The 114,100-nt window shown below is 64.6% G+C and carries 109 protein-coding genes and 3 tRNA genes (2 of these 112 only partly in view); 66 read left to right on the top strand and 46 right to left on the bottom strand.

Annotated elements, in window-relative coordinates; genetic code table 11:
* Together AC6H0R_RS09540 and AC6H0R_RS09535 are read left to right on the top strand one after the other, a co-directional pair.
* Positions 1-159, top strand: the final stretch of a protein-coding gene (locus AC6H0R_RS09540) for an OmpA family protein (RefSeq protein WP_497581133.1). It extends 1,299 nt beyond the left edge of the window; only the last 159 of its 1,458 coding nucleotides appear in the window; its start codon lies beyond the left edge, outside the window; its stop codon occupies positions 157-159.
* Positions 160-256: 97 nt separating this feature from the next.
* Complete coding sequence (locus AC6H0R_RS09535) at positions 257-466, top strand: dodecin (protein WP_497581132.1); 210 nt, start codon at positions 257-259, stop codon at positions 464-466.
* A gap of 4 nt (positions 467-470) precedes the next feature.
* Here the strand turns inward: AC6H0R_RS09535 and AC6H0R_RS09530 are convergent, their stop codons facing one another.
* On the bottom strand, positions 471-2,180 hold the full coding sequence (locus AC6H0R_RS09530; protein ID WP_497581131.1) for an ABC transporter permease: 1,710 nt from the start codon (positions 2,178-2,180) through the stop codon (positions 471-473).
* A gap of 127 nt (positions 2,181-2,307) precedes the next feature.
* Between AC6H0R_RS09530 and AC6H0R_RS09525 the strand changes: the two genes are divergently transcribed.
* The 13 genes from AC6H0R_RS09525 (at position 2,308) to AC6H0R_RS09465 (ending at position 14,571) form a co-directional block, all read left to right on the top strand.
* On the top strand, positions 2,308-3,429 hold the full coding sequence (locus AC6H0R_RS09525; protein WP_497581130.1) for an ABC transporter ATP-binding protein: 1,122 nt from the start codon (positions 2,308-2,310) through the stop codon (positions 3,427-3,429).
* Positions 3,426-4,133 carry a leucyl/phenylalanyl-tRNA--protein transferase gene (aat, locus tag AC6H0R_RS09520; protein ID WP_497581129.1) on the top strand — a complete coding sequence of 236 codons (708 nt, stop codon included), beginning with the start codon at positions 3,426-3,428 and terminating at the stop codon, positions 4,131-4,133. The genes AC6H0R_RS09525 and aat overlap by 4 nt, the downstream gene beginning before the upstream one ends.
* 10 nt (positions 4,134-4,143) lie before the next feature.
* Entirely contained in the window at positions 4,144-4,875 is a 732-nt protein-coding gene (locus tag AC6H0R_RS09515; RefSeq protein ID WP_497581128.1) for an arginyltransferase, read from the top strand.
* 43 nt (positions 4,876-4,918) lie between these two features.
* Positions 4,919-5,956, top strand: a complete 1,038-nt coding sequence (locus AC6H0R_RS09510; RefSeq protein ID WP_497581127.1) for a quinone-dependent dihydroorotate dehydrogenase — start codon at positions 4,919-4,921, stop codon at positions 5,954-5,956.
* Between the two features lie 132 nt (positions 5,957-6,088).
* Positions 6,089-6,673 carry an electron transport complex subunit RsxA gene (gene rsxA / locus AC6H0R_RS09505; protein ID WP_497581126.1) on the top strand — a complete coding sequence of 195 codons (585 nt, stop codon included), beginning with the start codon at positions 6,089-6,091 and terminating at the stop codon, positions 6,671-6,673.
* 10 nt (positions 6,674-6,683) lie between these two features.
* Positions 6,684-7,235: an electron transport complex subunit RsxB gene (gene rsxB, locus AC6H0R_RS09500; protein ID WP_497581125.1), complete on the top strand. Its 552-nt coding sequence runs from the start codon at positions 6,684-6,686 to the stop codon at positions 7,233-7,235.
* Positions 7,232-9,007 carry an electron transport complex subunit RsxC gene (gene rsxC, locus AC6H0R_RS09495; protein WP_497581124.1) on the top strand — a complete coding sequence of 592 codons (1,776 nt, stop codon included), beginning with the start codon at positions 7,232-7,234 and terminating at the stop codon, positions 9,005-9,007. Before rsxB ends, rsxC begins: the two co-directional genes overlap by 4 nt.
* On the top strand, positions 9,004-10,008 hold the full coding sequence (locus AC6H0R_RS09490; protein ID WP_497581123.1) for an RnfABCDGE type electron transport complex subunit D: 1,005 nt from the start codon (positions 9,004-9,006) through the stop codon (positions 10,006-10,008). Before rsxC ends, AC6H0R_RS09490 begins: the two co-directional genes overlap by 4 nt.
* Complete coding sequence (locus AC6H0R_RS09485) at positions 10,005-10,673, top strand: RnfABCDGE type electron transport complex subunit G (RefSeq protein WP_497581122.1); 669 nt, start codon at positions 10,005-10,007, stop codon at positions 10,671-10,673. The genes AC6H0R_RS09490 and AC6H0R_RS09485 overlap by 4 nt, the downstream gene beginning before the upstream one ends.
* Before the next feature lie 14 nt (positions 10,674-10,687).
* Positions 10,688-11,395 (top strand): electron transport complex subunit E, encoded by a 708-nt coding sequence (locus tag AC6H0R_RS09480; RefSeq protein ID WP_497581121.1) that lies wholly within the window; start codon positions 10,688-10,690, stop codon positions 11,393-11,395.
* Positions 11,395-12,027 carry an endonuclease III gene (gene nth / locus AC6H0R_RS09475; RefSeq protein WP_497581120.1) on the top strand — a complete coding sequence of 211 codons (633 nt, stop codon included), beginning with the start codon at positions 11,395-11,397 and terminating at the stop codon, positions 12,025-12,027. Before AC6H0R_RS09480 ends, nth begins: the two co-directional genes overlap by 1 nt.
* A gap of 97 nt (positions 12,028-12,124) precedes the next feature.
* Positions 12,125-12,715: a LemA family protein gene (locus AC6H0R_RS09470; RefSeq protein WP_497581119.1), complete on the top strand. Its 591-nt coding sequence runs from the start codon at positions 12,125-12,127 to the stop codon at positions 12,713-12,715.
* 5 nt (positions 12,716-12,720) lie between these two features.
* Positions 12,721-14,571, top strand: a complete 1,851-nt coding sequence (locus AC6H0R_RS09465; protein WP_497581118.1) for a M48 family metalloprotease — start codon at positions 12,721-12,723, stop codon at positions 14,569-14,571.
* Positions 14,572-14,625: 54 nt separating this feature from the next.
* Here the strand turns inward: AC6H0R_RS09465 and AC6H0R_RS09460 are convergent, their stop codons facing one another.
* Both AC6H0R_RS09460 and AC6H0R_RS09455 read right to left on the bottom strand, forming a co-directional pair.
* Complete coding sequence (locus tag AC6H0R_RS09460) at positions 14,626-14,952, bottom strand: c-type cytochrome (RefSeq protein ID WP_497581117.1); 327 nt, start codon at positions 14,950-14,952, stop codon at positions 14,626-14,628.
* A 4-nt stretch (positions 14,953-14,956) separates the two neighbouring features.
* Entirely contained in the window at positions 14,957-15,280 is a 324-nt protein-coding gene (locus tag AC6H0R_RS09455; RefSeq protein WP_497581116.1) for a c-type cytochrome, read from the bottom strand.
* A 307-nt stretch (positions 15,281-15,587) separates the two neighbouring features.
* Here AC6H0R_RS09455 and AC6H0R_RS09450 point away from each other — a divergent pair, with 307 nt between their 5' ends.
* Positions 15,588-16,898: an EAL and HDOD domain-containing protein gene (locus AC6H0R_RS09450; protein ID WP_497581115.1), complete on the top strand. Its 1,311-nt coding sequence runs from the start codon at positions 15,588-15,590 to the stop codon at positions 16,896-16,898.
* 9 nt (positions 16,899-16,907) lie between these two features.
* Here the strand turns inward: AC6H0R_RS09450 and AC6H0R_RS09445 are convergent, their stop codons facing one another.
* Positions 16,908-17,426: a MarR family winged helix-turn-helix transcriptional regulator gene (locus AC6H0R_RS09445; RefSeq protein ID WP_497581114.1), complete on the bottom strand. Its 519-nt coding sequence runs from the start codon at positions 17,424-17,426 to the stop codon at positions 16,908-16,910.
* Between the two features lie 128 nt (positions 17,427-17,554).
* Here AC6H0R_RS09445 and AC6H0R_RS09440 point away from each other — a divergent pair, with 128 nt between their 5' ends.
* Positions 17,555-18,997, top strand: a complete 1,443-nt coding sequence (locus tag AC6H0R_RS09440; protein WP_497581113.1) for a chloride channel protein — start codon at positions 17,555-17,557, stop codon at positions 18,995-18,997.
* 39 nt (positions 18,998-19,036) lie between these two features.
* Here the strand turns inward: AC6H0R_RS09440 and htpG are convergent, their stop codons facing one another.
* From htpG to AC6H0R_RS09425, 3 genes are all read right to left on the bottom strand, one after another.
* Complete coding sequence (htpG, locus tag AC6H0R_RS09435; protein WP_497581112.1) at positions 19,037-20,965, bottom strand: molecular chaperone HtpG; 1,929 nt, start codon at positions 20,963-20,965, stop codon at positions 19,037-19,039.
* Between the two features lie 64 nt (positions 20,966-21,029).
* Positions 21,030-21,584 (bottom strand): transcription elongation factor GreB, encoded by a 555-nt coding sequence (gene greB / locus AC6H0R_RS09430; RefSeq protein WP_497581111.1) that lies wholly within the window; start codon positions 21,582-21,584, stop codon positions 21,030-21,032.
* Positions 21,585-21,612: 28 nt separating this feature from the next.
* Positions 21,613-21,846 (bottom strand): DUF3567 family protein, encoded by a 234-nt coding sequence (locus AC6H0R_RS09425; protein ID WP_497573496.1) that lies wholly within the window; start codon positions 21,844-21,846, stop codon positions 21,613-21,615.
* A 173-nt stretch (positions 21,847-22,019) separates the two neighbouring features.
* On the opposite strand from AC6H0R_RS09425, the gene AC6H0R_RS09420 reads away from it, so the two are divergent.
* Positions 22,020-22,247: a DUF465 domain-containing protein gene (locus tag AC6H0R_RS09420; protein ID WP_497581110.1), complete on the top strand. Its 228-nt coding sequence runs from the start codon at positions 22,020-22,022 to the stop codon at positions 22,245-22,247.
* 176 nt (positions 22,248-22,423) lie between these two features.
* Entirely contained in the window at positions 22,424-23,125 is a 702-nt protein-coding gene (locus AC6H0R_RS09415) for a DUF2189 domain-containing protein (protein WP_497581109.1), read from the top strand.
* 3 nt (positions 23,126-23,128) lie between these two features.
* Here AC6H0R_RS09415 and AC6H0R_RS09410 read toward each other — a convergent pair whose 3' ends face one another.
* The gene (locus AC6H0R_RS09410) at positions 23,129-23,965 is read right to left on the bottom strand and encodes an endonuclease/exonuclease/phosphatase family protein (protein WP_497581108.1); all 837 of its coding nucleotides are present in this window, start codon (positions 23,963-23,965) and stop codon (positions 23,129-23,131) included.
* Positions 23,966-24,021: 56 nt separating this feature from the next.
* Between AC6H0R_RS09410 and AC6H0R_RS09405 the strand changes: the two genes are divergently transcribed.
* The 10 genes from AC6H0R_RS09405 (at position 24,022) to AC6H0R_RS09360 (ending at position 35,385) form a co-directional block, all read left to right on the top strand.
* Positions 24,022-24,975, top strand: a complete 954-nt coding sequence (locus AC6H0R_RS09405; RefSeq protein ID WP_497581107.1) for a cation diffusion facilitator family transporter — start codon at positions 24,022-24,024, stop codon at positions 24,973-24,975.
* 290 nt (positions 24,976-25,265) lie between these two features.
* Positions 25,266-28,163: an adenosylcobalamin-dependent ribonucleoside-diphosphate reductase gene (locus AC6H0R_RS09400; protein ID WP_497581106.1), complete on the top strand. Its 2,898-nt coding sequence runs from the start codon at positions 25,266-25,268 to the stop codon at positions 28,161-28,163.
* 106 nt (positions 28,164-28,269) lie between these two features.
* The gene (locus AC6H0R_RS09395; RefSeq protein ID WP_497581105.1) at positions 28,270-28,752 is read left to right on the top strand and encodes a GNAT family N-acetyltransferase; all 483 of its coding nucleotides are present in this window, start codon (positions 28,270-28,272) and stop codon (positions 28,750-28,752) included.
* 146 nt (positions 28,753-28,898) lie between these two features.
* Entirely contained in the window at positions 28,899-30,542 is a 1,644-nt protein-coding gene (locus tag AC6H0R_RS09390) for an ABC transporter substrate-binding protein (protein WP_497581104.1), read from the top strand.
* A gap of 96 nt (positions 30,543-30,638) precedes the next feature.
* The gene (locus tag AC6H0R_RS09385; protein ID WP_497581103.1) at positions 30,639-31,841 is read left to right on the top strand and encodes a cytochrome P450; all 1,203 of its coding nucleotides are present in this window, start codon (positions 30,639-30,641) and stop codon (positions 31,839-31,841) included.
* A 50-nt stretch (positions 31,842-31,891) separates the two neighbouring features.
* Positions 31,892-32,116, top strand: coding sequence for an acyl carrier protein (locus AC6H0R_RS09380; protein WP_497581102.1), 225 nt, complete (start codon positions 31,892-31,894; stop codon positions 32,114-32,116).
* A 32-nt stretch (positions 32,117-32,148) separates the two neighbouring features.
* Entirely contained in the window at positions 32,149-32,880 is a 732-nt protein-coding gene (locus AC6H0R_RS09375; protein ID WP_497581101.1) for a hypothetical protein, read from the top strand.
* Positions 32,881-33,233: 353 nt separating this feature from the next.
* Positions 33,234-34,322, top strand: coding sequence for a hypothetical protein (locus AC6H0R_RS09370; RefSeq protein ID WP_497581100.1), 1,089 nt, complete (start codon positions 33,234-33,236; stop codon positions 34,320-34,322).
* On the top strand, positions 34,319-34,543 hold the full coding sequence (locus AC6H0R_RS09365) for an acyl carrier protein (RefSeq protein ID WP_497581099.1): 225 nt from the start codon (positions 34,319-34,321) through the stop codon (positions 34,541-34,543). The genes AC6H0R_RS09370 and AC6H0R_RS09365 overlap by 4 nt, the downstream gene beginning before the upstream one ends.
* Positions 34,540-35,385, top strand: coding sequence for a hypothetical protein (locus AC6H0R_RS09360; protein ID WP_497581098.1), 846 nt, complete (start codon positions 34,540-34,542; stop codon positions 35,383-35,385). The genes AC6H0R_RS09365 and AC6H0R_RS09360 overlap by 4 nt, the downstream gene beginning before the upstream one ends.
* Here AC6H0R_RS09360 and AC6H0R_RS09355 read toward each other — a convergent pair.
* Together AC6H0R_RS09355 and mdeB are read right to left on the bottom strand one after the other, a co-directional pair.
* The gene (locus AC6H0R_RS09355; protein WP_497581097.1) at positions 35,333-37,150 is read right to left on the bottom strand and encodes an SLC13 family permease; all 1,818 of its coding nucleotides are present in this window, start codon (positions 37,148-37,150) and stop codon (positions 35,333-35,335) included. The genes AC6H0R_RS09360 and AC6H0R_RS09355 overlap by 53 nt on opposite strands.
* Before the next feature lie 77 nt (positions 37,151-37,227).
* Complete coding sequence (mdeB, locus tag AC6H0R_RS09350; protein WP_497581096.1) at positions 37,228-39,894, bottom strand: alpha-ketoglutarate dehydrogenase; 2,667 nt, start codon at positions 39,892-39,894, stop codon at positions 37,228-37,230.
* Positions 39,895-40,024: 130 nt separating this feature from the next.
* Here mdeB and AC6H0R_RS09345 point away from each other — a divergent pair, with 130 nt between their 5' ends.
* Positions 40,025-40,510, top strand: a complete 486-nt coding sequence (locus AC6H0R_RS09345; protein ID WP_497581095.1) for an Lrp/AsnC family transcriptional regulator — start codon at positions 40,025-40,027, stop codon at positions 40,508-40,510.
* Here AC6H0R_RS09345 and AC6H0R_RS09340 read toward each other — a convergent pair.
* The 3 genes from AC6H0R_RS09340 to AC6H0R_RS09330 form a co-directional block, all read right to left on the bottom strand.
* Positions 40,488-40,958, bottom strand: a complete 471-nt coding sequence (locus AC6H0R_RS09340; protein WP_497581094.1) for a DM13 domain-containing protein — start codon at positions 40,956-40,958, stop codon at positions 40,488-40,490. The genes AC6H0R_RS09345 and AC6H0R_RS09340 overlap by 23 nt on opposite strands.
* A 39-nt stretch (positions 40,959-40,997) precedes the next feature.
* A complete protein-coding gene (locus AC6H0R_RS09335; RefSeq protein WP_497581093.1) occupies positions 40,998-41,321 on the bottom strand; it encodes a sll1863 family stress response protein in 324 nt (107 codons plus the stop codon).
* Positions 41,322-41,414: 93 nt separating this feature from the next.
* Positions 41,415-41,702, bottom strand: a complete 288-nt coding sequence (locus tag AC6H0R_RS09330; RefSeq protein WP_497581092.1) for a sll1863 family stress response protein — start codon at positions 41,700-41,702, stop codon at positions 41,415-41,417.
* Positions 41,703-41,809: 107 nt separating this feature from the next.
* Between AC6H0R_RS09330 and AC6H0R_RS09325 the strand changes: the two genes are divergently transcribed.
* The 6 genes from AC6H0R_RS09325 to AC6H0R_RS09300 all read left to right on the top strand — a co-directional run bounded on the left by AC6H0R_RS09325 (position 41,810) and on the right by AC6H0R_RS09300 (position 50,701).
* Positions 41,810-42,673, top strand: coding sequence for an ion transporter (locus tag AC6H0R_RS09325; RefSeq protein ID WP_497581091.1), 864 nt, complete (start codon positions 41,810-41,812; stop codon positions 42,671-42,673).
* Positions 42,674-42,737: 64 nt separating this feature from the next.
* Positions 42,738-42,938 (top strand): SlyX family protein, encoded by a 201-nt coding sequence (locus AC6H0R_RS09320; RefSeq protein WP_497581090.1) that lies wholly within the window; start codon positions 42,738-42,740, stop codon positions 42,936-42,938.
* 8 nt (positions 42,939-42,946) lie between these two features.
* Positions 42,947-43,693, top strand: a complete 747-nt coding sequence (locus tag AC6H0R_RS09315) for an SDR family oxidoreductase (RefSeq protein ID WP_497581089.1) — start codon at positions 42,947-42,949, stop codon at positions 43,691-43,693.
* A 319-nt stretch (positions 43,694-44,012) separates the two neighbouring features.
* On the top strand, positions 44,013-44,999 hold the full coding sequence (locus tag AC6H0R_RS09310) for a GGDEF domain-containing protein (protein WP_497581088.1): 987 nt from the start codon (positions 44,013-44,015) through the stop codon (positions 44,997-44,999).
* 273 nt (positions 45,000-45,272) lie between these two features.
* On the top strand, positions 45,273-48,509 hold the full coding sequence (locus tag AC6H0R_RS09305) for a response regulator (RefSeq protein WP_497581087.1): 3,237 nt from the start codon (positions 45,273-45,275) through the stop codon (positions 48,507-48,509).
* Complete coding sequence (locus AC6H0R_RS09300) at positions 48,506-50,701, top strand: EAL domain-containing response regulator (RefSeq protein WP_497581086.1); 2,196 nt, start codon at positions 48,506-48,508, stop codon at positions 50,699-50,701. The genes AC6H0R_RS09305 and AC6H0R_RS09300 overlap by 4 nt, the downstream gene beginning before the upstream one ends.
* 13 nt (positions 50,702-50,714) lie before the next feature.
* Here AC6H0R_RS09300 and AC6H0R_RS09295 read toward each other — a convergent pair whose 3' ends face one another.
* From AC6H0R_RS09295 to asd, 4 genes are all read right to left on the bottom strand, one after another.
* Positions 50,715-52,319 carry a diguanylate cyclase domain-containing protein gene (locus AC6H0R_RS09295; protein ID WP_497581085.1) on the bottom strand — a complete coding sequence of 535 codons (1,605 nt, stop codon included), beginning with the start codon at positions 52,317-52,319 and terminating at the stop codon, positions 50,715-50,717.
* Positions 52,320-52,323: 4 nt separating this feature from the next.
* The gene (locus tag AC6H0R_RS09290) at positions 52,324-52,713 is read right to left on the bottom strand and encodes a hypothetical protein (protein ID WP_497581084.1); all 390 of its coding nucleotides are present in this window, start codon (positions 52,711-52,713) and stop codon (positions 52,324-52,326) included.
* A 44-nt stretch (positions 52,714-52,757) separates the two neighbouring features.
* The gene (locus tag AC6H0R_RS09285; RefSeq protein ID WP_497581083.1) at positions 52,758-53,975 is read right to left on the bottom strand and encodes a hypothetical protein; all 1,218 of its coding nucleotides are present in this window, start codon (positions 53,973-53,975) and stop codon (positions 52,758-52,760) included.
* A 201-nt stretch (positions 53,976-54,176) separates the two neighbouring features.
* Positions 54,177-55,046 (bottom strand): archaetidylserine decarboxylase, encoded by an 870-nt coding sequence (gene asd / locus AC6H0R_RS09280; protein ID WP_497581082.1) that lies wholly within the window; start codon positions 55,044-55,046, stop codon positions 54,177-54,179.
* Positions 55,047-55,151: 105 nt separating this feature from the next.
* Between asd and AC6H0R_RS09275 the strand changes: the two genes are divergently transcribed.
* The 5 genes from AC6H0R_RS09275 (at position 55,152) to AC6H0R_RS09255 (ending at position 58,640) form a co-directional block, all read left to right on the top strand.
* Positions 55,152-55,640, top strand: a complete 489-nt coding sequence (locus tag AC6H0R_RS09275) for an RrF2 family transcriptional regulator (protein ID WP_497581081.1) — start codon at positions 55,152-55,154, stop codon at positions 55,638-55,640.
* A gap of 29 nt (positions 55,641-55,669) precedes the next feature.
* The gene (gene hmpA / locus AC6H0R_RS09270) at positions 55,670-56,866 is read left to right on the top strand and encodes an NO-inducible flavohemoprotein (protein WP_497581080.1); all 1,197 of its coding nucleotides are present in this window, start codon (positions 55,670-55,672) and stop codon (positions 56,864-56,866) included.
* A gap of 19 nt (positions 56,867-56,885) precedes the next feature.
* On the top strand, positions 56,886-58,064 hold the full coding sequence (locus AC6H0R_RS09265) for an HPP family protein (RefSeq protein WP_497581079.1): 1,179 nt from the start codon (positions 56,886-56,888) through the stop codon (positions 58,062-58,064).
* Positions 58,061-58,507 carry a DUF6306 domain-containing protein gene (locus tag AC6H0R_RS09260; RefSeq protein ID WP_497581078.1) on the top strand — a complete coding sequence of 149 codons (447 nt, stop codon included), beginning with the start codon at positions 58,061-58,063 and terminating at the stop codon, positions 58,505-58,507. Before AC6H0R_RS09265 ends, AC6H0R_RS09260 begins: the two co-directional genes overlap by 4 nt.
* A 48-nt stretch (positions 58,508-58,555) precedes the next feature.
* Positions 58,556-58,640 (top strand) — tRNA-Leu (locus tag AC6H0R_RS09255).
* Positions 58,641-58,941: 301 nt separating this feature from the next.
* Here AC6H0R_RS09255 and AC6H0R_RS09250 read toward each other — a convergent pair.
* A complete protein-coding gene (locus AC6H0R_RS09250) occupies positions 58,942-60,096 on the bottom strand; it encodes an NAD(P)/FAD-dependent oxidoreductase (protein ID WP_497581077.1) in 1,155 nt (384 codons plus the stop codon).
* Between the two features lie 439 nt (positions 60,097-60,535).
* On the opposite strand from AC6H0R_RS09250, the gene AC6H0R_RS09245 reads away from it, so the two are divergent.
* Positions 60,536-61,111: a YIP1 family protein gene (locus AC6H0R_RS09245; protein WP_497581076.1), complete on the top strand. Its 576-nt coding sequence runs from the start codon at positions 60,536-60,538 to the stop codon at positions 61,109-61,111.
* Positions 61,112-61,384: 273 nt separating this feature from the next.
* On the opposite strand, the gene AC6H0R_RS09240 is transcribed toward AC6H0R_RS09245, so the two are convergent.
* Genes AC6H0R_RS09240 through nosR form a run of 6 tightly spaced genes read right to left on the bottom strand, consistent with a single transcriptional unit; the run spans position 61,385 to position 68,994 of the window.
* Positions 61,385-61,897: a nitrous oxide reductase accessory protein NosL gene (locus AC6H0R_RS09240; protein ID WP_497581075.1), complete on the bottom strand. Its 513-nt coding sequence runs from the start codon at positions 61,895-61,897 to the stop codon at positions 61,385-61,387.
* Positions 61,898-61,907: 10 nt separating this feature from the next.
* Positions 61,908-62,735 carry an ABC transporter permease gene (locus tag AC6H0R_RS09235; protein ID WP_497581074.1) on the bottom strand — a complete coding sequence of 276 codons (828 nt, stop codon included), beginning with the start codon at positions 62,733-62,735 and terminating at the stop codon, positions 61,908-61,910.
* On the bottom strand, positions 62,732-63,643 hold the full coding sequence (locus tag AC6H0R_RS09230; RefSeq protein ID WP_497581073.1) for an ABC transporter ATP-binding protein: 912 nt from the start codon (positions 63,641-63,643) through the stop codon (positions 62,732-62,734). Before AC6H0R_RS09230 ends, AC6H0R_RS09235 begins: the two co-directional genes overlap by 4 nt.
* Positions 63,640-64,926, bottom strand: coding sequence for a nitrous oxide reductase family maturation protein NosD (locus tag AC6H0R_RS09225; protein ID WP_497581072.1), 1,287 nt, complete (start codon positions 64,924-64,926; stop codon positions 63,640-63,642). The genes AC6H0R_RS09230 and AC6H0R_RS09225 overlap by 4 nt, the downstream gene beginning before the upstream one ends.
* 45 nt (positions 64,927-64,971) lie before the next feature.
* A complete protein-coding gene (nosZ, locus tag AC6H0R_RS09220; protein WP_497581071.1) occupies positions 64,972-66,882 on the bottom strand; it encodes a TAT-dependent nitrous-oxide reductase in 1,911 nt (636 codons plus the stop codon).
* A gap of 42 nt (positions 66,883-66,924) precedes the next feature.
* Positions 66,925-68,994 carry a transcriptional regulator NosR gene (gene nosR / locus AC6H0R_RS09215; RefSeq protein WP_497581271.1) on the bottom strand — a complete coding sequence of 690 codons (2,070 nt, stop codon included), beginning with the start codon at positions 68,992-68,994 and terminating at the stop codon, positions 66,925-66,927.
* On the opposite strand from nosR, the gene AC6H0R_RS09210 reads away from it, so the two are divergent.
* Positions 68,899-69,201 carry a hypothetical protein gene (locus AC6H0R_RS09210; protein WP_497581278.1) on the top strand — a complete coding sequence of 101 codons (303 nt, stop codon included), beginning with the start codon at positions 68,899-68,901 and terminating at the stop codon, positions 69,199-69,201. The two genes, nosR and AC6H0R_RS09210, sit on opposite strands and share 96 nt — an antisense overlap.
* A 35-nt stretch (positions 69,202-69,236) precedes the next feature.
* Here the strand turns inward: AC6H0R_RS09210 and AC6H0R_RS09205 are convergent, their stop codons facing one another.
* The 5 genes from AC6H0R_RS09205 to AC6H0R_RS09185 all read right to left on the bottom strand — a co-directional run bounded on the left by AC6H0R_RS09205 (position 69,237) and on the right by AC6H0R_RS09185 (position 72,647).
* A complete protein-coding gene (locus tag AC6H0R_RS09205; protein WP_497581070.1) occupies positions 69,237-69,695 on the bottom strand; it encodes a MarR family winged helix-turn-helix transcriptional regulator in 459 nt (152 codons plus the stop codon).
* A 77-nt stretch (positions 69,696-69,772) separates the two neighbouring features.
* Positions 69,773-70,303 carry a hypothetical protein gene (locus tag AC6H0R_RS09200; protein WP_497581069.1) on the bottom strand — a complete coding sequence of 177 codons (531 nt, stop codon included), beginning with the start codon at positions 70,301-70,303 and terminating at the stop codon, positions 69,773-69,775.
* Between the two features lie 72 nt (positions 70,304-70,375).
* Positions 70,376-71,569: an NnrS family protein gene (locus tag AC6H0R_RS09195; protein ID WP_497581068.1), complete on the bottom strand. Its 1,194-nt coding sequence runs from the start codon at positions 71,567-71,569 to the stop codon at positions 70,376-70,378.
* A gap of 146 nt (positions 71,570-71,715) precedes the next feature.
* A complete protein-coding gene (locus tag AC6H0R_RS09190; RefSeq protein WP_497581067.1) occupies positions 71,716-72,267 on the bottom strand; it encodes a hemerythrin domain-containing protein in 552 nt (183 codons plus the stop codon).
* A complete protein-coding gene (locus AC6H0R_RS09185) occupies positions 72,264-72,647 on the bottom strand; it encodes a SirB2 family protein (protein WP_497581066.1) in 384 nt (127 codons plus the stop codon). Before AC6H0R_RS09185 ends, AC6H0R_RS09190 begins: the two co-directional genes overlap by 4 nt.
* A gap of 60 nt (positions 72,648-72,707) precedes the next feature.
* On the opposite strand from AC6H0R_RS09185, the gene AC6H0R_RS09180 reads away from it, so the two are divergent.
* Positions 72,708-73,400: a Crp/Fnr family transcriptional regulator gene (locus AC6H0R_RS09180; protein WP_497581065.1), complete on the top strand. Its 693-nt coding sequence runs from the start codon at positions 72,708-72,710 to the stop codon at positions 73,398-73,400.
* 13 nt (positions 73,401-73,413) lie between these two features.
* Here the strand turns inward: AC6H0R_RS09180 and AC6H0R_RS09175 are convergent, their stop codons facing one another.
* From AC6H0R_RS09175 to AC6H0R_RS09165, 3 genes are read right to left on the bottom strand one after another with little or no spacing between them, the layout of a single operon-like run.
* Positions 73,414-74,469 carry a lipocalin-like domain-containing protein gene (locus AC6H0R_RS09175; RefSeq protein ID WP_497581064.1) on the bottom strand — a complete coding sequence of 352 codons (1,056 nt, stop codon included), beginning with the start codon at positions 74,467-74,469 and terminating at the stop codon, positions 73,414-73,416.
* Positions 74,469-76,961: an ABC transporter permease gene (locus AC6H0R_RS09170; RefSeq protein ID WP_497581063.1), complete on the bottom strand. Its 2,493-nt coding sequence runs from the start codon at positions 76,959-76,961 to the stop codon at positions 74,469-74,471. Before AC6H0R_RS09170 ends, AC6H0R_RS09175 begins: the two co-directional genes overlap by 1 nt.
* On the bottom strand, positions 76,958-77,626 hold the full coding sequence (locus tag AC6H0R_RS09165) for an ABC transporter ATP-binding protein (RefSeq protein ID WP_497581062.1): 669 nt from the start codon (positions 77,624-77,626) through the stop codon (positions 76,958-76,960). The genes AC6H0R_RS09170 and AC6H0R_RS09165 overlap by 4 nt, the downstream gene beginning before the upstream one ends.
* 86 nt (positions 77,627-77,712) lie before the next feature.
* On the opposite strand from AC6H0R_RS09165, the gene hpnC reads away from it, so the two are divergent.
* The 5 genes from hpnC to AC6H0R_RS09140 are packed head-to-tail and all read left to right on the top strand — an operon-like array spanning position 77,713 to position 81,494.
* On the top strand, positions 77,713-78,543 hold the full coding sequence (gene hpnC, locus AC6H0R_RS09160; protein WP_497581061.1) for a squalene synthase HpnC: 831 nt from the start codon (positions 77,713-77,715) through the stop codon (positions 78,541-78,543).
* Positions 78,540-79,376 (top strand): presqualene diphosphate synthase HpnD, encoded by an 837-nt coding sequence (hpnD, locus tag AC6H0R_RS09155; protein ID WP_497581060.1) that lies wholly within the window; start codon positions 78,540-78,542, stop codon positions 79,374-79,376. The genes hpnC and hpnD overlap by 4 nt, the downstream gene beginning before the upstream one ends.
* Positions 79,376-80,668 carry a hydroxysqualene dehydroxylase HpnE gene (gene hpnE, locus AC6H0R_RS09150; RefSeq protein ID WP_497581059.1) on the top strand — a complete coding sequence of 431 codons (1,293 nt, stop codon included), beginning with the start codon at positions 79,376-79,378 and terminating at the stop codon, positions 80,666-80,668. Before hpnD ends, hpnE begins: the two co-directional genes overlap by 1 nt.
* Positions 80,668-81,117, top strand: coding sequence for an OsmC family protein (locus AC6H0R_RS09145; protein WP_497581058.1), 450 nt, complete (start codon positions 80,668-80,670; stop codon positions 81,115-81,117). Before hpnE ends, AC6H0R_RS09145 begins: the two co-directional genes overlap by 1 nt.
* 20 nt (positions 81,118-81,137) lie before the next feature.
* The gene (locus AC6H0R_RS09140) at positions 81,138-81,494 is read left to right on the top strand and encodes a YybH family protein (protein ID WP_497581057.1); all 357 of its coding nucleotides are present in this window, start codon (positions 81,138-81,140) and stop codon (positions 81,492-81,494) included.
* Here AC6H0R_RS09140 and AC6H0R_RS09135 read toward each other — a convergent pair whose 3' ends face one another.
* Positions 81,495-82,211, bottom strand: coding sequence for an ABC transporter ATP-binding protein (locus AC6H0R_RS09135; RefSeq protein ID WP_497581056.1), 717 nt, complete (start codon positions 82,209-82,211; stop codon positions 81,495-81,497).
* Between AC6H0R_RS09135 and AC6H0R_RS09130 the strand changes: the two genes are divergently transcribed.
* Positions 82,195-82,800, top strand: a complete 606-nt coding sequence (locus AC6H0R_RS09130) for an arylesterase (RefSeq protein ID WP_497581055.1) — start codon at positions 82,195-82,197, stop codon at positions 82,798-82,800. The genes AC6H0R_RS09135 and AC6H0R_RS09130 overlap by 17 nt on opposite strands.
* Positions 82,801-82,849: 49 nt before the next feature.
* Positions 82,850-83,899, top strand: a complete 1,050-nt coding sequence (gene mnmH / locus AC6H0R_RS09125; RefSeq protein ID WP_497581054.1) for a tRNA 2-selenouridine(34) synthase MnmH — start codon at positions 82,850-82,852, stop codon at positions 83,897-83,899.
* 17 nt (positions 83,900-83,916) lie between these two features.
* On the opposite strand, the gene AC6H0R_RS09120 is transcribed toward mnmH, so the two are convergent.
* Positions 83,917-84,468, bottom strand: a complete 552-nt coding sequence (locus AC6H0R_RS09120; RefSeq protein ID WP_497581053.1) for a class I SAM-dependent methyltransferase — start codon at positions 84,466-84,468, stop codon at positions 83,917-83,919.
* Positions 84,465-85,922 (bottom strand): NAD-dependent succinate-semialdehyde dehydrogenase, encoded by a 1,458-nt coding sequence (locus tag AC6H0R_RS09115; RefSeq protein WP_497581052.1) that lies wholly within the window; start codon positions 85,920-85,922, stop codon positions 84,465-84,467. Before AC6H0R_RS09115 ends, AC6H0R_RS09120 begins: the two co-directional genes overlap by 4 nt.
* A 104-nt stretch (positions 85,923-86,026) precedes the next feature.
* Here AC6H0R_RS09115 and AC6H0R_RS09110 point away from each other — a divergent pair, with 104 nt between their 5' ends.
* From AC6H0R_RS09110 to minE, 8 genes are all read left to right on the top strand, one after another.
* Positions 86,027-88,711 carry a bifunctional acetate--CoA ligase family protein/GNAT family N-acetyltransferase gene (locus tag AC6H0R_RS09110; protein ID WP_497581051.1) on the top strand — a complete coding sequence of 895 codons (2,685 nt, stop codon included), beginning with the start codon at positions 86,027-86,029 and terminating at the stop codon, positions 88,709-88,711.
* Between the two features lie 111 nt (positions 88,712-88,822).
* Complete coding sequence (locus AC6H0R_RS09105) at positions 88,823-89,671, top strand: D-hexose-6-phosphate mutarotase (RefSeq protein ID WP_497581050.1); 849 nt, start codon at positions 88,823-88,825, stop codon at positions 89,669-89,671.
* Positions 89,672-89,682: 11 nt separating this feature from the next.
* Entirely contained in the window at positions 89,683-92,016 is a 2,334-nt protein-coding gene (locus tag AC6H0R_RS09100; RefSeq protein WP_497581049.1) for a Tex family protein, read from the top strand.
* Between the two features lie 27 nt (positions 92,017-92,043).
* The gene (locus AC6H0R_RS09095) at positions 92,044-92,409 is read left to right on the top strand and encodes an ArsC family reductase (protein WP_497581048.1); all 366 of its coding nucleotides are present in this window, start codon (positions 92,044-92,046) and stop codon (positions 92,407-92,409) included.
* Positions 92,406-93,284: an Hsp33 family molecular chaperone HslO gene (gene hslO / locus AC6H0R_RS09090; protein WP_497581270.1), complete on the top strand. Its 879-nt coding sequence runs from the start codon at positions 92,406-92,408 to the stop codon at positions 93,282-93,284. The genes AC6H0R_RS09095 and hslO overlap by 4 nt, the downstream gene beginning before the upstream one ends.
* A 76-nt stretch (positions 93,285-93,360) precedes the next feature.
* Positions 93,361-94,149, top strand: a complete 789-nt coding sequence (gene minC, locus AC6H0R_RS09085; RefSeq protein WP_497581047.1) for a septum site-determining protein MinC — start codon at positions 93,361-93,363, stop codon at positions 94,147-94,149.
* A gap of 28 nt (positions 94,150-94,177) precedes the next feature.
* A complete protein-coding gene (gene minD, locus AC6H0R_RS09080) occupies positions 94,178-94,993 on the top strand; it encodes a septum site-determining protein MinD (RefSeq protein ID WP_497581046.1) in 816 nt (271 codons plus the stop codon).
* A gap of 1 nt (position 94,994) precedes the next feature.
* Positions 94,995-95,258: a cell division topological specificity factor MinE gene (minE, locus tag AC6H0R_RS09075; protein ID WP_497581045.1), complete on the top strand. Its 264-nt coding sequence runs from the start codon at positions 94,995-94,997 to the stop codon at positions 95,256-95,258.
* 81 nt (positions 95,259-95,339) lie between these two features.
* On the opposite strand, the gene AC6H0R_RS09070 is transcribed toward minE, so the two are convergent.
* Complete coding sequence (locus AC6H0R_RS09070; RefSeq protein ID WP_497581044.1) at positions 95,340-97,136, bottom strand: methyl-accepting chemotaxis protein; 1,797 nt, start codon at positions 97,134-97,136, stop codon at positions 95,340-95,342.
* A 300-nt stretch (positions 97,137-97,436) separates the two neighbouring features.
* Between AC6H0R_RS09070 and lysS the strand changes: the two genes are divergently transcribed.
* The 4 genes from lysS to AC6H0R_RS09050 are packed head-to-tail and all read left to right on the top strand — an operon-like array spanning position 97,437 to position 102,188.
* Positions 97,437-98,951 carry a lysine--tRNA ligase gene (gene lysS, locus AC6H0R_RS09065; protein WP_497581043.1) on the top strand — a complete coding sequence of 505 codons (1,515 nt, stop codon included), beginning with the start codon at positions 97,437-97,439 and terminating at the stop codon, positions 98,949-98,951.
* A 38-nt stretch (positions 98,952-98,989) separates the two neighbouring features.
* Positions 98,990-100,882, top strand: coding sequence for a bifunctional tRNA (5-methylaminomethyl-2-thiouridine)(34)-methyltransferase MnmC2/FAD-dependent 5-carboxymethylaminomethyl-2-thiouridine(34) oxidoreductase MnmC1 (gene mnmC / locus AC6H0R_RS09060; RefSeq protein ID WP_497581042.1), 1,893 nt, complete (start codon positions 98,990-98,992; stop codon positions 100,880-100,882).
* A 42-nt stretch (positions 100,883-100,924) separates the two neighbouring features.
* Positions 100,925-101,863: a sodium-dependent bicarbonate transport family permease gene (locus AC6H0R_RS09055; protein WP_497581041.1), complete on the top strand. Its 939-nt coding sequence runs from the start codon at positions 100,925-100,927 to the stop codon at positions 101,861-101,863.
* A gap of 1 nt (position 101,864) precedes the next feature.
* Complete coding sequence (locus tag AC6H0R_RS09050; protein ID WP_497581040.1) at positions 101,865-102,188, top strand: P-II family nitrogen regulator; 324 nt, start codon at positions 101,865-101,867, stop codon at positions 102,186-102,188.
* A gap of 7 nt (positions 102,189-102,195) precedes the next feature.
* On the opposite strand, the gene gltX is transcribed toward AC6H0R_RS09050, so the two are convergent.
* Positions 102,196-103,587 carry a glutamate--tRNA ligase gene (gltX, locus tag AC6H0R_RS09045; protein ID WP_497581039.1) on the bottom strand — a complete coding sequence of 464 codons (1,392 nt, stop codon included), beginning with the start codon at positions 103,585-103,587 and terminating at the stop codon, positions 102,196-102,198.
* 75 nt (positions 103,588-103,662) lie between these two features.
* A tRNA-Val gene (locus tag AC6H0R_RS09040) sits at positions 103,663-103,737 on the bottom strand.
* Positions 103,738-103,829: 92 nt separating this feature from the next.
* Between AC6H0R_RS09040 and AC6H0R_RS09035 the strand changes: the two genes are divergently transcribed.
* The 3 genes from AC6H0R_RS09035 to AC6H0R_RS09025 are packed head-to-tail and all read left to right on the top strand — an operon-like array spanning position 103,830 to position 106,041.
* Positions 103,830-103,973, top strand: a complete 144-nt coding sequence (locus AC6H0R_RS09035) for a DUF2256 domain-containing protein (protein WP_497581038.1) — start codon at positions 103,830-103,832, stop codon at positions 103,971-103,973.
* Complete coding sequence (locus AC6H0R_RS09030) at positions 103,970-105,508, top strand: cryptochrome/photolyase family protein (protein WP_497581037.1); 1,539 nt, start codon at positions 103,970-103,972, stop codon at positions 105,506-105,508. The genes AC6H0R_RS09035 and AC6H0R_RS09030 overlap by 4 nt, the downstream gene beginning before the upstream one ends.
* Positions 105,508-106,041, top strand: a complete 534-nt coding sequence (locus AC6H0R_RS09025; protein ID WP_497581036.1) for a lipocalin family protein — start codon at positions 105,508-105,510, stop codon at positions 106,039-106,041. The genes AC6H0R_RS09030 and AC6H0R_RS09025 overlap by 1 nt, the downstream gene beginning before the upstream one ends.
* Before the next feature lie 10 nt (positions 106,042-106,051).
* Here the strand turns inward: AC6H0R_RS09025 and AC6H0R_RS09020 are convergent, their stop codons facing one another.
* The 8 genes from AC6H0R_RS09020 to tig form a co-directional block, all read right to left on the bottom strand.
* Positions 106,052-106,237: a putative motility protein gene (locus tag AC6H0R_RS09020; RefSeq protein WP_497581035.1), complete on the bottom strand. Its 186-nt coding sequence runs from the start codon at positions 106,235-106,237 to the stop codon at positions 106,052-106,054.
* A 70-nt stretch (positions 106,238-106,307) separates the two neighbouring features.
* Positions 106,308-107,591, bottom strand: coding sequence for a diaminobutyrate--2-oxoglutarate transaminase (gene ectB / locus AC6H0R_RS09015; RefSeq protein ID WP_497581034.1), 1,284 nt, complete (start codon positions 107,589-107,591; stop codon positions 106,308-106,310).
* A gap of 227 nt (positions 107,592-107,818) precedes the next feature.
* Positions 107,819-107,894, bottom strand: a tRNA-Val gene (locus AC6H0R_RS09010).
* A gap of 39 nt (positions 107,895-107,933) precedes the next feature.
* Positions 107,934-108,206, bottom strand: coding sequence for an HU family DNA-binding protein (locus AC6H0R_RS09005; RefSeq protein WP_497581033.1), 273 nt, complete (start codon positions 108,204-108,206; stop codon positions 107,934-107,936).
* Between the two features lie 187 nt (positions 108,207-108,393).
* On the bottom strand, positions 108,394-110,802 hold the full coding sequence (lon, locus tag AC6H0R_RS09000; RefSeq protein ID WP_497581032.1) for an endopeptidase La: 2,409 nt from the start codon (positions 110,800-110,802) through the stop codon (positions 108,394-108,396).
* A gap of 202 nt (positions 110,803-111,004) precedes the next feature.
* Positions 111,005-112,273 carry an ATP-dependent Clp protease ATP-binding subunit ClpX gene (gene clpX / locus AC6H0R_RS08995; protein WP_497581031.1) on the bottom strand — a complete coding sequence of 423 codons (1,269 nt, stop codon included), beginning with the start codon at positions 112,271-112,273 and terminating at the stop codon, positions 111,005-111,007.
* 17 nt (positions 112,274-112,290) lie between these two features.
* Positions 112,291-112,926, bottom strand: coding sequence for an ATP-dependent Clp endopeptidase proteolytic subunit ClpP (gene clpP / locus AC6H0R_RS08990; protein WP_497581030.1), 636 nt, complete (start codon positions 112,924-112,926; stop codon positions 112,291-112,293).
* Between the two features lie 22 nt (positions 112,927-112,948).
* Positions 112,949-114,100: the 3' portion of a trigger factor gene (gene tig, locus AC6H0R_RS08985; RefSeq protein WP_497581029.1), read on the bottom strand. 156 nt of this gene lie beyond the right edge of the window; 1,152 of the gene's 1,308 nt are visible here — the last part of the coding sequence; its start codon lies beyond the right edge, outside the window; the stop codon is at positions 112,949-112,951.

Here is a 114,100-nt window from a genome sequence, read left to right as displayed (position 1 = left end):
CGTGCGCAGGCTATTGTCGGCTTCTTCGTCGACCAGGGCATCCCGGCCGACCGCCTTACCGGTACCGGCTATGCCGACAACCATCCGATCGACTCGCGCAGCGGCTCGGATGCCCAGCAACGTAATCGCCGCGTTGAACTGAGACTGGCCGAACGCTGAACGAACCCGCACGCAGCATGCAATCGGGGCGCCGCGGCGCCCCGATTTTTTTGTGGTTCTATACTGGGGGCTCCTTTCATTTTCTGGGAGCTCATCCATGTCGGCACACGTCTACAAACTCGTCGAACTCGTCGGCTCATCGAGCGTGGGAGTCGATGACGCCATCCGCAACGCGGTTGAAACCGCCTCGAAGTCGATCCGTCACATGGACTGGTTCGAGACCTCCGAGATTCGCGGACACATTACCGACGGCAAGATCGCACACTGGCAGGTCAAGCTGAAGATCGGCTTCCGCGTCGAGAGCTGAGCGTTCAAGCCGGATTGGGCCGTGCCGCCGTCAACAACGGCGCACGGACTCGGCGTGCCCTCCGGCTGCTGACGATCTGCCGCGACAACACGAACATCGGCACCAGCCCCACGGCCACGATGGTCAGCGCGGCGGTAGAAGCCTCGGCCAGTCGTTCGTCCGCGGCCAGCGTATGTGCCTGGGTCGCCAGCGTATCGAAGTTGAAGGGGCGCATCACCAGGGTGGCCGGCAGCTCTTTCATGACGTCCACAAAGACCAGCAAACCCGCCGTCAGCAAGCTGCCGCGCAGCATCGGCACATGCACCCGCCACAACGTGGCGAGCCGCCCGTAACCGAGAATGCGCGAGGCGTCATCCATGTTGGGCGTGATCTTGCCCAGGCTCGCGTCAACGGTCTGCAGCGCGACGGACAGGAAGCGCGCGAGATAGGCATACACCAGCGCCGCAATGCCGCCGGTGAGCAGCAACCCCGGATTGACACCGAACAGGTCCAGCCAGGTTTCGGACAGGAAATTGTCGACCCGGGTGACGGGAATCAGCACCCCCACCGCAATCACCGAACCCGGCACGGCATAGCCCAGCGCAACAATCCGGTTGCCTGCACGCGGCACGTTGGAACGCGACAGGCGCGCGGCATACGCCAGCAGCACCGCCAGACCGACCGCAATCAGCGCCGCCACCGAGGCCAGCACGAAACTGTTGCGGGCCAGCGCCACAAAGCGCGGCCCGAACTGTGCGTCCCCTTCGCTTAGCGCCATCTCCAGCAGCAGCCCGCCCGGCAACAGGAAGCCGAAGAACAAGGGCAGGAAGCACAGCACGGCGACGCCCCAACCTGCTGCCCCCTGCAGCCGGCTGCGCATCGGCGCGCCGTTCTGGCGTGAAGTGTTGTTGAAACGCGCCCGCCCGCGGCTGGCGTGTTCGAGCACCAGTACCAGAATCACGAAGCCCAGCAGCAGCGCGGCCAGCTGCGCCGCCGCGGCACGGTCACCGAACGAGAACCAGGCCCGATAGATGCCGGTGGTGAAGGTCTGCACCCCGAAATACGACACCGTGCCGTAGTCGGCCAGGGTTTCCATCAAGGCCAGCGCAGTGCCTGCGACGATGGCCGGACGTGCGAGCGGCAGCGAGACCTGAAAGAAGCAGCGCCACGGCCCCAGCCCGAGCGAGCGTCCCGCTTCAAGCATGCCCGAGGCGCGTTCAAGAAAGGCCGTGCGTGCGAGCAGATAGACGTAGGGATAAAGCACAAAGAAAAACATCACCGCCGCGCCACCGGTCGAGCGAATCGGCGGGAACCAGTAGTCTGCGGCGCGCCAGCCGAACCACTCGCGCAGGGCGGTCTGCACCGGACCGACAAACTGCAGGAAATCGGTGTAGGCGTAGGCCATGACGTAGGCCGGCATGGCCAGCGGCAGGATCAGCGCCCACTCGAAGATGCGCCGGCCGGGGAACTCGAACATGCTCGTGAACCAGGCGCAGAGGATGCCGATGCTGGCCACGCCCAGCCCGACCACGACGCACAGCACGATGGTGTTGCGGATGAACTCGGGCAGCACCGTGGAGGCCAGATGCGACCAGATCTCGGAGGTGCCGCCAACGAGTACGTTGGAGAACACCGAGAGCACAGGCATGGCGATGAGCGCCGTGACCAGCAGCGCAGTCCAGGTGAGCGGAGATCTGTCGGGGAGAAAGCGCGCTACGGAATTCCTGCGGTGCATCGACAGTCCGTTATGAGGTGACCGGCAGAAGAGCCTGCACGGTATGTGGTTTCAAAATTATAATTGATCGCATTCTCGATCCCAACACGCCTGCACCCAGACGGTGCGGCCCGACCAGGCAGCGCGCATGTCCCACCTCGAACTTCAGTCCGTCGAACTCGCCTACGACACCGTGCCGGTGGTGCGACGCCTGTCCATGCGGCTCGCCGAAGGCAGCATCGGTTGCCTGCTGGGGCCTTCCGGTTGCGGCAAGACCACAGTATTGCGCTGCATCGCCGGCTTCGAACGCGTCGACTCGGGTGAGATCCGCCTCGACGGCCAGATCGTCAGCAGCACCGGCGTTCATCTGCCGCCTGAACAGCGCCGCATCGGCATGGTGTTTCAGGACTACGCGCTGTTCCCGCACCTGACCGTGGCGCAGAACATCGGTTTCGGTCTGCGTGGCATGGACACCGCTGCGCGCGACGCGCGCGTTGCCGAAATGCTGGCGGTGATCGGTCTGCGCAACGAAGGCGAACGCTACCCGCACGAACTCTCCGGCGGGCAGCAGCAGCGCGTCGCGCTGGCCCGCGCACTGGCGCCCAGCCCCGCCCTGCTCCTGCTCGACGAGCCTTTCTCCAACCTCGACGTGGACCTGCGCGAGCGTCTCTCGCTGGAGGTGCGCGACATCATCAAGGCCACCGGCATCACCGCCATCATGGTCACGCACGACCAGAACGAGGCTTTTGCGGTGGCCGACGAGATCGGCATCATGCACGAGGGACGCATCCAGCAATGGGATACGCCGTACAACCTGTATCACCGCCCGTGCAACCGCTTCGTCGCGGACTTCATCGGCCAGGGCGTACTGTTGGCCGGCGAAGTCGTGGACGATCATCATGTGCGCACCGATCTGGGCCTGCTCGCCAGCGCGATTCCGACCGAATGCCGCATCAATCCGGCCAATGGTGAGCGCCAGTGCAATGTCGAAGTGCTGCTGCGCCCCGATGATGTCGTGCATGACGACGACAGCACGCTGCAGGCCAAGGTCCTGAAGAAGGCCTTTCGCGGCGCCGACATCCTGTACACGCTGGAGCTCGACAGCGGTACACGCGTGCTTTCGCTGGTGCCGAGTCACCACAACCATGCACTGGGCGAACACATCGGTATCCGGCTCGACGCAGAGCACGTAGTGACCTTCCACAGGGACGCCGACATCGCGGCCCACGCCCAGCCCTTCAACGCGCTGCAGAGCTGCACCACGGAATGATCCCCTGGCTGGCCGGAGAACCTGCGTTTCCGCCGGTCGAAGCGGCCCTGGACGACCCGCCCGGCTTGCTTGCTGCAGGCGGGGCACTGAGCCCCGAGTGGCTGCTGGCGGCTTACCGGCGTGGCATCTTCCCCTGGTACAGCGAAGGCCAGCCGATCCTATGGTGGAGTCCTGACCCGCGACTGGTGCTGCTGCCGTCAGAGATCCGCATCTCACGCTCGCTGGGCAAGGTACTGCGCCGCGGACGCTTCGATATCCGGCTCGACACCGCTTTCGCCGATGTCATCCGCGCCTGCGCCGGTCCTCGTCCGGGGGCTCCCGGCACCTGGATCACACCCGAGATGCAGGACGCCTACATGCATATGCATGAACTGGGCTACGCCCACAGCGTCGAAGCCTGGGAAGGTCAAAACCTTGTCGGCGGCCTGTACGGAATGGCGATTGGCCGGGTGTTCTTTGGTGAATCCATGTTCAGCCGCGCCACGGATGCATCCAAAGCCTGCCTGGTACATCTTGCGCGCCATCTTGAATCGCTGAAATTCGGCGTGATAGATTGCCAGATGACGACGGCCCATCTTGTATCCCTCGGGGGACGCGAGATTCCGCGTGCGGCGTTCTGCCGGCAGATCGAACTGCACGCGGATAACGGGCCTCCCCCGGGACGCTGGCCAGCCGACGCTGCCGCCGGGTTTTTCAAGGGATAGCTTCAGACGCATGCAGAAGGATTATCCGTACGCCCTGATCCAGTTCTACGCCACGGCGCCCTACGCGTGCTCCTATCTGCCCGATCGCGTGGCCCGCTCGCAGGTCGCGACTCCGGGCCATCTGATCGACACCCCCATCTACAGCGAACTGGTGCGCAACGGCTTTCGCCGCAGCGGCGTGTTCACCTATCGTCCGCACTGCGACAACTGCCGCGCCTGCGTGCCGGTGCGGGTTCCGGTAGGCCTGTTCAGCCCGGACCGCTCACAGCGCCGGGCACTCAAACGCCATTGCACGCTGACCACGGTCGAGCACAGCCTGCAGTTCAATGAAGAGCACTACGACCTGTACCAGCGCTACCAAGCCGCACGACATGCCGGTGGCGGCATGGATCAGGACAATCGCGAGCAGTACACGCAGTTCCTGCTGCAAAGCCACATCGACACCCATCTCGTGGAGTTCCGCGAGGACGGCGCACTGCGCATGGTGTGTGTGATCGACCGCCTGATCGACGGACTTTCGGGCGTCTACACCTTCTATGATCCCGATGTTCCCAACGCGAGCTACGGAACCTATGGCATCCTCTGGCAGATTGAAGCCTGCCGCAGACTCGATTTGCCCTACCTCTACCTCGGCTACTGGATTCGCGAGAGCCCCAAGATGACTTACAAGAGCCGCTTCCGCCCCCTCGAAGGGCGTGTCGACGGCTACTGGGTCTCGCTCGACGATCTGCCCGCCGATTGACCCGACCGGGCCGCCCCATGCGGCCTGCAGACAAGACCCACACATGTGCTACTCGCTCGCCCGTCCCCTGCTCTTCGCGCTTGACCCTGAAACGGCCCACGATTTCACGATGAAGTCGCTGCGCATTGCCGGTCGCGTACTGCCGACCGCCGTGGTGCCGGACGAATCTGCGGTAAGTGTCATGGGCATCCGTTTTCCGAACCGTATCGGCCTGGCGGCCGGGCTCGACAAGAACGGCTCGGCCATCGACGGATTGGCGCGGCTCGGATTCGGCTTTATCGAGATCGGCACCATCACGCCCCGCCCGCAGCCAGGCAATCCGAAACCACGCATGTTCCGGGTGGTTTCGGCTCGCGGCATCATCAACCGCATGGGCTTCAACAATGACGGCGTCGACGCGCTGATCGAGAATGTGCGCAGTTCGCGTTACACCGGCGTGCTCGGCATCAACATCGGCAAGAACTTCGACACGCCAATCGAGAACGCTGCCGACGACTATCTGGCCTGTCTCGACAAGGTCTATGCGCAGGCCAGCTACGTGACGGTGAACATCTCCTCCCCCAACACCCAGAACCTGCGCCAACTGCAGGGTGCCGGCGAACTCGATGAGCTGCTCGGCAAACTCAAGTCTCGCCAGCAGCAGCTGACCGACGGCCACGGCCGCTACGTCCCATTGGCCCTGAAGATCGCGCCGGACCTCGAGCGCGACCAGATCCGCGTCATTGCCGATGCCTTGCGCCGTCACCGCATCGACGCGGTGATCGCCACCAACACCACGATTGCACGCGAGCGCGTGCTGGGTCTGCCGCACGCCAATGAACAGGGAGGCCTGTCCGGCGCGCCGGTGTTCGAGGCCTCCACCGAAGTCGTGCGGCAGCTGTCCAACATGCTGGCCGGCGAGGTTCCCATCATTGCCGCCGGCGGGGTGATGAGCGGCGACGATGCGCGCGCCAAGCTCGATGCAGGCGCACAGTTGGTGCAGCTCTACAGCGGGCTGGTGTATCGTGGCCCGGCGCTGGTCGGTGAATGCGTTCGACGCACCTCCGACATCACCGATTCAGCCACGCTGGAAGGCGCCTGATCCTTCCTGCGTGACGCTCCTGCGGTCTCCGGCCGCGGCCGAACGGGCCACAACGGAATATTCCTATAACCGCGACAGGGTTGAGTGCCTAATTCCGTCGCGGGATAATCCGCCCAGTTTCCGGCCCACACCATGACCAGCTATTTCTTCCTCATTGTCGGCGCAGTCCTCGTGAATAACGTGGTTCTCGTGCGCATGCTCGGGCTGTGCCCCTTCATGGGGGTCTCCAAGAAGCTCGAAACCGCCATCGGCATGGGGGCGGCGACGACCTTCGTGTTGACCCTGGGCGCAGGCAGCGGCTATCTGATCGACCGCTACCTGCTAGCGCCGAACGACCTGTCGTATCTGCGCACGCTGTGCTTCATCGTCGTCATCGCCGCCATCGTGCAGCTCACCGAACTGGCCATCGAAAAAACCAGTCCGTTGCTGCACCGCGTGCTGGGCATCTACCTGCCGCTGATCACCACCAACTGTGCGGTGCTCGGCGTGCCCTTGCTCAATGCCGGCATGTCGCACAACTTCCTCGAATCGCTGCTGTTCGGCTTCGGCTCCTCGGTCGGTTTCACGCTGGCGCTGGTGCTGTTTGCCGGCATCCGCGAGCGTCTGGACGGCGCCGACGTGCCGCTGCCGTTTCGCGGCACGGCCATTGCCATGATCACGGCCGGCCTGATGAGTCTTGCCTTCATGGGCTTTGCCGGCCTGGACCGTTTCCAGTGAGGGCCGCGCGATGCTGACCGCCCTCCTCGTGATGACCGGACTCGCCGTCGTGATTGGTGCGGCATTGGGCTGGGCCTCGATCCGCTTCAAGGTCGAGGGTGACCCGCTGGTCGACCAGATCGACGCCATCCTGCCGCAGACGCAGTGCGGCCAGTGCGGCTACCCCGGCTGCCGGCCTTACGCCACGGCGATTGCCAACGGCGATGCCGACATCAATCAATGCCCGCCGGGCGGCGAGGAAGGCATCCGTCACCTCGCCGACCTGTTGGGGCGCGAGTTCAAGGCGCTGGACGAAACCCACGGTGTCGAAAAGCCCAAGTCCGTCGCCGTCATCGACGAACAGACCTGCATCGGCTGCACGCTGTGCATCCAGGCCTGCCCAGTGGATGCCATCGTCGGCGCAGCCAAGCAGATGCACACCGTGGTCGATCCGCTGTGCACGGGTTGCGAACTGTGCGTGGCGCCCTGCCCGGTTGATTGCATCACCATGGAACCCATCGCCGAGACGGTAGAGACCTGGAAATGGCGTTACCCGGTGTTCAAGCTGGAGAAGGCAGCGTGATCTCCAAGCTGTTCGACTTTCGCGGCGGGGTCAAGCCCGACACCCACAAGAACGAATCGGCTTCCGCACCGATTGCACAGGCACCGCTGCCGGCGCGTCTGATCGTGCCGCTGCGCCACAACACCCGCGCCATCGCGCGTTGCATCGTCGAAGCGGGTCAGAAAGTGCTCAAGGGACAACGCATCGGCGAGGCCGAAGGCGTACTCGGCACGGCCGTGCATGCGCCAACGTCAGGGACCGTAATCGAAGTCACCGATCACGTCATGCCGCATCCGTCGGGCCTGCCTACCGGCTGCGTCGTCATCGAGCCCGACGGTGAAGAACGCTGGGGCGAGCGCAAGCCGCTGGATTTCGCCGCCTGTGGCTGTGGCGATCGCCAGGCCGTACTCGACCACCTGCGCGATTCGGGCATTGTCGGCATGGGCGGCGCGGCCTTTCCCAGCCACATCAAGGTCGGCACCGAACGGCTCGTCAAGACGCTGGTACTGAACGGCGCCGAATGTGAGCCGTGGATCACGTCTGACGACCGTCTGATGCGCGAGCGTGCCCCGACCATCCTGCGCGGCGCCGAGATCCTGCGTCAGCTTGTCGGCGCCGAGCGCATCCTGGTCGGCATTGAAGACAACAAGCCCGAGGCCATCGCCGCCATGCGCGAAGCGGCGGCCACGCTCGACCCCGCGCCGTCCGTGGTGCCGGTACCGACGCTGTACCCGGCCGGTGGCGAGAAACAGCTGATTCGCGTACTCACCGGCATCGAGATCCCTCACGGCAAACTCGGCAGCGAGTTCGGCGTGCAGTGCTTCAACGTCGGCACCGCAGAGGCCGTGCATCGCGCCTTCGATCTGGGCGAGCCGCTGATCTCGCGCGTGGTCACGCTCACCGGCAACGTCGAACATCCGGGCAACTGGGAAGTGCCAATCGGCACTCCGGTCGAAGACCTGCTTCCGCTGACCGGCCCCAAGGCCGGTACCGACCGCTACATCCTCGGCGGCCCGATGATGGGCTTTGCCATGCCCGATCTGTCGGTGCCGGTGGTCAAGGGCACGAACTGCATCATCGCCGCCTCGCCGGCGCTGTTTCCGCCTCCTGAGCCGGAACAGCCCTGCATCCGCTGTGGTGCCTGCGCCGAGGCCTGCCCTGCGGACCTGCAGCCCTTCGAGCTGTACTGGTTCTCGCGCTCGCGCAATTTCGGCAAGGCGCAGGAGTACCACCTCTTCGATTGCATCGAGTGTGGTTGCTGCGCCTATGTGTGTCCCTCGCACATTCCGCTGGTCGATTACTACCGCTTCGCCAAGAGCGAGATCTGGGCGCGCGAGCGTGACAACCGCGCCGCAGACCAGGCTCGTGATCGTTTCGAGTTCCGCAACTACCGCCAGGAACGCGAGAAGGCCGAAAAGGCCGCCAAGCTTGCGGCCAAGGCTGCCGAGACCAAGGCCAAGCTTGCCGCAGGCGCAGATGCGCCCGCCGCCCCGAGCGGCGACGAAGACCCCAAGAAGGCGCTGGTGGCCGCCGCCCTCGCCCGCGCCAAGGCGCAGAAGGCCGAAGTCGAGGCACGCAATACCGAAAATCTGCCCACCGAAACTGCCGCCGAGGTTGCCGAGATCGATGCACGTCGCAAGGCCGCCGGCATTGAACCTGAACCGGCGGAAGCCCCCGCCGAAGCCGTCGCCGCTCCCGCACCCGACAGTGATGAAGCGAAAAAGGCCCGCATTGCCGCTGCGCTGGAAAAAGCCGCACAGCGCAAGGCCGCACGGGAGCAGGAAGAACAATGATTCATTCCCCCTACATTCGCAGCAATGTCAGCGTTCAGCGCGTAATGGCCAAGGTGCTGCTGGCACTGGTGCCCGGCGTGGCGATCTACGTCTGGCAGATCGGCGCCGGTATTCTGGTCAATCTGGCCATTGCCAGCATCGTTGCTGTGGCAGCGGAAGCGGCCGTGCTCAAGCTGCGCAAGCGCCCCCTGCTGCCGGCGGTGATGGATCTTTCGGCGGTGGTCACGGCCTGGCTGATGGTCCTGTGTTTTCCGCCCATCGTGCCGTGGTGGATGACGGTGATGAGCGCGCTGATCGCCATCGCTGCCGTCAAGCACCTGTATGGTGGCCTGGGACAGAACCCGTTCAATCCGGCGATGGTCTCGTATTGCGTGATGATCGTGGCCTACCCGTCGCTGATGTCGCAGTGGCCCCCGGCCGGCAGTCTGGGCTTTTCCGAACAGCTCGCACTGATCCTCGGCGGCGCCCGTGATCTGGACGCCATCACCGGCGCCACGGTGCTCGACAGCCTGCGCACCGGCCTGCGCGTGGCGGATGCCACGGTGGCCGGCGTGATGCAGCGCGAGGCCTTCGGCCTGTTCGGCGGGCAAGGCTGGGAGTGGATCGGCCTGGGCTACCTGGCCGGCGGATTGTGGCTGCTGCAGCAACGCATCATCAGCTGGCACATGCCGGCGGCCTTTCTCGCGACGCTGGCGCTCATCGCCGCCGCCTTCTGGGCAGTCGACCCGACCCGCTTTGCCGACCCGCTGTTCCATCTGGCCAGCGGCGGCGCGCTGCTGGCGGCCTTCTTCATCGTCACCGATCCGGTTTCGGGTGCGACCACGCCGCGCGGCAAGCTGATCTTCGCCGCCGGCATTGCAATCATTGCCTACCTGATCCGTGGCTTCGGGGCCTTCCCGGAAGGCATCGCCTTCGGTGTGCTGTTGATGAACATGTGCGTACCGCTGATCGACATGAAAACCCAGCCCGCCGTATTCGGTCACAAGGGAGGCGGCAAGTGAGCCAGGATCCGCGCTACAGCGCCACCCGCACGGCAATCCGCACGGCCGGCATCATGTTGCTGTTCACGATCGCCTTCACGGCCATGATGTCGCTGACCTACAAGGCCACCGCGCCGACCATCGCGGCCTCGCAACAAGCCGAGAAGATGCGTCTGATCGATGAGATCCTGCCCCGCGCGAGCTACGACAACGATCTGCTGGCCGACTTCGTGAACCTGGGACCGGAGCCGACGCTGGGCCTGGAACGCGGCGGCATGGTGTGGCGCGCACGCAAGTCCGGGGAGCCGGTTGCCGTTGTCGTGGAGGCCGTTGCGCCGGACGGCTACGCCGGGCGTATCCAGCTTGCGGTGGCGGTCACTGCAGACGGCCGCGTGTCCGGCGTACGCGTGACCGCGCATGGCGAGACTCCCGGACTTGGCGACTACATTGACCCGAAGAAGGACCGCAAGCGTGAGCAGCCCTGGATCTCGCAATTCACCGACAAGGGTGTCGACGAGGTGCCGCTGGAGCGCTGGAAGGTCGGACGCGACGGCGGCGACTTCGATTACCGCATCGGCGCCACGATCAGCGCCCGCGCCGTAACGGACGCCACCGGCCGCGCGCTGGCTTGGGTGATGTCCAACCGCGAACGCCTGTTCAACGCCCCGGCCGGCAGTACGCTCTGAGCAAGGAGACCGAAATGGACTGGCAACGATTCCGTGAAACGAGCCACAACGGGCTGTGGAAACAGAACCCGGGCTTGGTGCAATTGCTCGGCTTGTGCCCGATCCTGGCCGTGAGCACCACCATGGTGAACGCCGTCAGTCTCGGCTTGGCGACCGTGCTGGTCATGGCTGTAGCCAACCTTGCGATTGCCTCCCTGCGCAACTTCATCCCCTATGAAATCCGTATCCCGGTGTTCATTCTGGTCATCGCCGCACTGGTGACGGTCGTCGATCTGTCCTTCAACGCCTGGTTCCACGAGCTCTATCTGGTGCTCGGCATCTTCATCCCGCTGATCGTCACCAACTGCATCGTGCTGGCGCGCGTGGAAGCCTATGCCGCGAAGAACGATGCCATCTCCTCGACCATCGACGGCATCATGATGGGCCTCGGGCTGGTATGGGTGCTCGCCGTGCTCGGCGGGACGCGCGAGTTGCTGGGTACCGGCACGCTGTTCTCCGGCATCGACATGATCATTCCGTCGCTGTCACACATCAATGTGTTCGGCGAGGACTACACGGGTTTCCTGGTCACCATCCTGCCGCCCGGCGCCTTCTTCACGCTGGGTTGCCTGATCGCGCTGTTCAACTGGATCAACGCGCGCTCCGCCGCGCGCCGGCCGAAGCCGGCTCCGACGGTGCGCAACGAGGACGACGCCGAGGCGCCCGAGCCCGCCGCGAGCTGATGAAGCGCGACGCAATCCGCGAGTTCTTCCGCCGCCTGGCCGCGGCCAACCCGAACCCGACCACAGAGCTTGAATACGGGTCGCCCTTCCAGCTGCTGGTGGCCGTGGTGTTGTCGGCACAGGCCACCGACCGCAGCGTCAACATCTGCACGCGCAAGCTGTTCGCACTGGCGCCGGCGCCTGAGGACATCCTGACACTCGGCGAGGAAGGCGTCGCCGAATGTATTCGCACCATCGGCCTGTTCCGCAACAAGGCCAAGAACACCGTCGCACTGTCGCGACTGCTGCTCGAACGTCACGGCGGCGAGGTACCGAATGACCGCGAGGCACTTGAAGCCTTGCCCGGCGTCGGCCGCAAGACCGCCAACGTGGTGCTCAACACCGTCTTCGGCGATCCGGTGATGGCGGTCGACACCCATATCTTCCGGCTCTCCAACCGCACCGGACTGGCGCCCGGCAAGGACGTGCGCGCGGTGGAAGACGCACTGATGCGCCGCATCCCCAAGGACTACCTGAAAGATGCCCACCACTGGCTGATCCTGCACGGGCGCTACGTGTGCACCGCCCGCAAACCATCCTGCAGCGTCTGTATCGTGCGCGACCTGTGCGACTTCCGCGACAAGGTGGATTAGGTTTTTTCTTTTGCCCAGGCTCAGGACCAGGACCATGCCAACGTCACTCGTTCCGGGGTAGCATGCGCACTCAGTCCATCTCTGCGGGAGCCCGCGCATGACCACCTGGATCGTCCTCGCCCTCATCGTCGCGCTGATCGTCTATGTCATCGCGATCTACAACGGGCTCGTTGCGCTGCGCAATCGCGTGCGCAATGCCTTTTCGCAGATCGACGTGCAGTTGCAGCGTCGCTACGACCTGATTCCGAACCTGGTCGAAACCGCCAAGACCTACATGAAGCACGAGCGCGAAACGCTCGAAGCCGTAATCCAGGCGCGCAACGCTGCCAAGGCCGCGGCCAGCAATGCCGAAGCCGACCCGTCTGACGGCGGGGCAATGCGCACGCTGATCGGTGCTGAAAGCGTGCTCGGTGGCGCACTCGGCCGCTTCTTCGCGCTGGCCGAAGCCTATCCTGACCTCAAGGCCAATGAGAACATGGCCCTGCTGCAGGAAGAGCTCGCCAGTACTGAAAACCGCATCGCTTTCGCGCGCCAGGCCTACAACGACTCGGTGATGTCCTACAACATCAAGCGCGAGTCCTTCCCGGACGGCATCATCGCCAACAGTTTCGGCTTCCGTCACGCCCAACAATGGCAGATGGACAAGATCGAGGCGCGTGAGAACGTGCAGGTCAACTTCGGCTCCTGACCGCCGTGGATTTCTTTTCGGCCCAGGATCACGCCCGGCGCAGTTCGCGCTGGCTGTTGCTGTGGTTTGCGCTGGCGGTGATCGGCATCATCGCCAGCGTGTACGTCACCACTGCACTGACCCTGCACTACTTCACCAACGATCCGTTCAACCCCGGCTCGCCGTGGAACGTCGAGCTGTTCGTCGTGGTGTTGCTCGGTGTCGGCGGGCTGATCGCGGGCGGTTCGGCCTACAAGATCGCGGTGCTGGCCCGAAGCGGCGGCGCACGTATTGCCGAAGAGCTGGGGGGGCGGCTGGTGGAACGCTCCACCACCCATCCGCTGGAGCGCCGCCTGGTCAACGTCGTCGAGGAAATGGCCATTGCTTCCGGCATTCCGGCACCGCCGGTTTACGTGCTGGACGCCGAGGCCGGCATCAATGCCTTTGCGGCCGGCGCAACTCCCAGCGAAGCCGTGGTAGCCGTCACTCGCGGCACCCTCGAACAGCTCTCCCGCGATGAGCTGCAAGGCGTGATCGCGCACGAATTCAGCCACATCCTGAATGGCGACATGCGCCTCAATCTGCGGCTGGTCGGCGTGCTGCACGGAATCCTGCTGCTCACGCTGGCCGGGCGCACGCTGATGCGTGGCGCGCGCGGCGGCGGACGCAACGGCGGCGCTTTTGCCGTCGGCGGTCTGGTGCTGGTCATTGCCGGCTACATCGGCACCCTGTGCGGCAAGGTCATCAAAGCCGGCGTGTCGCGCCAGCGCGAGTTCCTCGCAGACGCCTCGGCCGTGCAGTTCACACGCAATCCTTCCGGCATTGCCGGAGCCTTGGCGCGCATCGCAGACATCGGTTCCGGCGTCGAGCATCCGCGCGCGGAGGAAGCCAGCCACATGTTCTTCGGAACCGGCGCGCACTTCTCCAAGGTACTTGCAACCCACCCGCCCATTGACGAGCGCATCCGGCGCATTGACCCGGTGTTCCACACGCGCAAACGCATCCAGGACAGGAAGGCCAGCAACACAAGCACGCTGCCAGAAGGTGTCTCGGGTCTGAGTGCCGAAACCGTCGGCGCCAGCGTAGGCTCGGTCAGCCCACAGGATGTCAGCGCCGGTAGCGCGCTGATCGCGGGCCTGCCCGATGGACTGATGGACACGCTGCACACCCCTCAAGGGGCCCGCGCAACCATGTTCGCGCTGCTGCTGTCGCGACAGGACGAGATCCGGCGGAAACAACTGGCGGAAATCAGCGAGCGACTGGGTGAAGAATCCGGCCAGCACTGCGAGCGTGTGGCCCGTATGCTGGCGCAGATGCCGGCCGGCGAGCGTCTACCTTTGCTCGATCTTGCCTTGCCGGCGCTGCGAGAATTGCGCCCACCCGACCGGGCAATCGTGCTCAAGCTGGCCGATGCACTGATTCACGCCGATGGACGTACCTCTGCATTCGAGTATGTCGCCCGCAGACTGCTGAAAGCTGCATTACTGCCGCGCGAAAGCTTCCGCCGCGAATCCTCGCCAAGCCCGGCCGCACTGCGTGACGGCGCTCATACGTTGCTCGCTTTGCTGGCACGGGCCGGACATGCCGATGAGGAGAATGCGCGCGCGGCTTTCAATGCGGCCAGTGCACTGACGCCCTTTGACGGCCGTGCAGACTTCGACGACCAGCCCTCGCGTTTTCCCATCGAAGAACTCGATCGTGTGCTGGGGGCACTGTCGTCCACCCAACCCGTTTTTCGCCGCAAGCTGGTCGAGGCCTGCGCAGCAGCGGTGCTGTACGACGGGCACGTTACGGCCACCGAGCTCGAGCTGCTGCGCGCGACCTGCCAAGCGCTCGACTGTCCGCTCCCGCTGCTGCTTGGCACGCAGCAAGCGTGAAAACGCCGCACCCGCCTTGCGGCGAGGTGCGGCGCATGTCTGTCTGGCCGGGTTTCAGCGCTTCAGGCGCAGACCGCTTTGGGAACCGTAATACGCAGCCAGATCCTTCATGTCCTGCTTGCTCAGATTGGCCACTTGCCCCGTCATGATCGGGTCTTCACGGTTGCCGAGCTTGTAGTCGAGCAAGGCGCGGTAGAGATACTCCGGAATCTGCCCCCCGATGTTCGGGAAGGCCGGAGCCAGGCTGGTACCGGTGGGGCCGTGACAGGCCGCACACGTTGTGGAAAGGGTCTTGCCGCGCTCGGCGTCGCCGGCATGGGCAGGAATCGAAATGGCGAACACCAGGGCCGCCAGGCAGGAAACTTTGCCGAAAGCCTTCATCGTCTCACTTCTCCGGTTGGGCATAGTAGGCCGCAAGATCGGCCATGTCCTGATCGCTCAGACTGCGAGCGATCGCCACCATGCTGGGATGCTTGCGCGTACCGTCGCGGTAGGCCTGCAGGGCCTTGACGATGTACTCGGCGTGCTGTCCGCCCAGCAGCGGCACCGGATAGACTTCCGGATATGCCGTGCGGTAACCCGGAATGCCATGACAGCCCTGACACATCGAGAGCTTGTCCTTTGCGGCCTCCGGACTGCCTTCGGTCGCGACGGCCGAACCACACGCCAGCGCCAACCCCACGGCAATCAATATACGTTTCCCCACCATACGATCTCCCTCTGTTGTGGATTGATTCTTATTGGTGCCCTGCTCTTGCTCTCTCTCTTTCTAACCCCCTGATGCGTCAGGATGATACGTCGCGGGCAAGACCGTATGCAAACGATTGTTGCCTGCATTCCACACCCATGGCCGATTTGCGGAAATGCCACGAGAAGCGTCCGGAAGCCTCCGTTTGCACCGGATTGAAACTCGTTGCGAACACTGTTTGTATACACTGACTATTCACTCTGAGCGGCGGCGATAGCGCATGTTCAAAAGCCTGTTCGACTGGTTTCGACGAGCTCCTGCGCCGGCCGTGAGCAAGGGGATTGACGATCTGAACCGTCATGCCCCCTTGCGGGACACGAGCCCATCCGGGGCCTCCAGACTGGAAGCGGTGTCCTCCACCCTGCTGTGCCGCGAAGCCTTGCTCGGGCGCGACCAGCGCATTGCCGGCTATCGATTCATGTTGCGCGAGAGCACGCGCAACCGCATCCGGCGCAGCAGCCGCATCGTGCACCACGTCTATGCCGAGGTACTTACCGGCAGCCTGTTGCAGGCTGAAGTGCCGCGACTGCTCGGGCATCGCAGTGCGGTGGTCGAGTTGCCCGACTCTTTTCTCGCGCACGAGAGCGTTCGACGTCTGTCCCCACGCAATACGGTGCTCGCGCTCGAACGCATCGCCGGCGAACCACTGCCCGACGCCGCCACCCTGCTGCCGCAGATCCGGTCATTGCGCGGCGCCGGTTTCCGGATCGCACTGCATGCCCGTCGAGCAGATGACATCCCCGCGCACCTGCTCGACGCCATTGACCTGATCATCACTGACAGCGCCGGCTGCGACCCCGAAAGCGTGCGCACGATGTTCAGTTCCCTGCGGCAGCAAGGCCGCTCGATCGAGGTGCTGGCTCTCAACCTCGACAGCCTCGACGATTTCCATTTCTTCCACTCGCTTGGCGCGAACTGGTTTCACGGCCCTTTCATTACACGACGTGAGGAATGGGCCGCGCGCGATCTCGATGTGGACGTCGCCAACGCCCGGCCGCTGCTGGAGGCCTTGCGCACCGACGATGACAACCTGCGCATCGTCACCCTTCTCAAGCGCAATGCCGCCATCGCCTTGCGCATGCTGCGCTACGCCAATTCGGCCGCGGGCGGTCTCCCGCGCGAAGTGCATTCCATAGAAGAGGCCCTGCATCTGGTCGGGCGCAAGCGGCTGACACGCTGGGTGATGATGGCCGTGTTCTCGGGCTGCAAGCCAGACGGCCGCTCGCACGCCGCAATGGAGTCCGCTCTGGTGCGGGCGCGCATGATGGAACTGCTCGGCGAGGCTGCCGGGCAAGATGGCGAAACGCTGTTTCTGGTGGGTCTGCTGTCCCTGGTCGATGTCGTCTTGCAGGCCGACATGCAGGGAGCCCTGGACGCACTGGCTGTGCCCGACGACATTCGCAGCGCAGTGCTTGAGGACAGCGGTCCGCACGCCTGCCTGCTGGATCTGGCGATTGCGTGGGAACAGGGCGACACCGAACGCATCGGCAAGCTCGCCAGCACCTGCGAACTGAGCACCGAAAGCGCGGCGGAGGCCTACATGCAGGCGCTGTGGTGGGCCTTGGACGTCAATCCCTGAGCGTTGCGCTCATTCGGTAAACGGCAAGGGCTGCATGCCGAAGCCCTCATCCATGGCCTTGATCTGGCGCAACAGCATGTCCAGATCGCCCTGCAGCCGGGTGAGATCCTCCTCCGCAAGCATCCGCAGTGCCTCGGGTAACACGCCTCGCGCGGGTGACGGTGCGGCGGCAAGGAGATCACTGCCCTTGTCGGTCAGGTACAGCCGCACCACGCGCTGATCTGCAGCCGTGCGCTCCTTGCGCACCAGGCCATCGGTTTCCAGCCGATCAATCATGTTCGACGCCGTCGACTGGTGCAACGCCATCAGATTGGCCAGCTCGCCCACGCGCAAGCCTGCCTTCTCGGACAGTTCCTGCAAGGCCCACAGCTGCGCACCGGTGATCCCGCTCTGTCGCTCGATCCACTGAGAGTGGCGTTGCGCGGTACGGATCAGCACACGAAACCGCTGCAACACCGACAGTGGCGAAACGATCACCGGCGTCGCGGAAATCGACGAGGCGCTTGAGGATGCGCTTTTGCGTGGCATGAATGACACTCCGAAGGCTGGACCGGGCAGGAAATGCCGCAGCTGCATTGCGCCCTGCGGCATTCCGCGTATCGTAACGTTTAAGCCGCACGTCCGCATCGTCGCCAGCCGCCGGAACACGTTTCCCGATGAAACAGCTTCGCATCACCTCGACCCGCGCGTGGCGCCACTTCAGGCGCGGCGGATTGCGTTATGCGATGCCCTGGCTGTCACTGCACCGCTGGCGGCAACGCCTGCTGCTGGTTTTCGGAGCACTGTTTGCCGGCCTGATCTGCATTCTTTTTGCCATTGGCGCCGAGCTGGCCATCGCGATTCATCGCGAGGTCATGGATGACCGGCCATGGCTCACCCTGATCGTCGCACCGGCCGGCTTCGCGCTGCTGGTATGGATCGCACGCACCTTCATTCCCGGCACGCTGGGCAGCGGCATCCCGCAGGCCATTGCTGCCTCGCTCACCGACAACCGCGGCATCCGCCGCAAGCTGCTGTCCGTCCGTATCGCCATCGCCAAGGTCTTCCTAACGCTGGGCGCCCTGTTGTGCGGCGCCTCGGTCGGCCGCGAGGGGCCATCCGTGCAGATCGGCGCATCGATCATGCATGCCTTGTACGGACGCCGACGCAAGAACCGCATCGCGTCGAGCCGGGACCTGATCGTGGCCGGCAGTGGTGCGGGCGTAGCCGCGGCATTCAACACCCCGCTCGGCGGCATCATGTTCGCCATCGAGGAGATGTGTCGCTACCGCGCCTTCCAGGCCAACAACACCACGCTGACCAGTGTGATCTTTGCCGGTCTGATGTCGCTCGCCGTGCTGGGTGGCTACACCTACTTCGGCTCCACACCGGCCACACTGCAATGGCCCGCCGGCATCTGGCCGATCATCCTGTGCGGCGCCTTTGGCGGTCTGTTCGGCGGCCTGTTCAGTCGCGTCCTGATTGCTTCCTCGCGCGGCCTGCCGGGAAAGCTGGGTGAGTTCGCTGCAAGTCGTCCGGTTCTGTTCGCAGCCGGCTGCGGTCTGGCCACGGCGCTGGTCGGCCTGTCCACCGGCGGACTGACCTACGGCACCGGCTACGACGAGACCAAGAACGCCCTCGAAGGCAGCACGCCGCTGCCGATGTACTTCCTGCTGGCCAAGATGTTCGTCATCTGGCTGGTCTTTGTCAGCCGCATTCCGGGCGGCATCTTCGCACCGGCCGTTGCGGTCGGCGCAGGCCTGGGCGCCAACGTGGCGTGGTTCCTGCCGCCGGAACAGGCATCGGCCATTCTCGCGCTCGGCATGGTGGCCTTTCTGTCCGCCATGACGCAGACGCCGATCACCTCTTTCGTGATCGTCATGGAGATGACCGACAACCACCATATGTTGCTGCCCTTGATGGCGACCTCGGTGATTGCACACGCCATCGCGCGCACCGTCTCGCCGGTGCCGCTTTATCAGGCACTGGCCTATCCGCTTCTGCGCCGGACCGAAGCCGAGGTCAGGCGCGAGCACGCGCCACCGCCCACGCCGCCCCCATCGGAGACACCGTCCGAAGGGCCACCCGAAGCGTCGGACGCTTCGGAGCCACGTAAATAAAAAAGGCCGCGTATGCGGCCTTTTTTGTCGTGCAGCGGCTTACTTTCCGCTCATTGCCAGCATCAGTTGATTGATGCGTTTGACGAAGGTCGCCGGGTCGTCCAACGCGCCCCCTTCAGCCAGCAAGGCCTGGTCGAACAGCACCGCTGCCCAGTCATCGAAACTGGTCTCCTCGTACTTCAGGCGCAGCACGGCCGGATGCGTCGGATTGATCTCGAGAATCGGTCTGGACATCGGCGCATTCTGGCCGGCCGCCTTCAGGATGCGCGACAGGTTCATGCCGACATCGTGCTCGTCGGCTACCAAGCAGGCAGGCGAATCGGTCAGGCGATGCGTCACACGCACTTCCTTGACGCGCTCACCCAGACTGCTCTGCATCTTCTCGAGCAGGTCCTTGAACTCGTCGGCGGCCTTCTCGACCTCCTTCTTCTCGGCCTCGTCCTCCAGCCCGCCCAGATCCAGCCCGCCCTTGGCGACCGACACCAGCGGCTTGCCGTCGAACTCGGTTAGGTTGCCGGTGACCCATTCGTCGACGCGGTCGGACAGCAGCAGCACCTCAATGCCCTTCTTGCGGAAGATTTCCAGATGCGGGCTGTTCTTTGCGGCGTTGAAGGTCTCGGCGGTCACGTAATAGACCTTGTCCTGCCCCTCCTTCATGCGGCCGATGTAGTCGGCCAGCGAGACGGTCTCGTCCGGTGTGTCCGCCAGCGTTGAAGCAAAGCGCAGCAGGCCGGCGATCTTGTCCTTGTTGGCGGCGTCTTCACCGACGCCCTCCTTCAGCACATTGCCGAATTCCGCCCAGAAGCCGGCGTACTTCTCCTTGTCGCCGGCTTCGTCGCTGCTCGCCAGATCCTCGAGCAGACCCAGCACGCGCTTGGTGCAACCGGCGCGGATGGTATCGATGTCCTTGCTCTCCTGCAGGATCTCGCGCGACACGTTGAGTGGCAGATCGGCCGAATCGACCACCCCGCGCACGAAGCGCAGATAAGTCGGAAGCAGTTTCTCGGCGTCATCCATGATGAACACACGCTTCACATACAGCTTCACACCGTGGCGGCTGTTGCGGTCCCACAGGTCAAAGGGGGCCTTCTTCGGCACGTACAGCAACTGCGTGTATTCGTGGCGCCCCTCTACGCGGTTGTGCGTCCACGCCAGCGGCTCGTCGTAATCATGACCGACGTGCTTGTAGAAGGCCTTGTACTCATCGTCCGAGATGTCGTTCTTCGACTTCGCCCACAGCGCGCTGGCTTGGTTGACGGTCTCGTCCTCATCCGCGACGACCTGCTCGTTCTTCTCCTGATCCCAGTCCTCCTTCTTCATCACGATGGGCTGGACGATGTGGTCGGAGTACTTGCGGATCAGACTGCGCAGTTGCCAGCCAGACAGCAGATCGTCCTGGTCCTCGCGCAGGTGCAGCGTGATGGACGTGCCACGATCAATCTTGTCGATCTGCTCAGTGGAATACTCACCGGCGCTCTCGCCGGTCATCGAGCACTCCCAGCGCACGCCGGCCTCTGCAGGCAGGCCCGCGCGCCGCGTCTCGACCGTGACCTTGTCGGCCACGATGAATGCCGAATAAAAGCCCACGCCGAACTGGCCGATCAGGTTGGCATCCTTTTGGCGATCGCCGGTGAGCTTGCCGAAGAACTCTTTCGTGCCCGACTTGGCGATGGTCCCCAGATGCGCGACCACCTCATCGGCGCTCATGCCGATGCCGTTGTCCGACACGGTGATGGTGCGCGCCGCCTTGTCGTAGCCGATGCGGATCTTCAGCTCGGCGTCATTCTCGAACAGCGCGCCGTTGTCCAGCCCCTCGAAGCGCAGCTTGTCGCACGCGTCCGACGCATTCGAGATCAGCTCACGCAGGAAAATTTCACGGTTGGAATACAGCGAATGAATCATCAGGTGAAGCAGCTGCTTCACCTCGGCCTGAAAGGCGTGGGTTTGCGCGGTAGCGGTCTGAGACATCCCGTCGACTCCGTAGGTTGATCAACGGATGCGATATGGGCGCACTTGCGGCGATTTCAAGCCCTCAGATGTAGCGCACCTCGATCACCTCGATTTCACGCGGACCAGCCGGGCTGATGAAACGCACGATATCGCCTTCACGTGCCTTGATCAGCGCACGCGAGAGCGGCGCAATCCAGCTGATGCGGCCGTTGCCGGCGTCGGTTTCGTCTACACCGACGATCTGCCAGGTCTGCTCGTTGCCGCCTTCGACGTCGTCGATGGTGACGGTCGCGCCGAAGAAGACCTGGTCGTTGCCGGCCTGCAGTTCGGGGTCGATGACTTCGGCGTTCTCGATGCGTTTGATCAGGAAGCGGATGCGACGGTCGATCTCGCGCAGGCGCTTCTTGCCGTAGATGTAGTCACCGTTTTCGGAGCGATCCCCGTTGCCGGCGGCCCAGGCCACGACTTCGACCAGCTTCGGGCGTTCGCGCTTGACGAGTTCTTCGAGTTCGGCACGCAGCACATCGTAGCCGCGCCGCGTGATGTAGTTCTTGGTGCCGGGCGGCAGGCGGACGGCGGCGGGGACATCCTGCTCGTCCTCGTCGCCGTCGCTTTCCCTGGTGAATGCCTTGTTCATGCCCTGCCGTCAGGTGGTGGATGGGGCGTCAATGATAGATCGCGTTCTGCGTCATCAAGGCGCCGTAGTGGCAGATAAAGGATTCGAGCGTATCGGGATCGGCCGATTCGGCCCACTCCTCGAGTTCTGCGCGAAAGCGCTGGGCGGCCTCGTCGCGCATCAGCACACCTCTGCCGACACGCTTGTCGATGACTTCGACGGCGTCGATGGCGGGATAGTCGACCACATAAAGATCCGGGCTATTGCAAACGATTCGCATCATTTCGGCACTCCTTTCACTGTGGTCTGGTGAAACTGCTCGGACTACATCAAGCTTACTCCCAGCTTACTAGATGGCGCCTTCCGGCGTATTTTCAAGATCCCTGCAGGGTTCCAAGAAGCATGTTGTCATCGCCCCGGTGCACGCCTACCATAGCAGGCGTCAAGGCCAGCCGGATGGATCATCGCAGCATGAGCGAGACAGGTTCAGAACTCGACGTACTGCGTCTACAGCTTGAAGCACTGCGCGAAGAGCATCGCGATCTCGACGCCGCCATTGTGCAGCTGGCCGGGACTCCGGTGGATGACGTGCTGTTGCTCCGGCGCCTGAAGAAAAGAAAGCTCGCATTGAAGGACCGCATGGCGGCCCTCGAACGCATTGTCGAACCAGGCGACTTCGCCTGAGCGTACGCCGAGCCCGATACGGTAGAAGAACACAAAAAACAAAAATGGTTCGACGCCAACAGGAGGGAGAGATGTCGCAATCCGGCAACGCTGCCAACGGTGGGGATGAGGGGCTTCCCTTTCCACGCCCCAGAAACATCCCGGCCACTGCACCCTTTCGCTGGCTCGCTCGCGGCATGAGCGACCTGAAGAGCTGCCCGGTGCCGAGTCTGTTCTACGGTTTCTGTTTTGCCGGCATGGGCCTGCTGATGACCTTCGTCTTCGAGCATGCCTACGAATACGCGATGGCCGTGACCTCCGGCTTTCTGTTGCTCGGCCCGTTTCTGGCCATGGGCCTGTACGAGATCAGCCGCCGCCACGAGCGAGGCGACGGTTGTTCGCTGACGCCCACCCTCACGGTATGGAAGCGCAACGCCGGCAACATCGGCATTTTCGCCGTCGTGCTGGGCATCGTGTTCATCGTATGGGCACGCGCCTCACTGGTCATCTTCGCGCTGTTCTACACCACCGAAATGCCCAATCTGTCGGGCTTCCTCAAGCAACTGCTGGTCGCTGAAAACCTGCAATTCCTCGCCATCTACACCGGGGTCGGGCTGATCTTCGCGACGGTCGCCTTCGCGTTCAGCCTCTGTTCGCTGCCGCTGATGCTCGACCGCAACCAGGACGCGGTGTCGTCGATGCTCGGCAGCGTCGGCGCGCTGCTGCTCAATCCGATGGCCATGATCGTATGGGCCATGATCATCGTCAGCTTCACGCTGATCGGCTTCATGACCTTCCACCTCGGGCTGGTCGTACTGATGCCCATCGTCGGTCACGCTACCTGGCATGCCTACCGCGACCTGATCGAGCCGCTCGATCCGGACGCTGCTGCAGGCTGAGGCTCAACCCAGATCGAGCACCAGCGGCTGATGGTCGGATGCCGGCGTGCCGGCATCCACGCGCACATCACGCACACGCGTAGCCAGTGGCGCGGAGACCCAGAAGTAATCACAGCAGTACTGACGACCCGGCCAGTCCGCGCCGTGCAGGCCGACACTGGCGGCATGCGGCGCACTGCCGTGCGCAACATGCCAGGCATCCCGCCATGGCGACTGCGGCGCCTCCATCGTGGCGTAGTCGTCGGATGACGGCTCCATGTTGAAATCTCCGCACAGCACGGCCTGCTCGGGTCGGGGCCGGGCCGCAAAGGCGGGGTTCCCGTCCTTGCCTCGTGGCGCCTGCAAAGCATGTTCCGCAGCTTCCTGCTGCAGCGCCTGCAGCGCGGCGATCTGTGCCCGGCGCTGACGCGCGGAGTAGTACTCCAGATGCGTGGTCAGCACGCGTAGCGGGCCAAAGGGCGAGTCCACCACGGCTTCCAGACAGCAACGCGGCATGCCCGGCACCTTGGGGTCGGCCGGAAACGGCAGGGCGTAACGCAAGACCTGCAGCACCGGTAGCGACGACAACAGCAGATTGCCGAACTGCCCGCGCCCGCCGGTTTCGCCCTGCACGTCCACACCTGACGCAAACACCGCCTCGTGCTGCGGCAAGGCCGCCGACAGTACAGCCACCTCGTCATCCGGCTCGCCCGAAAGCGACACGAAGCCTCGCGTCACTTCCTGCAGACAGATGATCTCGGCCGGCCCCAGCGCGCGCAGCGCCTCGACCGTGCGCGCGAGATCCACATGTCCATCGGCGCCCCGCCCCCATTGAATGTTCCAGCTGATGATGCGCATCATGTAGCCTCCCCCGGCCGCGAGCCCAGGCTCGCCAACACCACGAGAACGATACTCCGATGGCGCACCATCACGACCACCACCATGACCACGCTCACGGGCATGACCACCATGATCATCACGCACATGGCGGGAACGCCTCTTCACGTGTGCTGATCTTCGCGCTGATGCTCACGCTCGGGTTCGCCATCGTGGAGGCCTTGGCCGGCTGGTGGTCGGGCTCACTGGCGTTGCTGTCGGACGCCGGACATATGGTCACGGACAGCATGGCGCTAGCGCTGGCTGCGGTTGCAGCACGGCTGTCGATACTGCCGGCCAGCGACACACACAGCTACGGCCTGCGTCGCGTCGAGACCCTGGCCGGCTTCATCAACGCGCTGGCCATGCTGATCGTGGTCGGCATCATCGTGTGGCATGCCGTCGAACGGCTGATGACGCCACGCGCCGTGGATGGGCTGGCCGTGATGCTGGTTGCCCTCATCGGGCTGGTGATCAACGTGATCGTGGCCTGGCTGCTGTCGCGCGGCGAAGCCAACCTCAACACGCGGGCGGCGCTGTTGCATGTGATGGGCGATCTGCTCGGCTCGGTGGCTGCGCTGGTGGCGGGCGTGGTGATCCACTTCACCGGCTGGACGCCGATCGACCCGCTGCTGTCAGTGCTGATCTGCGGCCTCATCCTCGCCGCCACGCTGCGCCTGCTGCGCCAGGCCGTGCACACCCTGCTCGACGGCGTGCCGCCACGCATCTCGCTGAATACGGTCGGCACGGCCATGGCCGGCATCGACGGTGTCACCTCGGTGCATGATCTGCACATCTGGAGTCTGGATTCGCGTGAAACGGCACTGTCTGCCCATATCGTGCTGATGCGCGGCGAAGACTGGCCAGAGGTACTGCCACGCCTCCAGTCCTTGCTGCGGGAGCGATTCGGCATCGGTCATGTCACGCTTCAACCCGAGATTCCGCCGCGCCAGGTCATCCGCTTCACCCCACCACAGCGCACGGCCGCCGAATGAGCTTGCGTTGCACTCGCGACACACCTGGAGACATCTTGCTGCAAATTTTTCTGCCCATGGCCGGCGCCCTTTTCGGCGGGAGATTTCACAGGAAGCGCCTTGAATTTGCTGTGTTTAAGCCCTGAAATGCACAACGAAAGTACTACTACATCTAGTTGTGTGCCACGATGGTGCATACCGTTAAAAATACCAACTAACTGTTTTTAAACGATTTTAATTTTTTGCAGAAAGCACATTCAGGGGCTATGCTTCGGTCTGTCCCGAAACAAACACGGAGCCCTCCCGAAATCATGAGCGCCAAGAACTCCACCCCCGCCGCGATCCGCGCTGATGCCAGCACCCTCAAGGAGCAGGAAATCTGCGCCGAAGTGCTGGTCGAGAAGTACGCCAAGAACGGCGAAACCAGCATCGCCGAAGTGCGCGCCCGCGTCGCGCGCGCACTCGCTGCGGTTGAAAAAGAAGACAAACGCGCGCACTGGGAAGCCAAGTTCCTCGAAGCGCAGGAAAACGGTTTCGTGCCCGCAGGCCGCATCAACAGCGCCGCCGGCACCAAGCTGGCCGCCACGCTGATCAACTGCTTCGTGCAGCCGGTCGGCGACTCGGTTACCGAATCGGTGGATGGCCGCCCCGGCATCTACACCGCGCTGGCCCAGGCCGCAGAAACCATGCGCCGCGGCGGCGGTGTCGGCTATGACTTCTCCTCCATCCGCCCGAAAGGCGCGATGGTCAAGGGTACCCAGTCCAACGCCTCCGGCCCGGTTTCGTACATGCGTGTGTTCGACCGCTCGTGCGAAACCGTCGAGTCCGCCGGTGCACGCCGTGGCGCGCAGATGGGCGTGCTGCGCTGCGACCACCCGGACATCGAGGACTTCATCCACGCCAAGGATCAGGGCGACCTCACCAACTTCAACATCTCGCTGGGCGTGACCGACCCGTTCATGAAGGCGGTCGAAAAAGACACCGACGTCGAACTCGTGCACAAGGCCGAGCCGACCGCCGAACTGCGCGAGGCCGGTGCCTATCAGCGCGATGACGGCATGTGGGTGTACCGCAAGGTGCGTGCTCGCGACCTGTGGGACCAGGTCATGCGCTCGACCTACGACCACGCCGAGCCGGGCATCCTGTTCCTCGACCGCATGAACCAGGACAACAACCTGTATTACTGCGAGACCATCGAGGCCACCAACCCCTGCGCCGAACAGCCGCTGCCGCCGTATGGCTGCTGCTGCCTGGGCTCGATCAACCTCACCCCGTTCGTGAAGAATCCGTTCACCGACAAGGCCAGCTTCGATTTTGACGGCTTCGGCAAGGTGGTGGACGTCTCCACGCGCATGCTCGACAACGTGCTCGAAGCCACCCACTGGCCGCTCGAAGAGCAGCACCGCGAAGCGCAGAACAAGCGCCGTGTGGGCCTCGGCTTCACCGGCCTAGGCGACGCGCTGATCATGCTGTGCCTGCGCTACGACACGCCTGAGGCGTGCGCCATGGCGACCAAGATTTCCGAGTACATGCGCAACCGTGCCTATCTGGCCTCGGTCGAGCTGGCTGTCGAGCGCGGCGCCTTCCCGCTGTTCAACTCCGACATGTACCTGTCGGGCGGCAACTTTGCCTCGCGTCTGCCCAACGACGTCAAAGAGAAGATCCGCAAGCACGGCATCCGCAACTCGCACCTGCTGTCGATTGCGCCCACCGGCACGATTTCGCTGGCCTTTGCCGACAACGCCTCGAACGGCATCGAGCCGCCGTTCTCCTACACCTACACGCGCCGCAAGCGCATGGCCGACGGCACCTTCAAGGAATACGCCGTCGAAGACTACGCATGGCGTTTGTACAAGCATGGCGGCGGCGACGTCACCAAGCTGCCGCCCTACTTCGTCACCGCGCTGGAAATCTCGGCCGAAGCCCACAAGAACATCGTCGCGGCGGTTGCCCCGTACGTCGACACGTCCATCTCCAAGACGGTGAACGTACCGGCTGACTACCCCTACGCCGACTTTGAAGACCTCTACATGAGCGCCTGGAAAGCCGGCCTCAAGGGTCTGGCCACCTATCGCCCGAACAGCGTGCTGGGCTCGGTGTTGTCGGTCACCCCGACCGAAGAGCAGAAGCAGCCGCAGGACGTCGAACTGACCGACCCCAACCGCCGCCTGTCGATCAAGAGCCTGCCCGCCCCGGTGCTGTCCAGCCTGCGCTGGCCCGGCCGCCCGGACATGCCGGACGGCAACATGGCCTGGACCTACATGCTCAACAGCCCGCAGGGCGAGTTCGCGCTGTTCGTCGGCCACATTGAGCGTGACAGCGAAGGCAATTTCACCACCGACGCCAAGGGCCACGACGCCTTCCCGTTCGAAGTGTGGGTGAACGGCGCCGACCAGCCGCGCGGCCTCGGCGCTGTCGCCAAGACGCTGTCGATGGACATGCGCGCCAACGACCGCGGCTGGCTCAAGCTCAAGCTCGACACCCTGGCCCAGACCATCGGCGAGAAGTCCTTCGAAATGCCCTTCCCGCCGCACGGCGAGAAGAAGACGTTCCCGGGCGTGGTCTCGGCATTCGCCCAGGTCGTGCGTCACCGCTGCGAGAAGCTCAAGGCGCTGGAAGGCGACGCCCCGACGCCGGTGCTCGACACCCTCTTCAGCCTGCAGGAGCCCAAGACCGGCACCGACGGCACGCTGTCCTGGACGGTCGACATCAGCAACCCCGCCACCGGCGAGGACTTCGTGCTGGGCCTCAAGGAAATCACGCTGCCCGACGGCGTCACCCGCCCGTACTCGGTGTGGCTGTCCGGCAACTACCCGCGCGCCCTCGATGGCCTGACCCGCATCCTCGCGCTGGACATGCGCGTGATGGATCCGGCCTGGATCGGCATGAAGCTGCGCAAGCTGTTGAGCTACCCGGAACCGCTGGGTGACTTCATGGCCTTCGTGCCGGGCACGCGCCGTCAGCAGAACTTCCCGAGCACGGTGGCCTACATGGCCCGCCTCATCATTCACCGCTACGCCATGCTCGGCGTGCTGAACGAAGAAGGCTTCCCGACCCGCGAAATGGGCATCCTCGAAGCCCCGCACAAGGGCAGCGATCCGGAAGTCATGCAGGGTGGCCTGTGCGCCGAATGCGGCAACCACTCCGTGATCCGCAAGGACGGCTGCGATTTCTGCACGGCCTGCGGTGCGGTGGGGACTTGCGGCTGACCTCTACCCCGCTCGATCCAGCCTGATCAGCGGGAAATTGAAGGCGCACACCCAAGGGTGTGCGCCTTTTGCATTTGATCCACCTTTTCACCCTCGCGGCAAACGCATGACGATCAGCTCCATCACTGACGACCTCTGGCCCGACATCCTGCGTATCCAGCGCGAGGTGTACCGCGCAGTCGAGCCCGAGTCGCTCTCGGTGATGCGCGGAAAGTGGCTGCATTCGCCGCAGTTCTGCTTTGTCCATCGTGACGACGAACAACGGATTTCTGCCTACGTGCTGGCCCATGCGTGGCACTCGCTGCAGGCTCCGAAGCTGCATCAGCCACTGCCGTCCGACTCGGGCGGGGACCTACTGTTCCTGCACGACCTGGCGATTTCACCCGCTGCGGCCAGGCGCGGCGTAGGCCGACAGCTGGCGCAACGGGTGCTCGACAGTGCGATGGCGCACGGCAAGCGCCAGGCACTGCTGGTTTCCATCCAGGCTTCGGAAGGCTTCTGGTCGAAGATGGGTTTTTGCGCGCTGGCCGAATCGCCGGGCGCAAGCTATGGCGAGCAAGCCCGCCTCATGCTCATGAATCTGTCCTGAAACCCCCTCTGCGGCCGCGCCGTGGCATCCAAGCCACAGACTGTAGGCATATCTTCCAACAGACGCGGCCCGCCGCCGCATCCGCTCGCGGGAATCGGGCACCATGAACGCTTGTCGAGCGGCCCCGCAGGGCCTGGAGCGGATCGATGCAGATCCCGTGCTGTCGTCTGACCCTTGAGTTATCGCGCAGCCTGACCTTGGTCTGGCTGCTGCTTTGCCCGTTCACGGTCCTTGCACAGCCTTCCCTGCAGAGCGTGCGCGTCCAGCTCAAATGGACACATCAGTTCCAGTTTGCCGGCTACTACGCTGCCATCGAGCAGGGCTACTACCGTGACGCCGGTTTCGACGTAAACGTACTCGAGCATCGTCAGGGGGTGACGCCCGTCGACCAGCTCGTCGGCGGTCGCGTGGACTATGCGGTCGGCGATTCGGGGGTTTTGCTGTACCGCTCCACCGGCGTGCCGATCGTCGCCCTGGCAGCCTTCTTCCAAAAATCCCCCTCGGTCTTGCTCACGCTCGAAGAGTCGGGCATCGACGAACTGAGTGATCTGCGCGGCCGGCACGTGATGCTGCAAGGCGGATACCTCAACGCCGAGCTGATGTCGATGCTGCAGGCCGCAGGCGTTCCCGCCGACACGTTCACGCTGCTATCGGCCGATACCGATGTGGCTGCACTCATCGACCGCCGTACCGATGCCTACAACGCCTACACGACGAATGAGCCCTTCACGCTGTCGCAACTCGGCATCGCGCACCGCATCTTCTCGCCGAGCGATTACGGCGTGGATTTCTACGGCGACCTCCTGATCACGACCGAGAACCAGATCGAGCGGGACCCGGAGGGCGTGCGTCGCTTCGTGGAGGCCACCGCCAAAGGCTGGCGCTACGCCGTGGAGCACCCCGAGGTCATCGTCGACCTGATCTTTCGCCAGTACAACACCCAGGGGCGCTCACGCGAACACCTGATGTTCGAAGCGCGCCGGATCATCGAGCTGATCCTGCCCAACGTGGTGCCCATCGGCTACATGAACGAAGAACGCTGGCGGCGCATTGAAAGCATGTTCCGCGCCCAGGGCCAACTGGACCGGCCGATCAGCATGGCCGACTTCATCTACGTCCCGAATGAGCACCCGGACTTCGTCGAAGCGCTGAGCAAGCACCGGCTCGAGATTTCCGCCACCCTGGCCGTGCTGATCACGCTGGCCATGGTGACGCATATCCTGCGACTGCGCGCCCAGGTGCGCAGCCGCACGCGCGAACTCGAACTGGCACGCGAACGGGCCGAAGCCGAGGCGCGCACCGACCCGCTCACCGGGCTGCCCAATCGACGCTATTTCTTTGAATGGATGACGCGTGACCTCGCCCGTGCCGAACGTGACAGTTCCTCCATGGCGTTGATGTCGCTCGATATCGACCACTTCAAGGAGGTCAACGACCGCTTCGGCCACGCCGCAGGTGACGCTGCCCTCAAGGCAGTGGCCACGCTGCTCGGCACTCACCTCCGCGATAGCGACATTGCCGCGCGCATCGGCGGCGAGGAGTTCGCCGTTGCCTGTATCAACGCCCCACCCGAAGCCTTGCTGTCGTTGGCTGAACGTCTGCGTGTCGCCCTAGAGTCACTGGAAATCGAACACGGCGAACTGCGTCTGTCGATCACGGCAAGCATGGGGTTGGCTTTCCGTCAGCCGGGCGACGACGTGGAAGCGCTGCTGCACAAGGCCGACAAAGCCCTCTACCAAGCGAAAGACTCAGGCCGGAACCGCGTGTGTGAGTGGGTCGCAACACCCTGACACGTCAGTACCACATCGGTAGCGCTTTATTTGGAGATCGAGTACAGATCGCGGCATGATGTGCGGTAACACTTGCTTACCTTTCGGGCGTCACGCGTGATCGACCTCTCACCCGCTGCTGTTGTGGACAATCCCTACCCTGCTTACGCCCGCATTCGGGCAACCGCCGCTGCAGTGCCCGGAGCGTCCGCTCGTACGTGGCATGTCGGCAGATACGACGACGTATTGAACGTGCTGCGGGATACCGAGCGCTTCTCGAACAGCCAGCAAGGCCTTGAGGCTACGCTCACCGGCGGGGATGGCACGGTGCATCGGACAGCCCGGAAAATACTCCAGCCATCATTCACGGCAGCCAGACTGGCCGAGCTCTCCGGCTTGATCAACGACATCGCATTGCACACGGTCAAGGTCCAGGCCGAGCGCAGCTCGTGCGAGTTCGTGGCAGACCTCGCTGCCCCGCTGCCGGTCGAAGTACTGTGCTCTATGCTCGGTGACGTACGTGAGCAAGCTGGCCACTTCCGAACCTGGTCCGATGCCATCCTGTCCGCGGGGAACAAGAAAGCCCGCAAGGGCTACGAAATCGGCTGGCGAACGAAAATTTCCGCACTGTTCTCGGCTCGTCGCCGCTCACGCCTGAAAACCTCCCAGGCCTTGATCGACTGCCGCAATTTCCTGCGACAGCATTTCAGCCAGAACGGCATTCATCAGAGCAGCGGATGGCTCAGTGCGCTTCTAGCAGATGCGCTGGCAGCTGGCTCGCTGACCGAGGAGCAACTCGTCGACATTGGCATGCTGTTTGTCGCCGCGGCTACGGAAACGACTACCTCAACCATCTCAAGCTCGGGTCTTCTGCTCGCAACCCGCCCGGAGCTTGGCGAGAGACTTCGTTCATCGCCCGAGCTGATCAACAGCTTCGTCGAAGAAATGCTGCGCTATGAGGCCCCGATCCAGCGTCGCTTGCGCTACGCGACCCAGGATCTGTTGATTGATGACGTTCCGATCAAGGCCGGCGACGTCCTCATCGCACTGATCGGATCAGCCAACCGTGATCCGGCGCACTTTCAGAATCCCGACGATTTCATTATCGACCGCCAGCCCAACCGTCATCTGTCGTTTGGCGCCGGCCCCCATTTCTGCCTTGGTTCCGAGCTTGCGCGGATGGAGGCTCAAGCCATGCTGCGTGCGCTCGTGACCCACTTGCCGGCATTCAGACTGAGTCAGCCAGACCAGCCTCTGCAGTATTCACGACACGTATTCACGCGCGCACCGCTGGCCTTTGGGGTCAGCTTCGTAGCCTGAGGCAGAGCACCGCCAAACAGCCTTCCACCCAGTTCATTTGCATTCGGACCATGAAAAAGAGCATCGAAGATTTCGCCGCATTCGTCGCGCCCTATTTCGACGAGGCGCCACCGGCGCTGGGGCTGGACACCCGGATCGCTGATCTCGAGATCGATTCGCTCAGCTTTCTGGAATTGATCCAGGACATTGATGACGAATACGAGATAACTATCGATCTCGATCAGGTCACCGACGACAACACACTGCGGCAACTCTACGAACGATTCGTCCAATGAGCCGGCAGCTTTGCAGAAGTGCTCTGCATGCAATGGTCTGGCTGCACGCGCTGACCGTGCGCACGCGCCGTCCGGAGGAGCAATTCACGCACGTATGGAGCAAGCTGCGTGATAGCCGCCTGGCCGGATTCCTCGCAGCCCGCTACGCCCATCGTTGCGAGTTCGACGCGCATGAGTTGTTCATGGCGCTATGCATCGATTTCATCCGACGCACGCACATCGACTTCGCATTGTCCATGCGGGTCGACAACATTCCGCCTGAGTTGCAGCGTACCTCGCCCCCACTCGGGGCGATCTTTGTCAGCACCCATGCCGGCCATGCTGCGGCAGCGGTGGCCGTGCTCAAGCTCGGACACCCGGCGTGCCTGCTGATCGACTCAATGCCCAACGCTCACGGGAAGAATCTTCATGCACGAATACAGGCGCGGCATCCAGACCTCCGACTGATACCGAATGATCGTCTCTGCCTGGCACGTGTCGTGCGCGAACTCGACAACGGAAAATCGATCTGCTGCGCGGTGGACTATCAAGACCCGAAGCGAAAGACCTATTCCTACATCAACCCCACCTTGTTCGAACTGGCAAAGCGCACCGGCAGGCCGATGTATTTCGGTCGTCCCGGCATTGATTCAGCAGGTAATGCCGTGGTGGCCGTCGAAGGCCCTCATTTCGTGATTGACTCACTTGCCAGCGCTCAGCGCTTCATCGGGTTCATCAACGAAGGAAGAAGCACGCCACGTTCGCTCAGTGTCCAGTCTCATTGAAGCGAGCGCACAGCGTGCCGACCCGGATCAAAGACACCGCTCTTCTCCTCCGAACACGAGCAGCCCATTTACGACATATTCACAGAGCGTGTGTGCACGAGGACGACGCACTGCTGACGCTACTCAGGGGCTTCCCAGCCAGCGGTGACTGAACGAACATGGCTTGATTCGAACAACAGGCATCATGCTTGACCGTAACCGCCATTCGGGGGCCGGCCGGCATGGTCAGCCTCCCGGTGCTGCGCCTCAAGGCAGAGAAGCCTCTGACGAAACTACACAGGTAACACGTGACTTCCTGCGCGCGCTAACCTGAGCCACCCGCCCCCCCAAACCGAACCTACGGAACCCGCAACGTGCATTCGCTTCGCCTGATCGGGAAACTCACCGAGCTAACGGAAGAACGTCCGGACTGGATGGACGAAAACGCCCCTCCTGCACATGCTTTCGAGACAATCGAAGGTGAAAAGCACCAGACCCATCTGCTCTATTCCGCCGATCTTTGCCAGCGCGTCTTTGGAGACGAGAAAAACTTCGAAGTCAGTCCGTTGGCCACCAACGTACGCAAGCTTGGGGAACACCTCGACCTCCCGGTGGAACACTCGGCAGATTTTCTTGCGGACAACCCGATTCAGTTGTCGGGCGACAAACACGCCGCACGCCGCCGCGCATTCCTGCGCGCTTACGCAGTGACCCTGCGACGACTTGCTCCAACACTGGAGGATATTGCCCGCGGGCATTTCGTGCGCCTGTCACAGGAGCCGCCGCAACGACTCGTTCAGGACGTCGTCGAACCCTACATCGACAACGTCGTCCGGCGCGCCATGGAAGCCACGGACAGTCAGCTCACCTCCCCCTACCGTGCGCTGACCCGCGACACGGCAACTTTGTTCGAGCCGGTTCACCATCCGCGCCGCATCCATCGCAAAAGTCGGGAGATCGCGGATTTTCTCGATACTTCCCGCACAGCCGGAGCCACGTCGCCGGACGACAACATCCGTCTGAGCTACGCGCTGCAAGGTCGCGAGCCCATGGTGTCCGCCCTGACCGGATACCTCAAGCGCCTGCTTGGCTGTGACGAGCCTGAGCGTCAGCAACTGCTGGCCAATCTATCGACTACGGAACTGTTCCGCATGAGCGCACCGGTGAACTACATCAGCCGGCTCGCCTCGGCCAACGTGCAACTGGGTGCACTGCATATCGCGCAAGGTGACTCGGTGATCCTCATGTTGCCCTGGGCAAGCGCGGGCGCTACCGGAAACAATCGCGGAATCGCGTTCGGAAGCGGCAATCACAGCTGTGCCGGGCAAGCACTTGCACTCGCAATCACTACCCCTTTCCTGATCGTGCTGCGCGAGACCTTCGCCAGCATCGACTGGAGTCAACTCGCCGACGTGGCCGCAGCGCCGGGCGTATTTCGACGTTACGGAGAAGCCTCACGATGACCCAAGCCAAAAAGGATTTTGCGCAGTTTCTAGACGAGTTCCTTGACGATGGCCTGCCCGCCAACGGACTGGATGCACGCATCTCCGACATCGGTCTGGATTCGCTGAGCCTGCTCGAACTGATTCAGGCCATCGAAACCGAGTATGAAGTCGAGATTGATCTCGCAGAAATCCGGGATCGCAGCACACTGCATGATCTGGCGGCACGCGCACTGGCATGAGCCGCCAAGCCCTTCGCAGCGCTTTGCATGCGATAGTCCGCTGGCACCTGCGTGTGTATGCGGGCACACAACCCGATCACGGCTATCGGATAGCCTGGAAAAAACTCACGAGCAACCGTCTTGCGACTTTTCTGGCACAACATTACCGGCATCGCAACCAGCCAGACCCCCGCGAACTGCTGACCATCCTGCTGGTCGCCCAGATGACGCGAGTACACCCGCGCTTCAGTCCTCCGCAACGACACCGACGGATGCCACAAGAATTTTCTCGTGGCAGAGCGCACGGGTCTGCACTCATCGTCGGCATTCATGCAGGGTACGGCCCGGCTTATGCAGCACTTTCCGACCTCGGTCACCGGGTAAGCCTGCTCAAAGATGCCCAGCAGATGATGCAGCACCCTTACTGGGGGCGTGATCGGCACCCCACACTCGAACTGATACCGAATGATCGACTGAGCCTTGTGCACATCTCCCGCGCGCTCAAGGCTGAAAGGCTCGTGTGCTGCGCCGTCGATTACCGTGACCCGCAAACCAAAATCTACAGTCTGATCAGTCCGGCCATTTTCGAGCTGGCCAGGCGCGCCACAATGCCGGTGTACTTCGCCATAAATGCCGTCGCCGACGACGGAACCATTGAACTCTCCATCGACGGTCCCTTCCCGGTCGTGGAAGCCACCGTCAGCGCCCGGCAGTTGATCGACCACATCAACGCCCAGCGCTCTCGACCGAAAGAGCTGCGGCTGCGCACACCCTCCGACGAGGTGCCTTTCGCAAGCACATCGTCATCGCTCAACCCGCCAACGGCCACACCATCAGCAACAGCGGCACCCCCAGCGCGATAACGATGAGATCCACCGGCAGGCCCATGCGCCAGTAGTCGCCAAAGCGGAAGCCACCGGGGCCGAGGATCAGCGTGTTGTTCTGGTGGCCGATGGGTGTCAGGAAGGCGCATGAGGCGCCGATGGCGACCGCCATCAGGAAGGTGTCCGGGTTGACGCCCAACTGCAGCGCCGCGCCGAGCGCGATGGGCGCCATCACCGCTGCGGTCGCGGCGTTGTTCATGAGGTCGGTGAGCACCATGGTGGTCACAAGGATCACGATCAGGCCGACAACCGCATCGCCCCGCGCGACGCCATCAAGCAGCAGACGCGCGATCAGGTCGGCCGCACCGGTGGCCTGCATGGCGCCGGCTACCGGCAACAGCGCGGCCAGCAGGACGACCACAGGCCAGTCGACGGCGTGATAGACCTGTGCCGGAGAGATGATGCGGGAGACCATGATCGCCAGCACACCGCCAGCGAACGACACGGCCGCCGGCAGCCAGCCGACAGCCGCCACCAGCACCGCCACCAGCATGATCAATGATGCGGTGATCGCCTTGCGTCGGTCAGGGATGCGCAGTTCGCGCTCCGCGAGCGGCACACATCCGTAGTCGGAGGCAAACTCCGAAATCGATTCCGGCGCCCCTTGCATCAGCAGCACGTCGCCTTCGCGGATGCGCAGACTGCGCAGGCGCGAATGCGAATCGCGTCCCTCACGCGAAACCGCCAGCAGGTTGATGCCATAGCGCGAGCGCAACTGAATGTCGCTGGCGCTGCGCCCGGCGGCACTCGACTCCTGCCGCACCACCAGCTCGATCAACACCACATCATCGCTGCGCGGAGTGTCCGCCGCATCCTCCTTGTCGCTTTCCGGCCTTGCCTCTTCATCGGGCTCAACCGCTTCCTCCAAGGTCAGCCCAAGACGCGAGAGCATGTCGGCCAGGCCGTCGGCCTCGGCTTCGATGACGAGAATGTCCCCTGCCCGCACGACCCGACCACCACTCGGCGCCGTCATGCGCACCTCGTTGCGCACGAGGCCGACAATCTGCGCATCGGCGCTGTCCAGCTCGACCTCGATCTCGCGCAGACGCATGCCATCGGCCTTGCTGCCCTCGGGCACGCGGGCCTCGGTGAAATAGGCGCCGGTGTCGAAGCTCTCTGCCCCGGCATGCTCACGGCGCGGAACCAGGCGCCAGCCGACCAGCGCGATGAACAACACGCCAACCAGCGCCAGCGGCAGACCGACCGCTGTGAACTCGAACATGCCGTAGCCGCCCGATTCCGCCTGGTTGGCGCGAAAGCCGGACACGATCAGATTCGGCGGCGTACCGATGAGCGTGGTAGTGCCGCCAAGAATGGAGGCGAAGGCCAGCGGCATCAACACCTTGCCGGGAGGCAGCCCCAGCCGTCCGGACAGCTGGATGGCCACCGGCATCAGCAGCGCCAGCGCGCCGACGTTGTTCATGAAGCCCGACAGCGCGGCGGCCAGAAAACTCAGCGCCGCAATGCTCAGCGTCGGTCCGGCCTTGGCAGGCAGTATCCGGCCAGCCAGGGCATCCACCGCGCCGGAGACCTGCAGCCCGCGGCTCAGCACCAGCACACAGGCTACGGTCACGACCGCCGGGTGGCCGAAACCGGCAAAGGCGTCACCCGCAGCGACCAGCCCGGTGAGCACACAGGCCAGCAGGGCGCTCATGGCGACCATGTCGTGCCGCCAGCGGCCCCACAGGAACATCGCCACCGTCACGGCAAGAATGGTCAGGACGAGCGTCTGATCTGCAGTCATGGCTGAACGCGGGCGGAACGGAAAGAAGTCACGATAACGCTTTCCGTCCCGTCCGGTGGCGCTGTCGTGCCCTTAGCTCAACGCGCCCACGGTGCGTCCGCATCGGCATCAATGCCGTAGCGCTCAATCGCTCCGCTCAGGCTGGCCGCTGCGACCTCGCCCTGCTCCACCAGCAAAGCCAGCGCAGCAAGCACGATGTGGTGACGGTCGACCTCGAAGAAGCGGCGCAACGCGATGCGCGTGTCGCTGCGGCCGAAGCCGTCGGTGCCGAGCGCGGTGAAGCGCTTGGGCAGATACGGCGCGATGAGTTGCGGCACCGCACGTACCCAGTCGCTCACGGCCACCACCGGCGCGCCGCCTGCCAGGCAGGTCTGCACGTGTGCCTCGCGGCGCGGTGCGTCCGGATGCAAACGATTGTCGCGCTCGACCTCGCGCGCCTCGCGGGCCAACTCGGACCAGCTCGTCACGCTCCACACCTCGGCATCGACCTGCCAGTCCTGCTTGAGCAACTCGGCCGCGGCCAGCGCCTCGGCCAGCAACATGCCGGAGCCGAGCAGCTGAACCTGCGGCTTCCTGCGTGCAGGTTTCGAGACGCGGTGCATGCCGCGCAGGATGTCGGCCTCGCTGCCTGCCGGCAGCGACGGCTGCGGCGCGTTCTCGTTCATCACCGTGACGTAGTAGAAGACATCCTCGCGCTCGACCAGCATGCGGCGCATGCCCTCTGCGACGATCACCGCCAGTTCGCAAGCGTAGGCCGGATCATAGGCGCGGCAATTCGGGATGGTCGACGCCACGAGCTGGCTGCTGCCGTCCTGGTGCTGCAGACCCTCGCCGCTGAGCGTCGTGCGGCCGGCCGTGGCGCCGATCAGGAAGCCGCGTGCGCGCTGGTCCGCAGCCGCCCAGATCAGGTCGCCCACGCGCTGGAAGCCGAACATCGAGTAGTAGATGTAGAACGGCAGCATCGGCACGCCATGCGTGCTGTACGAGGTGGCTGCCGCCACCCACGACGACAGCGCGCCGGCCTCGGTGATGCCCTCCTCCAGCAGCTGCCCGTCGCGCGCCTCGCGGTAATACAGCATCGAGCCGGCGTCCTCCGGCTCGTACAACTGGCCGACCGACGAATAGATACCGATCTGGCGGAACAGATTGGCCATGCCGAAGGTGCGCGCCTCGTCCGCCACGATGGGCACGATCCGCGGACCAAGCTCGCCGTCCTTGAGCAGATTCCCGAGCATGCGCACAAGCGCCACGGTGGTCGACATCGTCTTGCCGTCGGCCTCCAGCGCGAAGCGCGCAACGTCCGCCAATTGCGGTACCGGCAGAGCCGCCACCTCGCTGCGACGCGCCGGCAAGGGCCCGCCGAGTGCGGCGCGACGCGCGCGCAGGTATTCAAGCTCGCGGCTGCCCTCTGCCGGGCGATGAAAGCGCATCTCGACCAGATCGTCATCCGACAGCGGCAGATCAAATCGGTCGCGAAAGGCGCGCAGCGCATCGATATCGAGCTTCTTCTGCTGGTGCGAGGTCATGCGCGATTCGCCTGCACCGCCCATGCCATAGCCCTTCTTGGTCTTGGCGAGGATCACGGTGGGCTGACCGACGTGCGCGCGCGCAGCGTGCATCGCGGCGTAAAGCTTGCGCAGATCGTGTCCGCCGCGCTTGAGACCGTCGATCTCCTCCAGGCTCATGTGTGAGACCAGGGCCTGCAGTTCCGGGTCGAGGCCGAAGAAATGGCTCTTGTTGTAGGCACCGTCGTTGGCGCCCAGCGTCTGGTATTCGCCGTCCACGGTGTTGGCAAAGCGTCGCAGCAGCGCGTGCTTGGTGTCGCGCGCAAACAGCGCATCCCAGTCCGAACCCCACAGCACCTTGATGACGTTCCAGCCCGCGCCGGTGAACAGCGATTCCAGCTCCTCGATGATGCGGCCGTTGCCCCGCACCGGACCGTCGAGGCGTTGGAGGTTGCAGTTGACGATGAAGGTAAGGTTATCGAGCCCCTCGCGCGCTGCGAGTGACAACCCGGCGATCGACTCGGGCTCGTCCATCTCGCCGTCGCCAAACACGCCCCACACGTGGCGCTGCGTGGTGTCGGCCAGCCCGCGGTGCTGCAGATAGCGCATGAAGTGCGCCTGATACACGGCGCTGATCGGCCCGATGCCCATGGAGCCGGTCGGGAACTGCCAGAAGTCCGGCATCAGCCACGGATGCGGGTAGGACGACAGCCCCTGCCCGCCGGTCTCCTGCCGGTAATGCGCGAGCTGCGCCTCGTCGATGCGTCCTTCGAGGAAAGCGCGCGCATACACGCCCGGCGCCGAATGCGGCTGGAAGAACACCAGGTCGCCGCCGCCCGGCGCGTCCGCGCCACGAAAGAAATGATTGAAGCCGCACTCGAAGATCTCGGCAGCTGACGCAAAGCTGGCGATATGCCCACCCAGTTCGCCATAGGCCTTGTTCGCACGCACTACCATGGCCAGTGCATTCCAGCGCACCAGCCCGGTGATGCGCTCCTCCAGCGCGAGGTCGCCGGGAAACGGCAGCTGGCGTTCGAGCGCAACGGTGTTGCGGTGGCTCGAATACGGCTGCACGTGCGTGAGGATGCCAAGCTCCTGCGCCTGCTCCTCCAGCCGCCGCAACAGGAAGCGCCCGCGCTCCTCGCCTCCTGCGTGCACGACCGCTTCAAGCGCGGCCAGCCATTCGGCGGTTTCCTCCGGATCGACGTCTTCGCCGTGCATCGGATCATGGGTGTTCATGCTCGCCTCGCGTGCGTCAGGTCCAGCAAGCATGCTACGCCGCAGCCCACCGCATGGGCTGCTCTTGTGCTTGCCGAAGCCGCCCTGTTGCAGCACGATGCGCTTCGTACAACGCCACACGGAGCATTTCATGCCGCAGCGTGCACTTGACGCAATAGACACACGCATTCTCGCCGAGCTGCAGGAGGACGCCAAGCTGACCAACGTGGAGCTGGCCACGCGCGTGAACCTGTCTCCGTCGCCGTGTCTCGCACGGGTGCGCGCGCTGGAGTCGGCCGGGGTGATTGCCCGCTACGTGACCCTGCTCGACCCACCCGCGGTCGGGCTCAACGTCAGCGTGTTCATCCAGGTCAGTCTGGAGAAGCAGACGCAGACCGCACTCGAAGTCTTCGAACGCGAGATCGCCGAACGGCCGGAGGTGATGGAGTGTTACCTGATGAGCGGTATCGCCGACTACCTGATCCGCGTCGTCGTGCCGGACGTGCCTTCGCTCGAACGTTTCATCGTGGACCGCCTGACGCCGATTCCGGGCGTCGCCAACATCCGCTCGAGCTTTGCGCTCAAGCAGGTGAAGTACAAGACCGCGCTGCCGCTCAGCGGTAGCGCGCAGCGGTAATGAATTCGCCGAAGCGCTCGCACCACACGACCACCGTGTCGTAGGCCGCAAGGTCGATGCCGGGGGGCAAGGACACGATGAAGTTCTCGAAGGTCTTCACTTCGCCGATCTGCACCATCTCGGCCTTGCGCGCCAAGAAGGAGGCCTCGTCCTCGACGAAGGCCGGCGACAGGTACAAGCGGTAATCGGGCCCCGGTGCGATGCGCCCGGCCAACGCGACGGCGTTCGGCCCAACCGACAGCGTGCCCTCGCCCCAGTGCAGGAAGTCGCTGCCGGCAAGATCGCGGCGGAACTCGCCGCGGTACTGCGCGCGCGACTCGACCTCCGCGATCTGCTCGGTGCTTGCCGCCGGCGGCGCAATCAGGATCGGCAACAGGTAGATGCCGGCCGCAAAGCCGGTCAGGCCGAACAGCAGGTGGGACAGGCACAGCATGGCGATGCGTCGCATCTTGAACTCTCCGGCAATCACAGCCCGCATGCAGCGGGATCAGGCGCTGTCCTTGGCCGCCTCGTCGAAAGCCTCGGACATTTCCTTCCATTCCTCGTCAATGCGCTCTCGCAAGCTCTCGTAGGCGTCGATGCCGAACTCACGGACCTCTCGCACATGCTCACGCATGCGCTCGCGCTGCATCCTCATCGTCGACAATCGGCGCTCAAAGCCGGCGCGCTGTTCATCATCGCCATCAGCCTCGCGCGCCTCTTCCTCAACGCTGTCAATTTCGGCATTCCAGGCATCGACCTGGGCCTCCAGCTCTTCGATGTAGGCGTCGTGCTCCCTGACCCGCGCCTCGTATTCGTCATGTTCACTCATCGCGACCTCTGCTCAGCGGCCCGCGCAGCGCGGGCCCTGGTGCGGTGGTAGACAGCGACGGGCGTGTTCCGCGTCTGGCGACGCATTTCGGCCTCAGCGGAACTTGCTCACCGCATCGCGGAAGGCGCGGGCCATCTCATCCCACGCTGCTTCGGAACCGGTGCGCAGACGCTCGAAAGCCTGTTCGCCGGCGTCCTGCATTGCACGCACCTGTTCGCGCATCGACTCGCGCTGGGCACGCATCTGCGCGAGCTGCTCCTCGTAGTTGAGCCTGGCGTCGGCCTCCGCCTTGCGTGCCTGCGCTTCGAACTTTTCGATCTCGGCATTCCACAGATCGATCTGCGCCTTCATCTTGTCGATGTATGCATCACGTTTGCTCATGACTTCTCCTTTGTTTCGCTGGCGCCCGGATTTTCCGGATCACGCCGCCAAGCTGTCGAAACAACTTGGTGCTCAGGTAAGCTGAACGCCTCTCCGGCTCCGACTACGTGCCCGCCACGCCCTCCATGACGCGCTTTCACTCACCCGAACCGCACAACACCGATGGATGGCGTCACCGCAGCTTCAAGGTCGTGTTCGGGCATGACACTTTCGCCGGCTCCGCGTTTGACGTGGCGCTTATCATCGTAATCCTCGCGAGCGTGTTCGTCGCCCTCATCGACACTGTCGAATCCGTGCACATCCATTGGGGCGGCATGCTGTATGCGCTCGAATGGGGCTTCACGCTGGCCTTCACCGCCGAGTACCTCTTCCGCCTGTCCATCGTGCGCGAACGCCTGCGCTATGCGCGCAGCTTCTATGGCGTGATCGATCTGCTGGCAGTGCTGCCGACCTATCTCTCGCTGCTGTTTCCCGGCGCCCAGTACCTCGCCGTGCTGCGCGTACTGCGCATCCTGCGCATCTTCGAAGTGCTGCACATGCGTCGCTACACGCGCGAGAGCAGCGTAATGCTCGACTCGCTGCACAACAGCTGGCGCAAGATTTTGGTATTCCTGATGGCAATGCTGGCGATCATCACAGTGTTCGGCGCCGTCATCTATCTGGTCGAGGGGCCGGAGAACGGCTTCACAAGCATCCCGATCGCCATGTACTGGGCGCTGGTCAGCGTGACCACGGTGGGCTATGGCGACATCGCCCCGGCAACCGCGCTCGGCAAGTTGATCGCATCGGCCTTGATCCTGCTCGGTTACGGCATCATTGCGGTGCCCACCGGCATCTACACGGCTGAACTGGCCCGGTCGCTGAGACAGACCCGCGACCGGCGCAAGTGCGGTGGCTGCGGACTGACGGGCCACGACGAAGACGCCGCACACTGTCGTCGTTGCGGCACGGATCTGCATGAAGAACACTGAAGCCCGCGCGCGACCGAGGTCTCAACACAACGCGCTTTTGCCTTGACCCGGCCAGGAAGTCCCTATGGAACAACGTATCGAAATCCTCGAAACCCGCCTCATGGGCGCCGAAGATCAGATTGACGAACTCAACCGCACGGTGTGGCGGCAACAGCGCGAAATCGACCTGCTGCGCCAGCACATGAGCGAACTCGCCCGCCAGATCAAAGGCCTGCAGCCGGCCGGCGCCAGCCGTCCGGAAGATGAGATTCCTCCGCACTGGTAGGCCTGCACATGGACAAGATCCTGCTCATCACCGGCGCCAGCCGCGGCATCGGGGCCGCAACGGCGCGACTTGCTGCCGCACGCGGCTACGCGGTATGCCTCAACTATCGACGCGATGCGGCTGCAGCCGAGGCAGTGCTCGCCGACATCCGGAGGAGCGGCGGAACCGCTATCGCTGTGCAGGCCGATGTATCCCGCGAGGATGAGGTACAAGCCCTGTTCCGCAGCATCGACGCCGAACTCGGCCCGCTCACTGCACTGGTCAACAACGCCGGCATGCTCGATACCCAGTGCCGCGTAGATCAGGTCGATGCCGCGCGACTGCAACGCATGTTCGCAACCAACGTGATCGGCCCTTTCCTGTGCTCGCGCGAGGCGGTAAAGCGCATGTCCATCCGCCACGGCGGGCGCGGCGGTGCCATCGTCAACGTCTCGTCAATGGCCTCGCGCCTGGGCGCGGCCGGCGAATACGTGGATTACGCGGCAAGCAAGGGCGCCATCGACACGCTGACCATCGGCCTGTCACGTGAAGTTGCAGCCGAAGGCATCCGCGTCAATGCCGTACGCCCCGGCCTGATCCACACCGACATCCACGCCAGCGGCGGCGAACCCGGCCGGGTCGCGCGCATCGCGCCCAGCCTGCCGATGGGCCGCGGCGGAGAACCCGAAGAAGTGGCCCAAGCCATCGTCTGGCTGCTCTCCGACGAAGCGTCCTACGCCACCGGCAGCTTCATTGATCTGGCTGGTGGTCGATAGTGACTCCGCACCAGGGCCCGTTCACATTTGCCATGGCGGTCGCGCTTGGTCCAAATGGCTCGCAGATCAAGGCGCGGCGACGCCGCAATACCGGGTGTCTTGCAAGGAGCCGCAACGCCGAAATGCGGGCCATTTGGACCAAGCCCTGCGGGTGGGTCTGTATGGCCGCGCGATCCGCCAGCGCAATTGTGAACAGGCCCTATAGCCCGAAGCACCATTACCGCCCTGGCTAGGCACTCCACCACGCCGGCACCCTCTTCGCTTGACCGGTCCGGCTTATACTCAGGCATGCTGAACGGCGCGTCGTGACGGAATGCAAATGCATCAGCGCGCAGCGCCACATCCCATTGAGCCCGAGAAGCAGATGGCCGACACGCCTCAACCGACACACGACGACAGCGCGGTCTACAAGACCCTGCTCGAATCCACCCGCGCAATCCCGTGGCGGATCGACTGGAAGACCCTGCGTTTTACCTATATCGGCCCGCAGATTGGCGATCTGCTTGGCTGGAGCCCCGAGAGCTGGATCAGCGTGGACGACTGGGCCACCCGCATGCACCCCGAAGACCGCGACTGGGTGGTCAATTTCTGCGTTTCCCAATCACAGGCCGGCACCGATCACGAGGCCGACTATCGCGCCCTGCACGCCGATGGCCACTACGTGTGGATCCGCGATGTAGTGCACGTCATGCGCACACCCGACGGCGAGGTCGAGGCCCTGATCGGCTTCATGTTCGACATCAGCGAGCGCAAGCGCACTGAAGAGCACGTATTGCAACTGCAGCGCGAGCTTGAAGAGCTCTCGTTCCAGGACGGCCTCACCGGCGTCGCCAACCGGCGCATGTTCGACACCGTGCTCGAACGCGAATGGGCCAGCGCCCGGCGTTCCGGAAAGCCCCTCAGCCTGATCATGCTCGATATCGATTTCTTCAAGGAATACAACGATCGCTACGGCCATCTGGCGGGTGATGACTGCCTGCGTCAGGTGGCCACTGCGCTGGGCGAGGCGGCGTTGCGCCCGCGGGACTTCCTGGGCAGATTCGGGGGTGAGGAATTTGTTGTGATCCTGCCCGAGACAGACGCCGGTTCCGCGCTGACCGTTGCAGAGCGGCTGCGTACCGTCGTGCTTGAACTCGATATTCCGCATGCGGGCTCTGCCGCTGCAGCATGCGTGACCATCAGCCTGGGCATCGGCACAATTCAGCCCGAAGCCGGTGACGACCCGCAGGATTTTCTGGACCGCGTTGACCGTCAGATGTATCGCGCCAAGGAAGCCGGACGCAACCGCAGCGCAAGGGCTGTCTGAGGGCTTTCACGCCCGAACAACCGGCTCCGCGCGTGCAAGCGTGACTTTCGTCGCAACGTGCTCTGATCCGTGATGACAGAAAGGAACTTTCTCGCTAGGCAACAGTACCTATGGCGTTAGCAAATTTTTTTCCCGTCGGTCGACTTCATGCAACATGATTTCCCTGAAACTGGCCATGGTAGCCATTTCGCGGCATGATGCAGGCGCACAGGCCAAGTCCCCAACCGCTCTCACGCAGGATGCCGTCATGACACTTCCCGCAGGCGACGCCGCATGAAGAAATGGATTGCGATCCTGTTCGTCATGACGCTGGCTGCGGGGCTGGTGGTGTCTGCATGGGACGTGCCCTTCTCCAAGTCGTCGCGGCGTGACGTCAATGTCGGTCTGTACGAGAACGCGCCCAAGATCTACACCAATGCCACCGGCGCACCGGCAGGACTTTTCGTTGAGTTGATCGAGGCCATCGCCCGCGCCGAAGGCTGGCGTCTCAATTATGTCCCGTGCGACTGGTCGCGCTGTCTCGCGATGCTCGAGAACGGCGAAATCGACCTGATGCCCGATGTCGCTTTCACCGCCGAACGCGCCCAGCGATTCGACTTCCACCGCATTTCAGTGGCCAACAGCTGGTCCCAGGTGTATTCCCACCCCTTCCGCGACATCACCGGCCTGTCCGACCTTGAGGACGCGCGCGTAGCGCTGCTGCGCGGGGGGGTCCAGTTCGGATTCCTGCAGCAGCTGTTGCTCAGTGCCGGCATCCATTTCCGCCCGGTGCTGGTGGACTCGCTCGAACAAGGCTACGAAGCGGTCGAGCGCGGCGATGCCGATGCAGTGGTAACCAACAGCTTTTTCGCCTCCCGCAACGGTTCGCGCTACCGGCTGGTCGAGACGCCCATCGTCTTCCTGCCCTCCACGCTGTACTTCGCTGCAGACCAGGGCGCCAACGCCGACCTGCTGGAGCGCATCGACCATCACCTCGCACGCTGGCGGAGAGATAGCGGTTCGGTGTACTTCACTGCGCTTCAGAACGCCATGGCTTCCCCACCCGAAGTCCTGGTGCCGCGCTGGGTACAGATGTCACTGGCCGGGCTGGTCGGTGGACTGCTGTTGCTGGTGGCGGCAAGCATGTTGCTGCGGCGCCAGGTCGATCTGCGCACACGGCAGCTGCGCGCGAGTGCCGAGGCGCTCGAGTTCGAACGCGCCAATCTCGAACGTCAGGTGGAAGAACGCACCGCCGAGCTGCGCCAGGCCAAGGAAGAGGCCGAACGCGCCAGCCGCGTGAAGAGCGACTTCCTAGCCAACATGAGCCACGAGATCCGCACGCCGATGAACGCCATCCTCGGCATGCTGTATCTCGCCCTCAAGGGCGATCTGCCGCAGCAGTTGCGCAGCCATCTGAACAAGGCACAGGGTGCGGCCCACTCCCTGCTGGGCATCATCAACGACATCCTCGACATCTCGAAGATCGAGGCCGGCAAGCTCGAACTGGAACACATCGAATTCGGACTCGACGGCGTGCTTGAACAGCTCACCGACGCCGTGAGCTACCAGGCCGAGCACAAGGGCATCGAGTTCCTGATCCGCTACGACCCGCAGATTCCCTCCCGCCTGATCGGCGATCCGCTGCGCCTGGGGCAGATCCTGCTCAATCTGTGCAGCAATGCCATCAAGTTCACCGATGAAGGGGAAGTCGAGCTGGCCTTCCGGCGCCTCGACGAGCGCGACGGGCACATTACCGTGCAGGTCAGCGTGCGCGATTCGGGCATCGGCATGACGCCACAGGTGCAGGCCCAGTTGTTCGAGAAATTCTCGCAGGCCGACCAGAGCACCACGCGCCGTTTTGGCGGCACCGGCCTCGGTCTGGCCATCTGCCGCAACCTCACCGAGCTGATGGGCGGGCGCATCTGGGTGGAAGATTCCGAACCGGGCAAGGGCACGACCATGAGCTTCACGGTCGAGCTGGGCGCCGTACCGAGCACTCGTGAGGCCGAACTGGCCGAACAGGTCGGCCCCTTGCTGCGTGGCATCCGTGTGCTGATCGTCGACGACAACGAAGTCTCGCGCGAGATCATGGCCGGCATGCTGCGCTTCTTCCAGGTCGATGTCGGCACGGCCAGCAGCGGCGCTGAAGCCGTCTCCATGGTCTGCGCCAGCGATGCGCCGGTCTGGGATCTGGTGTTGATGGACTGGCGCATGCCCGGCATGCACGGCGACGAGGCCACGCGCCGCATTCACTCCGAAGCAGAGCCCGCGCAACGGCCCAAGATCGTGATGGTGACGGCCTATGGCCGCGAGGAAGTGGTACGCCTGTCCGAACAAGCGGGCGTCGATGGTTTTCTCGTCAAACCCGTTTCTCCCTCCACGCTGCTCGACACCATTCTCAGCGTGCTCGGTCGTGGCCGCATCCTCGGCCGCGCGCAGGATGCCCACGTACCAGACCGGGCCAGCTCCGGCCGACTGGCCGGCGCGCGCGTGCTGCTGGTCGAAGACAACGAGATCAACCGTGAATTTGCCACCGAACTGCTGCGCAGCGAGGGCATTGAAGTTGATTCGGCCATCCATGGTGCCGATGCGCTCGAACATCTGCGCACCCGGGAGTACGACGCCGTCCTGATGGACATCCAGATGCCGGTCATGGACGGGCTCGAAGCCGCCCGACAGATTCGTGCGCTGGGCAGGGAAAGCGGCCGTGAGCATCTGGCTACGCTGCCGATCATCGCCATGACCGCACTGGCCATGGCCAGCGACGCCGAGGCTTCCCGCGCTGCCGGCATGAACGATCACATCACCAAGCCGATTGCGCCCGAGCGCCTGATGGCCGTGCTGGCGCAGTCGATATACCCCTCGGCCGGCGACGCGGCCACGGCCGCGCCGCGCGGTGGCAGCACGATTCCGCCCGAGTTCCTGCAGCTGACCACCCTCGATGCGCGCGAGGGCATCCGCCGCATCGGCGGCAAGCCCGATGCCTACCTGCGTCAGCTGCGCCGCTTCAGGGAACACTATGCAGACGCCGCCAATGAATTGCGGCGCCTGATCGAAACCCGCGGCACACACCAGGCCGAAGCCTTCTGCCACGCGCTCAAGGGCGTCACCGGCAACATCGGCGCGGTCGAACTGCACACCTGTGTCAGCGAGATCGACGACCTGCTCAAGCAGAACCATCAGCCCGAAACCGACCGACTGGAACACGTCGCGGCTCTGCTGAGCGCAGCCATGCACGAAATCGAAGTCCTGTCGCGCAGCCGCCCGGAACCCGTACCCACCGTTCCCGCCCAACCCCTCGACGAGGCCGCAGGCCGCGATCTGCTCGACCGGTTGGGCCTGGCGCTGGAGCAGGACCTCGGCGCGGCCGAACCCCTGCTTGCCGAATTGCGGGCCGGCCTTGCCGGCAGCGCGCAGGCCGGGCTCGCCGAACAACTGTATGAGCGCGTTGACGTCTTTGACATCGACGGCGCACTCTCGATACTGGCGGAGCTACGCAACGCCTTCACTACCGGACAGCCCAGCCGATGACTTCGCCGCCGCCCGACACCCGACCTCGCATCCTCATCGTCGACGACGTGCACGAGAACCTGCACGCCCTGATGAACGTGCTGCGCGACGACTACGCCATCCTTGCCGCCACCAGCGGCGAAAAGGCACTGGAACTGGCACGCCGGCTGCCCCGCCCCGACCTCGTGCTGCTCGACATCAAGATGCCCGGCATGGACGGGTATTCAGTGCTCTCGGCGCTCAAGCTCGATCCGCACACAGCCGACATCCCGGTGATCTTCGTCACCGCACTGTCGGACGCGGCCGATGAGGCACGCGGCATTGCCATGGGCGCGGCTGACTACGTCACCAAGCCGATCAATCCGGAGCTGCTGCGTGTCCGCGTGCGCACACAGCTCGAACTGCGCAATTTCCGCAGCAATCCGGTGATGTTCGACATCAACGCACCCAGCGAACTCGAGCAGCCACCGACAGTGCTGGTCGTCGACGACATTCCCGAGAACGTGCACGAGCTGCTCGAAGCGCTGCGTGACGACTATCGCGTCATGGTCGCCGGCAATGGCACCAAGGCGCTGGAGATCATCAACGGGTCGGCCCCGCCCGACCTGGTGCTGCTCGACATCGTGATGCCCGGCATGGACGGCTACGAAGTGTGTCGGCGCATCAAGAGCACGCCGCTGGGTGCCCGTCTGCCGGTGATCTTCGTCACCGTCATCGACGCCACCCACCAGAAGGTGCGTGGCTTTGAGCTCGGCGCGGCCGACTACATCACCAAGCCCTTCGACATCGATGAGGTGCGTGCACGCATCCGCCACCATCTGGAGTTGTCGCAACTGCGGCGCTTCCTGGAGGATCTGCTGTCGCAGCGCACCGCCATGCTGCAGGTCAGCGAAGAGAAGTACCGCACACTGGTGCATCGCGATGCCCTCACCGACCTGCCCAATCGCGTGCTGTTTGCAGAACTGCTGCAGCACGCGGTGCGCAACGCCGAACGCAATCGCAGCCAGTTCGCGCTGCTGTTGCTCGACCTGGACAATTTCACGACCATCAACGAAAGCCTGGGCCACAGCATCGGCGATCAGTTGCTGATCGAAGTGGCGCGCCGTCTCGGCGCAGTCGTGCCGGACGGCGACACGCTGGCGCGCGTCGGCGGCGACGAATTCGATGTGCTGATCGAGCTGCACGAGGGCGCGCCCTCCTCCGATCTGCGCGCACAACAGATGCTCGACGCCCTGAGCGAGCCCTTCCGCATCGGCGACAAGACCATCTACGCCAATGCCAGCATCGGCATTGCGCTGTATCCGTCTGACGGGCACGACGCCGAGGTGCTGCAGAGCAATGCCAACGCCGCGTTGCACCAGGCCAAGGTGCAGGGGCGCGGCATGATGCGTTACTTCTCGCCGGAGATGTCGCAGCGCGCCCGCGCGCGCCTGATGCTCGAAGCCGACCTGCGTCAGGCCATCGAGCGCGGAGAGCTCCGTCTGCACTATCAACCGCAGATCGACGTCGTGACCGGCAGGATCTCCGGCCTGGAAGCCCTGGTGCGCTGGGAGCACCCCGAACGCGGCATGATCTCCCCGGCCGACTTCATTCCGTTCGCCGAAGAGAACGGCATGATTGTCCCCATCGGTGCCTGGGTGCTCGGCGAGGCCTGCCGACAGCTGCGTGTCTGGAAAGATGCAGGCATCCCTGCGCCGACCGTGGCCATCAACGTTTCCGCCGTCGAACTCACGCGCGGTCAGCTGCCCGAGGTCTGGCGAGCCGCGCTCGAACGCTTTGGCGTACAGCCCTCACGCCTGGAACTGGAGCTCACCGAAACCGCAGTGATTGCCGACCGGGCACATTCATTCGAAACCCTCAGCGCACTCAAGGCCCTCGGCCTGCACATTGCCATCGACGACTTCGGTACCGGCTACTCGTCCCTGGGCTACCTGCAGCAACTGGCCGTGGACAAGCTCAAGGTCGACATGTCTTTCGTCACCGACATGACCAGCAACGACGGCAACGCCTCCATCGTCAAGGCGGTCATCGCGCTGGGACACAGTCTGGGGCTGGATGTGGTTGCGGAAGGGGTTGAAACCATGGATCAGGCCGTGCAGCTGCGCGCGCTCAAGTGCGACATCATCCAGGGCTATCTGATCAGCCGCCCATTGCCGGCGGATGAAATTTCGCGCTTCCTGACCGATTTCACGCCGCTGCGAATCGGCAACTGAACGCTTCAGCGTCTCAGCGCCCAATCGCCTGCGGCGAGCCGGCCAGTACGTAGCAGTCCCGACCTGCCTGCTTGGCGGCATACATCGCCTGATCGGCCGCGAACATCAGCTCGGCACGATGCACGCCATCTTCCGGATAGCCGGCAACCCCGACGCTGGCCCCCACCACCACACTGGTGCCATCGGGCAGCGCGACGGGGCGGGACATCACCTCCAACACCGCCATGACAAGGGATTTCACCGCGTCGTCGTGCTTGTGACAGTCGTAGGCTGCAATGACGAACTCGTCGCCGCCCAGCCGCGCCACCAGATCCGACGAACGACGCAGGATGCCGAGCAGACGCGCGGACAACTCCAGCAGCACCGCATCCCCGGCTGCATGGCCATAGGTATCGTTGACCGGTTTGAACTCGTCGAGGTCGATATACAGCAGGCTCAGACCGGTGCGGTTCTGGTGAGCCTCGTCGATGGCGCGGTCAATATAGGCTTCTGCCCCCCGCCGGTTGACCAGATCGGTGAGCGGGTCCCGCTCGGCCGTGCGCATCGCTTCCTCCTCGCGTTCCCGGCGAGAGGTCACGTCGTACACCACCACTTCGATGAACGCGAAATCTCCATGCTCACCACGCGACACCGATAGCAGGCAATGCACCCACTGCGCGGTCTTGCTGCCGGCCAGTTCCAGGTCTGCAGCCGCAACGCCACCGCTCTGACACGCCCGCTCGACCAGTTGTCGGGCCTTGTCCGGGCGTTTGAACAGCAGCATGAACTGGTCACCGTCGGTCGACGCGCCAAGACGGTCGATACGCTCACGCATCACCGGATTGCAGTTGATCAGGCGTCCATCCAGCCCGAGCACCATGACGCCCACGCTGGCCGACTCGAAGATGCGCCGGTAATGCGCCTCGATCGACTCGACACGCTGGCGCAGCTCACGCTCGGACGCAATGGCCGCCTCACTGGTGTCCAGATAGCGGTTCAGCTCCCCGGCCAGCATGCCGATTTCGCTGTTGTCGTGCCCCGCAGGAATGGCAAAGCGCCCGCCCGTGCCGGGGCCCACGCGCTTGAGCTGCCCGGTCAGGCGTGACAGCGGTTGCACCACCAGCCGGCGAAACGCGATCACTCCGATCAGGGCCAGCGCGAACATCTGCGCGATGAGCAGCAGGATCTGCTTGAGCGCAGCCTCCCTGGCCCGCTGCGCCAGCAGGCTTGAGTCGGTCAGGATACGCAACGTGCCGACACGCAATTCCGGCGCAGTCGGCGAGAAGAGCTCGTAGTCCATTTCGTCTCGCACGTTCCAGGCGCGCTCGCCCTCGTCTCCCCAACTGACAAAGCGGTAGCCTTCGTTCGATTCCAGTGCCACGGCGACGATGGCATCGCTGCGCAGCAGCCCGCGCGTGACATCCTCGGCAATCACGTCGTTCTGCACAAAGACCGCAATCTGCGCCGACGAGCGCACGGTGGCGGCCAGGCTGTCGAGCGTATTGCGGCTGCGCGTCTGCTCCTGGGAGTAGCCATAGAAGTACAGCAGGCTCCCACCGACCAATGCGAACAACAGCGAAGCCGCGGCCATCGTGCCGAGCAGACGCTGTTCGAGAAAACGCTTGGGGGCTGGTTTCATGACCTCATTCCAGACGCATGATCACACGGACCGCAGCGTCCTTCGGCACGCTTGCGACATAGCCGATTGCGTTGGGCTCTGCGCGCACGACGGCCACGACTTGCTCGTCGGTCTCGCGTACCGCCGGCGGCAGCACGCGTCCGGTGAAGCTCAGGCGCGCCCAATAGGCATTTACCTGCGGCAAGGACATGCCACCCAGTGCGCGGTAAAAGCGCTCACGCAACGGCGAATCAGGGCGATCCACGACGCGGGCGTAGTCGCCGTCGGCAAAGGTCCTGGAACGTCCGAAGTACAGTTTTTCAAGGCGATCCCGATCCACTCGCGATTCCGGCGCTGCGGCATTGACGATGACGAACACTTCAGCCTCAGCAAAGCCCGACCTCAGCAAAATCATGCTGAAGGCTAAGAAGATCAGGCTGCGCAATGGCATCACCATGATCAGAACGTGAAATCCAGCGAGACGGACAAGACGTCAATCGAACGCTTGCGATCACCGCTTACCAGGTTGTCCACCTGCCACAGGCCGAAGCCACGGGCATTCACGATGCTGCGATCCCACTGCATCTTGAGCGCCGCCCGGCTGGCGAAATCCCAGCGCATGCCCAGCGACAGCGTACGCTGATCAACGCGGGTGGCGTTGAACGCAGCAACGGCTCCGTTCTGCACGACCGGGCCACTGGGGCCCAGCCCGCTCCAGTCATTGACCGCCGTTCGTTCCGTGCGCTGGGGACGGAAACGGGCAATCACCGCATACGGCGTCACGCTGCCCAGGCGATAGCCCACGCTCAGGTAGGCCCCGGTACCGACCCCGATCACCTTGCTGTCGGCTAGCACCCGCGAGATCTCGCCCTGCACCTGCCATCGACCGTCGTCATAGGCGGCCCCCAGCGACAGGTAACGCACCTTGGTGCCCTTCAGCCAAAGATCGGAACTCAGGCTGGCCGCCTCCGCACTGACGGCCCCCGGAGGCCCCGCGGCAATCCCGTCAAGCGCCGTGCGCAGCACCCCGACGTCGGGTTCATTCGCAATGCGGAAGGCTGCATAACCGAGCTTGAACTGCCAGTCGTTGCGCTCGGCATGCAGCGTGAAGTCGTGAAATCTGCGGATCTGCAGGGTGTAATGATCATCGTCGCCGAGCGGCAGATCGGAATCAGTACGCCCGACCTGCACTTTGGCGGTCCAGCGTATGCCACCGCCTTCGAAGCGCCAAGCCGCATCGACGCCATCAATCGAGTGCAACGGAATCCGCCCATAGAACTCGCGCGGCGGACGCACCCACGGCTGCGCGTAGCCGACACTCCGATAATCCGAAAGCATGAAAGCGTCGAGCCCGACGCGGCCAACCCGCAGATCGACATTCTCAACCGGACGCCAAGCCACATACGCCCAGTCGACCAGCGAACTCGGCCCGGTATCGACACGGTGCCGCTGCACAAGCTGGGTCACGACCTCCAGCGACGGAGAGAAACGGTAGCCCGCCTGCAGGCCGAGAATGGAATCGCTGCGGAACGAACTGTCCGTCCCGTCCGAGGCCGGCTGCGTGGTATCACGAACCATGCCGACGCCGCTGGCGTTGTCACGCGAGAATGCCAGGGACCCGAAGCCGGACACATGTGCCTGCCCATACGCGTCGTCGGCATGGGCGAGCGCCGGCATCAGGCATACCGTCAAGAGGCAACAGACAAAGCGGCTGACATAAGGCGCGGACGATGACGACAACGACATTTGCTCCAGCGGCATGCTCACCTCATTGTACGCAGCGTATGGCAGACCTGCAGCGAAGAGCATCGACGGCCGTCAATTAGTTGTTGTTACGCGGCTTTGATGACATATCAAGGCCACGTAAACATGCCTTTTTCAGAACCCGCTTTGAAGTTGCACCGGCACCGCATGGCCCATGGCCTCCCCCATGCGAACCGCCCGGCCGGCCTCCCAATCGGAAGCGAGCACCAGCGCGTCACGCGGGAACAGCATCACCACCGTTGAGCCGAGCAGGAAACGCCCCATCTCGGCACCGCGCTCCAGCGTCACCTCCCCGTTGGCATAAGACCATTCGCGCACCACGCCCGGGCGTGGCGGATTGACCACACCGTGCCACACCGTGGCCATGCTGCCGACGATGGTCGCGCCGACCAGCACCATCGCGAACGGCCCGTGTTCCCCGTCGAACAGGCACACCACACGCTCATTGCGCGCAAACAGCCCCGGCACGGCCCGTGCCGTCAGCGGGTTGACCGAAAACAGATCGCCCGGCACATGCACCATGCTGCGCAGCCGTCCTGCGCACGGCATGTGGATGCGGTGATAGTCGCGCGGACTCAGATACAGCGTGGCGAAACTGCCTTCGCGAAACTTCGCGGCCAGTTCGCGGCTGCCACCGAGCAGCGCCGTGGCCGTGTAGTCATGCCCCTTGGCCTGCACCAGCCGCTCGCCATCGAGCGGCCCGCACTGACTGATCGCACCATCCACCGGACACACGAAATCGGCTGGCGCGAGCGGGCGCGCATCCTCGCGCAAGGCGCGTGTAAAGAACGCGTTGAAGCTGCGATAACGACTCACATCGGCTTCGGCTGCCTCTGCCATGTTCACGCCGTAGCGGCGCACAAACCAGCGGATCACCGCGGTCGTGGCACCACCGCCTTCGAGTCCGGCCAGCCAGCCCATCAACCGGGTCAGGGCACGCTTGGGCAACAGATACTGGGGCAGGACGGCAAGACGATCGGACACTGAGCACTCCGGACAGCAAAACGGAGGGCGATTATAGCCGTCAGACCCGCTGAGTCCGGCATTGCGAGCAATTGACGCATTCTAGATGCGACATATTGTGCTAGGATGCATCCAACCATAGACACCGGTGCCGCCATGCAACTCAACCGCTTCACCGATTACGGACTCCGCGTACTGATGTACCTGTATGCGCTCGAGCCCGAGGAGCGCGTCACCACTGACAGCATCGCGCGACGCTTCGACATTCCGGTCAACCACCTCAACAAGGTCGTCACCCGGCTGGTGCACCTCGGCTGGGTCTCGTCCCGGCCAGGCCGCAACGGCGGCATCCGACTTGCCGAGCAAGAGACGGCGCTGCGGCTCGGCGACGTGCTGCGTGAACTCGAAGGTCACCCGACGCTGATCAACTGCAGCGAGCCACCTTGCGGGCTGCGCGGTGCCTGCCGACTGAAAGCCGTGCTGGACGAAGGCCGCGACGCCTTCTACCGCGACATGAACCGCCACACCCTGCCGGAGCTGACTGCCGGTCCCACGGCCGTACGTCTGCGCGAAATGCGCCGGGCCGACGGCGCCCCTGTGAACCTGCGGGCCTGAGCCCAGAAACCCTTCAACACGGAGTCCCGATGCTGTCCCCTGCTTCCCGCGACCTGATCCACGCCTCGGTGCCGGTGCTGCGCCAGCACGGCGAAACCATCACACGCTGCTTCTACAGCCGGCTGTTCGACCGCCACCCCGAGCTGCGCAACCTGTTCAACATGGGCAACCAGCAGTCCGGCGCACAGCAGCAGTCGCTGGCCAGCGCGCTGTACGCCTACGCCGCCAACATCGACAACCAGGCCGCGCTGGCACCGGTAGTGAGCCGCATCGTGCACAAGCATGTGAGCCTCGGCGTGCGTGCAGAGCACTACCCCATCGTCGGCGAGAACCTGCTCGCTGCCATCGGCGAAACCCTGGGCGAGGCCGCCACACCCGAGCTGATCGACGCCTGGGGCGAAGCCTACGGCCTGCTCGCCGGGGCCCTGATCGCCGAGGAAGCGCGCATGTACCGAGAGAACGGCATCGAGCCGGGCCAATTCATGCCGCTGCGCGTCGCGCGCAAGGTCACCGAGAGCGCCAGCGTCACCTCTTTCTGGCTCGAAGCCATGGACGGCGGCAGCCTGCCGCCTTTCCAGCCGGGCCAGTACATCAGCGTCGCGCTGCATGTCGACGCGCTGGGCCTGCGCCAGGCGCGCCAGTACAGCCTGTCACGCTCCTCGCAGGCAGACAGCTGGCGCATCAGCGTCAAGCGCGAAGAGGCCGGCTCGGTCTCCGGCGTGCTGCATGACGAAGTCGAAGCTGGTGACTTGCTCGAAGTCAGCGTGCCCTGCGGTGACTTCGTGCTCGACGAACACGCCGACCAGCGGCTGGTTCTGATTGGCGCCGGCATCGGCATCACGCCCCTGCTGTCGATGCTGCACACCTGCCGGGACCGCTGGCCGCAGCGTCCGGTCACGCTGCTGTACGCCACGCGCGACGGCGATCATCACCCGATGAAGGACGAGATCGAGGCGCTGTGCCGCGACCAGGCCGCCACCACCACCCGCGTGTGGTACGAGGCGCCGCGCGCGCAGGACCGTCAGGACATCGACTTCAACCACCCGGGCCGCATCGACATCGCTGCCCTCGACACCACCCTGTTGCCGCCCGATGGCCGCTACTACCTGTGCGGCCCTGACGCCTTCATGCAGCAGCAGCGTGCGGCCTTGCGCGCACGCGGCATTGCGGGCGAACGTATCCAGTGCGAGGTGTTCGGCCCCTCGCTGATCGGCCATCTGAACTGAGCCCATGCGAGGAACGTCCATGACTGCCCTGAGAGACTGGCTCGCAGCCTTCAAGCCGGCCCGCATCACGGCTGACGGTCGCGAACGCGTCCGCGCCTGCATCGGCGCCCTCATCGGCATATTCACCACCGGCATCACCAGCTACTGGCTGATCGGCAACACGCCCCAACTGCCCATGCTGATCGCTCCTTTGGGCGCCTCGGCAGTGCTGCTGTTTGCCGTTCCGAGCGGCCCGCTCGCACAACCCTGGCCCATCGTCGGCGGCAACACCCTGTCGGCCATCGTCGGTGTCACCGCGCTGATGCTGTTCGACAACGTAGCCACAGCCGCGGCCGTCGGTGTCGGTGGCGCCATCGCCGTAATGTTCCTGACGCGCAGCCTGCACCCGCCCGGCGGGGCCGTAGCTCTCGCCACCGTGCTGGGCGGGGATGCGGTATTGCAACAAGGCTATTACTGGGCGCTGGTACCGGTCGGACTTGAATCCTTGCTGCTGCTGACAATCGGCCTGCTCTACAACAACCTCACCGGGCGGCGTTACCCGCCGCTGCCGGCCGCCCCGGCCAACCCGCACAAGACCAGTGATCCGACGCCGGGCGAACGGCTGGGCTTCACCCAGGCCGACCTTGAAACCGTGCTGCAGCGCTACAAGCAGGTGCTCGACGTGAGCCCGAGCGATCTGAAGACCATCCTGAAGCAGACCGAACTGGAAGCCTGGCGCCGCCGCATGGGCGAAGTCCTGTGCCGCGACATCATGTCGCGCGACCTCGTTACCGCGCGCACCGACACGCCGTTGGTAGACGCCTGGTCGCGCATGCACGAGCATCGCATCCAGGCCCTGCCGGTCGTCGACGAGGCAAATGCCATCCTCGGTATCGTCACCCAGGTGGACCTGCTCGAACACGCCGGCCTGGACGGCTCGCCCGACGTGCGCGCCAAACTCAACGGCCTGCTCGAACGCAGCGGTGTGCCAGGCGCCGGCTGCGTCGGCGACATCATGACCAGCCCGGCCGAAACCGCCGATGCCGACGAACACATCGCGGTACTGGTCCCCAAACTTGCCGGCGGCGGGCGCCACCACATCCCGATCATCGACGGCGAGCGCAAGCTGGTCGGCATCATCACCCAGACTGATCTGGTCTCTGCGCTCTACCATGGCGAGACCCCGCAAGGCCGAACCCCAGAACGGAGGACATCATGAGCAACGAAGAAGCCAATACCACCCCGATGACCGATGCCGAGCTGATCGAGCTCTTCAACACCCTGCTCGAATGCGAACGCGCCGGCGTCAAGGTGCTGACCGAATACGAGAAGGATTTCAGCGGCAACGCTCCGGCCGTCGAGCTCATCGTTGCCTCGCGCCGCGACGAGGGCAAGTACTGCAAGCTGATGTTCGACTACCTGCGTGAACTCGGGGCCGACGTCAGCCCCAACACCGGCTCCTTTGCCGAAAAGGCGCTGGCCGTCGAGGGCAAGGCCGAGCGCCTGGCCTTTCTCAACCGCGGCCAGGGCTGGGTCGCACGTGAAGTCGGCAAGGCACTTCCGCGCGTGCCCTACGCCCACATGCGCGAAGGCCTGCAGGAAATGTTCGAGACGCACCGCGAGAACATCACGGCCACCGAACAGCTCATCGAGAAACTCTGATTCGCCCGACCCGGCCGCAGCGCGACAGCATGCTATGCTTCGCGCCGCGCGCCGGTGGTGGAATTGGTAGACACGCTGGATTTAGGTTCCAGTGCCGCAAGGCGTGGGGGTTCGAGTCCCTTCCGGCGCACCATCCCGCAACACCTCCCTTACGACTTTCTTACGCACGCTTGCGTAATATCACCAAAGTCGTACATAATCGCGCGCTCAACGGCCCTGCTGGCTGATTTCGCGCGTATCGAATGCGCTGTCACGCGGGCCGCACAAGCTCTCTCTCCTTCCCGCTACGGCCCAATTCCCCACCCCCGGTCGCTAGCCTCCATGGGAAGGATTGTTCGGGGCGGCCTTCACCGGCCGCCCCTTTTTTTGTCTACGCCGAGGCCTTGGACAAAATTACAGGACGGCCTGCCGCAAAGCCGTCGCGCGTTCCACGCTCAAGCAGCAAACGGGCGCGGCACTTTTGCTGCAAGCTCCTGCCGACGCGTTGTCGCCTTGCCCAGCAGTGCAAAGCCCAGCAATCCTCCTGCAGCGTCTTCATAGAGGGCACTGAGACCGTCCTCATCACGCTCGATGCGCCACGCGCCATCGGTATCGGCCGCAGGCGGACACACCACCGTCGAACACGCCGGAGTCTTCACCATGACCGGCATGGCCGGGTATTGCAGCGTCGTCGGCGTACCGGCCAGCGTGGCCGCCAGGGCACGCGCCTGATGCATGAGCGGCATCACGAACGGCAGGTTGAGACCTTCCACCTCCGCGCAGTCTCCCAGCGCATGGACGTGCGCCACACTGGTCGTCAACCGGCGGTCGGTGACGATGCCGCGCGCCAGCGTGCAGCCGGCCTGTTCGGCCAGTGCCGTACGCGGGCGCAGGCCGACAGCCGACACCACGACGTCTGCGTTGAGCGTGCTGCCGTCGGCAACGCGCACGCGATACCCGCCGTTGCCCTTGTGCACCGCTTTCACCTTGGCCCCCAGCCGGAACACCACGCCGGCATCTTCCATACGCTGCGCGAAGTAGCCGGCGGCCTCGGGCGGCAACAAACGCCCCAGCGGTCGGTCGGCCAGATCCACTACCGTCGGGCGGATGCCGCGCGCCAGCAGATCGTTGGCAAACTCGCAGCCGATCAGGCCGCCGCCCAGCAAGACCACACTCCTGGCTCCGGCGAGGCGGTCGGTGAAGCGTGCGAAATCATCAAGATCGTTCACCGACAGCACCTCATCAGCGCCATCGCCTTCCAATGGCAGCCGAATCGGATCAGCGCCCAGCGCCAGCACCAGCTCATCCCAGCGAATGCCGCTGCCGTCCGACAGACCGACCCGGCGTTCGGCTACATCAATGCTGCACACCTCGGTGCGCGGACGGATGTCGGCATTGAGTTCGTCCGCCATCTGCTCGCAGGACTTCATGACCAGCGAGGCAGGCGTCTTGCCCGATGACAGGGCGTTGGACAGCATCGGCTTGGAATAGAAATCGGCGGCATCGCGGCTGACGATGACCAGGCGGCACTCCTGGTCGAGCTTGCGCAGTTCGCGCGCCAGGTTATAGCCGGCCAGCCCGGCACCGATGATGAGTACGGTTCGTGTCATGCGTGAAATCTCCGGAAGGTGCAGTCCAGTACGCCGGCATGCGGCGCAAGCAGTGCATGGTAAGCCGGTCAGCGCAGGTATTCACCCATGTCGTCAGTCCGGGAATCAGGTGCTCAGACGCGCAATGACACACGCTGCGCAGATCAACGGAAGACCGAGCAACGAAACGGCCCGGGTCCGACATTTAGAGCCGCCGAATATGGGCATCCTTGATCAAGGTCAAGGGAAGCATCCGCGCTTTCCGTTAACCTCCGCCCGGCTCGCGAAGTGTGACTTTAGGACTAGTACGAAGGGCGTAGTGCTCGAACGCCATCGCGACTCAGGAATTCCGGCAATCACTGCCCCGGTGCGACGATCCGGTTCCCACAAGGAACGGCCAGCCGCAGCGCAACCGATACGCGGCGAGCTCGTATCGGCAGGGCCTCAAACGAGATACGAGATGAACCTGTCCCAGATTCCCTCCCTGCTGACTTCCCCCCGCGCCGGCTGGCAGGCGCTGATGGCCGACCGTCCGTCGACCACGCGTACCTTCGCCAATGTGGCCCTGCCCTTCACGCTGCTGCCGCCGGCCATGATCCTGCTGGCTGCCAACACCATCGGCGCCAAGCACTTCCCCGCCATCGAAGCCGGCATGTGGGAACTGATCGCCGCCGTGTTTCTGGTTTCCGAGCTGCTGGCCGTATTCCTCATGACCTGGGCGGTCGACGCTTCGGTGCGCGCCAAAGGCGGCCACAGCGACATGGACGGCGCCTTCCTGGTGTCCGCCATCGCACCGCTGCCGCTGTGGATTTCCTCGCTCGGCCTGCTCTCGTCGAGCATCGCCGTTGCCGGCGGGGTCGCGCTGCTCGGCTTCATCGCCTCGGCGGTGATGATCCGTCACGGCATCCGCAGTGTGCTCGTCGCCCAGCATGTAGTCTGCCCGCGTCAGGTCTCGCTGCGCGTCATCGGTTACGGCGCCCTGACCTGGGTTGCGCTGGCCGGCATCGTACTGTTCCCGATCGTCCTGCTGGCCTGATCCGGGCAGTATTGAAGAAACGGCGCCGCGGACTGCAGTCCGTGGCGCCGTTTTCATTTTCCGGCCAGATTCCTCGGGTAATACCGGCCAATCCATTCGTCAGGTGCCATCCCGGCTAAGGCTTACGCGGTCACAAGCCCGCCAACCGCAATGGATTTTTTTGCCATCACGCATAACAAACAGCCTCTCAAGAGCCACCCATCCTGCGGATGATCTCGTCCGCGGCAATGGCGGTTCCGCCGCACTGATCGCCGACGACATCCCAGCGCCGAGTCAGTGCATGGCATGACCGGGGCGCCCCTGTAGTACGGAGTCGTCCAGATCATCGAAACGCAACACACGCGCACCGCTTTCGGCAGCGAGCGCCCGCGCATCGGCCTCTGTCGCAAACGAGGCGAGCGTCGCACCCATTGCTCCGCGCAGCTCGGCGCCGGCCACATACCAGGCGGTGGTGGCGTCGATCAGCTGCTCGTCGTCCGGGTGTTCCCAGCTGCCGTGCGCCATGTCATGCACGAACAGCCGCGCGCCGGATACCTGGTTCTCGGGCTGCAGCCACCAGCCGATCAGCTCGGCCGTGGAACAGAAGGCGAGCGTGCCGTCACGCCCCACGGCCTGCCCCTTGGGGCCGGGAAAGTCGGTCACGGCCATGCCGCACACATGGCATTCGTCGTCGGGGTGAAAGGCACGCGCCTGCAGTTCGGTCGCGGCGTCGTCGGCACCGCCGCAGCCGGCCAGCAGGATCAGCGCGGCCGTGGCCAGTGCGCTGCGGATCATCGTTCGGTTCATGCTCATTCCTTCACACGGTACGGCGGGAGAACACCCGCCATGCGCAGGCCAGCAACCCGCCGGCCCACAGGGCCAGCACGGCCCACAGCACGGCCTCGCCCACCGGCAGTTCGGCGCCCAGCGACAGCACGCCCAGCCCGTCGGCGGCATCGAAACCGCCGAGGTTGATCAGCCGGTACAGGTCGGTCGGGTTGGCCAGCAGCAGCCACGGCAGCAGTGCCGGGCTGACGCTGCCCTGCCCCAGCACCAGCACGCCGAGCAGCGCCAGATCGAACACCAGCACGAAGACGAACCACGCGCCGAGCGCGAAGCCGGCGGCACCGGATTTCTCCCTCGCCGCGCTGGACAGCACATAGGCCAGTGCGAGGAAGACCCAGCCGAGCAGCATCGACGAGGCGACGAAGCGGCCGAAGGCGCTTGCCAGCAACAGCAGCTCGACGTCCTCGACCAGCAGTGCGATGGCCAGCGCGGCACTGCCAAAGCCGATCAGCATGGCCAGCGCGAGGATCAGGCCGTGGCCTACGAACTTGCCGAGCAGGATGTGGCCGCGCCCGAGCGGATAGGTCAGCAACAGCATCAGCGTGCCGGCCTCGTCCTCGCCGACGATGGCGTCATAGGCCAGCAGCAGCGCGATGAGCGGCACGAGGAAGGTGGCGAGGCTGGCGAGCGAGGCGATGGTGGCCGGAATCGATGTGAAGCCGACCTGCCCCGAGGCGGCCGCGCCAAACCACGCGATGCCCACCGCGAGCAGTGCGAACACCAGCGTGATGGCGACCAGCCAGCGGTTGCGCAGGCCGTCGGCGAACTCCTTGCGGGCGATGGCGATGACGGGGTTCATTGCACGACTCCTTCGGCGCGCTGCATGTAGTGGCGGTACAGGTCTTCGAGCGTGGGCGCGTGGATCTCGATGTCCTGCGGCGCTTCCTCGCCAAGCAGCTCACGCAGCAGGTCGAGCTTGTGGCCGTTGATCGCGGCGACTTCGGCGCCGTCGCTGCCGAGGCTGCGCGCGGTGAGCCCCTGCGCCTGCCAGTCGCGCACGCGGCGCTCGCCGTCGGCCAGGCCGCGCACGCGCAGCATGGACGGCAGGCCGGCTTCGAGCCGCAGATCGGCCAGAGAGCCGACGGCCTGTAACAGGCCGTTGGCGAGGATGGCCGCGCGGTCGATATGCGCCTCGACGCCCGGCAATACGTGCGAGCACAGCACGATGGCCGTGCCTTCGCGGCGCAGGCGGTCGGTCAGTTCATACAGCTCGCGCGTGGCAATCGGGTCCAGACCCACGGTGGGTTCATCGAGCAACAGCAGACGCGGTGCGCCGAGCAGCGCCTGCGCGAGCCCCAGACGCTGGCGCATGCCCTTGGAGTAGGTACGCACGCGGCGGTCCGCCGCGTGCGCCAGCCCGACCTGTTCGAGCAACTCGTCGCCCTGCGTCTGCGGCGCGCCCTTGAGGCGGGCGAAGTGGCGGATGATCTCGCGCCCGGTGAGCTGGGGGTAGAAGCTCACGTTCTCGGGCAGATAGCCGAGCCGGCGCCGCACCTCGGTGGAATCGGGCGCGCCGCCAAGCACCTGCACGCGCCCCTCATTGGGCGCCAGCAGGCCGAGCACGATCTTCATGGTGGTGGTCTTGCCCGCGCCGTTGTGGCCGAACAGGCCCAGCACCTCGCCTTCGGCCAGTGTCAGGTCGAGCCGGTCGAGCACGGTCATCGCGCCGTAGCGCCTGCTCACGCCTTCGAGTTCGACGGCATTCATGGTTGGTTCTCCTTGGCCTGCGCAAGCTGCGCTGCGGCAGGCGGGTGCATCAGCGGATGGCTGTCCTGCACGCCCGGCGAGCGCGTCACCGGAAAGGCGCGCTGCACCCAGCGCAGCAGTTCGATGGCCGGGCTGTTCATCAGCAATCGCGCCTGCGGATACATCCACAACAGGCGGTCGACGCCGTCGTTGGGCTCATAGGCCACGTCGCCCACGCCGTCGGCATCGCGGTCCCAGCCGAGGTAGTCACTCCAGTAGTTGCCGCGCCCATCTGTCGACCAGTCCTGCCGCCGCGTGGCGACGTACTTGACCTGCTGACGGTTGGCGACGAAGGCGTTGCCGGCGATCACGTTGTCCTCGGAGCCGGCGGTCAGGTGGATGCCCAGCGAACTGCGTTCGAAGCGGTTGTCCTCGATGCGGTTGAACAGCGAGTTGTAGATGAACAGCGCCTTGCCTTCGGCGCCCTGGATCATCACATCGCCGGTCGAGCCCTGGCGCACGCCGGTGATGACGTTGTCGCGAATCGTCGAGTGCGTGATGAAGTTCATCAGGATGCCGTAGTTCTGATCGTCCTCGGAGCGGTTGCCGGTGACGGTCAGGCGTTTGCTCTGCATCAGCGCGTAGCCGGTGCGCGTGCGCCGCGTGAGGTTGTCGCGCACGATGTTGTCGTGCGAATACATGTAGTGGATGCCGTAGCGCACGTCCTCCAGCAAGTTGCCCGCCAGCGTGTTGCCGTTGGAGGTGTCGATGTAGATGCCGTCGCGCGCATGGCGCACGCGGTTGCCCGCCACCCGCGCGCCACGCGCGGCGAACAGATGGATGGCGTTGCCGCGATCCTGCGAGCGGATGGCCTCGACGCCCTCGATGTCATTGTTCTCGATCGTCACATCCGGCGTGGAATCGACCCACACGCCGGAACCGGGCCCGCGCAGCACGTTGTCGCGCAGCACCGCGCCACGCGCCTCGGGGCGCAGGAAGAAGGCCGAATCGAGCGCGGTCAGGTTGGCGCCCCAGTTGCGCACGCTGCAGCCTTCGACGGTGACGCCCGCAGCGGCAATCGTGATCGCGCTGCCCTGCCCGCCCGCGTCGATCACGGCGCCAGGTTCGCAGCGCAGCGTCATCGGCGCGTCGATGACGATCCGTACGTGATGCTCTCCGGCCGGCAGGCGCCACACACCCTCGCCCTGCGCGATCAGCGGCAGCACGGGCAAGGGCGACTGCGTCGCGCCCAGTGAGGCGGCGAACAGCACGGCCAGCAGGAAGATGAATTTTTTGTGTTTCATTGTGGTGGTCCGCGCGCCCGCGGCGCGGGCGCGCGGCGCCCCCTGTTACGCCGGCTCGACGATCATGCGGCCGACCATCTCCATGTGCAGCGCATGGCAGAACCAGCTGCAGTAGTACCAATGCACGCCCGGCTTGTCGGCCGTGAAGGTGATGGACGAGGTCTGCTGAGGGCTGATCTCCATGCTCACGCCATGGTTGGTCATGACGAAGCCGTGCGAGACGTCCTCGATCTCGTCGATGTTGGTGACGATCACCGTCACCTGATCACCTTGCTTGACCTTGAACTCCAGCAGACCGAAGGTCGGCGCGGCCGAGTACATGTACACGCGCACCTTCTTGCCGTCGCGGATGACCTTGCTGTCCTTCTCCAGCACCACACCGTCCTTCTTCGCCTGTGCCACGGTGTCGGCGAAGAACGGGTCGTCACGACGCCACACCTTGCGGGTACGAATCTGGTCGCGGCGCGCGAGGATGCAGTCGTGCGGCTCGGCGTAGGTCGGGCCGTCGTGCACCAGCTTCATCTCCTCGCCGGAAATGTCGATCAGCTGGTCGTTCTCGGGGTGCAGCGGACCGCAGGGCAGGAAGCGGTCCTTGGAAAACTTGGACAGCGCGACCAGCCACTTCCCGTCGGCCTCGCGGGTCTCGGTCAGCGACGCATGGATATGGCCCGGCTGGTAGTGAACGTCGATCTTCTGACGTATGTAATCGACCTTCTCGCCCTTGTAGGCGCGCACCGCGTCGGCCATGCTCCACTTCACCACTTGGGAATCCAGGAACAGTGTGGTGTAGGCATTACCACGACCGTCGAAGGTGGTGTGCAGCGGGCCAAGGCCGAGTTCGGGCTCAGCGTCGATCACCTCGCGCGAGTCCTTGAGCTTGCCGGCGAACAGATCCGGTAGCCTGGCGATGGCAATCATCGACACGGTCGGCGAGAGCTTGCCGTTGGCGATGAAGTACTTGCCGTCCGGCGAGGTGTTGAGACCGTGCGGGTTCTTCGGCACCGGGATGTAGCGCGTGAAGTGCGAGTCGCCACGGCCATCCACCACCGGCACCTTCGAGTCGCCCACCGTGATGTGCTTGCCGGCCTTGACCGCCTTCTCGATGGCGGTGATGTCGAACACCACCACCCAGTCGCGCTCATTGCGCATCATGCCGCCCAGATCGACGGCGCGCTCCGAGTTGTAGCAGGTCGCGGCAGCGAAGCGGCCGGTGTAGTCGGCGTCGACGTTGTCGAGGTTGCCGTCGACGATCACCTGGAACGCCATGGTCATCGACTCGGCGTCGATGACGTTGAACATGGTGTAGGCGTTCTTGTCAGTGATGTCGGTGATCTTGCCGTCGTTCGGGTGCGGGATGATGAACTCGGCATTGGCGAACACGTACTTGGTGTGCGGCACCTTCTGCAGCCGCAGGCCGTGGATAGCCTGCACGTTCGGCACGGTCAGCATCTTGTCGCACTTCATGATGTCGAGACGGATGCGCGCGACGCGGGTGTTGGCCTTGTCATTGATGAACAGGTACTTGCCGTCGTACTTGCCGTCGGTCATCGAGATGTGCGGGTGGTGGCAGTCACCATTCAGGAACTTGGCGCTATCGCCCAGGATGCGGCGGCTCTCGTCGGTCAGGCCCCAGCCCGTGGCGGAATCGACGTTGAATACCGGAATGCGCATCAGCTCGCGCATCGACGGCACACCGACCACACGCACCTCGCCCTGGTGGCCACCGCTCCAGAAGCCGTAGTAGTCATCCAGTTCACCCGGCCCGACGTGCGCCTTGGCCTGCGATTCCTTGACCTTGGCGGCCCAGGCCTCACGCGTCATCACGGCCGCGCCACCGAAGGCTGCGGTGCCGGCCAGCGTTGCGCCGGTCGCGGCGGTCTTCCCGAGGAAGCCGCGGCGCGCGCGGCCCTTGTCGTCGAGCTCGGCGGCCGGCGGCTTGTGTTGTTGGTCTTTCATCTCATGCACTCCTTGCAGTTGAAGGGTCCGGCTTGCTGCCGGTTACGGCGAAACGGGGTTGGTCGGAGTTGCGCGCGGCGGCTGCGGAATCAGCGGAATCACGCGCGGCTCGGGCGCAGCTTGGTCGCGGCGGCGCTTCTTGTTCTTCAGCACCAGCGGCGGGCACTTGTTTTCGTTGTGGTAGGTCATCTGGCAATCGAGGCAGTAGTGGCACTCGTTGGCGTTGATATGCCCGTCCGGATGGATGGCCTGGATCTCGCACTCGTTGGCGCACACCTGGCAGGGCTGGCCACATTCCTTGCGGCGCTTGAGCCAGTCGAACAGGCGGAATTTGCTTGGGATGGCCAGCGCCGCGCCCAGCGGGCAGACGTAGCGGCAATACACCTTGCGCGTGAAGATGCTGATGACAAGCCAGGCCACGGCGTAGGCGACGAACCACCACTGGCGGTCAAAGCGCAGCGTGATGGCGGTCTTGAAGGGCTCGATCTCGGCGTAGTGCTCGGCGGTGGACAGCGATTCGAGCGAGATGCCGAAGAGCACCAGCAGCACGATGTACTTGATTGCCCACAGCCGCTCATGCACCGCGAAGGGCAGCTCGAACTGGCGCACCTTGAGCTTGCGCGCGGCCTCATTCACGAGTTCTTGCAGCGCACCGAAGGGACACAGCCAGCCGCAGAACACCCCCCGCCCCCACAGCAGGATGCTGGCGGCGGTGAAGGTCCAGAGGATGAAGATCACCGGGTCGCTGAGAAAAAGCTCCCAGCGGAAGCCCTGCACCAGCGAATGCGCGAAAGTCAGCACATTGACGATGGATAGCTGCCCAAGCGCGTACCAGCCGATGAACATCACCGTGAACAGCAGATAGCCGCGGCGCAGCCAGTGCAGGAAGGCCGGGCGGCGCGTGAATTTGTCCTGCAGGAACAGGATCACCGTGAGCAGCGCCAGCGCCGCGCAGATCACACCGATCTGGAAGCTGCGCTGGTACCACACGTTGACCCACACCGGGCGCGACGCCTCTTCGGCGGCAGCCAGTTCCTCGGCCGTGGGTTGCGGGCGGTCGAGGTAATCCTCGGGCATCTGGTAGCCCAGCTCGAAACTGGTGAACACGCTGTCCACCGGCCCGGTCTGGCGGCGCACCAGCAGCTCCAGGCTCCACGGCGCGCCGGGGTCGAATTCGTGATGCTCGCGCACGATGAACACCGACATCTCGTCGAAGTCCGGCGCGCCGGCCGCGAAGAGGTCGTGCAGGCGCTCGTGGTCCATGTCGCGAAAGCTCACCACGTCGCCGTGCTGGCGAAGCTGCACGCGGTCGAAGATGCCGCCGCGCACGTAACCCGAACCCTTGAAGGAATACTCGCCGCGCCCCATCACGGCGATAGCCTGCTCGCCCGGTGTGAGCTCCTCCATCAGGAAGCGATAGCCGTTCTCCCCGAGCAGATTGCGGCCGATAGTCGGCGCATTCACGTGCGCCACGTACAAGTCGATAAAGGTGTCGCCGGCCGTTTCTGGAGTAGCCACATCGACGCCCTCGGCATCGCTGCCGGCGAAAGCTCCATCGACGTCGCCGCGCGTCAGGTGTAAACGGCGCACCGCGCCGTTGCCGGTCAGCGTGGCCCAGTCAGCCGGCTCGAACACGTCTGCGCGTACCGTCGCCGGCTTCGCCGTGGTCGCCACATCGCGGATCAACCCCAGCTCGACCGCAACCGCGCGCACCGAGCGCATCACGATTTCGTTGATGACCATCACCGTCACGGTCGCGCCGGACACCGCATCCACCGTGACCGCAGCGGGATCGCGCGAACGCCCCACCACCACGCGCTGATCGGCGCGGATGCCGGAATAGCCTGCGTTGAAGTCGTGCAGCTTCTGCTCGGGAATGCCGATCAGCAGGATGGGTTCGTGGTGCTCCAACACATAGGCATCGCGAATCACTCCATCGGCATCGAGCACCACATGCATATCGATGGGTTTGCCTGAGTACGCAGGAATATCGACGACAGGCAATGTGCGGAAGGCGTGGCCCACGACCTTCCCTGCGACGTGGATTGCACGCAGACCATGCTCGCCTGTAGGCGGGTCAACGCGCTCGGCATCAGGAAAAACGGTAGCGATGCGCTGTGCCGGCAGGTCGTCGGCGGCGCGTACAGAAGACGCACCCAGCATGAGGAACAGAATCAGTCCGATGAGGGCAAGAACGCCTGCCAGAGGGCTTCCTGCCGGGAAGCGGATTGCATCAGAAATGGGAGCGGCACAAGTCTTGAAGGACATGCCGCCATGTTAGGGACGGGGTTCTATACCGCGTTGATGCAAATCAATTGACGCATACGATTTGCGAGAAAACCGCCCGGCGCGGCTCAGAGCGGCGTATCGCCCTCAAGCACCCGACGCCGGATAGTGCCGGCCTGCAGGTCGGCAACGGTCGGAACGGCAAAGACATCGCGTCTTGCCAGCAATTCGTCGCGGTGCAGTCGGGACAAATGCACGATCAGTTCGTCGCCCTTGGGCGTGAGATGGATCTCGACGTTGCGTGCATCGTCGCGCCCCGTACGGCGTTCGACCAGGCCGATCTTCTCGCAGCGCGATACCAGGGACACCACGCCGTGATGATGCGACTGCAGACGCTCGGCCAGCTCCCCGACATTGGCCCACTGACGACCCGGAAAGCCCTTGAGCTGCAACATCAGCTGGTACTGCAATGCGGTAATGCCGTAATCGCGCACCAGCACTTCGGAAAAGCGCAGAAAACAGCGAAGCTGATAGCGGAATTCCGCCAGTGCCTGAATCTCGGCCAACGGAATCGAGTCGTTCTTCATCTCAACAACCTGATCACAAAGTGATACAAGCATACCCGATCAGACTCGCCGCAGGCCCCCGGTTTTCCCTCAGGGATTCAGACCGAAAGACCTACGCCCCCGAAGAAGGCCTCCGCACCGTCGCCCCCCAACGCCATGAAGAACGGCGCCGCGTTGCGGGCGATGCGCGCATCGACCAAGGCGGATTGCGCGCTGGCATTGCCCTGCAGCCGCTCGTAATCCGCGACGAATGCGTCATAGCCCTCCACGGCCCGCTGCAGCTGATGCGCCGAAGCCAGCTGCATATAGCGGTTATGCAGGTCGAAATCGTTGTCGAACAGGCTCTCGATGCGCGCCTTGTCGGGGTGATTGTTCATGACCGTGATCTTCCCGGACGAGTCATTACCAAGCACCGCCTCGGGCGGCACCGAGATGCCGTGCTGGCGGAACAACTTGCCGAGGTCAGCGGCAAACTCTGCCGTAGCGCGTGACAGGTCTGCGCCCTGGATCATTTGCAGCGGCGGCAACTCCGACACGCCGGAAACCGGCGTCTGACTCGCGTTTCGAACGGATGGTGGCGTGGTCGGGGGCGCCACCCCGAGCGTGGTATTGCTTGCAGAAACCTGCATGACCGGACTCCAGGCAAGGAACCCGATGCTTTATGCAATCAACGTGCCACCGCAACCATGCGCACACGGCGCTTAAGGCTTGCCATCTGCGCGCGGCCGAACCAGCCAGGGACCGAAGCGCAACACGAACAGGCCCAGCGCCAACGCAAAGCACGCACCGCTGGCCATCACCAATACGTCGTGCAGCGCGCTCCAGTACACCGAAACAAGCCGAAGCAGCGTGGCCACGAGCATCAAGCCGAACGCCAACGTCATGCGCGACGGCGCTGCAATGGCGCGGCCTGTGTGGCCCAGGGCGGTGCGCGACATCATGCCCAGGGTCAGCACGCCGATGCCGCCGACCGCAATCAGATGCACGGCCCCGCTGAGGTACTGAGGCGCCAGCGCCAGCGTCAGGCCGTACAGCCACACCCCGGCGGCGGTGCTGCCGAAGCCGGCGAACAACACCCACAGCATGGGCTCGCGCATCACGCCGGCATGCCACCAGCGCGTCATTGAAATCAGGTTGGCCGAGGCACCGACCACCCCTAGCGCAGCAGGCAACCACGGCTTGACGCCGAAGCCCACCGCGATCGCCATCAGAAACGGGAACGCGATGCCGGCAAGCAGCAACGGAACGGGTGTCGGCACCTGCGCGATCTGCAGCCGTTTTGCCGTGAAGAACGGAATCACGCGCAGCCCCATCAGGAAGATCACGACCGCCACCAGGAGCAGCCCGGTATGCAACATGCCACGCAGATCCACTGCCAGCGCACCGGACACCCCCGCGTGAAACACTGCGTTGGAAACGCCGAGTGCCAGCAACAGCAGCACCGGAACGAGATTGCGACGATTCCCGCTGCGCAGAATCGGCAGCGCGAACAACACTGCAGCGACGGTGAAGAACGCAAGCGACAGCAGCGCTCCCGGCAACACCGTATTCGGAACAGCGAGCAACGCCACGCGCGCGCCCAGCCACAGGGCGACCAGCAGAAGCAACGGCAGCCCGCGCGTCGGCGGCTGACCGGTCCAGGTGGCCACCGCAGTCAGCAGGAAACCAACAATGATCGCTCCGGCGTAGCCCCACACCATTTCATGGCCGTGCCACAGAAAACCGGGCAATGCCTCCGTGCCGCCCAGGCCGAACGCCCAGGCCAGCACGAAGATTGCACCCTGCACCGCGGCAAGCAGGTAGAAGGGGCGGAAGGCAAAGGACAGGAAAGCATTCCAGGACGGCGCCTGAGGTTCGGGCGGCGCAGCACGCAGGTCGAGACGGATCAGCGTCATGCCACCCTCCCGCGTACAGCCTCGCAAGCGTCTGCTTCAAGCGCCACAAAGAATTCTGGCAAAGACGGTGTCAGACGCTGCATTCGGGCTCTCCTGTGATGTGGCCCGATTGTCGGGCCGCGAAAACGGCCCCACCTTGACCCGAATCAATCCAGTGGGGAGCTCGGTGCGCGGCGTCGGTCGGTCATGCTGACGCTGATGCGACTCACCGCCTCGGCGCCGAGCAGACGCTCGGCCCATGGCAGGATGTCCTCTTCCTCAAGGCGGATGTGCATCTCGTAGGCCGCCGCAAAATGCAGCACGAGATCCTGACCCAGTGCTGCGTGCTCACCCTCCGCGATGCGGACGAGCAAAGCACGCACTTCGGCCCAGGCGGCAGCCAGCTCGACATGCTCGGCAAGAATGCGATCGACCAGCGCCTGCAGGCGCTCGCGCTCGGAGGCCGCGGCCGCTTCCAGCATGGCGGGCAGCAGATCCCGTTCTTCATCGAGATGGTGATTCACTGCGGCCAGATCGAAATAACGCATCACCGAACGCGCCGTACGCTGCGCCTGCTCGTCGGCACCGTGCTCGGGCAGCCACTGCGCAAGACGGCCGAGCGTGGCAAGCTGCGCACCTATTCGCTCGTGACAGGCATGCAGCATTTCCAGCGGCTCATCGAGCCCCGGCGCAGCCGGAGGAAGCAGTGAGTTGCTCACAACGGCAGGAAGCCCGCCGGGTTCTTGCTGAAAGCAACGGACATGATCCACAGGAACACGACCACGGCACCACAGAAGGCGGTAACGCGGATGCCCTTGGTACGTCCGAGGCGCAGCGCAACCAGCCCCAGGCCGATATACAGCACCAGCCCGGTCACCTTGGCCATGATCCAGCCAGGGACAAAGGCATTCGGAGCAAGCACGACAGCCAGCGTCAGCGCGGTGAGCAGCAACAGCGTGTCGACGACATGCGGCAGGATGCGCACGACGCGCTTCTGCAGCAGGCCGCTCTCCGTCATCATCCACACACCGCGCAGCACGAATCCGAGAATGCTGACGATCGCCAGCAGCATGTGAAGATGTTTGATCCCTTGATACACGGTTGTTCCTCCTGAACTGCTGACTTAGGCTGCATCAAACCAGCCATCGACTACGAACGCATGAAACCTAACACAAGCTGCATTTCACCTGTGATGCTGCGTCAGATTGCCTTCTTCCGGACGCTCTCGGATGAAGACCTGAGCGGCGTTGCACGCCACACACGCGAGCTGTGCGTGCCGCGCGGCCAGGTGCTGTTCAACCGTGGCGATCAGGCTCAAGGCTTTCATTTCGTCATCGAGGGACAGATCAAACTCGCCATCAGCTCGCCCGCGGGCAGCGAAAAAGTCGTCGAGGTCATCCACCCGATGCAGACCTTCGGCGAAGCCGTGATGCTGCTTGAGCGCCCCTATCCGGTGTTCGCGCAGGCCGTGCTCGACACGCGCCTGCTGCACATCGGCCAGGGCATCGTGTCGGAGCTGATCGACCGCGACCCGATGTTCGCCCGCAAACTGCTGGCCGGCATGGCCGTGCGTCTGCACGGGCTGATCCAGGATGTCGAGACCTATTCGCTGCAGTCGAGCACGCAGCGCGTCATCGGCTATCTGCTACAAAGCAGCGGCGACGAGAACGCCGAAGTGCCGCTGGAGTTCGACCTGCCGACTTCCAAGCAGACCATTGCATCGCGCCTCAACCTGACACCCGAAACGCTGTCGCGCATCTTTGCCGAGCTGTCGCAGGCCGGGCTGATCCATGTGCATGGCAAGCACGTGAAGCTGCTCGACCCCAGGAAACTGGCCGACTTCAACGGCTAGCGGGCGCCCGGCCCTACATCCGCAAACGCTCGCGGTAGCCGGTCATCTCCAGATAGCCACGCCCGACCTCCACGCCCGCTTCCAGCAGCCGCACCGCGCCCTCCCAGTAGATCGCTCCGGTCGAGGCGCGGCTGTCAAGTTCCTGGTCGTCCATCAGCGGTTCGATACGGAATCGCCGCTCGCCGACCACGACCTCCCACTCCACCGCGTAGTCGGCATCGGTGCGCGGTGAGCGCCAGCGGCGCAACGGCGTGAAACTCACCCCGTCCGGCCCGAAGGTCTGTGTCTCGCCGTTGGCATCGGCCAGCGTCGCCGCGCCCCACATCGCGCCATCGGCCGCGTCGCGCATGCGAAAGGCCATCAGCGAGCCGCCGTCATGCAGGTTGATGCCGATCCAGTCCCAGCCACGCGCGCCTCCGGGCAGGATTTCGCTCGACCATTCGTGATCCAGCCAGGCCTGCCCGCTCACCGTGTGCGCGGCGCCACGCAGTTCCAGCGTACCGCTCACGCTCAGTTGCGGGCGGCTGTAATAGCCGCTCGCATTGAGCGGATCGGGCGCCTTGCGGCTGTAGCCGGCCTCGCCGTTGAGTACTGGAGGCCGATCGGCCTCCAGTACCAGATCAAAAGCAAAATCGTCAGCACGGATGGTGGTGCGATAGCTTGAGCCGTCCAGCGCCAGCACCCAGTCGCCGATCCAGGCCTGCGTCGTTTCCGTCGCCACTCCGGCCAAAGGCGGCAGGACGCGCGCCGAGCGTTCGGCGTGCAGCAGCCGCCCCTCGGCCGGGTCCGCCACCGCGGCGTGCGCAAGCACCAGCTGGCTTGGCGCGAAGCGGCTGGCATCGCCTTCGCCGATGAGCGTGCGCACGCGAAAGAACGTCACCTGAAAGCCGCGCTCTACGCCCGCCTCATCGCTCAACCAGCCGGTCGCATACCACCACTCGATGCGGTGCTCAGGATGAGCGCCGAAATCACGCGGGAAGGAAAGCGTCAGCCCTGGCAGCACCGGCGCGTACTCGGCCCGCAGTGGCACCGCCAGCAACAAGAGCAGCAGCGCAAGCAGACGCTTCACTACCAGTCCTCCTTGACCGCCAGCACAGCCTCACGACGCATCGCGCTGCGGCCGGCAAAGCGCGCCGCCAGTGCGGCCAGCGTGACGAGCACGCTCGCGAACACCGCCAGCATGCCCCACGGCACGGCCAGATCCATGCTCCAGTGGAAGCTCTGGCGATTGATGACGAAAACCAGGATCAGCGCGATCGCCAGCCCGGCCGCTACACCTGCCGCAACCCCGGCCAGCGCCGTAAGCGCGCCCTCGGCAGCCAGCAGCGAACCGATGCGGCGGCGCTCCAGCCCGAGATGCCTCAGCACCCCGAACTCGCGCGCCCTCGCCAGGGCCAGCGCGGCAAAGGTCGTAACGATGCCGAACAGTCCGATCAGCACCGCCACCGCCTCCATCAGCCAGGTCACGAGGAAGGTACGGTCGAAAATATCCAGACTCGTGGCGCGAATGCTGCCCGCATCGTTGAACTCCACCGGCGCACCGTCCAGCGCCGCGACAATCGCCGCCTGCGCCTGCGCAACACTGCTGCCGGGCGCCAGACTCACGCCCAGGTCATTGATCAGCGTGTCACCAGTGATGCGCTGCCAGTCACCCAGTTCGATCACCAGCGCACCGTGCTGGCGTGCGTAATCGCGCCACACTCCGCCCACTACAAACACGTGTTCGCCGCCGGCCAGCGGCACGCTCAGGCGGTCACCCTGCGCACGTCCAAGCAGATCGGCGGCTGCCTCCGACAGCCACACCGTCGGCCCTTCGACCTCCATCTGCGCCACCAGCGGCATGGCCGCACCGCCCTCGGCCGGGCGGGCGATCAGGGTCATCGGAAAGCGCCGGTCGCCCATGCGCAGCGTGTCGTAACGCAAGGGAATGACTGCGGCCACCTCCGGCAACCCAGCCACACGTCGGACCACTTCCGGTGGCAGGAAGCCGCTCTGCGAGGATGGCGAGGCCCGCACATAGACGTCGGCCGGCAGCACGCGCGCCAGCCAGTCGTCGAGCGAGACGCGAAAGGAACTGACCATCACCGCCATCGAAACCGCCAGCGCCACGCTGGCGACCACCCCCGCGCCTGCCACCACCGCCTGCCCCGGCGCGGCGGCGAGCCGCAGGCGTACCAGCCGCGCAATGACCCCGCGCAGCGGCGACAGCGCGCCAACCATCCACACCACGACAGCCGGCAGCGCCAGCACGGCCGACACCAGCACCAGCGCCACCGCGGCATAACCGGCCAGCGGAATACCGCCGACCGGAGGCAACCAGCACAGCCCGGCGGCCAGCGCGGCACACAGTGCCGCCAGACCGCCGCGGGACTGGCCACGCCAGGCCTCGGCTTCATCACCGGCGTGTAGCGCCCGGGCCGGCGCCCGACGCACCGCTTCACGCGCCGGCAACCAGGCGCCGGCCGCACCGACCACCACGCCCAGTGCCAGATAGGCCAGCGCCGGCAGCCAGCGGAACGAGACCTGCGGCGCTGCCGCGGCGAAGAAGCCCGCGCCCAGATCCGCGCCGACCAGCGCAAAGGCCGCCGCGGCGAAAGCATGGGCCAGCGCCACACCGATCACGCCGCCAAGCAGGCCGATCACCGCGCCCTCCAGCACCAGCCCGCGCACCACCATTACCCGCGTCATGCCTATCGCGCGCAGGAAGGCGAAGAGGCTGCGACGCCGTACCACGGCCAGCCACTGTGCCGAGAACACCAGAAAACCGCCCGTCAGCAGCGCGATGGCCGCCAGCATGGCCATGTTCACGCGATAGGCGCGCGACAGCCCGGCCGCCTGCTGCGCCCCTTCGTCGGGGGTGAGCAGTTCGACGCCGGCGGGGAGCAGCGGCGCAAGACGTTCGCGCGCGGCCTCCACGCTCAGGCCGGAGATCAGCCGCAGATCGACCCGCGTGAGTTTGCCGACCCGGCCAAAGCGCGACTGCGCAGCGGCAATGTCGATCACGCCAAAGGCTTCGCCCTGCGCGGCGGCCGGCACGCCGCCCGACACCGTGAAGCTTCGCCGCTCGATACCCGACAGCACGTCCAGCGCGTCACCCGCTTCCAGCCCCAGCTCCGCCCGCGCTGCGGCCGACAGGAACACCCGGTCCGGCTCCAGTACCGCCAGCCGCCCGATGCCGTCGGCCGACTGCGGCATCAGCCGCGGCGTGGTACCGCCCACGCGAAACACGTCGATGCCGTAAAGCCGCAGGCTGCCTTCGCGGCCGGCGAGCCGCGCCTCGATCTCCAGCACCGGGCTGGCCTCGGCCACTTCCGGAGCCTGCGCGAGGCGCACATAGGTTTCATCATCAAAGCCGCCGCGCGGCCCGACCGCCTGCAGATCGGATTGCCCGGCCAGCAGACGCATGCCGCGCCCGAACTCGTCGAGCGCGCTGGCATGGATGAGTTGCACCGCCAGCCCCAGCGCCACGCCCAGCGCAATCGCCAGCACCGACAGCGCCGTGGCGAGCCGCCGCCGCGCCAGGCTGGCGACGAAGACGCGCAACAGCGCGGGCGTGTTCATGCCGGGTTTTCCGCCACCAGCCCGGAGCGCGTCAGGCGCAACACGCGGTCGGCGCGGCGTGCGGCGTCGAGCGAATGGGTGACGAGGATGGCCATGGCCTGGGCCTTGCGCACTTCGTCGATCAGCAGCTCGATCACGCTGCCGGCCAGTTCGGGATCGAGGTTGCCGGTCGGCTCGTCGGCCAGCACCAGCCGTGGGCCATGCACCAGCGCCCGTGCAATCGCCACGCGCTGCAACTCGCCGCCGGACAGCGTGCGCGGCCAGTCGTCGGCACGCTCGCCCAGCCCGACACGGCCCAGCATGTCGCGCGCGCGCTGCGCGGACTCGCGTTCGGACACGCCGAGCAGCCACAGCGGCAAGGCCACGTTCTGCGCCAGGCTCAGATGCGGCAGCACGTGAAAGGCCTGGAACACGAAGCCGTACTTTTCCCGCCGCAGACGGGCGAAGGCATCTTCATCAAGCTCGCGCAGCACGGCGCCGTCCAGCGTCATCGCGCCAGCATCGAGCGGCTCCAGCCCGGCGATGCAGTTGAGCAGCGTGGACTTGCCGACGCCTGACTCGCCGACCACGGCTACCACCTCGCCCGGCGCAAGTCGCAAGGACACCCCGGCGAACAGCGGCGAGCCAGCGGAATGGGATTTGGACAGATCGACAAGTTCGAGCATGGGCGTGCAGACACTCGCTGCGGCGGATGGTTGCCGATGTTCGCACGATGGGGCGGCCTGCGCCCTTCGCGTATACTCGCCGCGCCATGCCGGTCGATCATTACGAGAACTTTCCTGTCGCCTCCCTGCTGCTGCCGAAGCACCTGCGCGAGCCGGTGGAGGCCATCTACGCCTTCGCCCGCGGCGCCGACGACGTGGCCGACGAGGGCAACGCCGACGCCGACACGCGGCTGGCACAGCTCGCGGAGTATCACGCCGGCATCGACGCCATCGAGTTCCGCATGCCGGCCAACGATGACGCGCTGCGTCCGATGTTCGAGCGGCTTGAACGCAATGTGCGCGAGTTCGACCTGCCACTGCAGCCCTTCCGCGATCTGGTCAGCGCCTTTGCTCAGGACGTGGTGAAAACGCGCTACGCCAGCTACGACGATTTACTCGACTACTGCCGTCGCTCGGCCAACCCGGTGGGTCGCCTGCTGCTGCATCTGTATGGCGTTCGCGATGCGGTGTCGCTGAACCGCTCGGACGACATCTGCACCGCCTTGCAGCTGATCAACTTCTGGCAGGACGTCGGGCTGGACATCGCCAAGCCACGCATCTACCTGCCGCAGGAAGACCTGGAACGTTTCGGCGTGACTGAAGACGACCTTGTGCAGGGCCGCGACAGCGAGGCCTGGCGTCGTCTGATGGCCTTCGAGGTGCATCGTGCGCGCACGCTGATGCTGCGTGGCGCCCCGCTCGCCCGCGCGCTGCCAGGACGCATCGGCTGGGAACTGCGTCTGATCGTGGCCGGCGGCCTGCGCATCCTCGAACGTATCGACGCGGTGCGCTACGACGTCTTCCGCCACCGCCCGACGCTGGGCAAGCTCGACTGGCCGCTGCTCGGCTGGCGCGCCCTCACGCAGGCCCCCGCATGAATCCGCACGACTACTGCCGCCGCCGCACCGCCGCCAGCGGATCGAGCTTCTACTACGGCTTCCTGTGTCTGCCCGCGCCCCGCCGCCGCGCGATCATGGCGCTGTACGCTTTCTGTCGCGAGATCGACGACGTCGTCGACGAAACGAGCGACGCCGAACTCGCGCGCAGCCAGCTTGAAGAATGGCGCGCCGAAATCGCCCGCGTGTATGCCGGCACGCCGCAGCACCCTGTCGGTCTGGCGCTGGCCGACATCGTGGCCGAATTCCGCCTGCCCGAAGAGCAGCTGCTGGAGATCATCGACGGCATGGAGATGGATCTGGAGCAGAACCGCTACGCCGACTTCAGCCAGCTCCAGCTCTACTGCTACCGCGTGGCCAGTGTGGTCGGCCTGCTCTCGGCCGAGATCTTCGGCTATACCGACCGCCACACGCTGCGCTACGCGCACGATCTGGGCATGGCCTTCCAGCTCACCAACATCCTGCGCGACGTCGGCGACGACGCGCGGCGTGGCCGCATCTACCTGCCGCAGGATGAGCTGGCGCGCTTCGGCGTTACCGAGGACGACATCCTGGCCGGTCGCAACAGCCCGCAGATGACTGGACTGCTCGCCTTCCAAGCACAGCGCGCACAGGAGTTCTATGCGCGCGCACTCGGCGAACTGCCTGACGCAGACCGTCGCGCCCAGCGCCCCGGCCTGATCATGGCGGCGATCTACCACCGCCTCCTCGACGAGATCGTGGCCGGCGGCTACCGCGTGCTGGGCGATCCGCCGAGGCTGCCCACGCGCCTGAAGCTCAAACTGGCCGTTTCGGCCTTCTGGAAGAACCGCTAGTGAAGAAGATCGCAGTCATCGGCGGCGGTTACGCAGGGCTGGCCTGCGCGGTCGAGCTGACCCGCGGCGGCGCACAGGTGACGCTGTTCGAGCGCTCGCACACGCTGGGCGGACGGGCGCGGGTCGTGGTGAAGGACGGCCATCGCGTCGACAACGGTCAGCACATCCTGATCGGCGCCTACACGGAACTGGCGCGCCTGATGCGCATCACCCGTCAGTCTCCCAAATCCATGCTGCGCATGCCGCTCACGCTGGTCACGCCGGGCAAGCTGCGACTGATCGCAGCGAAGCTGCCTGCCCCGCTGCATCTGGCCGTCGGCCTGTTGCGCGCGCAAGGCCTGAGCTGGACGGATCGCCGCGCCATGTTGCGGCTGATGAACCACCTCAAGCGCCGGAACTGGAGCATCGAGCCGGAACTCAGCGTGGCGCAACTGCTGCGCGACACCGCGCAGACCACACGCCTGACGGAACTGATCTGGCTACCGTTGTGCGTGGCCGCCCTCAACACCCATGCCGAAGAAGCCTCGGCACAGATCTTCGCCAATGTGCTGCGCGACAGCCTGAGCTCGAACGCCTCGGCCAGCGAACTGCTGATCCCGCGCACCGACCTGACCGAGCTGTTTCCGGTGCAGGCCGCGCGCTATCTGGCCACGCGACGCGGCCGGCTCGAAACCGGCACTACCATCAGCGCCATCACACAGGGCGAAGACGGCTTCGTGCTGGCCGGAGACTCATCCGAAAAGCGCCGCTATGACCAGGTCGTACTCGCCACCGCGCCCTACCACGCGGGCGCCCTGCTGCGCTCGGCCGGGTGTGAGGCACAGGCCGAGGTAATCGATGCGCTGCGTCACGAGCCGATCACCACCGTCTATCTCGCGCTCGGCGATGGGGTGAGCTTGCCCGCCCCCATGATCGGCCTCACCGACGGCCCTGCGCAGTGGGCTTTCGATCGTGGCGCGCTCGATGGCGAGGCCGGCCTGATCGCCTGCGTGATCAGCGCCAGTGGCCCGCATGGCGAGCTGACGCGCGAGGAGCTGGAGACGGCCGTGCTGCAGCAACTCGAACGCCAGCTGCGAATCCGCTTGTCGGCACCGAACTGGAGCATGACCATCACCGAAAAACGCGCGACCTTCGCGTGCACGCCAGCCCTCGCCCGCCCCGGCCTGCGCACGCCGCTGCCGGGCCTGTGGCTGGCCGGCGACTATCTGGACTCGCCCTACCCGGCTACGCTGGAATCCGCGGTACGCTCGGGCTGCGCGGCCGCGGCGGCGGCACTCGCCGAGGAACCCTGATGGACGTCCCGCATCCACCCCGTATCGACATCACGCAGACCGACCGCTACCGCTTCGAAGTGGATTTCGGCGCGGCCTTCGCGCCGTTTGCCATCGACGAGCCGCAGCCCATCGGCGACGAGACCGCGCCCGCCCCCGAGCAGATGCTCGCCGCCAGCGTTGCCTACTGCCTCTCGGCCAGCCTGTTCTTTGCGCTCACCAAGTACCGTCAGGATGCCGGCCCGATCCGCGCCAGCGCCGAATGCACGGTGGAGCGCAATGAGGCCGGCCGTCTGCGCATCACCGCCATCGACGTAGACATCCGCCTGGCGGCCGAGGCCGGCACGCTCAATCATCTGGACCGCGCGCTGGCGCAGTTCGAGCCCTTCTGCACCGTCTCGGAGAGCGTGCAGAAGGGCATTCCGGTAAATGTCAGCGTCACCGACGGCGCAGGCCGCAAGCTGCGCTGAACGCTTCAGGAGGAACACACATGGAAAAGGCCCAGAACCCGGAAGACCTCGCCCGGCTCTTCATCGAACGCGCCAACGCAGGCGATGTGGAAGGACTGGTCGCACTGTACGAAGCCGACGCCGTGCTCGCAGTAGGCGAACCGGTGGCCAGCGGGCACGAGCAAATCCGCGCCTTCTACGCGCGTGTGCTGTCGAAGAAACGTGAGTTTCCGCCGGTCAGCCAGATGAAGCCCATCGTGCACGGCGACATGGCAATGACCACCTCGCGCCAGCCCAACGGCAACATCTCCACCGAAATCGCCCACCGCCAACCCGATGGCACCTGGCTGTGGAAGCTCGATCAACTCAAGATCGAGCCGCTCAAGCCGGAGGATTGATCAGGCCGCGACCTGCGCATCCTCGGCCAGCCGCCCAGCCGTCATGCGCAGCACGCGGCCGCAGCGCGCGGCCAGCGCCTCGTCGTGCGTGACGAGAACCAGCGTGGTGCCGGAAGCGCGGTTGAGTTCGAACATCAGCTCGATGATGGCCGCGCCGGTGGCGGCATCGAGGTTGCCGGTGGGCTCGTCGGCAAGTAACAGCTTGGGGTTCGGGGCGAAAGCGCGGGCGAGCGCCACGCGCTGTTGCTCGCCGCCGGACAGATGCTTGGGATAGTGCTTGCTTCGGGCGGTCAGGCCGACGCGCTCAAGCCACTGCGATGCCACGCCTTGCGCATCGGGCGCGCCGGAGAGTTCCAGCGGCAACATAACGTTTTCCAGCGCGGTCAGTGCCGGCAGCAGCTGGAAGGACTGAAACACGAATCCGATATTCGAGGCTCGCAGCTGAGCACGATCATCCTCGTCGAGCGCGAACATCGAGGTGCCTGCGAGGCTGACCGAACCCGCGCTTGGAACATCCAGCCCCGCCAGCAATCCGAGCAGTGTGGATTTGCCCGAGCCGGACGCGCCGACGATGGCCACCGACTCGCCGCTGCCGATCGAGAAGGCGATATCGTCCAGAATGCGCAGCACGCCATCGCCTTCCGAGACCGGCACGTGTTTGGCCAGTCCGCGCACTTCAACCACCGGAGAACCCAGTTCGATGCTGCTTCGATCCATCGCCATCTTCCTGTTCGTCATCGTTTCGGGCGCCGCCCAGGCCGCCACCATCCTGATCTGGGGCGACAGCCTGTCGGCCGGCTACCAGCTCGCACAGCGCGAAGCATGGCCGGTGCTGTTGCAGACGCGGCTGGCGGAGAAAGGGTTCCCGCACAAGGTCGTCAATGCCAGTGTCAGCGGCGAGACCACGGCCGGCGGTCTGACCCGCCTGCCCGCTGCGCTAGCGCAGCACAAGCCGGACGTCTTCGTGCTGGAACTGGGCGGCAACGACGGCCTGCGTGGCCTGCGCCCGCAGATCATGGGCGAAAACCTCGAAGCGATGATAACAGCCGCCAAACAGGCCGGCGCCCGCGTGCTGCTGATCGGCATGGAGATGCCGCCCAACTACGGTCCGGCCTATACGCGGCGCTTTGCGCAGACCTTCCGCGAGGTGGCCGAACGCACCGACTCCGTGCTGCTGCCCTTCCTGCTCGACGGCTTCGGCGACAAGCCTGAACTGTTCCTGGCCGACGGCATTCACCCTACGGCCGAAGCGCAGCATCTGATTCTGGATACGGTGTGGGCAAAACTGGAACCGATGCTGCGATAGCCGGCGGGGCCATGCGACAATCCGCCCCTTGTCCATCCGCACACACGCCATGAAAAAAGGCACCGCCACCGTCGCCGATCTGGGCGCGTTCGACGACATCATCGACGCGCGCAGCCCGGCCGAATTCGACGACGACCGCATCCCCGGTGCGCTGTCTTGCCCGGTGCTGGACAACGATCAGCGCGCCATCGTCGGCACCATCTACAAGCAGCAATCGGCCTTCGAGGCACGACGTGTCGGTGCGGCCATGGTGGCTGACAACATCGCCCATCACCTGCGCGACAAGTTCGCCGACAAGCCCAAGAACTGGCGCCCGCTGGTGTATTGCTGGCGCGGCGGGCAGCGCAGCGGCGCCTTCGTGACCTGGCTGCGCATGGTCGGCTGGGACGCCTGCCAGCTCGAAGGCGGCTACAAGAACTGGCGCCGCCACGTCATCGCGGAACTGGATGAATTGCCGAAGAAGCTCGACCTGCGCATCGTCGGCGGACCGACCGGCAGCGGCAAGACGCGCGTACTCGAAGCGCTGGCCGGGCTCGGCGAACAGGTCGTGGACCTCGAGGACCTCGCCGCCCACAAAGGCTCGGTGCTCGGCGCCCTGCCCGACCGCGACCAACCGCCGCAGAAGCTGTTCGAAACGCAGTTGTTCACCACGCTGTCGGCGCTCGACCCGCAGCGCCCGGTGTATGTCGAGGCCGAAAGCCGCAAGATCGGCCGCATCCACCTGCCCGAAGCTCTGATCCTCGCAATGCGCGCCGCCCCCTGCGTCAGCATTGATGCCACGCGCGACGCACGACTGGAATTCCTAGTGCGCGACTACGCCTATCTCGGGGACGACGTTGTGCTACTGCAGCAACGCATCGACTGCCTGCGCGGCCTGCAGAGCAACGAAATGCTGGATCGCTGGAAGGAGCTGGCCGCCGCACACGCGCTGCCCGAACTCTTCGGCGAGTTCATCGACAAGCACTACGACCCGCTCTACAAACGCTCGCAAAACCACAACTACGTGAATTTTGCCGATGCTCGCAAGGTCGTCAGCGACGACCTCAGCCCGGCCGGAATCGCGGCCGTGGCCCGGCAAATCGCATCGGACGCGCCGTAAGCGCAGCCCGAAGCGACTTACGGAATCAGCGGTAACGCCTCTTTGCCGCGCTGCGCGCAAATGCGCTGGATCATTGCCGGCTTGGGCACTGAGACTTCACCCTGCTCGAAGGCCAGCACCGTAAAGCCGGCTGCGACGCGTCGCAGCAACTCATCCGGCTCGAGCAGAAAGGCCGGATTCGAGGGTTTGCCGAAGCGCTCGTTGCCGAGCATGAAGGTCTCGTAAATCAGCCAGCCACCGGTCGCGACGCAAGCCAGCAGCGCGTCGAAGTGCGGGCGGTAGAGGTAGTTGGTGACCACAACGACGTCAACGCTGCGGCCAGCCAGCGGCCACGTCTCCTGCTCAAGATCGATCACCTCACTGTGAATACCGGCTACACCCTGCAGTTGCGCGAGTGCTGCGGCGTCGCGGTCCACCGCCTCGACCGTGCAGCCGCGTGCCGCAAAAAGCCGCGCATGGCGCCCGCCCCCACTGGCCACGTCAAGCACGCTCGCACCTGACGGCACCAACGCAGCAAAACGCGCGACCCATGCCGACGGCGCGGCCAGCGTTGCGTGATCCGCGCTCACGCGATGCCCCCGATGCAGATCGACTTCATCTCCAGATATTCCTCGATGCCCACGCGCGCGCCTTCACGGCCCACGCCCGACTGCTTGATGCCGCCGAAGGGGAAGACCTCGCTGGAGAACACGCCGGTATTGACCGACACCATGCCGAACTCCAGCGCCTCGGAAACGCGGAACACGCGGCCCACGTCGCGCGTGAAGAAGTAGGCAGCCAGGCCGTATTCGGTGTCATTGGCCATGCGCACCACCTCTTCCTCGGACTCGAAGCGGAACAGTGGCGCAACCGGGCCGAAAGTTTCCTCGCGCGCCACGCGCATCGCGCTGGTCACGCCGGTCAGCACGGTGGGTTCATAGAAGCTACCGCCGAGCGCATGACGCTTGCCCCCAAGGATGGCCTGCGCACTCTTGGCCAGCGCGTCGGACACATGCGACTCGACCTTTTCCACCGCGGCATCGTCAATCAGCGGGCCGATGTGCACGGTGCCGGAGTTGCCGGCGCCGATCTTGAGCTTTGCCACGGCTTCAGCCAGCCGGCGTGCGAACTCGTCGTACACGCCGGCCTGCACGTACAGACGGTTGGCGCACACGCAGGTCTGCCCGGTGTTACGGAACTTGGACGAGATCGCGCCCTTCACGGCCTGATCCAGATCAGCATCGTCGAAGACAATGAAGGGCGCATTGCCGCCCAGCTCCAGCGACAGCTTCTTGATGGTCGGCGCGCACTGCTGCATCAGCAGGCGGCCGACCTCGGTCGAGCCGGTGAAGGACAGCTTGCGCACCGTCGGGCTGGCCGTCAGCACGCCGCCGATGGTGGCCGCATCGCCGGTGACGACGTTGAAGACGCCTTTCGGGAAGCCCGCCTGCTCGGCCAGCGCGGCCAAGGCCAGTGCGGAAAGCGGCGTCTGCTCGGCCGGCTTGACCACCACGGTGCAACCGGCAGCCAGTGCCGGCGCGACCTTGCGCGTGATCATGGCCGACGGAAAATTCCACGGCGTGATCGCCGCGCACACACCGACCGGCTGTTTGATCACCATCAGGCGGCGGTCAGCCGCCGGTGTCGGGATGACGTCGCCGTCGATACGGCGCGCTTCCTCGGCAAACCATTCCACGAAAGACGCCGCGTAGCCGATCTCGCCCTTGGCCTCGAACAACGGCTTGCCCTGCTCGGCGGTCATGATGGCGGCCAGTTCGTCTGCATTGGCCATGATCAGGCGGAACCATTCGCGCAGCAGCTTTGCGCGCTCGGCCGCAAGTCTGGCGCGCCAGGCCGGCAGCGCGGCGTCGGCCGCAGCCACGGCCCGTTCGGTCTCGGCGGCACCGAGGTCGGGCACGCTGGCGATGACTTCGCGGCTGGCCGGATCGCGCACATCGAACCGGCGACCGCTGTCGGCATCGATCCAGGCGCCGTCCACGTAGGACTGCTGGCGGAGAAGCATGGAGAGGGCGGGAGCGTTCATGGGCTTGTTCCTGCGGTACGTGTACGAAGCTGTGATTCTAGGGCCGCGACGCCGGGGCCGCGAGTCCGCTATCATGGGTCGCTGCATTGCATCATTTCCGGCGCATGAACGAAACCCACTACCTCGCCCCGCTGTTCCAGCCCCGCTCCGTTGCGGTCATCGGCCCCTGTTTCGACGAAGCTTCAATCGCCAACATTGCCGTGCGCAACCTGCGCCAGGCCCGCTTCCGCGGACCGATCACGGTTGTCGCAAGCGACACGTCGAGCATGCACGGCCTGCCCTGTGTGCGCTCTCTCGCCCAGGCCAAAGGCCCTATCGATCTGGCCGTGATCGGCACGCCGATCGAGGAAGTGCCTGATCTGCTCGCCGACTGCGCTGCGGTCGGTATCCGCGCCGCCATCCTGCCCGCCGGCTTCGTCGATCCGCCCGAACAGCGTCGCGAGGCCGCCGGCCGCCTGCGCGAAGCGGCGCGCCGCCACGGCATCCGTCTGCTCGGCCCCAATGCGCTGGGCGTGATCCGTCCCGAGATCGGGCTCAACGCCAGCATCGCCCACACCATGCCGCGCAGCGGCTCGATCGGCCTGCTGTCGCAGTCGGGCGCCCTGGCCACGGCCGTGATGGACTGGGCCACTCCCAACGGCGTGGGCTTCTCGGCTGTCGCCACGGTGGGCGCGAGTCAGGACATCGATTTTGGCGACGTGCTCGACTACCTCGTGGCCGATCCGCGCACCGAAAGCATCTTTCTGTACATCGAGCGCATCCGCGACCCACGCCGCTTCATGACAGCGCTGCGCGCCGCGGCACGCATGAAGCCGGTGCTGCTGCTCAAGGCCGGACGCAACCCGCAGGTGGCCGCCGCCATTCACGAGCTGGTCGGCACGCCGGCCGGCGGTGATGCGGCCTTCGATGCCGCCATCCGCCGCTGCGGCGTGGTGCGGCTGTACAACCTCAATCAACTGTTTGCCGCCGCCGGCGCACTGTTCTCGGATTTCCGCCCGCGCGGCAACCGGCTGGCCATCGTCACCAACGGCGGCGGTCTGGGCTTCATGGCGGCCGACCGCGCCGCCGATCTGGGCATTCCACTATCGGATTTCGCACCCGCCACGCGCGAGAAACTCGCTGCACTGCTGGGAGAGCGCTGGAACGGCGGCAACCCCGTGGACCTCGGCCGCATCGCCGACGCCGACACCTATCGCGACGCACTGCGCGCCGTGCTCGACGGCCCGCATGTGGACGGCGTGCTGGTGCTGCTCTCCCCGCAAGCCACCACCCGCCCGACCCACGTTGCCCGTGCCGTGGCCGAACTGGGTCGCGATGCCGGCAAGCCGCTGGTGACCTGCTGGGTCGGCGAGCAACACGTGACCGAGAGCCGCGACGTCTTCCACAAGGCCGGCATCCCGACCTTCCGCACACCGGAGCCGGCCGTCGAGCTGTTCAGCCACATCTCTGCCTACTACCGCAACCAGAAGCTGCTGATGCAGGTGCCCGGCCCGCTGTCGGATCTGGACGCGCCGGACATCGACAGCGCCCGCCGTGTAATCCTTGCCGCGCTGGCCGAGGCGCGCTCGGTGCTGACCGAAACCGAATCCAAGACCTGTCTCGCTGCCTTCGGCATTCCGGTGGCGCCCACGCGCGTCGCCACCAGCGAAGACGAAGCGGTGGAACTGGCGCAGGCCATCGGCCTGCCGGTGGCGATGAAGATCGACTCGCCGGATCTGCCCTCAAAAACCGATGCCGGCGGTGTACGCCTGGGCGTGGCCAGTCTCGACGCCGTGCGCAACGCCTGGCGCGGCATCATGGAAGCCGTTTCCGGCAGTACCCCGGAAGCGCGGCTGAACGGCGTTGCCATCGAACCCATGGTGGTGCGCAGTAACGGCCGTGAGCTGGCGGTGTCGTCGCGCACCGACGCCGTGTTCGGCCCGCTCATCGGGCTGGGCGCAGGCGGCCGTCGTGCCGGTGGCGCACGGGCGCACGCGCTGCCGCCGCTCAATGACTTCCTGGCGCGTGACCTGATGCAGGCTGGCCAGGTCGCGCCGCTGCTCGACGCGTCTATCGTGCGCCCAGCCGCCAACCGCGATGCGCTCGAAGACGTGCTGCTGCGGGTATCCGAGATGGTGTGCGAACTGCCCGAGATCCGCGCGCTCGACATCGACCCGCTGCTGGTCGACGAATCCGGCGCCATCGCGCTGGACGCGCGCATCGTGATCTCGCCGGCTGCGCCGTCCGAAGGACGCTACGAACACATGGCGATCCACCCCTATCCGTCACACCTCGTGACCGAGTGGGAGTTGCCCGACCACACGCAGGTGACGCTGCGCCCGATCCGACCGGAAGACGCCGCGCTGACCACCGAATTCGTGCGAAGCCTGTCGTCCGAGACGCGCTACCAGCGCTTCATGAACACCGTGCGCGAGCTGTCGCCTGCAATGGTCATCCGCCTCACGCAGATCGACTACGACCGCGAGATGGCCTTCGTTGCCACCACCGTCGAGAACGGCCGCGAAACGCAGATCGGCGTGTGCCGCTATGCCGCCAACCCGGATCGTGACTCCTGTGAATTTGCAGTGGTCGTCGCCGATGCCTGGCAGCATCGTGGCGTTGCGCGGCGACTGATGGACCTGCTGATCGACACCGCTCGCAAGCGCGGCTTCGTGCGCATGGACGGGGTATTCCTGGCCAGCAACGAGCGCATGCTGCATTTCGTCGAGAAACTCGGCTTCGAGCTGCATCCGGACCCGGAAGACCCGTCGATCCGCCAGGGCAGTCTGGATCTGCGAAGCAAAATCTAGGGCGCGTTGTGCTGCGGCGGGTGCGTCGCAATTCGCTGCGCTCATCGCGACCTGCAGCGCTCCCCATGTATCATCCGCGCCCTGCGCACCTACCGGAACCACAGAGAAGCCATGCCGTTCAGCATCCAGCAGACCACCTTCAAGGGCCAGCCGGTCATCACAGTTCTGTCAGGCGACGGCGCACGTGCCGTAGTGTCGCCGTTCGGCGGCCAGGTGCTGTCATGGGCGCCGGCCAACGGGCTGGACCAGCTGTATCTGTCCGAACAGGCCGTGTATGACGGCAAGACGCCGATCCGTGGCGGCGTGCCGGTGTGTTTTCCGCAATTCTCCAAGCTCGGCAAGCTGCCGCAGCACGGCTTTGCGCGCGACGCGGTGTGGACGCTGGCCGAGCAGCGCGGTGGCGACGACTTCGCCATCATCACGCTCAAACTCACCGACGACGAACGCACACGCGCCATGTGGCCGGGCATGTTCGAGGCCGAACTGACGGTAGCCATCGGCGGCGAGCGCATCGACATCGAGTTCGAGGTCGAGAACACCGGCCACTCGCCCTTCGCCTTCACTGCCGCGCTGCACACCTATCTGGCCGTGCGCGAAGTCGAGAACATCCGCCTCGAAGGCCTCAACGGCTACGAATACCGCGACGCTACGGACGAGAACCGCATCAAGCGCGACAGCGGCGACGTGATCATCGTCGAGGACGAGGTGAACCGCGTCTATCACGACGTCGAGCGCACGCTGCTGCTGCGCGACGGCAACCGCTCGATCGGCATCAACACCGAAGGCTTCCCGGACGTCGTGGTGTGGAACCCGTGGGAACACCGCTGCAAGGAGTTCGCCGACCTGCCGCCCAATGGCTTCCGCCATTTCCTGTGCGTGGAGTCGGCCGCTGCGCGCAACAAGATCCTGCTCGACGCCGGCGATTCGTGGTTCGGCCGTCAGACCCTCGTCAAACTCTGATCCTCGCCGACATGCTGCCTTCCATAGAACACCGCATCGCTGCAGAACTGGGCGTAGCGCCGCGCCAGGTCATCGCCACCGTCAAGCTCATCGACGAGGGTGCGACCGTGCCCTTCATCGCCCGCTACCGCAAGGAAGTGACCGGCGGGCTGGACGACACACAACTGCGCCAGCTCGAAGAACGCCTGGGCTATCTGCGCGAGCTCGAAGACCGCCGCGCCACCGTACTGGCCTCCATCGACGAACAGGGCAAGCTCGACGACGCCTTGCGCGCGCAGATCGAAGCCGCTGAAACCAAGCAGCGCCTCGAAGACCTGTACCTGCCCTACAAGCCCAAGCGCCGCACCAAGGCGCAGATTGCGCGCGAGGCCGGCATCGAACCTTTGGCAGAGTTGCTGCTGGCCGACCCGAGTCGCGTGCCGGAAGACGAAGCCGCTGCCTACCTGAACCCGGAAGCCGGCTTCGAAGACGTGAAAAGCGTACTCGACGGCGCGCGCAACATCCTGGTCGAACGCTTCGGCGAGGACGCCACGCTGCTCAGTGAGCTGCGCGACTATCTGAACGCCAACGCCGATATCGTGGCGCGCGTGATCGAAGGCAAGGAGCTTGAGGGCGCCAAGTTCCGGGACTGGTTCGACCACCGCGAGCCGCTGGCGAAGATGCCCTCGCATCGCGCTCTGGCGCTGCTGCGTGGCCGCAATGAAGGTGTGCTGCGCGTCGCACTTGAGGTGCCCCACGAAGAGGGCACACCGCACCCCTGCGAATCGCGCATTGCCGCACGCTTCAACGTACGCAACCAGAGCCGCCCGGCCGACCGCTGGCTGACAGACACCGTGCGCTGGGCGTGGAGCGTGAAGATCTCGCTGCATCTAGAACTGGAACTGGTTGGTGCCCTGCGTGAGCGTAGCGAGGAAGAAGCCATCCGCGTCTTCGCGCGCAACCTCAAGGACCTGTTGCTCGCCGCGCCGGCCGGCGCCCGCCCGACCATGGGCCTGGATCCCGGCATCCGCACCGGTGTGAAGGTTGCCGTGATCGACGCCACCGGCAAGCTGGTGGCGACCGAAACCGTCTACCCCTTCGAGCCGCGCCGTCACCGTGAGCCGGCGATTGCCGCGCTGGTGGAGATGATCCGCGCGCACGGCGTGGAACTGGTGGCCATCGGCAACGGCACGGCCTCGCGCGAGACCGACCAGCTGGTGGCCGAGCTGATGCAACGCCACCCGGAACTGCCGGTCACCCGCATCATGGTGTCGGAGGCCGGCGCCTCGGTGTATTCGGCCTCGGAACTGGCTGCACGCGAATTCCCGGAACTCGACGTTTCGCTGCGCGGCGCGGTGTCGATTGCCCGCCGCCTGCAGGACCCGCTGGCCGAGCTGGTCAAGATCGACCCCAAATCCATCGGCGTCGGCCAGTACCAGCACGACGTGAACCAGAGCCGGCTGGCGAAAATGCTCGATGCCGTGGTGGAAGATTGCGTGAACGCCGTCGGCGTGGATCTCAATACCGCCTCCGCCCCGCTGTTGGCGCGCATCTCGGGCCTCAACCCGGCGCTGGCCGAAAACCTCGTCGCACACCGTGATGCCAACGGCCCCTTCCGCTCGCGCAAGGGCCTGCTCGACGTCGCCCGCCTGGGGCCCAAGACCTTCGAGCAGGCGGCCGGCTTTCTGCGCATCCGCGACGGTGCCGATCCGCTGGACGCCTCGGCCGTGCACCCGGAAGCCTATCCACTGGTTGAACGCATCCTGGCCCGCGTGCAGGCGAGCGTGCGAGAGGTCATGGGCAACACGCAACGCCTGCGCGAACTGAAACCGGCCGAGTTCACGGATGAGCGCTTCGGCGAGCCGACCGTACGCGACATCCTCGCCGAACTCGAAAAGCCCGGCCGCGACCCGCGCCCGGAGTTCCGCACCGCGAAATTCCGCGACGGCATCGAGAAGGTCTCCGACCTCGAACCCGGCATGCTGCTCGAAGGCGTGGTCACCAACGTCACCAACTTCGGCGCCTTCGTGGATATCGGCGTGCATCAGGACGGCCTCGTGCACGTCTCGATGCTGTCCGACCGCTTCGTGCGGGACCCCCACAGTGTGGTCAAGGCTGGCGACGTGGTGAAGGTCAAGGTCGTGGAGGTCGATCTGCCGCGCAAGCGCATCGCGCTGACCATGAAGTTGGCCGAAGCGCCGGCTGTTGCGAAGCCCGCCGCAAAGCCGGCCGACAGACCGCGTGAGTCCGCAGCGAAGAAGCCACAATCCCAGCCGCAACGCCCGCAAACCCAGCGCAAGCAGGAGCGCAAGCCCGAGGGCGCGATGGCCGATGCGCTGGCGCGCGCGTTGCGCGGTGACAAGTAAAATCGGCATCCATATCAGGGGAACCCCATGAGCGTTCGCATCTACGGCATCAAGAACTGCGACACGATGAAGAAGGCTTTCACCTGGCTCGACGAAGCCGGTATCGCCTACGAATTCCACGACTACAAGAAAGTCGGCATCGACGCCGCCACGCTGGCGCGCTGGTGCACACAGACCGAAGGCTGGCAGGCGCTGGTGAATACGCGCGGCACGACCTGGCGCAAGCTCAGCCCCAAGCAACAGTCGATTGCCGACGAAGCCGGCGCGATTGCACTGATGATGGCCAACACCAGCGTGATCCGCCGCCCGGTGCTGGAAACGCCCGACGGCGAACTGCTGATCGGCTTCGACCCGATGCGCTTCGACGTCGCCCTGGCGCAACGAGGAGACTGAACGTGAACAAGCCCGCCTCGCAGGTCCAACGCTTTCTGCTCGAAAAGCTCGACATCCGCGGCGCTGTGGTACGCCTCGATGACGTCTGGCAGGCGCTGCAGGCCGACCGCGGCTATGCACCCGAGGTCGCGGCGCTGCTCGGGCAGATGTGCGTGGTCTCCGTCATTGTCGGCAGCAACCTCAAGCAGCCCGGCCGCATCACCTTCCAGATTCACGGCGAGGGGCCGCTGCGACTGCTCGTCGTCGATTGCCCGGAAACCCTGAATCTGCGCGCGATGGCCAAGGTCGACGGCGCAATCAGCGGCGGCTCGCTGGGCGAACTGGTCGGCGACGGCCGCATGCAACTCTCGCTCGACATGGAAAGCATGCGCGAGCCCTACCGCAGCCTGGTGCCGCTGGAAGGCACGAGCATCGCCGAGGTGTTCGAACACTATCTGACGCAGTCGGAGCAACAGCCGTCCGGGCTGTGGCTGGCCTGTGACGGCAACACGGCGGCCGGCCTGTTCCTGCAGAAGCTGCCCGGCGCCGACGAGCGCGATGCCGATGGCTGGAACCGCGTGCACCATCTGGCCTCGACCGTAAAGCCGGAAGAACTGCTCAGCCTGGACGCGGAAGCGTTGCTGGGCCGCCTGTTCGCCGAAGAGGATGTAAGGGTGTATGAGCCGCACCCGGTGATCCACCACTGGCCGCGCGATGCCGCGAGGGTCGACGACATGCTGCGTGGTCTTGGTCCGGACGAGTTGCAGGCCATCCTCGAAGAGCACGGTGAAGTCGTCGTGCATGACGATATGGGCAACCACACCTATCGCTATGATGCAGACGACATTGCGGCGCTGCTCACAGACGAAGACGGCCAGCCGCCTACCCTGCACTGAACTGCGCAGGTCCGGCGCCCTTGCCCGAATCTGCCCCCGTCATTAGACTCGCAAGCTTTTACGGCCACCGCTTCCCATGTCGAAAACCCCGCCATCCCGCCGCTCCATCGAATTCCGCAATGCATCGATCGGGGCGACCGTGGCCGTGCTGCGTGAAACACGCCCCGACATGCTCGCCGATGACCTGCACAAGATGCTCGGCGGACGCCCGGACTTCTTTGCGGGCGAGGCCGCCATCCTCGATTTCTCCGACCTGGGCGACACGCCCGAGCGCATCGACTGGGCCGGTCTGCTGAGCCTGTTCCGCCGCTTCCAGTTGCAACCCATCGGCGTCTGCAAGCTGCCCGAGGCATACGTCGCGGCGGCCCGTCAGGCCGGACTCGCGCAACTCGACGCCGCCATCAGCACGCAAGCCGCCGCCGCACCGCGCCCGGCCCCTGCCGAACCGGCACCCCGACCCAAACCGGCGCCCGAACCCGCGCGCCCCAGCACTGCTGCCAACGCTGCCACCAATGCCGCAACCATGTTCGTTGACCGCCCGGTGCGCTCGGGTCAGCAGGTGTATGCCCGCGGCGGCGACCTGGTGCTGCTGGCCGGCATGAGCAACGGCGCCGAAGTCATCGCCGACGGCAGCATCCACTGTTACGGCCCCTTACGCGGACGTGCCCTGGCCGGTGCCCAGGGCAACGACCGTGCGCGTATCATGGCCACCAATTTCGGCCCGGAAATTGTCTCGATCGCGGGGGTGTATCGCACCTTCGATCAGGGCCTTCCGGCTGCCATCGCCGGCAAGCCGGCGCTGGTGCGCATGACCGCCGGGGACAAGGGAAACACTTTGAACATCGAACCGCTGCAACTCGATTGATGCAGCCCGACATCTGGAAGGAATCAACGTGACTCGAGTCGTCGTCGTAACCTCCGGCAAGGGTGGTGTGGGCAAGACCACCACCAGTGCCGCTTTCGCCTCCGGCCTCGCGCTGCGCGGCTTCAAGACCGCCGTCATCGACTTCGACGTCGGCCTGCGCAACCTCGACCTGATCATGGGTTGCGAACGCCGCGTGGTGTATGACCTGGTCAACGTCATCAATGGCGAGGCCAAGCTCAATCAGGGCCTGATCAAGGACAAGAACTGCGAGAACCTGTTCATCCTCCCCGCCTCGCAAACGCGCGACAAGGACGCGCTGACCGAGGAAGGCGTGGAGAAGGTGCTCAAGGAACTCGAACACATGGGCTTCGACTACGTGGTGTGCGATTCGCCCGCCGGTATCGAACGCGGTGCCGTGCTGGCGCTGACCTTCGCGGATGAAGCCATCGTCACGACTAACCCGGAAGTCTCGTCGGTACGTGACTCGGACCGCATCCTGGGCATCCTGCAGTCCAAATCGCGCCGCTCTGCCGAGGGTCGCGAGCCGGTCAAGGAGCACCTGCTGGTCACGCGCTATTCATCCAAGCGTGTAGAAGACGGTGAAATGCTGTCTTACAAGGACGTGCAGGAACTGCTTCGCGTGCCGCTGATCGGCGTGATTCCGGAATCGGAATCCGTGCTGCACGCCTCCAACCAGGGTACGCCGGCCATCCACCTCAAAGGCACGGACGTGTCCGAGGCCTACACCGATGTGGTGGCGCGTTTCCTCGGCGAAGAGCGCCCGCTGCGCTTCGTCGATTACGTCAAGCCGGGCCTCATGCAGCGCCTGTTCGGAGGCAAGTGACATGTCTTTCCTTGCCAAACTCTTCGGCGAAAAGAAGAAGACCGCGTCGATCGCCAAGAACCGGCTGTCGGTGCTGATTGCGCATGAGCGCAACGGAGCCTCGGCCTCGGCTGACTTCCTGCCGGCGCTGCAGCGCGAATTGCTTGAAGTGATCTCGAAGTACGTGTCGGTCGATCTCGACGACATCAAGGTACACCTTGAGAAGCAGGACAACTGCGACGTGCTCGAAGTGAACATCGTCCTGCCGGAACAGAAGACCTCCTGAGCGCTGCGAACGAGGCCAGCGGCGCCCCCGCCTGACTGATCTCGACCTTGCCCGGGGCGCGCAACGCGCCCCGGCTCAGTTTCAGTTCGTGACCAGTGCGGACACCGGCATGCCGACCCGCACATTGCCCCACACCCGCCCGCCAACCTCGATGGGCATGATCACGTCGCACAACACCTCACCGGTATCGCGCTGATAGGTCTGCAGCAGCAGCGGCCGCGTATTGGTTGCAGCGCGCGTTTCGGCCGGGTTGGTGAACTTGCGGCAGGTCCGGTTGCCGACCAGATCAATCTTGGGATCGCCGGTCAGCGGCTGCGAGAACTTCAGGTTGTGGGCCGACAGGTAGCCGTCGGTATTCACCGCCACGGCAAAGGCGCAGCCCGGAATCGAACCCAGGCAATCCTCCAGCAACTGCTGGCAGCGCCGCGTGAACTCGTCGCCCCACACCACCGTGTACTTCTGCGGGGTAGTGTTGGCGACCGGCTGGTAGTTGCGGTCGAAGACATTGATGCCACCCTGCTGCATCTGATCCAGCTCGTGCCGGACGTGGTCACGGAAGTCACGCGCACGCTCGACCGCATGTTCGAAGGCGCCGCGCCCGATACGGAAACGTGACACCAGCTCCTGCACTTCCTCGGTGGCCTTGGAGAGACGCCGTGTGCCCTCTTCCGAAGCCGTCATGTTGCCCACCACCTTGCCGGACAGCTCGTGGATGCCGGTGACGTTGCGGTGCACCTCTTCGTTGGTGACCGACAGCGATTCCATCGCCGCAGCGATCTGCTGCAGCTGATTGCCGGTAGCCTCGAAGTCACCCACCATCTGCTCGAACTGGCCCGCCGAGCGCTCGACCACATCGCGGGTCTGCGCCACCGACTCGGAGATGACGGCGTTCTCGGCGCGTGTCGTACCCACCAGTTCGATCACGCCGTTGATGTTGCCCTCGATCTCGCCGGTGGCGTGATTGACGCGCTCGGCAAGCTTGCGCACTTCGTCGGCCACCACCGCAAAGCCCCGCCCGGCCTCACCCGCCCGCGCTGCCTCGATGGCGGCATTGAGCGCCAGCAGGTTGGTCTGTTCGGCCACCTCGCGGATCAAGGAGGCGATCTTGCGCACGCTCTCCGAGCGCGCCGAAAGATCATCCACGGTGCGGTTGAAGTGCATCACCTTCTCGCTGACCGCGGTGATCTTGCCGGCAATGTCGCGCATTTCGTCAAGCGAGCTGCGCGCACTGCCCAGGTTCGTGTTGGTGGACAAGGAGATCTGCTGCGCTCCCTCGGTCACGCTGTGGATGGCCTCGGTCGAACGGGTGCTGACCTTGAACACGCTGTCGGTCATCTGGCCCTGGGCCTGCGCATCACGCGCCGACTGGTCGACCCGCGTCTTGACCTGCACGCCCTCGGCGGCAATCGTCACGCTCATGCCGCGCACCTCGCTGATCAGGGCACGCATCTTCTCGGCAAAGCGGTTGTAGGCCAGCGCCAGCTCGCGGAACTCGTCGTGCGTGCGCAGCGGCAGATCCTGCGAGAAGTCGCCCTCGCCCCGCGCGATCTCGTCGAAGATGAACGTGATCTCGCGTACCGGACGCACGATCAGGTGACGCAAATACAGAATCTGCCCGAGCGTGATCGCCAGTGCGACCACCGTCAGCACCGCAAAAGCCACAAGCCCGGTGTGCAAGGCCGACATCACGCTGGCAGCCACGTCGGGCGAAACCTCGCCCGCAGTCAGCCGGGCGCCGACCACGCTCTTGAGCTGCCAGTAGATGGCGACGTAGACCAGATCAATCACGAACAGCAGAAAGATGCTCGAGAGCTTTCTGGACAGCGTGTACCAGAAGGTCTGTTCGATCGACTCATACAGGCGCGCAAGACGCTCCATCGGCTGCCTCCCTCTCCGACTGTGTGGCTCTGTGCCGGCCACCTGACTGCATAACGGATCGATGACACGATTCCTGAAACCCGCTTTGCGGGACCTGCCGCAAACGCAAAGCCGGCCGGATCGGGCGGTATGTCGCGCGGGATTTGCCCGGCACGTGCGGCCATGCCACAATCTGCGGCCTCGCGACAGCCGCTGCGGCGTCGTTCCGGCAGCATTTTGCTGCGAACGGCTTGCAGGTGGCTGACATCGCGCACAAATCCGGGGCATGTTGCCCCGCACACGAATCGAGCACCCGAACACATGACCGACGAGACCAACGCCTCCGCCCCGCAGCAGGACGAAAACCACATCATTGCCGAGCGCCGCGAGAAGCTCGCCGCCTGGCGCCAGTCCGGTCGCGCCTTCCCCAACGACTTCTCACGCGAAAACCTCGCCGCAAAGCTCGACGAGGTCTACGGCGAGAAGGACGTGACGGAACTCGAAGCCACGCCGGTGGAAGTCAAGGTCGCCGGGCGCGTGATGCTCAAGCGCGTCATGGGCAAGGCCAGCTTCATCACCATTCAGGACGTTTCCGGCCGCATCCAGTGCTACGTCGCGCGTGACGCCATCGGTGAAGAGATCTATGACGAATTCCGTCACTGGGACATCGGCGACATCGTTGGCGCCGTCGGCACGCTGTTCAAGACGCGTACCGGCGAGCTGACCGTGAAGTGCTCCGAGATCCGCCTGCTGACCAAGAGCATCCGCCCGCTGCCGGACAAGTTCCACGGCCTGACCGACGTCGAGCAGAAGTATCGCCAGCGCTACGTCGACCTGATCATGAACGAGCAGACGCGCTTCACCTTCGTGGCGCGCAGCCGCATGGTGCAGTCGATCCGCAACTACATGACGAGCCACAACTTCCTTGAAGTCGAAACGCCGATGATGCACCCCATCCCCGGCGGTGCGGCGGCCAAGCCCTTCGTCACGCACCACAACGCGCTGGACATGGAAATGTTCCTGCGCATCGCACCCGAGCTGTATCTGAAGCGGCTGGTGGTGGGCGGCTTCGAGCGCGTCTTCGAGATCAATCGCAACTTCCGCAACGAAGGCCTCTCGCCGCGCCACAACCCCGAATTCACGATGATGGAGTTCTACGAGGCGTACGCGAACTACCGCACGCTGATGGACTTCACCGAAGGCCTGATCCGCCACTCGGCGCGCGAGGCGCTGGGCACCGAGACCTTCGTCTATCAGGGCAAGGAGCTCGACCTGTCGCGTCCCTTCGCGCGCCTGACCATCGTCGAGGCCATCCACAAGTACAACCCCGGCTTCACCGACGCCCAGCTCAACGACACTGCCTGGCTGCGCGCCAAGCTCGCCGACTTCAAGGTCGAGCCGCATGCCCACGCCGGACTGGGCTCGCTGCAACTGTCGCTGTTCGAGGAATGCGCTGAAGCTCAGCTGTGGGAGCCGACCTTCATCATCGACTACCCGGCCGAAGTCTCGCCGCTGGCGCGCCGCAACGATGCCAACCCGGAGATCACCGAGCGCTTCGAGCTGTTCATCGTCGGCCGCGAGATCGCCAACGGTTTCTCCGAGCTCAACGACGCCGAAGACCAGGCCGCGCGCTTCCTCGAACAGGTCAAGGCCAAGGAGGCCGGTGACGAAGAAGCGATGTACTACGACGCCGACTTCGTCCGCGCATTGGAGTACGGCCTGCCCCCGACCGCCGGCTGCGGTATCGGCATCGACCGCCTGGTGATGCTGCTGACCGACGCCGCCTCGATCCGCGACGTGATCCTGTTCCCGCAGATGCGGCCTCAGGCCGACTGAGCAAAACGGCCGCCTCCGGGCGGCCGTCTTCTTTCACGATGCCCCGCCTCACCCCCGCCCGACTGAGCTTTCGCGACGACGGCACGCCGTGGTCCGAGACCTATCAGGACATCTACCACTCCAACTGCGGCGGGCTGGCGCAGGCGCGTCAGGTCTTTCTGGCCGGCAACGATCTGCCGCAGCGCTGGCGGGGCCGCAACAGCTTCAGCATCGTCGAAACCGGCTTCGGCCTCGGGCTGAATTTTCTCGCAACCTGGGCCGCCTGGTGCGATGACCCGGCGCGCTGCGAGCGGCTGCATTTCGTCTCCACCGAGCTGCACCCCTTCCCGCGCGAGGATCTGGCGACCGCGCACGCTGCGCACGCCGATCTCGCCGCAGTCTCGGCCGATCTGCTTGCGCATTGGCCATCCCTCACGCCGGGCTTCCACCGCCTGCACCTGGACGGCGGGCGCGTGATTCTGACGCTGCTGTTCGGCGACGCTAACCACACGCTGCCCCAACTCGACGCGCGCGCCGACGCCTTTTACCTCGACGGCTTTTCGGCAGCACGCAACCCCGAGATGTGGTCCGATGCACTCATCGCACAACTCAGCCGCCTTGCCGCTGCAGAAGCCACGCTGGCCACCTGGTCCTCGCGCGGCGTACTGCGACGCGCGCTGACCGCAGCCGGCTTCGATTGCAGCCGCCGCCGTGGTTTTGCCGCCAAGAGTCAGATGCTGGTCGGCCGCTTCCGGCATGGGGATACGCGACAGACGCCACAACGCCATGCCCTGGTAATCGGCGCCGGGCTGGCCGGCAGCGCGATGGCCAACCGTCTGTGCGAGCGCGGCTGGCGCATCGATCTGATCGATGCCGCCGACGGCCCCGCGCAAGGCGCCTCCGGCAACCACGCCGGCGTGCTGCGCGCCCTGCCCAGCCGTGACGACAACCGCATGAGTCGCATCACGCGCGCTGGCGCGCTGTACGGGCTTCAGCATCTCGCACGGCTGTCGGCGCAGGATCTGCCGGTACGCTGGTCGGCCTGCGGCGTGTTGCATCTGGCCCGCGACGAGAAACAGCAAGCGAAGCAGCGCGAGGTCGTCACCGCGCTGGACGAGCCAGGCGAGGTGCTGCGCTTCGTCGAGCGCGAAGAAGCTTCACGCATCGCCGGCTGGCCGCTGGCCATCGGTGGCTGGTGGTTTGAGCGCGGCGCCTGGGTGAACCCGCCGAGCCTGTGCACGGCCAATCTTGCGGCCTGTGCGGAGCAGCTCAGCACGCACTACGGCCGCGAAATTGCCGCGCTGGAAGACACCGGCAGCGAGTGGATCGCACGTGCCGCGGACGGCCGCGAGATCGCCCGTGCGCCGGTCGCAATCCTCGCCAACGGCGCTGCCATCACGCGCATCGCGCAGGCTGCAGCAATACCGGTGGTCGCCGCGCGTGGCCAGGTCAGTCTGCTCAAGGCGGAAGCCGGCTCGGCGCCGGATGTGATGGTGTGTCGCGGCGGCTATGTCAGCCCGGCCATCGACGGCCTGCGTGCCGCCGGCGCGACCTTTTCGGTCGATGACGATGATCCTGAGCTGCGCGACACCGACCACGCCGAAAACCTCGGGAAGCTGGCAGCAATGCTGCCGGATTTCCCGGCACAAGTGAGCGGCGGCCGGGTCGGTTTCCGCCCCGCCTCACCCGACCGTCTGCCCATCGTCGGCGCCATCCCGGTTACTTCGCAGCCTCACGGCGGCGCGCTCTCCAGCGTGCCGCGTCAGCGCGAGCTGTATGCCGTCTCGGGTTTTGGCGCACGCGGGCTGGTGTGGTCTGCGCTGGTAACCGAAATACTCGCCTGCCAACTGGAGGGCGAGCCGCTGCCGCTCGAACGCGAACTGGTCGAGGCCATGGACCCGGCGCGCTATGTATTGCGCCCGCCCGGCACGCGGCGCGGCGTCGAGGACTGAAAGCACGGCTAGAATGGCGCCATCGCCCTACGCAGCCTGCCCATGGACGCCATCCCGCTGTTCTTCCTGCTCGGCTTCGCCGCCCGCCTCGCGCGCTCGGACCTCAAGCTGCCTTCCCAGCTCTACGAGGCATTGTCGATCTATCTGCTGCTGGCCATCGGGCTGAAGGGTGGCGTCGAACTGTCCAAGCAGGATGTGCTGGAAGTGCTGCCGCAGGCGGCGGCCTCGATGGGGCTGGGCTTCGTCATCCCGCTGGTAGCTTTCCCGCTGCTGTTCAAACTGGTGCGCCTGACACGCTTCGATGCGGCGGCGATTGCCGGTCACTACGGTTCGGTGAGTGTGGTGACTTTTGCGGTGGCTATCGACTACCTGATCGCACGCGCGGTGGGCTTCGAGGCCTACATGCCCCTGTTTCTGGTGCTGATGGAAATGCCCGGCATCGCCATGGGCATTCTGCTGGCACGTCTGGGCGGAGACTTCCGCAGCGTGCGCTGGGGCGCGCTGGCGCACGAGATCTTCCTCGGCAAGAGCATGGTGTTGCTCGGTGGCGGCTTGCTGATCGGCTGGTTCGCCGGCCCGCAGGGCATGGCGCCGCTGGAACCCTTCTTCTTCACGCTGTTCAAGGGCGTGCTGTGCCTGTTCCTGCTGGAGATGGGTCTGGTGGCAGCCAGTCAGGTGCCGGCGCTGCGCGAGAGCGGTCTGCGGCTGGCTGTGTTCGCCGTCGTCATGCCGATGATCGCCGCGACGATGGGCGCGCTGGTCGGCAGCGCCATCGGTCTGTCGGTCGGTGGCACTGCACTGCTTGCCACGCTGGCGGCCAGCGCATCCTACATCGCCGCACCCGCAGCCATGCGTATCGCAGTGCCGGAGGCCAACCCCGGCCTGTCGATCACAGCGGCGCTGGTGATCACCTTCCCATTCAACATCCTTGTCGGCATCCCGCTCTACCATCGGCTGGCCGGCCTGATCCACGGAGGCTGACGTGAGCCCGCACACCCACCCCTGCAAACTGGTCGTGATCATTTCGGAAGCCGCACTGGAAGATGCACTGGGCAAGGACGTGATGAAGCTCGGCGCACACGGCTACACCATTGCCGACGTACGCGGCCAAGGCAAGCATGGTGCGCGCAACGCACTGTGGGGGGCAGACCGCAGCATCCGCATGGAGGTGCTCTGCGACGAGGCCACCGCCGGCGCGATTCTCGGCCACATCGAGCAGCATTACTTCCGCAACTTCGCGATGGTGACTTTCGTTGCCGACGTCGGCGTACTGCGGCCGGAGAAGTTCGGTCAGCCGCCCGGCTGACCGGAAATCACAGGTAGCGGCGCATGCGCGCAAGCGTGCGCTCGCGGCCCAGCACCACCAGCACCGCATCGATGGCTGGCGTCTGCGGCACACCGAGGGTCGCCACACGCAGCGGAATCGCCACCTGCGGCATTTTCAGGCCGTGCTCGGCCATGGTGTCCTTGATCGCGCCTGACAGCGCCTCGGCGGTCCATGCGGCCGTCTCGAAGCGTTTGGCGAGGCTTGCCAGCGCAGTGCGCGCGGCATCGGTCAGATGCTTCTCCAGCACATCGGCTGCCGGATGGATTTCAACGCAGTACAGCTCAGCCGCATCCGTCAGCTCGTTGAGCGTGGTGGCGCGTTCGCGGTACAGCGCAACCACCTCCTCCAGCTTCGGCCCGGTTTCGGGATTCACTTCGCGTCGCGCCAGACGGGCAGCGACTTCACCGGCGAGATAGCCAAGATCCGCCTGCTTGATGTAATGCGCGTTGAGCCAGTTGAGCTTTTCGGTGTTGAACTGCGCGGCCGACGGCGTGATGTGGTCCAGGTCGAACCATTCGACGAACTGCTCGCGCGAGAAGATCTCGTCGTCACCGTGGCTCCAGCCCAGGCGCGCGAGATAGTTGATGACGGCTTCCGGCAGGTAGCCATCCTCGTCGTACTGCATCACGCTGACCGCGCCGTGGCGCTTCGAGAGCTTGGTGCCGTCATCCCCCAGGATCATCGACAGGTGCGCGTACTGCGGCACCTCGGCGCCCAGCGCCTTGAGTATGTTGATCTGGCGCGGCGTGTTGTTGACGTGGTCGTCGCCCCGGATGACCTGCGTGATGCGCATGTCCAGATCGTCGACCACCACGCAGAAGTTGTAGGTCGGTGTGCCGTCGCCACGCGCGATGATCAGGTCGTCCAGCTCGTCATTGGCGAACTCGATGCGCCCCTTCACCAGATCGTCCCATGCCACCACGCCACCACGCGGATTGCAGAAGCGTACGACGGGCTTCACGCCCTCAGGCGGCTGCGGCAGGGTCTTGCCCTCTTCCGGGCGCCAGCGGCCGTCGTAGCGCGGCTTCTCGCCCCGCTCACGCTGTGCTTCGCGCATGGCATCCAGTTCAGCAGGCGTGGTATAGCAGTAATACGCCGTGCCGGCCTCAAGCATCTCGGCAATGACCTGCTTGTAACGATCAAAACGTTTGGTCTGATAGAACGGCCCTTCGTCGGCGTCCAGCCCCAGCCACTGCATGCCGTCGAGAATGGCCTGCACCGCTTCCGGCGTGGAGCGCTCCAGATCGGTGTCCTCGATGCGCAGGATGAACTGCCCGCCGTGGTGCCGCGCATAGGCCCAGCAGAACAGCGCGGTGCGCGCGCCACCGATGTGCAGGAAACCGGTGGGGCTCGGGGCGAAACGGGTGCGTACGGACATCGGGCTGTGCTCCAGACTGCGCAAACGGGGTTCCGGAAAACAAAAAACCCCGGGCCAATGCGCGGGGTTTCCTGTTGGTGGGCGGTACTGGGATCGAACCAGTGACCCCTGCCGTGTGAAGGCAGTGCTCTACCGCTGAGCTAACCGCCCCGGTGAAGAGACGCGGATTCTATGTGCACTGCGGCGAAGCGTCAACATGAAGCACTGCGGGAACCGCCGGCAGGGCCAATCATCGAAGGCCCATGCGAAAAAAATCCGAACTTCCGAGCAAGCCATGCCTGCACTGTGGCCTGCCCTTCAGCTGGCGCCGTAAATGGGCCCGTGCCTGGGATGAGGTCCGCTACTGCTCGGAACGCTGCCGCCGGGCCGCGAAGGGCGCGCGATGAGCACCTTGCGACTGATCCTGGGCGATCAACTGAATCCGCAGCACTCCTGGTTCGCCACACCGAACGATGAGGTGGTGTACGTGCTGATGGAAGTGCGGCAGGAAACCGATTATGTGCTGCACCATGCGCAGAAGATCCTGGCGATCTTCGCCGCGATGCGGGATTTCGCGCGGGTGCTGGGCGATGCTGGTCATCGCGTGATGTATCTCGCCATAGATGCGCCGGACAACCGCCACGACATTCCTGCCAACCTCGACCGGCTGATGGCCGAACTCGCCGCGACTTCTTTCGAATGGCAGGCAGCAGATGAATGGCGACTCGACGATCAACTGGTTCGCTACGCGCATACGCTCGATGAGCGCGGCATCGCCTGCCGTTGCGTCGACAGTGAGCACTTCCTGAGTACGCGCGACGAAGCCGCAGGTCTGTTCGGCGAACGCCGTCAGTGGCTGATGGAACACTTCTACCGCCACATGCGACGTCGGCATGACGTGCTGATGAGCGGCGATCAGCCCGCCGGCGGGCGCTGGAACTTTGACGCCGAGAACCGCAAAGCCTGGAAAGGTGACCCACCCGAACCGGCCGACCCACGCCCGGTAACGCACGATCACAGCGCACTGTGGGCCGCCATCCAGGCCGCCGGCGTGCCAAGCTTTGGCTCACCCAGCGCAGGCGCCCTGCGCTGGCCACTCAACCGCGATGAGGCCGTGCAACAACTCGAACGCTTTGTACACGATGCCCTGCCTCATTTCGGCGACCATCAGGATGCGATGCACACTTCGGTCGCGCGACTGTTTCACTCGCTGTTGTCGTTCGCCCTGAACGTCAAGATGCTATCCCCGCGCGAGGTCATCGAACGCGCCGAGCGCGAATGGCGGGAGGGGCGCGCACCGCTGGCGGCTGTCGAAGGCTTCATCCGTCAGATCCTCGGCTGGCGCGAATACGTGCGCGGGATCTACTGGAGCCGCATGCCGGGCTACGAGCGCAGCAACCACTTCGACCATACCCTGCCTTTACCCACATGGTTCTGGGACGGCAACACGCACATGCGGTGTCTTGCGCACGCCATCGGTCAATCGCTGGAACAGGCCTACGCACACCATATCCAGCGCCTGATGATCATCGGCAACTTCGCGCTGCTGGCCGGACTCGACCCGCATGCCGTGCACCGCTGGTACCTTGGCGTGTATATCGACGCATTCGAGTGGGTGGAGCTGCCCAACACCGTCGGCATGAGCCAGTTCGCCGACGGCGGCCTGCTGGCAACCAAGCCCTATGTCTCGAGCGCGGCCTACGTCGACCGCATGAGTGATTACTGTCGCTCCTGCAAATACGACCGCAAACGGCGCACCGGAGAAGGTGCTTGTCCCTTCAATGCGCTGTATTGGGATTTCTTTGTGCGCAATGCCAAGCCACTTGGGCGAAATCATCGTCTCGCCATGGTGTACCGACAGCTCAAACGCATGCCGGAAGAAGAACGCGAAGCGTTGCAGCAACGCGCACGAAGTCTGCGCAATCACCTGGAGAAACTCTGATGTGGAAAGGCCTGATGCTGGTTTTGCTGCTGAATCTGGGAACGGCACATGCCGCGCCACCCGAAGCGATCGAACGCCTTGATCTCGATCGATACCAGGGCAAATGGTATGAACTGGCGAAATACCCGAACCGATTTCAGTCCCAATGTGTGTCCGACACCACCGCTACCTACGCCATTTCCGACGATGAACGCGTAGAGGTGATCAACCGCTGCCGCACGGCTTCAGGGGAGTTCGATGAAGCACGCGGTGTCGCGCGCCTGGTCGGCGAACCAGGTTCGCCGAAACTGAAAGTACGCTTCGCGTCCGCCTGGCTATCGTGGCTGCCGATGGTGTGGGGAGACTACTGGGTAATCGAACTCGACGAGGCCTACACGCTGGTCGCCATCAGCGAACCCTCACGTGAGTACCTCTGGATTCTTGCGCGTGACCCGCACATCGGCGAGCAGCGCATCAATGATCTGATCGCGCGGCTCGCCGATCGCGGCTTCGACCCGGCGCGCATCGCGCGCTCACCGCACGCTGCGCGCTGATCCACGGCATTCAGGCCCAGGTATTGATGACGCTGCCGGCAGATCCGGACGGCACGGCCGGAAGCGCCTGGAGCAGCAAGGCAGCGTTCTGCTCCTGCATCTCCAGCGCTTTCTTCAGCATCAACACCGAGGCTTCGGCCTGCACCTGTTGGCGTGCATTGGCCGAGGCATAGGCAGCGATTGAAGAAACATCCATGACGATATCCAGTGAAGGTGGAACTCTTCGGTGTTAACGGCAAGTTCCGGAAAAACTTTAGCGCGCAGACTCAGGTGACTTCCTGTTGCCCGGAAAGCATGCGATGCCGTTTGTCGAGCAAGGCCTCCAGCGAGGCTTCGACAATGGCAAGACCTTCGCGCAGCATCTCCTCTTCGATCAGCAGCGACGGCAGGAACTTGAGGACCTGATCGTCCGCACCGGCAGTTTCGATGACCAGCCCACGCGTGAAGGCCTCGGCCGAGGTCTCACCGGCAACGCCCGCCTGCGGCAACTCAAGCCCCCAGATCATGCCCAGACCACGCACACGGGCCTGCAGCTGCGGGAAGCGCCCTGCGATGCGCTCAAGCTCGCCGCGGATGATCTCGCCCTTGTGCGCGACGGCAGCGGCAAGATCGTCGTTCTCCCAGTAGGCCAGCGCCTCGGTCGCCGCGATGAAGGCCAGATTGTTGCCGCGGAAAGTACCGGTGTGCTCGCCCGGCTTCCACTGGTCGAGGTCCGGACGCATCAGCAACAGCGCCATCGGCAGACCGCCACCAATGGATTTGGACAGCGTCACCATGTCGGGCTGGATGCCGGCGCGCTCAAAGCTGAAGAAGGTGCCGGTACGACCGTTGCCGACCTGGATATCGTCGATGATCAGCAGGATGTCGAACTCGCGGCACAGGGCAGACAGCCTCTGCAACCATTCGACGCTGGCCACATTGATCCCGCCCTCGCCCTGCACCGTCTCGACGATCACGGCTGCGGGCAGGTCGACACCGCTGCTTCCGTTCTCCAGGAAGCGACGCATGTAGTCGATGGAATCAACCCCTTCCCCCAGGAAACCATCGAACGGCATGAAAGCGCTGTTGCTGCGCGAGCCGTAGGATTCATCCTTGTAGTAGTAGTTGCCGGTGACCGCCAACGAACCCAGCGTGAGCCCGTGGTAGCCATTGGTGAAGGCAATGATGTTCGAGCGACGCTTGATCATGCGCGCAAGCTTGAGCGCAGTTTCCACCGCATTGGTGCCGGTCGGGCCGGTGAACTGCACTTTGTAGTTGAGATTGCGCGGCGCGAGGATAGTGTCGCGCAGCTTGGTCAGAAAAGCCCGTTTGGCCACGGTAGCCTTGTCCAGAGCGTGGACGATGCCGCCGCGCTGCAGGTAATCCGCCATGGCCTGACTGAAGCGCGGGTTGTTGTGCCCGTAGTTGAGCACTCCGGCGCCGGCAAAGAAATCGATATACCGATTGCCATGCTCATCGAACATTTCGGAACCCCGCGCGACGTCGAATACCACCGGAAAGGAGCGGATATAGCCGCGCACCTCGGATTCCATTTCATCGAAAATTCGCATCGCAATCACCTCTGGTTCGTTCTGTTCTCGTACTGAATCGGGCCATGGTCAGGCAGACGCTGCGACGAGACTCTGCTCGGCGACGTCCATCACATCACGACTCGGGGGGTACTTCAGTATCCTGGACCCGGCTTGTCGGGTCAAACCGCATTGCCGCCGGGACACAGAGAAGAAGGATCGAACAGACATGAAAAAGCCCGGGACAGGTCCCGGGCTTCGGTAATGCTTGGTGGGTGCTGACGGGGTCGAACCGCCGACATTCGCCTTGTAAGGGCGACGCTCTACCAACTGAGCTAAGCACCCGCGCTGACCGCAACCAAACGGTTGCAGCGGCAAGGGGCGCTACTTTACTGCATCCTTGAGGCCTTTGCCAGCGCGGAATTTTGGAATTTTCGCGGCCTTGATCTTGATGCTGTTGCCGGTGCGGGGGTTGCGGCCGTTGCGTGCGGCACGTTGGCCGACGTAGAACGTGCCAAAACCGACGAGTGTGACAGTGTCGTTCTTCTTGAGCGCCTTGCGCACGGCGTCGATGGTTGCATCGAGCGCCCTGCCAGCCGCCGCCTTGGATAGATCTGCACTTGCAGCGATTGCATCGACCAGTTCGGATTTATTCACTTAGAACCCCCTCTTGGCGTTGAACATCACGTGCGGTGTCATTGAATGGGCCCGCCTTGCACGGTCCCCCTGGCGGGCTGTCTCCTCGGTGTTGCAAGGTTTTTATAGCGTGGCGAAATCCGGCGTGTCAACAAACGATGCCGCGCTCTGGGCGCGGCATCGTAAGCGGGTGTGAGGCAGCAGCAGCTTAGTGTGCGCGCAAACCCGACCCACCGTCGGCAGCCTGCGCTGGCACTGCCGCCGCCTCGGCCTCGGTCAGCGGCTCGGGGCGCCGCTCCAGCGCATGCTCCATCACGGCGTCAAACCAGCGTACCGGAACAATCTCGATGGCATTCTTGATGTTCTCCGGAATCTCGGCCAGATCCTTGACGTTTTCTTCCGGAATCAATGCCTTGGCGATACCGCCACGCACGGCTGCAAGCAGCTTCTCCTTGAGACCACCGATCTGCAGCACCTCGCCACGCAAGGTGATTTCTCCAGTCATGGCCACATCGGAACGCACGGGAATTCCGGTCAGCGAAGACACCAGGGCGGTCGTGATGGCCGCACCAGCTGAGGGGCCATCCTTGGGAATAGCGCCTTCCGGGAAGTGGATGTGGATATCACTCTTCTCGAAGACTTCATCCTTGATACCAAGTTTGCGGGCACGGCTGCGCACAACCGAACGGGCCGCCTCGACGGATTCCTTCATGACGTCACCGATGGAGCCGGTGCGCTGGATCGCCCCCTTTCCGGGCATCACGACGGATTCGATGGTGAGCAACTCGCCGCCGACTTCGGTCCAGGCCAGACCGGTGACCTGCCCGATCTGGTTCTCCTTCTCGGCCATGCCGAACGAGTACTGACGCACGCCCAGGTACTTGTCGAGATTCTCGGCAGTCACCTGGATCTTGTCGCCCTTCTTCGCCATCACCAGCGCCTTGACCACCTTGCGGCAGATCTTGGAGACCTCGCGCTCGAGGCTTCGCACACCGGCTTCGCGGGTGTAGTACCGGCAGATGTCACGTACGGCCTGCTCGGTGATCTCGATCTCGCCTGCCTTCAGACCATTGTTCTTGATCTGCTTGGGAATGAGATAGCGCATGGCGATATTGGTCTTCTCGTCTTCCGTGTAGCCGGACAGACGGATGACTTCCATGCGGTCGAGCAGCGCAGCCGGAATATTCAGCGTATTCGCAGTGGCGACGAACATCACATCCGACAGATCGTAATCGACCTCGATGTAGTGATCCTGGAAGGTGTGATTCTGTTCCGGATCAAGCACTTCCAGCAAAGCCGAGCTGGGGTCACCACGGAAATCCTGGCCGAGCTTGTCGACTTCGTCGAGCAGGAACAGCGGGTTTTTGACGCCGACCTTCATCATGTTCTGGATGATCTTGCCGGGCATCGAACCGATGTAGGTACGGCGGTGACCGCGGATCTCGGCCTCGTCACGCACGCCGCCCAAGGCCATGCGGATGAATTTGCGGTTGGTGGCCTTGGCAATGGATTGGCCAAGCGAGGTCTTGCCCACACCCGGAGGTCCGACGAGGCACAGGATCGGCGCCTTGACCTTGTCCACGCGCTGCTGCACGGCGAGATACTCGACAATGCGTTCCTTGACCTTCTCCAGCCCATAGTGATCCTGGTCAAGCACCTTCTCGGCATTGGCCAAGTCCTTGCTGACGCGGGACTTCTTCTTCCACGGCAGACCGACCAGGGTTTCGATGAAGTTGCGCACGACGGTAGCTTCGGCCGACATCGGCGACATCAGGCGCAGCTTCTTGAACTCGGCCTCGGCCTTGGACAGGGCGTCCTTGGGCATCCCGGCGGAGTGGATCTTCTTGTCCATCTCCTCCAGATCGGCGCCGTCTTCGCCCTCACCCAGTTCCTTCTGGATGGCCTTGACCTGTTCGTTCAGGTAGTACTCGCGCTGGCTCTTTTCCATCTGGCGCTTGACGCGCCCGCGGATGCGCTTCTCGACTTGCAGGATGTCGAGCTCGCTTTCGATCTGGGAAAGCAGTTTTTCAAGACGGGCATCCGTCCCGAAAATTTCCAGCACTTCCTGCTTCTGTTCAAGCTTGAGCGGCAGGTGGGCGGCGATGGTATCGGCCAGACGGCCGGCGTCCTCGATGCCCCCAAGCGAAGCCAGGATTTCACCCGGAATCTTCTTGTTCAGCTTCACGTACTGATCGAACTGGCTGATGATCGCGCGGCGCATGGCCTCGACTTCGTTATCGGAGGCCTCAGCAACCAGCACGGGTGCGACACGCGAGACGAACAGCTCTTCCTGCTCTTCCACTGACAGCACATGGGCGCGATGTACGCCTTCGACCAGCACCTTGATGGTGCCGTCGGGCAGTTTCAGCATCTGCAGCACATTGGCGACGCAGCCGACGTCATACAGATCATCCGCAGACGGCTCGTCCTTGGCCGCCGAACGCTGCGCGACCAGCAGGATGCTCTTGTCACCCTCCATGGCCTGCTCAAGCGCCTTGATGGACTTCGGACGCCCGACAAACAACGGAATGACCATGTGCGGAAAAACGACCACGTCGCGCAAGGGCAGCAGCGGCAGGACGTTCTGATCGGCGGAAACTTCGGACTGGCTAGCCATGATTCGTAACCTCTGGGGTGCGGTCCTAGCCATCTGGGGGCAGGAACCGGAAATTCAAGCTTCGCGGGGAGGCGTCGGCGCGCCTTTTGAACATCTCAATGATGTTGACGGCAGATGACGCGGCGGCTGAAGCCCTTTCAGGCTTCAGCTTAGGTACGGCCCGGCTTCCAGTGCAAGCCGGGAAAGCCGTCCTGACAACCGCTCAGTTGGAACCGGAAACCTTGGGCTGGTCCGCATACATCAGCAGCGGCTGTGCGCCGTCCGCGATGGTGCCCTCGTCGATGACGACCTTCTCAACCCCTTCGAGCTGAGGCAGGTCATACATGATGTCGAGCAGCGCGGCTTCGAGAATGGAACGCAGCCCACGTGCCCCGGTGCGACGGGCAATGGCCTTCTTCGCCACCGCGTGCAATGCCGCCGGGCGAATTTCGAGCTCCACGCCTTCCATCGAGAACAGCTTCTGGTACTGCTTGACCAGTGCGTTCTTGGGTTCGATGAGAATCTGGATCAGCGCATCCTCGTCAAGCTCTTCCAGCGTCGCCACGACCGGCAGACGACCGACGAATTCGGGGATCAGACCGAACTTGACCAGATCCTCGGGCTCCACCTGGCTGAAAAACTCGGACGCGGCACGGCCGTCGCGGCTCTTGACCTCGGCACCGAAGCCGATGCCGACCTGTTCGGTGCGCTGACGGATGACTTTTTCAAGACCATCGAAGGCACCACCGCAGATGAACAGGATGTTGGTGGTATCGACCTGGATGAAATCCTGGTTGGGATGCTTGCGCCCACCCTGCGGCGGAATCGAGGCATGCGTGCCTTCGACCAGCTTCAGCAGCGCCTGCTGCACGCCCTCGCCCGACACGTCACGCGTAATCGAAGGGTTGTCGGATTTGCGCGAGATCTTGTCGATCTCGTCGATATAGACGATGCCCTGCTGAGCCTTATCCACGTCGTAGTCGCACTTCTGCAGCAGCTTCTGGATGATGTTCTCGACGTCTTCACCCACGTAGCCGGCTTCGGTCAGCGTGGTGGCGTCGGCCATCACGAACGGCACGTTGAGCAGACGCGCAAGCGTCTGAGCCAGCAGCGTCTTGCCCGAACCGGTCGGCCCGATCAGCAGGATGTTGCTTTTGGACAGCTCGACCTCGTCCTTCTCGTTGGACATGTGGCGCAGGCGCTTGTAGTGGTTGTACACCGCCACCGACAGATTGCGCTTGGCCTTGGTCTGGCCGATCACATACTGATCGAGAATGCGCGAGATCTCGGCCGGCGTCGGCAGACTGCCCTTGCCGGCTTCGGTGCTGACGTTCTCCATCATCTCGTCGCGGATGATGTCGTTGCACAGCTCGATGCATTCGTCGCAGATGAAGACGGACGGGCCCGCAATCAGCTTGCGCACCTCGTGCTGACTCTTCCCGCAGAAAGAGCAGTACAGCAGCTTGTCGTTACCCGTCTTCTTGTCCGTCATGTCGTTCTCTCCGCTGTTCAGACGTCGGCGCGCGAAGTCAGTACCCGGTCCACGATGCCGTATTCCATGGCCGCCTCTGCGCTCATGAAATTGTCGCGGTCGGTATCCTTCTCGATCTGCTCGACTGGCTGCCCCGTGTGCTTGGCCAGCATGCCGTTGAGGCGCTCGCGGATGTAAAGGATCTCACGGGCGTGGATCTCGATATCCGAAGCCTGCCCCTGGAAGCCCCCCAGCGGCTGGTGAATCATCACGCGCGAGTTCGGCAGGCAGAAGCGCTTGCCCTTGGCGCCGGCGGCCAGCAGGAACGAGCCCATGCTCGCAGCCTGGCCGATGCACAGCGTCGACACATCCGCCTTGATGAACTGCATGGTGTCGTAGATCGCCATGCCGGCGGTTACCGAACCACCCGGCGAGTTGATGTAGAAATAGATGTCCTTGTCCGGATTCTCGGACTCGAGGAACAGCAACTGGGCGACGATGAGGTTGGCCGTGGCGTCATTCACCGGACCCACCAGAAACACCACGCGCTCCTTGAGAAGGCGCGAATAGATGTCATAGGCGCGCTCACCGCGCCCACTCTGCTCGACCACCATCGGCACGAGGCCGAGGGCTTGCGGATCAAAGTTACTGTGCATTTCGCTGGCTTTGCTCATCATCATCCCGTGTTGAGTGCGTTCAGGCAGCAGTATTGCCCATGAGTTCATCGAAGGAAATCGGATTGTCCGAGGTCTTGGCCTGGCCCAGCGCCCATTCCACGACATTGTCCTCGATCACGACGGCCTCGACCTGCGACAGACGCTCCGGCTGCGAGTAATACCAGCGCACCAGCTCGGACGGATCTTCGTAGCTCTGGGCCATGTCTTCGATCACGCCCTTGACTTGCTCGGGCTTGGCGAACAGCTCGTTGGCCTTGACCAGCTCGGCCATGATCAGGCCCAGCTTGACGCGGCGTTCGGCCTGCTCGGTGAACCACGAGTTCTGCAGGGGGATGTCTTTCATGTTCATGCCGCGCATTTCCATGTCGCGACGGGTGTTGTCGGCCAGCAACTGCGACTCGCTCTCGACCAGTGCAGTCGGCACTTCGAGGGGCGTGACCGCGATCAACGCGTTCATGACCTGTTCCTTGACACGAGCCTGGATGCGACGCTTGACCTCACGCTCAAGGTTTTGACGCACTTCGTCACGCAGCTTGCTGGTGTCGCCATCGGCCACGCCCAGAGCACGTGCAAATTCCTCGTCGATTTCCGGCAGGATCGGGCCTTCGACGGTCTTCAGCGTGACATCGAACTCGACCTTCTGGCCGGCCAGCGCTTCGGCGTGGTAATCGTCCGGGAAGGTCATCTCGAAGGTCTTGGATTCACCGACGGACAAGCCCTTCACGGCCTCTTCGAAATCCTTGAGCATGGAACCGGCGCCGATCACGAACGGGAAATCGTCGGCCTTGCCACCCTCAAACTCTTCACCGTCCTTGCGGCCGGTAAAGTCGATCACCACACGATCACCCTCGGCGGCGGCGCGCTCAACAGCCTCGTACTGGGTGCGCTGCTTGCGCAGCACGTCGATGGTCTTGTCGACTTCGGCGTCGCCCACGGCAAACACCGGGCGCTCCAGCGTCTGCTCAGCCAGCGAACCCGGCTGCACTTGCGGATAGACCTCGAAAATCGCGGTAAAGGACAGCATGCCGTCCTCGGCCTTGTCACCCGGCTCGATGCGCGGCTGACCGGCAATACGCTCTTCGCTCGCGCGCATCTTCTCGCCGAAGGCCTTCTCCACCGCGGCACCGATCGCTTCGGAGCGAGCCTGGCTGCCATAGGTCTGGGCCACGAT

The sequence above is a fragment of the Pseudazoarcus sp. NS36 genome (assembly GCF_059703705.1).
The sequence above is the reverse complement of the archived record's forward strand: the minus strand, read 5'-3'. Positions and strand labels throughout refer to the sequence as shown.

Coding starts and splice junctions, on each gene's coding strand:
- AC6H0R_RS09380 (WP_497581102.1), top strand. CDS start 31,892: ATGAAAAAGAGCATCGAAGATTTCGCCGCATTCGTCGCGCCCTATTTC.
- AC6H0R_RS09525 (WP_497581130.1), top strand. CDS start 2,308: ATGTCCCACCTCGAACTTCAGTCCGTCGAACTCGCCTACGACACCGTG.
- AC6H0R_RS09240 (WP_497581075.1), bottom strand. CDS start 61,897: ATGAACCGAACGATGATCCGCAGCGCACTGGCCACGGCCGCGCTGATC.
- AC6H0R_RS09235 (WP_497581074.1), bottom strand. CDS start 62,735: ATGAACCCCGTCATCGCCATCGCCCGCAAGGAGTTCGCCGACGGCCTG.
- AC6H0R_RS09470 (WP_497581119.1), top strand. CDS start 12,125: ATGACCACCTGGATCGTCCTCGCCCTCATCGTCGCGCTGATCGTCTAT.
- AC6H0R_RS09295 (WP_497581085.1), bottom strand. CDS start 52,319: ATGAAACCAGCCCCCAAGCGTTTTCTCGAACAGCGTCTGCTCGGCACG.
- lysS (WP_497581043.1), top strand. CDS start 97,437: ATGACCGACGAGACCAACGCCTCCGCCCCGCAGCAGGACGAAAACCAC.
- AC6H0R_RS09515 (WP_497581128.1), top strand. CDS start 4,144: ATGCAGAAGGATTATCCGTACGCCCTGATCCAGTTCTACGCCACGGCG.
- AC6H0R_RS09200 (WP_497581069.1), bottom strand. CDS start 70,303: ATGCAGGTTTCTGCAAGCAATACCACGCTCGGGGTGGCGCCCCCGACC.
- mnmC (WP_497581042.1), top strand. CDS start 98,990: ATGCCCCGCCTCACCCCCGCCCGACTGAGCTTTCGCGACGACGGCACG.
- AC6H0R_RS09180 (WP_497581065.1), top strand. CDS start 72,708: ATGAAACCTAACACAAGCTGCATTTCACCTGTGATGCTGCGTCAGATT.
- AC6H0R_RS09415 (WP_497581109.1), top strand. CDS start 22,424: ATGAGCGACCTGAAGAGCTGCCCGGTGCCGAGTCTGTTCTACGGTTTC.
- AC6H0R_RS09440 (WP_497581113.1), top strand. CDS start 17,555: ATGAAACAGCTTCGCATCACCTCGACCCGCGCGTGGCGCCACTTCAGG.
- AC6H0R_RS09355 (WP_497581097.1), bottom strand. CDS start 37,150: ATGACTGCAGATCAGACGCTCGTCCTGACCATTCTTGCCGTGACGGTG.
- nth (WP_497581120.1), top strand. CDS start 11,395: ATGAAGCGCGACGCAATCCGCGAGTTCTTCCGCCGCCTGGCCGCGGCC.
- AC6H0R_RS09315 (WP_497581089.1), top strand. CDS start 42,947: ATGGACAAGATCCTGCTCATCACCGGCGCCAGCCGCGGCATCGGGGCC.
- AC6H0R_RS09305 (WP_497581087.1), top strand. CDS start 45,273: ATGAAGAAATGGATTGCGATCCTGTTCGTCATGACGCTGGCTGCGGGG.
- AC6H0R_RS09335 (WP_497581093.1), bottom strand. CDS start 41,321: ATGAGTGAACATGACGAATACGAGGCGCGGGTCAGGGAGCACGACGCC.
- ectB (WP_497581034.1), bottom strand. CDS start 107,591: ATGCGAATTTTCGATGAAATGGAATCCGAGGTGCGCGGCTATATCCGC.
- rsxA (WP_497581126.1), top strand. CDS start 6,089: ATGACCAGCTATTTCTTCCTCATTGTCGGCGCAGTCCTCGTGAATAAC.
- AC6H0R_RS09020 (WP_497581035.1), bottom strand. CDS start 106,237: ATGGATGTTTCTTCAATCGCTGCCTATGCCTCGGCCAATGCACGCCAA.
- AC6H0R_RS09510 (WP_497581127.1), top strand. CDS start 4,919: ATGTGCTACTCGCTCGCCCGTCCCCTGCTCTTCGCGCTTGACCCTGAA.
- AC6H0R_RS09170 (WP_497581063.1), bottom strand. CDS start 76,961: ATGAACACGCCCGCGCTGTTGCGCGTCTTCGTCGCCAGCCTGGCGCGG.
- greB (WP_497581111.1), bottom strand. CDS start 21,584: ATGAACAAGGCATTCACCAGGGAAAGCGACGGCGACGAGGACGAGCAG.
- AC6H0R_RS09110 (WP_497581051.1), top strand. CDS start 86,027: ATGAACGAAACCCACTACCTCGCCCCGCTGTTCCAGCCCCGCTCCGTT.
- AC6H0R_RS09030 (WP_497581037.1), top strand. CDS start 103,970: ATGAGCACCTTGCGACTGATCCTGGGCGATCAACTGAATCCGCAGCAC.
- AC6H0R_RS09405 (WP_497581107.1), top strand. CDS start 24,022: ATGGCGCACCATCACGACCACCACCATGACCACGCTCACGGGCATGAC.
- AC6H0R_RS09460 (WP_497581117.1), bottom strand. CDS start 14,952: ATGAAGGCTTTCGGCAAAGTTTCCTGCCTGGCGGCCCTGGTGTTCGCC.
- mnmH (WP_497581054.1), top strand. CDS start 82,850: ATGAAAAAAGGCACCGCCACCGTCGCCGATCTGGGCGCGTTCGACGAC.
- AC6H0R_RS09265 (WP_497581079.1), top strand. CDS start 56,886: ATGACTGCCCTGAGAGACTGGCTCGCAGCCTTCAAGCCGGCCCGCATC.
- rsxB (WP_497581125.1), top strand. CDS start 6,684: ATGCTGACCGCCCTCCTCGTGATGACCGGACTCGCCGTCGTGATTGGT.
- AC6H0R_RS09490 (WP_497581123.1), top strand. CDS start 9,004: ATGATTCATTCCCCCTACATTCGCAGCAATGTCAGCGTTCAGCGCGTA.
- AC6H0R_RS09205 (WP_497581070.1), bottom strand. CDS start 69,695: ATGAAGAACGACTCGATTCCGTTGGCCGAGATTCAGGCACTGGCGGAA.
- AC6H0R_RS09145 (WP_497581058.1), top strand. CDS start 80,668: ATGGACGTCCCGCATCCACCCCGTATCGACATCACGCAGACCGACCGC.
- AC6H0R_RS09250 (WP_497581077.1), bottom strand. CDS start 60,096: ATGACACGAACCGTACTCATCATCGGTGCCGGGCTGGCCGGCTATAAC.
- nosZ (WP_497581071.1), bottom strand. CDS start 66,882: ATGAAAGACCAACAACACAAGCCGCCGGCCGCCGAGCTCGACGACAAG.
- gltX (WP_497581039.1), bottom strand. CDS start 103,587: ATGTCCGTACGCACCCGTTTCGCCCCGAGCCCCACCGGTTTCCTGCAC.
- AC6H0R_RS09025 (WP_497581036.1), top strand. CDS start 105,508: ATGTGGAAAGGCCTGATGCTGGTTTTGCTGCTGAATCTGGGAACGGCA.
- AC6H0R_RS09455 (WP_497581116.1), bottom strand. CDS start 15,280: ATGGTGGGGAAACGTATATTGATTGCCGTGGGGTTGGCGCTGGCGTGT.
- AC6H0R_RS09100 (WP_497581049.1), top strand. CDS start 89,683: ATGCTGCCTTCCATAGAACACCGCATCGCTGCAGAACTGGGCGTAGCG.
- AC6H0R_RS09230 (WP_497581073.1), bottom strand. CDS start 63,643: ATGAATGCCGTCGAACTCGAAGGCGTGAGCAGGCGCTACGGCGCGATG.
- AC6H0R_RS09290 (WP_497581084.1), bottom strand. CDS start 52,713: ATGATTTTGCTGAGGTCGGGCTTTGCTGAGGCTGAAGTGTTCGTCATC.
- clpX (WP_497581031.1), bottom strand. CDS start 112,273: ATGACGGACAAGAAGACGGGTAACGACAAGCTGCTGTACTGCTCTTTC.
- lon (WP_497581032.1), bottom strand. CDS start 110,802: ATGGCTAGCCAGTCCGAAGTTTCCGCCGATCAGAACGTCCTGCCGCTG.
- AC6H0R_RS09445 (WP_497581114.1), bottom strand. CDS start 17,426: ATGCCACGCAAAAGCGCATCCTCAAGCGCCTCGTCGATTTCCGCGACG.
- mdeB (WP_497581096.1), bottom strand. CDS start 39,894: ATGAACACCCATGATCCGATGCACGGCGAAGACGTCGATCCGGAGGAA.
- aat (WP_497581129.1), top strand. CDS start 3,426: ATGATCCCCTGGCTGGCCGGAGAACCTGCGTTTCCGCCGGTCGAAGCG.
- AC6H0R_RS09360 (WP_497581098.1), top strand. CDS start 34,540: ATGAGCCGCCAAGCCCTTCGCAGCGCTTTGCATGCGATAGTCCGCTGG.
- AC6H0R_RS09135 (WP_497581056.1), bottom strand. CDS start 82,211: ATGGATCGAAGCAGCATCGAACTGGGTTCTCCGGTGGTTGAAGTGCGC.
- minE (WP_497581045.1), top strand. CDS start 94,995: ATGTCTTTCCTTGCCAAACTCTTCGGCGAAAAGAAGAAGACCGCGTCG.
- AC6H0R_RS09410 (WP_497581108.1), bottom strand. CDS start 23,965: ATGATGCGCATCATCAGCTGGAACATTCAATGGGGGCGGGGCGCCGAT.
- AC6H0R_RS09195 (WP_497581068.1), bottom strand. CDS start 71,569: ATGACGCTGATCCGTCTCGACCTGCGTGCTGCGCCGCCCGAACCTCAG.
- hpnC (WP_497581061.1), top strand. CDS start 77,713: ATGCCGGTCGATCATTACGAGAACTTTCCTGTCGCCTCCCTGCTGCTG.
- AC6H0R_RS09345 (WP_497581095.1), top strand. CDS start 40,025: ATGCCGCAGCGTGCACTTGACGCAATAGACACACGCATTCTCGCCGAG.
- AC6H0R_RS09480 (WP_497581121.1), top strand. CDS start 10,688: ATGGACTGGCAACGATTCCGTGAAACGAGCCACAACGGGCTGTGGAAA.
- AC6H0R_RS09095 (WP_497581048.1), top strand. CDS start 92,044: ATGAGCGTTCGCATCTACGGCATCAAGAACTGCGACACGATGAAGAAG.
- AC6H0R_RS09285 (WP_497581083.1), bottom strand. CDS start 53,975: ATGCCGGCGCTCGCCCATGCCGACGACGCGTATGGGCAGGCACATGTG.
- htpG (WP_497581112.1), bottom strand. CDS start 20,965: ATGTCTCAGACCGCTACCGCGCAAACCCACGCCTTTCAGGCCGAGGTG.
- AC6H0R_RS09330 (WP_497581092.1), bottom strand. CDS start 41,702: ATGAGCAAACGTGATGCATACATCGACAAGATGAAGGCGCAGATCGAT.
- AC6H0R_RS09420 (WP_497581110.1), top strand. CDS start 22,020: ATGGATCATCGCAGCATGAGCGAGACAGGTTCAGAACTCGACGTACTG.
- AC6H0R_RS09260 (WP_497581078.1), top strand. CDS start 58,061: ATGAGCAACGAAGAAGCCAATACCACCCCGATGACCGATGCCGAGCTG.
- AC6H0R_RS09140 (WP_497581057.1), top strand. CDS start 81,138: ATGGAAAAGGCCCAGAACCCGGAAGACCTCGCCCGGCTCTTCATCGAA.
- AC6H0R_RS09105 (WP_497581050.1), top strand. CDS start 88,823: ATGCCGTTCAGCATCCAGCAGACCACCTTCAAGGGCCAGCCGGTCATC.
- minC (WP_497581047.1), top strand. CDS start 93,361: ATGTCGAAAACCCCGCCATCCCGCCGCTCCATCGAATTCCGCAATGCA.
- AC6H0R_RS09340 (WP_497581094.1), bottom strand. CDS start 40,958: ATGCGACGCATCGCCATGCTGTGCCTGTCCCACCTGCTGTTCGGCCTG.
- AC6H0R_RS09375 (WP_497581101.1), top strand. CDS start 32,149: ATGGTCTGGCTGCACGCGCTGACCGTGCGCACGCGCCGTCCGGAGGAG.
- hmpA (WP_497581080.1), top strand. CDS start 55,670: ATGCTGTCCCCTGCTTCCCGCGACCTGATCCACGCCTCGGTGCCGGTG.
- AC6H0R_RS09395 (WP_497581105.1), top strand. CDS start 28,270: ATGACGATCAGCTCCATCACTGACGACCTCTGGCCCGACATCCTGCGT.
- hpnD (WP_497581060.1), top strand. CDS start 78,540: ATGAATCCGCACGACTACTGCCGCCGCCGCACCGCCGCCAGCGGATCG.
- AC6H0R_RS09320 (WP_497581090.1), top strand. CDS start 42,738: ATGGAACAACGTATCGAAATCCTCGAAACCCGCCTCATGGGCGCCGAA.
- AC6H0R_RS09390 (WP_497581104.1), top strand. CDS start 28,899: ATGCAGATCCCGTGCTGTCGTCTGACCCTTGAGTTATCGCGCAGCCTG.
- AC6H0R_RS09165 (WP_497581062.1), bottom strand. CDS start 77,626: ATGCTCGAACTTGTCGATCTGTCCAAATCCCATTCCGCTGGCTCGCCG.
- AC6H0R_RS09130 (WP_497581055.1), top strand. CDS start 82,195: ATGCTGCTTCGATCCATCGCCATCTTCCTGTTCGTCATCGTTTCGGGC.
- AC6H0R_RS09530 (WP_497581131.1), bottom strand. CDS start 2,180: ATGCACCGCAGGAATTCCGTAGCGCGCTTTCTCCCCGACAGATCTCCG.
- AC6H0R_RS09245 (WP_497581076.1), top strand. CDS start 60,536: ATGAACCTGTCCCAGATTCCCTCCCTGCTGACTTCCCCCCGCGCCGGC.
- AC6H0R_RS09535 (WP_497581132.1), top strand. CDS start 257: ATGTCGGCACACGTCTACAAACTCGTCGAACTCGTCGGCTCATCGAGC.
- AC6H0R_RS09225 (WP_497581072.1), bottom strand. CDS start 64,926: ATGAAACACAAAAAATTCATCTTCCTGCTGGCCGTGCTGTTCGCCGCC.
- AC6H0R_RS09035 (WP_497581038.1), top strand. CDS start 103,830: ATGCGAAAAAAATCCGAACTTCCGAGCAAGCCATGCCTGCACTGTGGC.
- AC6H0R_RS09425 (WP_497573496.1), bottom strand. CDS start 21,846: ATGATGCGAATCGTTTGCAATAGCCCGGATCTTTATGTGGTCGACTAT.
- AC6H0R_RS09310 (WP_497581088.1), top strand. CDS start 44,013: ATGCATCAGCGCGCAGCGCCACATCCCATTGAGCCCGAGAAGCAGATG.
- AC6H0R_RS09300 (WP_497581086.1), top strand. CDS start 48,506: ATGACTTCGCCGCCGCCCGACACCCGACCTCGCATCCTCATCGTCGAC.
- AC6H0R_RS09070 (WP_497581044.1), bottom strand. CDS start 97,136: ATGGAGCGTCTTGCGCGCCTGTATGAGTCGATCGAACAGACCTTCTGG.
- AC6H0R_RS09055 (WP_497581041.1), top strand. CDS start 100,925: ATGGACGCCATCCCGCTGTTCTTCCTGCTCGGCTTCGCCGCCCGCCTC.
- AC6H0R_RS09115 (WP_497581052.1), bottom strand. CDS start 85,922: ATGAACGCTCCCGCCCTCTCCATGCTTCTCCGCCAGCAGTCCTACGTG.
- AC6H0R_RS09275 (WP_497581081.1), top strand. CDS start 55,152: ATGCATCCAACCATAGACACCGGTGCCGCCATGCAACTCAACCGCTTC.
- AC6H0R_RS09365 (WP_497581099.1), top strand. CDS start 34,319: ATGACCCAAGCCAAAAAGGATTTTGCGCAGTTTCTAGACGAGTTCCTT.
- clpP (WP_497581030.1), bottom strand. CDS start 112,926: ATGAGCAAAGCCAGCGAAATGCACAGTAACTTTGATCCGCAAGCCCTC.
- AC6H0R_RS09400 (WP_497581106.1), top strand. CDS start 25,266: ATGAGCGCCAAGAACTCCACCCCCGCCGCGATCCGCGCTGATGCCAGC.